At 62.5% G+C, this 115,343-nt stretch carries 87 protein-coding genes (1 of these 87 running past the window's edge); 36 read left to right on the top strand and 51 right to left on the bottom strand.

Features of this window, described 5'->3' with window-relative positions; genetic code table 11:
- The 3 genes from H7687_RS14800 to H7687_RS14790 form a co-directional block, all read left to right on the top strand.
- Window positions 1-966 carry the 3' portion of an AAA family ATPase gene (locus H7687_RS14800; protein WP_183348741.1) on the top strand. It extends 342 nt beyond the left edge of the window, so 966 of the gene's 1,308 nt are visible here — the last part of the coding sequence; the start codon falls outside the window, past its left edge; its stop codon occupies window positions 964-966.
- On the top strand, window positions 963-1,595 hold the full coding sequence (locus tag H7687_RS14795; RefSeq protein ID WP_183348739.1) for an HNH endonuclease: 633 nt from the start codon (window positions 963-965) through the stop codon (window positions 1,593-1,595). Before H7687_RS14800 ends, H7687_RS14795 begins: the two co-directional genes overlap by 4 nt.
- Before the next feature lie 597 nt (window positions 1,596-2,192).
- Complete coding sequence (locus H7687_RS14790) at window positions 2,193-2,606, top strand: response regulator (RefSeq protein WP_183348731.1); 414 nt, start codon at window positions 2,193-2,195, stop codon at window positions 2,604-2,606.
- A 659-nt stretch (window positions 2,607-3,265) separates the two neighbouring features.
- Here the strand turns inward: H7687_RS14790 and H7687_RS14785 are convergent.
- The 5 genes from H7687_RS14785 to H7687_RS14765 all read right to left on the bottom strand — a co-directional run bounded on the left by H7687_RS14785 (window position 3,266) and on the right by H7687_RS14765 (window position 11,710).
- The gene (locus tag H7687_RS14785) at window positions 3,266-3,934 is read right to left on the bottom strand and encodes a hypothetical protein (protein ID WP_183348729.1); all 669 of its coding nucleotides are present in this window, start codon (window positions 3,932-3,934) and stop codon (window positions 3,266-3,268) included.
- 229 nt (window positions 3,935-4,163) lie between these two features.
- Complete coding sequence (locus tag H7687_RS14780; RefSeq protein ID WP_183348727.1) at window positions 4,164-4,793, bottom strand: DUF6448 family protein; 630 nt, start codon at window positions 4,791-4,793, stop codon at window positions 4,164-4,166.
- A gap of 278 nt (window positions 4,794-5,071) precedes the next feature.
- Complete coding sequence (locus H7687_RS14775; RefSeq protein ID WP_246404911.1) at window positions 5,072-5,620, bottom strand: PEP-CTERM sorting domain-containing protein; 549 nt, start codon at window positions 5,618-5,620, stop codon at window positions 5,072-5,074.
- A 509-nt stretch (window positions 5,621-6,129) separates the two neighbouring features.
- Window positions 6,130-9,708, bottom strand: coding sequence for an eIF2A-related protein (locus H7687_RS14770; RefSeq protein ID WP_183348725.1), 3,579 nt, complete (start codon window positions 9,706-9,708; stop codon window positions 6,130-6,132).
- Between the two features lie 442 nt (window positions 9,709-10,150).
- The gene (locus H7687_RS14765) at window positions 10,151-11,710 is read right to left on the bottom strand and encodes a sigma 54-interacting transcriptional regulator (protein WP_183348723.1); all 1,560 of its coding nucleotides are present in this window, start codon (window positions 11,708-11,710) and stop codon (window positions 10,151-10,153) included.
- Between the two features lie 230 nt (window positions 11,711-11,940).
- Between H7687_RS14765 and H7687_RS14760 the strand changes: the two genes are divergently transcribed.
- Genes H7687_RS14760 through H7687_RS14750 form a run of 3 tightly spaced genes read left to right on the top strand, consistent with a single transcriptional unit; the run spans window position 11,941 to window position 18,288 of the window.
- Entirely contained in the window at window positions 11,941-12,570 is a 630-nt protein-coding gene (locus H7687_RS14760; protein WP_183348721.1) for an NAD(P)H-dependent oxidoreductase, read from the top strand.
- Between the two features lie 42 nt (window positions 12,571-12,612).
- Window positions 12,613-13,839, top strand: coding sequence for an efflux RND transporter periplasmic adaptor subunit (locus tag H7687_RS14755; RefSeq protein WP_183348719.1), 1,227 nt, complete (start codon window positions 12,613-12,615; stop codon window positions 13,837-13,839).
- A gap of 24 nt (window positions 13,840-13,863) precedes the next feature.
- The gene (locus tag H7687_RS14750; protein WP_183348717.1) at window positions 13,864-18,288 is read left to right on the top strand and encodes an efflux RND transporter permease subunit; all 4,425 of its coding nucleotides are present in this window, start codon (window positions 13,864-13,866) and stop codon (window positions 18,286-18,288) included.
- A 96-nt stretch (window positions 18,289-18,384) separates the two neighbouring features.
- Here the strand turns inward: H7687_RS14750 and H7687_RS14745 are convergent, their stop codons facing one another.
- The 7 genes from H7687_RS14745 to H7687_RS14715 all read right to left on the bottom strand — a co-directional run bounded on the left by H7687_RS14745 (window position 18,385) and on the right by H7687_RS14715 (window position 30,787).
- Entirely contained in the window at window positions 18,385-19,674 is a 1,290-nt protein-coding gene (locus H7687_RS14745) for a dicarboxylate/amino acid:cation symporter (protein ID WP_183348715.1), read from the bottom strand.
- A gap of 373 nt (window positions 19,675-20,047) precedes the next feature.
- Window positions 20,048-21,469 carry a sigma-54-dependent transcriptional regulator gene (locus tag H7687_RS14740; RefSeq protein WP_183348713.1) on the bottom strand — a complete coding sequence of 474 codons (1,422 nt, stop codon included), beginning with the start codon at window positions 21,467-21,469 and terminating at the stop codon, window positions 20,048-20,050.
- A 2-nt stretch (window positions 21,470-21,471) separates the two neighbouring features.
- Entirely contained in the window at window positions 21,472-23,184 is a 1,713-nt protein-coding gene (locus H7687_RS14735) for a transporter substrate-binding domain-containing protein (protein ID WP_246404910.1), read from the bottom strand.
- 322 nt (window positions 23,185-23,506) lie between these two features.
- Window positions 23,507-26,725, bottom strand: coding sequence for an RCC1 domain-containing protein (locus tag H7687_RS14730; protein WP_183348709.1), 3,219 nt, complete (start codon window positions 26,723-26,725; stop codon window positions 23,507-23,509).
- 283 nt (window positions 26,726-27,008) lie between these two features.
- On the bottom strand, window positions 27,009-27,434 hold the full coding sequence (locus H7687_RS14725; protein WP_183348707.1) for a fasciclin domain-containing protein: 426 nt from the start codon (window positions 27,432-27,434) through the stop codon (window positions 27,009-27,011).
- 318 nt (window positions 27,435-27,752) lie between these two features.
- Window positions 27,753-29,942 carry a catalase/peroxidase HPI gene (katG, locus tag H7687_RS14720; RefSeq protein WP_183348705.1) on the bottom strand — a complete coding sequence of 730 codons (2,190 nt, stop codon included), beginning with the start codon at window positions 29,940-29,942 and terminating at the stop codon, window positions 27,753-27,755.
- A gap of 473 nt (window positions 29,943-30,415) precedes the next feature.
- A complete protein-coding gene (locus H7687_RS14715; protein WP_183348703.1) occupies window positions 30,416-30,787 on the bottom strand; it encodes a pyridoxamine 5'-phosphate oxidase family protein in 372 nt (123 codons plus the stop codon).
- A gap of 53 nt (window positions 30,788-30,840) precedes the next feature.
- Here H7687_RS14715 and pdxR point away from each other — a divergent pair, with 53 nt between their 5' ends.
- Window positions 30,841-32,274 (top strand): MocR-like pyridoxine biosynthesis transcription factor PdxR, encoded by a 1,434-nt coding sequence (pdxR, locus tag H7687_RS14710; protein WP_183348701.1) that lies wholly within the window; start codon window positions 30,841-30,843, stop codon window positions 32,272-32,274.
- A gap of 192 nt (window positions 32,275-32,466) precedes the next feature.
- Here the strand turns inward: pdxR and H7687_RS14705 are convergent, their stop codons facing one another.
- The 3 genes from H7687_RS14705 to gltB form a co-directional block, all read right to left on the bottom strand.
- Window positions 32,467-33,189: an oxygen-binding di-iron domain-containing protein gene (locus tag H7687_RS14705; protein ID WP_183348699.1), complete on the bottom strand. Its 723-nt coding sequence runs from the start codon at window positions 33,187-33,189 to the stop codon at window positions 32,467-32,469.
- Between the two features lie 271 nt (window positions 33,190-33,460).
- A complete protein-coding gene (locus tag H7687_RS14700) occupies window positions 33,461-34,942 on the bottom strand; it encodes a glutamate synthase subunit beta (protein ID WP_183348697.1) in 1,482 nt (493 codons plus the stop codon).
- Between the two features lie 39 nt (window positions 34,943-34,981).
- The gene (gene gltB / locus H7687_RS14695) at window positions 34,982-39,562 is read right to left on the bottom strand and encodes a glutamate synthase large subunit (protein ID WP_183348695.1); all 4,581 of its coding nucleotides are present in this window, start codon (window positions 39,560-39,562) and stop codon (window positions 34,982-34,984) included.
- A 561-nt stretch (window positions 39,563-40,123) separates the two neighbouring features.
- Here gltB and H7687_RS14690 point away from each other — a divergent pair.
- Together H7687_RS14690 and H7687_RS14685 are read left to right on the top strand one after the other, a co-directional pair.
- Entirely contained in the window at window positions 40,124-41,302 is a 1,179-nt protein-coding gene (locus tag H7687_RS14690) for a methyl-accepting chemotaxis protein (protein WP_183348693.1), read from the top strand.
- Window positions 41,303-41,459: 157 nt separating this feature from the next.
- Window positions 41,460-41,723, top strand: coding sequence for a hypothetical protein (locus tag H7687_RS14685; RefSeq protein WP_183348691.1), 264 nt, complete (start codon window positions 41,460-41,462; stop codon window positions 41,721-41,723).
- 225 nt (window positions 41,724-41,948) lie between these two features.
- Here the strand turns inward: H7687_RS14685 and H7687_RS14680 are convergent, their stop codons facing one another.
- Complete coding sequence (locus tag H7687_RS14680; protein ID WP_183348689.1) at window positions 41,949-42,164, bottom strand: CsbD family protein; 216 nt, start codon at window positions 42,162-42,164, stop codon at window positions 41,949-41,951.
- 514 nt (window positions 42,165-42,678) lie between these two features.
- Here H7687_RS14680 and H7687_RS14675 point away from each other — a divergent pair.
- The 4 genes from H7687_RS14675 to H7687_RS14660 all read left to right on the top strand — a co-directional run bounded on the left by H7687_RS14675 (window position 42,679) and on the right by H7687_RS14660 (window position 52,391).
- On the top strand, window positions 42,679-46,281 hold the full coding sequence (locus H7687_RS14675) for a S8 family serine peptidase (RefSeq protein ID WP_183348687.1): 3,603 nt from the start codon (window positions 42,679-42,681) through the stop codon (window positions 46,279-46,281).
- A gap of 2 nt (window positions 46,282-46,283) precedes the next feature.
- Window positions 46,284-47,900 (top strand): RCC1 domain-containing protein, encoded by a 1,617-nt coding sequence (locus H7687_RS22120; RefSeq protein ID WP_183348685.1) that lies wholly within the window; start codon window positions 46,284-46,286, stop codon window positions 47,898-47,900.
- A 92-nt stretch (window positions 47,901-47,992) separates the two neighbouring features.
- On the top strand, window positions 47,993-49,648 hold the full coding sequence (gene hcp / locus H7687_RS14665; RefSeq protein ID WP_183348683.1) for a hydroxylamine reductase: 1,656 nt from the start codon (window positions 47,993-47,995) through the stop codon (window positions 49,646-49,648).
- A 166-nt stretch (window positions 49,649-49,814) separates the two neighbouring features.
- Complete coding sequence (locus H7687_RS14660; RefSeq protein WP_183348681.1) at window positions 49,815-52,391, top strand: putative bifunctional diguanylate cyclase/phosphodiesterase; 2,577 nt, start codon at window positions 49,815-49,817, stop codon at window positions 52,389-52,391.
- Window positions 52,392-52,820: 429 nt separating this feature from the next.
- On the opposite strand, the gene H7687_RS14655 is transcribed toward H7687_RS14660, so the two are convergent.
- Window positions 52,821-54,080, bottom strand: coding sequence for a diaminopimelate decarboxylase (locus H7687_RS14655; RefSeq protein ID WP_183348679.1), 1,260 nt, complete (start codon window positions 54,078-54,080; stop codon window positions 52,821-52,823).
- 47 nt (window positions 54,081-54,127) lie between these two features.
- Window positions 54,128-54,598 (bottom strand): Lrp/AsnC family transcriptional regulator, encoded by a 471-nt coding sequence (locus H7687_RS14650; RefSeq protein WP_183348677.1) that lies wholly within the window; start codon window positions 54,596-54,598, stop codon window positions 54,128-54,130.
- A gap of 188 nt (window positions 54,599-54,786) precedes the next feature.
- Here H7687_RS14650 and H7687_RS14645 point away from each other — a divergent pair, with 188 nt between their 5' ends.
- Window positions 54,787-55,248, top strand: a complete 462-nt coding sequence (locus tag H7687_RS14645) for a cupin domain-containing protein (RefSeq protein WP_183348675.1) — start codon at window positions 54,787-54,789, stop codon at window positions 55,246-55,248.
- Window positions 55,249-55,412: 164 nt separating this feature from the next.
- Here H7687_RS14645 and H7687_RS14640 read toward each other — a convergent pair whose 3' ends face one another.
- Window positions 55,413-56,324, bottom strand: a complete 912-nt coding sequence (locus H7687_RS14640; RefSeq protein WP_183348673.1) for a lysophospholipid acyltransferase family protein — start codon at window positions 56,322-56,324, stop codon at window positions 55,413-55,415.
- Window positions 56,325-56,360: 36 nt separating this feature from the next.
- Window positions 56,361-56,531 carry a hypothetical protein gene (locus H7687_RS14635; protein ID WP_183348671.1) on the bottom strand — a complete coding sequence of 57 codons (171 nt, stop codon included), beginning with the start codon at window positions 56,529-56,531 and terminating at the stop codon, window positions 56,361-56,363.
- A 381-nt stretch (window positions 56,532-56,912) separates the two neighbouring features.
- Between H7687_RS14635 and H7687_RS14630 the strand changes: the two genes are divergently transcribed.
- Both H7687_RS14630 and H7687_RS14625 read left to right on the top strand, forming a co-directional pair.
- Window positions 56,913-57,113 carry a cold-shock protein gene (locus tag H7687_RS14630; protein ID WP_183348670.1) on the top strand — a complete coding sequence of 67 codons (201 nt, stop codon included), beginning with the start codon at window positions 56,913-56,915 and terminating at the stop codon, window positions 57,111-57,113.
- Between the two features lie 170 nt (window positions 57,114-57,283).
- A complete protein-coding gene (locus H7687_RS14625) occupies window positions 57,284-57,547 on the top strand; it encodes a DUF3553 domain-containing protein (protein ID WP_183348668.1) in 264 nt (87 codons plus the stop codon).
- Between the two features lie 68 nt (window positions 57,548-57,615).
- Here the strand turns inward: H7687_RS14625 and metE are convergent, their stop codons facing one another.
- The gene (metE, locus tag H7687_RS14620; protein WP_183348666.1) at window positions 57,616-59,919 is read right to left on the bottom strand and encodes a 5-methyltetrahydropteroyltriglutamate--homocysteine S-methyltransferase; all 2,304 of its coding nucleotides are present in this window, start codon (window positions 59,917-59,919) and stop codon (window positions 57,616-57,618) included.
- Window positions 59,920-60,227: 308 nt separating this feature from the next.
- Here metE and H7687_RS14615 point away from each other — a divergent pair, with 308 nt between their 5' ends.
- The gene (locus H7687_RS14615) at window positions 60,228-61,622 is read left to right on the top strand and encodes a tetrathionate reductase family octaheme c-type cytochrome (RefSeq protein ID WP_183348664.1); all 1,395 of its coding nucleotides are present in this window, start codon (window positions 60,228-60,230) and stop codon (window positions 61,620-61,622) included.
- 315 nt (window positions 61,623-61,937) lie between these two features.
- Here H7687_RS14615 and H7687_RS14610 read toward each other — a convergent pair whose 3' ends face one another.
- The gene (locus H7687_RS14610; RefSeq protein ID WP_246404909.1) at window positions 61,938-62,573 is read right to left on the bottom strand and encodes a YkgJ family cysteine cluster protein; all 636 of its coding nucleotides are present in this window, start codon (window positions 62,571-62,573) and stop codon (window positions 61,938-61,940) included.
- 378 nt (window positions 62,574-62,951) lie between these two features.
- Between H7687_RS14610 and H7687_RS14605 the strand changes: the two genes are divergently transcribed.
- A complete protein-coding gene (locus H7687_RS14605) occupies window positions 62,952-64,970 on the top strand; it encodes an SPOR domain-containing protein (RefSeq protein WP_281376720.1) in 2,019 nt (672 codons plus the stop codon).
- Between the two features lie 239 nt (window positions 64,971-65,209).
- Here H7687_RS14605 and H7687_RS14600 read toward each other — a convergent pair whose 3' ends face one another.
- Both H7687_RS14600 and H7687_RS14595 read right to left on the bottom strand, forming a co-directional pair.
- On the bottom strand, window positions 65,210-65,620 hold the full coding sequence (locus H7687_RS14600) for an SseB family protein (protein ID WP_183348659.1): 411 nt from the start codon (window positions 65,618-65,620) through the stop codon (window positions 65,210-65,212).
- 122 nt (window positions 65,621-65,742) lie between these two features.
- Window positions 65,743-66,111, bottom strand: coding sequence for a DnaJ family domain-containing protein (locus H7687_RS14595; protein WP_183348657.1), 369 nt, complete (start codon window positions 66,109-66,111; stop codon window positions 65,743-65,745).
- 214 nt (window positions 66,112-66,325) lie between these two features.
- Here H7687_RS14595 and H7687_RS14590 point away from each other — a divergent pair, with 214 nt between their 5' ends.
- The 3 genes from H7687_RS14590 to H7687_RS14580 all read left to right on the top strand — a co-directional run bounded on the left by H7687_RS14590 (window position 66,326) and on the right by H7687_RS14580 (window position 68,641).
- Window positions 66,326-67,276 carry a diacylglycerol/lipid kinase family protein gene (locus tag H7687_RS14590; protein ID WP_246404908.1) on the top strand — a complete coding sequence of 317 codons (951 nt, stop codon included), beginning with the start codon at window positions 66,326-66,328 and terminating at the stop codon, window positions 67,274-67,276.
- On the top strand, window positions 67,273-68,082 hold the full coding sequence (locus H7687_RS14585; protein ID WP_183348654.1) for a metallophosphoesterase family protein: 810 nt from the start codon (window positions 67,273-67,275) through the stop codon (window positions 68,080-68,082). The genes H7687_RS14590 and H7687_RS14585 overlap by 4 nt, the downstream gene beginning before the upstream one ends.
- A 109-nt stretch (window positions 68,083-68,191) precedes the next feature.
- Entirely contained in the window at window positions 68,192-68,641 is a 450-nt protein-coding gene (locus H7687_RS14580) for a YbaN family protein (RefSeq protein ID WP_183348652.1), read from the top strand.
- Here H7687_RS14580 and H7687_RS14575 read toward each other — a convergent pair.
- From H7687_RS14575 to H7687_RS14565, 3 genes are all read right to left on the bottom strand, one after another.
- Entirely contained in the window at window positions 68,638-70,272 is a 1,635-nt protein-coding gene (locus H7687_RS14575; protein ID WP_183348649.1) for a methyl-accepting chemotaxis protein, read from the bottom strand. The genes H7687_RS14580 and H7687_RS14575 overlap by 4 nt on opposite strands.
- A gap of 151 nt (window positions 70,273-70,423) precedes the next feature.
- Window positions 70,424-70,900, bottom strand: coding sequence for an SH3 domain-containing protein (locus H7687_RS14570; RefSeq protein ID WP_183348647.1), 477 nt, complete (start codon window positions 70,898-70,900; stop codon window positions 70,424-70,426).
- A gap of 147 nt (window positions 70,901-71,047) precedes the next feature.
- Complete coding sequence (locus tag H7687_RS14565) at window positions 71,048-71,365, bottom strand: hypothetical protein (protein ID WP_183348646.1); 318 nt, start codon at window positions 71,363-71,365, stop codon at window positions 71,048-71,050.
- Here H7687_RS14565 and H7687_RS14560 point away from each other — a divergent pair.
- The gene (locus tag H7687_RS14560) at window positions 71,364-71,522 is read left to right on the top strand and encodes a hypothetical protein (protein ID WP_183348644.1); all 159 of its coding nucleotides are present in this window, start codon (window positions 71,364-71,366) and stop codon (window positions 71,520-71,522) included. The two genes, H7687_RS14565 and H7687_RS14560, sit on opposite strands and share 2 nt — an antisense overlap.
- Here the strand turns inward: H7687_RS14560 and H7687_RS14555 are convergent.
- A complete protein-coding gene (locus H7687_RS14555) occupies window positions 71,519-74,806 on the bottom strand; it encodes a cache domain-containing protein (RefSeq protein ID WP_183348642.1) in 3,288 nt (1,095 codons plus the stop codon). The two genes, H7687_RS14560 and H7687_RS14555, sit on opposite strands and share 4 nt — an antisense overlap.
- 292 nt (window positions 74,807-75,098) lie before the next feature.
- Entirely contained in the window at window positions 75,099-75,581 is a 483-nt protein-coding gene (locus tag H7687_RS14550) for a PaaI family thioesterase (RefSeq protein WP_183348640.1), read from the bottom strand.
- Between the two features lie 243 nt (window positions 75,582-75,824).
- Between H7687_RS14550 and H7687_RS14545 the strand changes: the two genes are divergently transcribed.
- The 8 genes from H7687_RS14545 to rtcA all read left to right on the top strand — a co-directional run bounded on the left by H7687_RS14545 (window position 75,825) and on the right by rtcA (window position 85,085).
- Window positions 75,825-77,414 carry a sensor histidine kinase gene (locus H7687_RS14545; RefSeq protein ID WP_183348638.1) on the top strand — a complete coding sequence of 530 codons (1,590 nt, stop codon included), beginning with the start codon at window positions 75,825-75,827 and terminating at the stop codon, window positions 77,412-77,414.
- Between the two features lie 24 nt (window positions 77,415-77,438).
- Window positions 77,439-78,608 (top strand): M24 family metallopeptidase, encoded by a 1,170-nt coding sequence (locus H7687_RS14540; protein ID WP_183348637.1) that lies wholly within the window; start codon window positions 77,439-77,441, stop codon window positions 78,606-78,608.
- A 334-nt stretch (window positions 78,609-78,942) separates the two neighbouring features.
- Window positions 78,943-80,118: a thiolase family protein gene (locus H7687_RS14535; RefSeq protein ID WP_183348635.1), complete on the top strand. Its 1,176-nt coding sequence runs from the start codon at window positions 78,943-78,945 to the stop codon at window positions 80,116-80,118.
- A 155-nt stretch (window positions 80,119-80,273) separates the two neighbouring features.
- Window positions 80,274-80,726: a DUF2889 domain-containing protein gene (locus H7687_RS14530; protein WP_183348632.1), complete on the top strand. Its 453-nt coding sequence runs from the start codon at window positions 80,274-80,276 to the stop codon at window positions 80,724-80,726.
- Between the two features lie 16 nt (window positions 80,727-80,742).
- The gene (locus tag H7687_RS14525; protein ID WP_246404907.1) at window positions 80,743-81,042 is read left to right on the top strand and encodes a hypothetical protein; all 300 of its coding nucleotides are present in this window, start codon (window positions 80,743-80,745) and stop codon (window positions 81,040-81,042) included.
- Window positions 81,043-81,090: 48 nt separating this feature from the next.
- Entirely contained in the window at window positions 81,091-82,668 is a 1,578-nt protein-coding gene (locus H7687_RS14520; protein ID WP_183348630.1) for a putative bifunctional diguanylate cyclase/phosphodiesterase, read from the top strand.
- A 187-nt stretch (window positions 82,669-82,855) separates the two neighbouring features.
- The gene (locus H7687_RS14515; protein ID WP_183348628.1) at window positions 82,856-84,028 is read left to right on the top strand and encodes a 6-phosphofructokinase; all 1,173 of its coding nucleotides are present in this window, start codon (window positions 82,856-82,858) and stop codon (window positions 84,026-84,028) included.
- A 13-nt stretch (window positions 84,029-84,041) separates the two neighbouring features.
- Entirely contained in the window at window positions 84,042-85,085 is a 1,044-nt protein-coding gene (gene rtcA, locus H7687_RS14510) for an RNA 3'-terminal phosphate cyclase (protein ID WP_183348626.1), read from the top strand.
- Between the two features lie 135 nt (window positions 85,086-85,220).
- On the opposite strand, the gene H7687_RS14505 is transcribed toward rtcA, so the two are convergent.
- From H7687_RS14505 to H7687_RS14465, 9 genes are all read right to left on the bottom strand, one after another.
- Window positions 85,221-87,413 (bottom strand): HAMP domain-containing methyl-accepting chemotaxis protein, encoded by a 2,193-nt coding sequence (locus H7687_RS14505; protein ID WP_183348624.1) that lies wholly within the window; start codon window positions 87,411-87,413, stop codon window positions 85,221-85,223.
- 282 nt (window positions 87,414-87,695) lie between these two features.
- Window positions 87,696-88,154, bottom strand: a complete 459-nt coding sequence (locus tag H7687_RS14500; protein ID WP_183348622.1) for an NUDIX hydrolase — start codon at window positions 88,152-88,154, stop codon at window positions 87,696-87,698.
- Between the two features lie 3 nt (window positions 88,155-88,157).
- On the bottom strand, window positions 88,158-88,775 hold the full coding sequence (locus H7687_RS14495; protein ID WP_183348620.1) for a trimeric intracellular cation channel family protein: 618 nt from the start codon (window positions 88,773-88,775) through the stop codon (window positions 88,158-88,160).
- A 42-nt stretch (window positions 88,776-88,817) separates the two neighbouring features.
- The gene (gene hflX / locus H7687_RS14490; RefSeq protein WP_183348873.1) at window positions 88,818-90,494 is read right to left on the bottom strand and encodes a GTPase HflX; all 1,677 of its coding nucleotides are present in this window, start codon (window positions 90,492-90,494) and stop codon (window positions 88,818-88,820) included.
- A gap of 42 nt (window positions 90,495-90,536) precedes the next feature.
- Window positions 90,537-91,307, bottom strand: coding sequence for an enoyl-ACP reductase FabI (locus H7687_RS14485; protein ID WP_183348618.1), 771 nt, complete (start codon window positions 91,305-91,307; stop codon window positions 90,537-90,539).
- 197 nt (window positions 91,308-91,504) lie between these two features.
- Window positions 91,505-91,735: a hypothetical protein gene (locus H7687_RS14480; protein WP_183348616.1), complete on the bottom strand. Its 231-nt coding sequence runs from the start codon at window positions 91,733-91,735 to the stop codon at window positions 91,505-91,507.
- A gap of 11 nt (window positions 91,736-91,746) precedes the next feature.
- Window positions 91,747-92,004 (bottom strand): TIGR03905 family TSCPD domain-containing protein, encoded by a 258-nt coding sequence (locus H7687_RS14475; RefSeq protein ID WP_183348614.1) that lies wholly within the window; start codon window positions 92,002-92,004, stop codon window positions 91,747-91,749.
- A 131-nt stretch (window positions 92,005-92,135) separates the two neighbouring features.
- The gene (locus H7687_RS14470) at window positions 92,136-92,648 is read right to left on the bottom strand and encodes a YkgJ family cysteine cluster protein (protein ID WP_183348611.1); all 513 of its coding nucleotides are present in this window, start codon (window positions 92,646-92,648) and stop codon (window positions 92,136-92,138) included.
- Between the two features lie 2 nt (window positions 92,649-92,650).
- A complete protein-coding gene (locus tag H7687_RS14465; protein ID WP_183348609.1) occupies window positions 92,651-93,061 on the bottom strand; it encodes a response regulator in 411 nt (136 codons plus the stop codon).
- 127 nt (window positions 93,062-93,188) lie between these two features.
- Between H7687_RS14465 and ybaK the strand changes: the two genes are divergently transcribed.
- The 6 genes from ybaK (at window position 93,189) to H7687_RS14435 (ending at window position 99,194) form a co-directional block, all read left to right on the top strand.
- Window positions 93,189-93,671 (top strand): Cys-tRNA(Pro) deacylase, encoded by a 483-nt coding sequence (ybaK, locus tag H7687_RS14460; protein WP_183348607.1) that lies wholly within the window; start codon window positions 93,189-93,191, stop codon window positions 93,669-93,671.
- Window positions 93,672-93,673: 2 nt separating this feature from the next.
- Window positions 93,674-94,513, top strand: a complete 840-nt coding sequence (locus tag H7687_RS14455) for an SIR2 family NAD-dependent protein deacylase (RefSeq protein WP_246404906.1) — start codon at window positions 93,674-93,676, stop codon at window positions 94,511-94,513.
- A gap of 255 nt (window positions 94,514-94,768) precedes the next feature.
- Window positions 94,769-95,734 carry a tRNA dihydrouridine synthase DusB gene (gene dusB, locus H7687_RS14450; RefSeq protein WP_183348598.1) on the top strand — a complete coding sequence of 322 codons (966 nt, stop codon included), beginning with the start codon at window positions 94,769-94,771 and terminating at the stop codon, window positions 95,732-95,734.
- On the top strand, window positions 95,727-96,812 hold the full coding sequence (locus H7687_RS14445) for a two-component system sensor histidine kinase NtrB (RefSeq protein WP_183348596.1): 1,086 nt from the start codon (window positions 95,727-95,729) through the stop codon (window positions 96,810-96,812). Before dusB ends, H7687_RS14445 begins: the two co-directional genes overlap by 8 nt.
- A 201-nt stretch (window positions 96,813-97,013) precedes the next feature.
- Entirely contained in the window at window positions 97,014-98,450 is a 1,437-nt protein-coding gene (locus tag H7687_RS14440; protein WP_183348594.1) for a sigma-54-dependent transcriptional regulator, read from the top strand.
- Between the two features lie 180 nt (window positions 98,451-98,630).
- Entirely contained in the window at window positions 98,631-99,194 is a 564-nt protein-coding gene (locus H7687_RS14435) for a hydrolase (RefSeq protein WP_183348592.1), read from the top strand.
- On the opposite strand, the gene H7687_RS14430 is transcribed toward H7687_RS14435, so the two are convergent.
- From H7687_RS14430 to H7687_RS14370, 13 genes are all read right to left on the bottom strand, one after another.
- A complete protein-coding gene (locus tag H7687_RS14430; protein WP_183348590.1) occupies window positions 99,178-99,888 on the bottom strand; it encodes a response regulator in 711 nt (236 codons plus the stop codon). The two genes, H7687_RS14435 and H7687_RS14430, sit on opposite strands and share 17 nt — an antisense overlap.
- Before the next feature lie 316 nt (window positions 99,889-100,204).
- Entirely contained in the window at window positions 100,205-101,488 is a 1,284-nt protein-coding gene (locus tag H7687_RS14425) for an enoyl ACP reductase FabMG family protein (RefSeq protein WP_183348588.1), read from the bottom strand.
- Window positions 101,489-101,610: 122 nt separating this feature from the next.
- The gene (gene dnaB, locus H7687_RS14420) at window positions 101,611-102,960 is read right to left on the bottom strand and encodes a replicative DNA helicase (protein WP_183348586.1); all 1,350 of its coding nucleotides are present in this window, start codon (window positions 102,958-102,960) and stop codon (window positions 101,611-101,613) included.
- A gap of 161 nt (window positions 102,961-103,121) precedes the next feature.
- Window positions 103,122-103,760, bottom strand: coding sequence for a DNA repair protein RecO (gene recO / locus H7687_RS14415; protein WP_183348584.1), 639 nt, complete (start codon window positions 103,758-103,760; stop codon window positions 103,122-103,124).
- Window positions 103,761-103,958: 198 nt separating this feature from the next.
- Entirely contained in the window at window positions 103,959-104,882 is a 924-nt protein-coding gene (locus H7687_RS14410; protein WP_183348582.1) for a dihydrofolate reductase, read from the bottom strand.
- Between the two features lie 33 nt (window positions 104,883-104,915).
- The gene (locus H7687_RS14405; protein ID WP_183348580.1) at window positions 104,916-107,261 is read right to left on the bottom strand and encodes an endonuclease MutS2; all 2,346 of its coding nucleotides are present in this window, start codon (window positions 107,259-107,261) and stop codon (window positions 104,916-104,918) included.
- Window positions 107,262-107,297: 36 nt separating this feature from the next.
- A complete protein-coding gene (locus H7687_RS14400) occupies window positions 107,298-108,485 on the bottom strand; it encodes a phospholipase D-like domain-containing protein (RefSeq protein ID WP_183348578.1) in 1,188 nt (395 codons plus the stop codon).
- Between the two features lie 86 nt (window positions 108,486-108,571).
- Complete coding sequence (locus H7687_RS14395) at window positions 108,572-108,793, bottom strand: NifU family protein (RefSeq protein ID WP_183348576.1); 222 nt, start codon at window positions 108,791-108,793, stop codon at window positions 108,572-108,574.
- Between the two features lie 181 nt (window positions 108,794-108,974).
- The gene (locus H7687_RS14390) at window positions 108,975-110,375 is read right to left on the bottom strand and encodes an aspartate ammonia-lyase (RefSeq protein WP_183348574.1); all 1,401 of its coding nucleotides are present in this window, start codon (window positions 110,373-110,375) and stop codon (window positions 108,975-108,977) included.
- A gap of 151 nt (window positions 110,376-110,526) precedes the next feature.
- Window positions 110,527-111,135 (bottom strand): HAD family hydrolase, encoded by a 609-nt coding sequence (locus tag H7687_RS14385; RefSeq protein WP_246404905.1) that lies wholly within the window; start codon window positions 111,133-111,135, stop codon window positions 110,527-110,529.
- On the bottom strand, window positions 111,132-112,292 hold the full coding sequence (locus H7687_RS14380; RefSeq protein WP_183348570.1) for a class I SAM-dependent methyltransferase: 1,161 nt from the start codon (window positions 112,290-112,292) through the stop codon (window positions 111,132-111,134). Before H7687_RS14380 ends, H7687_RS14385 begins: the two co-directional genes overlap by 4 nt.
- A gap of 147 nt (window positions 112,293-112,439) precedes the next feature.
- On the bottom strand, window positions 112,440-113,474 hold the full coding sequence (locus H7687_RS14375) for a helix-turn-helix transcriptional regulator (RefSeq protein WP_183348568.1): 1,035 nt from the start codon (window positions 113,472-113,474) through the stop codon (window positions 112,440-112,442).
- On the bottom strand, window positions 113,471-114,901 hold the full coding sequence (locus H7687_RS14370; protein WP_183348566.1) for a DEAD/DEAH box helicase: 1,431 nt from the start codon (window positions 114,899-114,901) through the stop codon (window positions 113,471-113,473). Before H7687_RS14370 ends, H7687_RS14375 begins: the two co-directional genes overlap by 4 nt.
- Window positions 114,902-115,343: the final 442 nt, after the last annotated feature.

The raw sequence follows: 115,343 nt of genomic DNA, 5'->3' as shown, positions 1-115,343 counted from the left end.
ATGTCTAGTGCATCACAAATTTCAAAGATTTTAAATTCGTTGGTTCTCTCCACACAAAAAAGTCGGGAAAACCTCGCCAAGTTGGCTGAAACGTTCCATATGTTAGGCTTCTATCCTTCCCTTACTGCTAGGTTTCGTATTAGTAGAAATCCATACATCTTACGGAAGCCAAATAACGACATTGAATCCTTCATTGATTATTTGGTAAAATTTAAACGTATGAGTACTGATAGGGCTGAATTTTTAGGGGAGTCCTATAGTAGATTGACTGAATATTATAGAGAAAGCATTTTTGATATTTCTCTTGACTTTACAGGGAGAGGTATTAGTTATGGAAGTATGGAATTGTACGAAGATATATGCACATTGATGGACGCTGGCTTTATAGCGTATTCTGATTTACGTCTAACAAGAATTAATGGTGATGTTGAAATTTCAATAAAAAACACAAGTTCTGGTGAAAGATGTATTCTGACAAACCTTCTAGGGATAGCCAGTGAAATTGAAGATAACAGTTTGATATGCATCGACGAGCCTGAAATTAGTCTGCATCCAGAATGGCAAGAAAAGTATATGGAAAGTTTGGCTTCAACATTTAGTCATTATCGAGGATGTCAATTTATTATAGCTACTCATTCTCCTCAAATTATTTCTAGGTTGACCAAGGATCATTGTTTTATACTTGCCATGGACGATCTGAAAACCTACTCATCTGTGCAATATTGTAATAGATCTTCTGATTTTCAGTTAGCCAAAATTTTTAAAGCTCCCGGTCACCAAAATGAATATCTGATGACCGAAGCTTTAGAGTTATTGAGTATTATCACTTCGGAAAGTCAACTCACTGATGATTTTAAGAGTCGTGCTGTAGAATTAAAATCGCTTTCCAAGCCTATTGATTCTGCCGATCCTGTCAGCAAATTGGTTTCAACCCTCACGAAAGCTATGGAGGTGTTGAATATATGATTCCAGCACCTATTGTCTATTCAAAAGAAAGTCTTGATATTTTAGATGCTTGTAAGGGGACTCCGTTAGCCCCTCAAGATTGGAGTGATGCTAAATTCACCGATATTAAAACTGAAATAAAGGAGTACTACAAGGTAATTCAAAATTATACATGTCCATATTGTCAACAAAAAATACAAATTGATCACAATATGGCGTGGGATATTGAACATATCATACCTAGGATCATGAAGCCAAAGTTTATGTTCGAACCACAAAATTTATGTATTGCATGCAAAGATTGTAACGGTCCTAAAAGTGGTAAAAATGTACTTAAAAATTCAAACAGGAAAACCTTTCCAAACAAGCCTAAAGATTACATCATAGTGCATCCGCATTTTCATTCCTACAATGACCATATTGAAATACTAGTTCCTGGTCTTGTTTACAGGCCAATTAGTGATGAAGGAAAAAATACTGCAATTGCATGTGATTTGTATAGATTTTATAAATTTACTAACAGAAAGCCAGTCAATAATTTGTCGTCGACCTTGGCGAAGAAGGTTGCGTTTGCCGACACTGTCGAAGAACAAGAACAAGCTGAAATACAGTTTTTTGAACTATTGAAATTGAAACATGCTCAAAAATGATTTGGCAGGATAAGTGCCATTGGCTCCTAACTTGTACCCTAATTTCTTGCAAGCATGGTCAACATGTGTTATATGCTGTGTGGGTGGAGGCCGTTAACTCATAGGAATAACTGCAAGTCATTGATTCTCTTTAGTGGGTTGTCAGGGGGAGGTTTCTCTCATAACCCGAAGGTCATAGGTTCAAATCCTATCCCCGCAACCAATATACAAGAGGCGCCCGGTTTAGAACCTGGCGCCTTTTTCATTTTCAGGGGACTGGCTCCGACAGGTGCCAGTCCCCTTTTGCATTCCCACCCACTACATGCCCCGTCCACTTACCGATTCCAAATTCCCGGAAGCGGTCCCGAGCAATTAGAGGTAACGTTGTCGCGTGTCAAGCGCTGCCCCCCAGCCCCCACCTGTAATAGCGGCATTCCTGCCGCGATGCATCGACTTAGTAGATCACTTGCTTCTCGTCTTCTGAATTCCTTGGTAATGTGACTGATTTCTCTTCAGCGCGGCGACGAAATTGTCGATACGACCCCATAGGGACCTCGGCTTGCCTCTCTGTCGTGGCCTGCCTCGACTTGGTCCGTACAAGATGCGAAGAGGGGAAAAATGAAGACATGTTTGATAGTCGACGACGAGGAGTTCTCCGCAGAGATGCTGGCTACGATGCTCAGGAAGAGCTTCGACTGCACGATTGTTACCAGTGGGAAAGAGGCATGGAGCATTATCGAGCCTAAGTGGCTGAAAGGGGAGTCCTTCGACTTGATCTGCTGCGATCTTACCATGCCTGAATTAAGCGGGCACGGCTTGATCAGGAAGATCCGCTCCCTTGAAACCTCCAGGGCAGAGTCCTGCGCCTCGCCGAGCAAGATCTTCGTTGTAAGTGCAGGGACCTTCCCTTGGGGGATGGGGGAGACGCTTCTGGACGGGGTGGCGGACGGCTACATCTCCAAGCCCTGCCATCGTGACAAACTGCTCGAGATGATGGTTCAACACGGCGTCCTTGAGCCGGGCGAGATCTGAGGTTTAGAGAAGGGGTCGCTTTGGAAAAGAGCGACCTCTTTTTATATAACTCCCGCGTTCGTCCGATGTGAAACCGATTTGCGGAAAACGAGTGCCGTTTTTCTAAAATCGGAAAAGCCTTTCGGGAAAACGGATCCGGTTCGCTCTGATCTAGAGCCAGTTCGGTTTAATGCGGAATCAGTTTTTGGGAAACGGGTGCCGTTTTTCTAAAAATGGGAGGGGTTTTCGGGAAAACGGATTCGGGTCGCTCTAATCTGGAACCAGTCGGTCTAATGCGGAACCAGTTTTTTCGGAAATGGGTGCCGTTTTTCTACAGACGGAAGGGGAATTTCGGGAAACGGGTCCAATCGACTCTAATCCGGAACCATTTCGGTCTAATGCCGAACCAGTTTTCAGGAAACGGGTTCCGTTTTTCTAAAAATGGAAAGGGTTTGGTGGAAACGGCTCCGGTTTCCTCCAATTTGGAACCAGTTCGTCTCAATCTGGAACCAGGTCGTCCTAATGCGGAACCATATAGGGCCAATGTAGAACTGGTTTTCGGGAAACGGGAGCCGGTTTTTTTTGTAGGGGATAAAATAACAGCGAAGTCACCGGAGCACATAAAAACGCGGCTGCATCTTCATGCAGCCGCGTTTCTGTTCCTCTCGCAAGGGCGATGTTCACAAAACGATGATAGTGGCGACCTGCGACCATGGGCCGGTCTTTCCTTCGACGTGAAGCCTTGCCCTGAAGGACACTCGGCTTGCCGGCTCAAGACCGTTGTACTCTATCCGGGCTTTCTGGTGGATACCCTGACCACCCCAGGACGACTCGTTGGCTGGATCGTACGACATCTGCAGTTCGCAGGGGGCGTTCTTTGGCCGGCTTAGCACGACGGTGATGGCGCCCGATACGGGGCCTGAAGCCGATTGTGTATGCTTCAAGGTGATCCCCGGTATTTCCGCCAGTAGATTCACCGAGGGCTTGCTGGTTTGTTGTTTTTGCTTCAGTTCGAAACCGGTGTCGTGCAGGATGGCCGGATCGTTCCGGTGCAGCGAGAGCATGGTGAGATGCTGGACGTTCATGGCAAGGGCAAGCTTGCCCGCTTCCCATACTTCCTGCTTTTTCGCCTTGGCGTCGCGGCTCCCCGTGGCGGCTGCGTCACGCCACTGTCCAAGCTCCGCGGCGAGTGCCCTCAGTTGATCCCCCATGGAGAAGTACTCCGGCGCCCCCTCCTTGACGGCCGGATGCGCATCGACTTTGGCTGCATGGGTGAGCATGAGGGCGATGAAGTCGTTAATGCTCAAATCCTGGAAGTGTGCGACTAAGAGTTCCGGAATGACTGGCACCGTGGCACCTCCTTTTCAGGCGTGGTAGATGATACGGAAAAACATTAGCTCAGGTTAATGGATTTGTCCAGTGGGGCGGTCCAACTTTTCCTGATCATGTTCCGGTAATGGAGGAGGAATACGCAAGGCACCCCATGATACAGGGTGCCTTGCGTATGTTCTCTAATCGGGGGGGCGGCAGTGAGTGGGAAAGGAAAGGGGCTCCGATGGAGCCGCTTCGAGTCCGTTTTCAGTGCTTCTTGCCGTCGTGCCCGGAGGGGGCGTGGCGGGCATGCTCATCGTGTTCCGCGTGGGCGGTGCCTGTGGCGGCAAGATGCATCTTCTCCACGAAGTGGGTGTAATCGACATAGGCCTCGACGAACTCCCGGCCCTGCGCGACGCTTTCGTCCTTATGCCGGTACGCCGCCTTCACGCGCTCGAAGCGTTTCCGGATACCTGCGGTGATATCCTCGGTAATCAGCCGCACCAGGTTGTCTGCCGATCCACTCACCAGTGCCTTGTCGGCCTCGGCTACGGCGGGTTCTACCGCGCCGGCCGGTTTCAAACCGGTGAAAGGCGCGCCTTCACCGGCACGATGGATCTTCACCAGCGTGGCAAAGAACTGTTTATGTGCGGCTTCGGCCTTGTTCCCCTTCGCCGCAACCGCCTTGTTGAATGCCGCAATAACGGTCTTTTCATCCTTCTCCTTCACCCATTTGAGTACCGGGGTGACACTCTTTGATTCGAGCGCTTTGCGCGCGTCCTGAATCACTGGGCCGTCGAGGGTGTCACAATGCGCGGACGCAAACTGCGGTGTCGCCAGCGAAACGGCGACCACTGCGGCAATTGCTGCTACTGCAACTTTCACATATCTCATCATCGAAATATCTCCTTGTGTCAGTTTGCCAGGCACGGCTGTGTCTGAGCGTTAATGGGAGCGATTGATGGTAAGGTGATTACCGTGGAGGTATAAACTCGCTTGGTGTATCCGTCAAGCCCACATGCGCTGAAATGCCAACAAGTTCTTGCGCTGCCGTTTTGGGATCGTATCTGAGTCGCCCGGCTTTCCGTAAGGAGCACCGCTATTATCAGTTTCATGTAAAAGGGGCTTTACACTCTGTGTAAAGCCCCTTGATCCCGCAGAGATCAAATGGGAGGTCATGCCTCGTTTCTACGACGCTTACCGTAGATCGCGATCCCGGCGAGCCCAAGGCCCAAAAGAAGCATGGTGCCCGGCTCGGGGACCGGGGCGGCCTGGTTGTTATAGTTGAGGCAGAACACGGACTTGTCCAGATAGAGGAAATCAAGGCAGCCCCTTTCGTCGTAGAAGAGTGAGATGTCGAGGGGGTGGCCCTGCCCCCATGGTGCGGTGATGCTCGAGGCGACGTCGAACTTGGTGGATTCCATTGGATTCCAGAACCAGACCCAGCCTGTGTCGTTTTTGAGCGTCCCCACGAAGTTGCTTTCGACCTGCACGTAGTCGTTGCCACCGTTCACGAAGTTCGAATAGATCGTCAGCTTGGCACTGTTGACGGTGTCGTACGGCATCGTGAAGTCCCCCGGCATCTCCTGCTGCCAGGAGATCTTGCCGGTGCCGAACAGGATCCGGTCCAGGTCGGTGGTGCTCGTGTAGACGGTTGCCCCGGCGATCCCGGTCGCGCCGAGCATCAGCGTGGCGGTAAGAATTCCTGCCCAAATCGCTCTCATTCTCGTGCCCTCCCTCTCCCTTGTATTTTGAAACTGTCAACTGCAAGGCAACTAGCGTGCCGATTTAGGTAAATCAGCCGGTTACGGTGGGAGGCGCGTGTCGTGGCGGTCCTAAGAGAAGGGATTGGTAGGATGCACGGGGGAAACGTGTAAAAAACTTCGACATATGTAAAGACGTGCACCAGGGGTGGCTCCTTCCGGGCGTCATTTCCCTCAACTCTTGGGGAAGCTTGGACTCTGGTTAACAGCAAAGTCACTGGAGCACATAAAAACGCGGCTGCATCTTCATGCAGCCGCGTTTCTGTTTCTTCTCGCAAGGGCGATGTTCACAAAACGATGATGGTTGGAGGCTGATATTTTTTGTCCAAGGGGGTGTGCAACTTTTTCGTAGAAGAGGGGGCAGCCTTTGACGGGACAGATGAAAGGCTTGGGCCGGAGCTAACCGTCTGATATAGGGACTTGCAGATTCTGCAAGTCCCTTTTTGTTTTTTTCCTTTACACCGGCACCTTTAAGGTTCCAGGGCAAGCTCAACCTGGCGCCTGTTTTTGGCGAAATCGAACAGGGCCGGCTGTTGTGCCGGCCGCGGGTCGCCGGCGCCTGTCTTATTGATGCGGACTACGCCACGGTTGCCTCCCCGGGCTGAGACCCGCACCTTCCCCGCTTTGACCTCCTCGGCAAGACCGGGAACCCGGTTCACGCCATAACGTAGCCATTCGTCCAGCATGATCTTGCCGTCCTTGGGAGCCTGGTCGGCTTCAAATCCCTCCAGACCGTTTATGACCAGGGCGAAGCTGAGCAGTCCTTGTTTGATCGCGTCGTTCTCCAGGGCGTACTCGTCGGCCTGACTCGCCGCAAGGATACGCATCCCCTTGTCGAAGGAGAGCTGCCCAAGGCCTCTGCTCCCCATGGGGCCGGGCTTGAAGTCCTTTCCCTGCACGCTCGCCGCGGACTGGCAGGCATCCACGATCATGGTCATGTCGCCGGCATCCACATCCCGCAGCCACTGCGAGAGTTCTTCGCTGGAGATGCTGCGCTTGAGCAGGTCGACATCCACCTTCTTCTCCTGGCCTTTGCCGGTGTCCGGGGTGAGGAGGTAAAAGTCACCGCTGCCATCGGCATAGCCATGGCCGGAGAAGCTGAGCACTACAAGATCGTCCGGCGTGGCGGGCCGCAGTTGTTCGGCACCGGGAAGCATTTCGAGCAGCGGCGAGGCGGGCTTTCCTGCCAGCCTGTCGAGGACGGCGTGCAGCAGCGCTTTGTCGGCGTGGTGTTCGTCCTGGTCCGAAATCAGGGTAAGCGGGACGATGTGCTCATAAGCGGCCGTCTTGCGCAAAGTCTCGCTCAGTACCTGGCGCATGAGTCGCGCGTCGTTGGCGGCAAAACGCAGGTTCCAGGCCGGGTTGTCAAAGGTGTTGACGCCCATGCTGATGAGATAGGCATTCCCTCTGCGGGAAACGACAGTGGCGGGGACCCGGTAACGGCTGCGCACCGTGCCGCTCTTAACCCGGTCTTCGTTGAAAGCATAGGCCGATAAGGTGATCTCCTTCCCGCTCATGGCGCTGGGCAGGCGCACGCTGAAGGTCCCGCGGTAAGGCTTGTCGCCGTATCGGGATATCCGGCCGTCAGCAGCGCCTACCAGTTGGCCGTCACGGAACAGGCGCAGGTCGTGGGCCGCCGCGGCAACCGGAACCTTGTTGCCGTCGCGGAGGTAGTCCCTGCTGGCGCCGACTGCTTCAACTTCGACGAGCGCACGTTCGGGGTCGTTGCGGTCCGGGGTGACGCTGACAATCCTGACGGCAGGCTGGACACGGTTCAGGTTGGCAAAGGCACGCACGGGGCTGAACTTCTCGCCATTCAGGATGCGCGTCAAGAGCCTTGGCTCGTAGTAATCCTTCATAAAGGTTTCCAGCGGCAATGCCGTCAAGGGATCGTCCTGCATCACCCAATGCACCCCCTTCAGCTCTTCCAGATTGCCAGTATCGAAACGCCCTTCGGGATCAGTCACTACCCAGGAGCCATCGGCGAAACTGGCCAGGGTAGCGAGCAGACTGCCAGATGCGACGTCCCAGATCTTGAGGGTCCTGTCCTCGCTACCGGACAGCACGAACTTGCCGTTGGGCGAGAAGGCGACAGTGGACACCACGTCCCCGTGGCCGATGAAAGTGCCGATCTTGCGGCGCGTGGCGAGATCCCAGACGGTGATGGTCCTGTCCGTGCTACCTGACACGACGATCCTGCCGTCCGGGGAGAACGCGATACTGTTCACGCCCGCAGTGGAGCCCCAGTGGCTGACAAAAGCAGTCGGCTGGGACACTGAACCGGCAGGCAATTCCTGGCCGGTGGCGACATCCCAGAACCTGAGCTTGTTGCCCGAGTCTCCGGATACCAGGGTTTTCCCATCGGTTGAGAAAGCGACGCAGTTTACGGTGGAGCTGTGCCCGGTGAGGATGCGCAGTTCCTTGCCAGAGGCAACGTCCCACAGTTCTATCGTTTTGTCATTGCTGCCCGATGCCAGCGTGAGTCCGTCCGGTGAAAACGCCACCGAGACGAAGTCGTCGCCATACTGCCCGTGCCCGGTCAAGGTACGCAATTCGTCGCCGGTAGCGGCATCCCACAGCTTGATATGACTGCCATTGGTCGCCGCGTTGGCATAACTTCTTCCTGTGGAGGCCAGGACACGACCATCAGGGGACAACGCTGCGCCTCTTAGAGAAGATGAATTATGACCTGAAATCTCGATGTTGCGTAGTTCCATGCCAGTGGCTATGTCCCAGGACTTGATCCTGTCATCGCTGCCGGCTGACACAACGGCGCTGCTGTCGGGGTAAAAGCTGACGCTCGTCACCGTGTTCACATGTCCGGTGAAGGAGCGCAGCTGTTGCCCCGTGGCCAAGTCCCAGAGCTTGAGCCCTGTCCCCCCTGACCGTTCGCTGCCGACCACGATGGACTTGCCGTCCCTTGAGTAGGCGGCACTTTTGACGCCCCCCCCATATCCGGCGAAGGTACGGATTTCCTGTCCGGAGTCGGCACCCCACAGTTTGATCTGCCCCTGATAACAACCCGACAGCACCGACTTGCCGTCAGGTGAGAATGCGGCGTTCATCACTTCACAATCGCGCAGCACGGCGAGGGTGCGCAGTTCCCGGCCCGTAGCTGCCTCCCATAGCTTGAGAGGCGCAATCTTTTCCTGGCTTTGTGCATTGGCCGACACAAGGGTCATTCCATCTGGCGAGAAGGCAACTTGTTTTACCTCCTCCTCAAGCAGTATGCTGCGTAGCTCCCGTCCGGTTGAGGCATCCCAAAATTTGAGCCGCTTGTCCTGGCTGCCTGAAACGATGACCTTCCCGTCGGGCGAAAAGGCGACACTCGTTACCCAGTCTTCGTGACCGGTGAATATCCGTAGCTGCTGGCCTGTGGCCACGTCCCAGAGTTTGAGGGTGTTATCCCAGCTCCCCGACACGACGGTCTTGCCGTCCGGAGAAAATGCGACGCAACTGACGGGATTGACATGGCCGGCGAACGTTTGCACTTCCCTGCCGCTGGGAACATCCCAGAGCTTGAGGGTGTTGTCCCGGCTTCCGGACAAAACCGTCCTGCCATCAGGAGAGAAGGCGACACTCGTCACAAAAAGTTCGTGCCCTGACAAGGTGCGCAGCTCCCTGCCGGTCGCCACGTCCCAGAGCTTGACGGTTTTGTCGACACTGCCGGACACCAGTGTCTTGCCGTCCGGAGAGAAGGCAACGCTCTTCACCGCCTCCTTATGCCCGACAAGGGTGCGCAATTCCCTGCCACTCGCCACTTCCCAAAGTTTGACGGACATGTCGTCGCTGCCCGATGCCATCGTGCGACCGTCTGGCGAAAAAGCCACCGCGGCGACGTATTTCGAGTGGCCCGACTGCACCACCAGCCTCGGCGTCGGTTTCTCGACAAGGACCGGTTCGGCCGTTTCTGCCGCTCCCCACGCAACCTGCCCGAAGCAGGAAAAATATGACAGCAGCACTAGTACCATCCACCCGGCAGCACGGGTCAGCCGATGGATCGACCTCGGCGCGTTGAGCGTGTGACTCAGAGGCGAACTGATAGTCATGCGTATATCTCCTGGGTGATGCCCGTCTTGGTTTGTACGTGGCGTGCCATTTAGCGGCATGTCCTGCCCGCCAGGGCGACGCCATGCCGCCGCGACATTCTCAGGGGTACTGAAGTAAAAGACAAGTAATTTCGATGGGCAGGGCCATGCAAGGTGGAAGGTGAATTGTCACGCTACCTCCTGATTCTAGGCCACCTTCTGACTGCACAGTGGGCATCACAACCGCGGTCAATTGTAACTGTCTCTGTAACATTATTGATCAGGAACCCCATCACTACATCTTAATGATATGAAAGTGCTACCACAAGAAAAGAAGGTACCGTCACTTGTAAAAGAGGGTTGCAGCAAAGGTTTTCCTGTTTGTTGTGACGAGTAAACGAGGGGCTTGCAGAATCTGCAAGCCCCTCTTGCTATACGGGCGGACGGAAGGGGGAGATCCGTTCTATTTACCGGTACTCCTTCCTCGCTCGCGGCGGCGGTAGCTGATGCCCAGCTTGTCGAGCCGCCAGCGCAGGGTGTTCGGGTTCATCCCGAGCAGCTCGGCGGCGCCGCCGGGACCGTGGATCTTCCCGTTGGCGGCTTTCATGGCTTCGATGATGTGGGCGGACATCGCCTGGTCCAGTGTCGAAGGAGGGGAGGGCGCTGCGTTGCCGGCGGCAACTGTCTTTGCCTCTCCTGTCTGGTTGGGGCCGATCAGGTCAAACGCCAGCGGCCCTCCCTGATGCCGGATCAACTCGCGTTCCACCAGGTTTTCCAGCTCGCGGACGTTGCCGGGCCAATCGTATTCCATGAGCCGCAGCAGCGCCCCGGGCGCCACCGAGGGGGGGATGGACATTCCGAACTCCCTGCTTTTCACAGCCAGGAAATGGCGGGTCAGGGCGGGAATATCCTCTTTGCGCTGTCGCACCGGCGGCACGATGATGGGAAACCCGCTCAGCCGGTACCACAGGTCCTCGCGGAAGGTCCCTTCCGTCATCATGCTCTGCAGGTTACGGTGCGTGGCAGCAATGACCCTGATGTTGACGGGGATGGCCCGCTTGCCGCCGACCCGCTCCACCTCGTGGTTTTGCAGCACCCGCAACAGACGCACCTGGGCCGACGGCGGCAGCTCGCCGATCTCGTCCAGGAAAATGGTTCCACCGTCGGCACGCTCGAATCTCCCCCTACTCTCGGCAAGGGCTCCCGTAAACGCTCCCCGCTCGTGACCGAACAGTTCGCTGTCGATGAGGCTGTCGGGGAGCGCGCCGCAGTTCACTTTTATGAACGGCCCTTGCTTGCGCGGCGATGAAAAGTGGATGGCATTGGCTATCAGTTCCTTGCCGGTCCCGGTTTCGCCGAGGAGCAGCACCGTGTTGTTGAGCGGCGCCACCTGGCGCACCATCTCCATCACGTTGCGCAGCCCGGTGTTCGCTCCGATGATATCTTCCGCGGCGCTGCCGTACAGTTCACGGTTCAGGAAGCGCTTGTCGTCCAGCAGTACCGCCTGGAAGCGCAGCACTTCCTCGTGGGCGAGGGCGTTGGCCAGCGCTATTGCGAACGGCTTGGCGATCCCACCTATCAGCTCGACCTGCTCCGCCGTGTATCTCCCTTCCCCCCCCGCGCGCAGGACCAACCCGCCCAGTAGTTCCCCCCTGATCCTCAAGGGGACCATAAGGTCGGTAATACCTTTGTAATTCATTACCGGGGCCAAGGCTCGGAAGATCTCGTCATGTTCGGGGTCCACGATGAACGGTGCCGAGAAATTGCGAGCCGCGACCTTTTCCAGCAGCCCTTCAGGAAGCGGCAGGATCTCTTCCGGTACGGTTACATGGCAACTGTTCTCGAAGGCGTTGGCTATGCGCCTTACCGCTCCCAGCCGCTCGTCGAGGATGAACAGGGTGAGCAGGTCCACCGGGACCTGGTGTCTCAGGTAGTCGAATGCGCTGCTCATAGACTCATTGATATCGAGGCTGCTGCAGATTCTTAGGGTTATCTCTTTGATGAACTCGTCGCTGCTGCTCATTGTTGTCTTTCCTCTTTCTGCTTCTTCGCCGCATCCCGTCGCTTGCATGGATCTCGAACTACCAAATGCTGTAATCCTGCCTTTTTTCACAACATACCGCAATAGTTATTACGGCATCTTGTGAACACGACTCGAACCTGATTTGTAACATTTTGAAATCACTGGGTACCTGGGACTGGCATGGTCGTCGCTATGAGAGTGAGAAGAACTCCAACGGAAAGGATTACCTCATGGCCACCATTCTCTATGTCACCGCTAACGTAAAAGCCGAGGCCGCATCGCGCAGCCTTCTGCTCGGCTCCGAGTTCCTGGAGGAATACCTGCGCCTGAACCCGCGGGATGAAGTCCAGGTGCTCGATGTGTACCGCGACAGCATCCAGCGCGTCGACCAGGACGTCCTCAACGCCTGGACGCGTGTCGAGCGCGGTGAGGACCACGCGCTGCTCTCGGACGAAGAGCGGCACAAGATCAACCGTATCTGGCGCATGGCGGACCAGTTTCTCAGGTGTGACAAGTATGTCTTCGTCACCCACAGCCTTAACCTGTGGCTGCCGGCCGAGTTCAAGATGTACGTGGATGCGACCTGCGTACTCGACCGTACCTACCGGCTCACACCTAACGGCAGCGAAGGGATGCTGCGCGGCCTCCCCAGGAAATCCCTGCACTTGCACGCCGCTACGGCGTACAGCCTGGCCGGGGAGCGCGACCAGAGCGTTGCCTACCTACGCTCGGTCCTTAACGTGCTCGGTGTGGCGCATCAGGAAACGGTCCTGCTCAAGGGAGACGACCCGGAAACCGGCTCCTGGGAGGAATACGAAACCGTCCGGAGCAAACTGCTGGGACTGGCCCGCACTTTCTGACCGTCAACGATGACGAATATAACAAGGAAAAGGAGCATCACGATGAAAGTTAGATTTGAGACCGCTGTGAAGGTCGTTTGCCTGACGGCAGTGGGAATTTCGCTGGCGGCATGCAGTGGTGAGCAACACAGCAAGGAAGCCAAAGGGGATGCCGTGCCGGTGGTGGTGGGGCGGGTCCAGAAGGTCCAGGAGCGCGAGACCATCTCGGTGAGCGGGACGGTCGCCACCCCTAATGCACCGGCGAGCCTCTCCTTCCTGGTTTCCGGGAAGGTGGTCTTCGTGGGGCCGCGGGAGGGGGAGTTCGTCAAGAAGGGGCAGGTCCTGGCCAGGATCGATCCCACCGATTTCAACCTCTCCCTCAAAGGCGCCGCCGCCCAACTGGCCAGCACGGAGGCTGCACTGGAAAAGGCGACGAATTCGGTGCGGCCGGAGCATCTGGAGCAGGCGCGCATCGCGTATGAGCGGGCCGAGGACGAGTACCGGCGCATGAAGATGCTCTACGACTCCAAGAGCCTCGCGCCTAACGACTTCCAGAAGTACAAGGCGGCCTACGAGCACGCCGGACAGGAGTACGACCAGGCCAAGGCCGGCGGCCAGAAGGAGGACAAGGCCCTGGCGAGGGCAGGGTACAGCCAGGCGGCGGCCCGCCTCGACGTCGCCAAAAAGGCGCTCGGCGATGCGACCCTGTACGCACCGATGGACGGGTACATTGCCAAGCGTGCCGTGGAACCGGGCGACACCGCCGCGGCCGGGCGTCCCGTCTTCGAGATGGTGCGCATGGACCCGGTCGAGGTGAGCGTGGGCGTGCCGGAGACCGACGTGCACCTGGTCAGCATCGGCCAGAAGGCCGACATCACCGTACCGGCCCTGCCGGGCAAGTCCTTCCAGGGGACGGTGCGTGTCATCAACGTCTCCGCGGACTCCAATACCCGCACCTACATGACCAGGATCAGCGTCCCCAACCCGGAGCATGCCCTCAGGGTGGGGATGGTGTCGGAGGCAACGATACGCGGCGACCGGACCGTGTCCATGGTGACGCTCCCCGGAGACGCGGTGGTGCGCGACCCGCAGGGTGCGACGCAGGTGTATGTCTACTACCCGGACCAGAAGCGCGTCTACACCAAGCGCGTGGAGATCGGTGCGGCGGTCAACAAGGACATCGAGATAAAGAGCGGGCTGGACGGCAACGAGCTCATCGTCCTGGCCGGACAGGCGAAGCTGAGAAACGGCGCGGTCGTGTCGGCAACGGAACAGGCAAGCCGGAAGTAGGCCGGCAGGAAAGGAACAGACAGTATGACACCGATAAAGTTTTCCCTTCGCTATCCCCCGGTCACCCTCATCCTGACGGCCATGGTCGTATTCATAGGCATCCATGCCTTCCTGAAGATGCAGCGCACCGAGGACCCGACCATTACCATCAGGACCGGGCTCGTGGCCGCCATGTATCCCGGCGCGACCTCCGAGCAGGTGGAAAAACAGGTGACCAAGACCCTGGAAAAACACATCTTCAAGTTCCCCGAGGTCCGCAAGGAGAAGACCTATTCCACGAGCCGCCCCGGCGTTGCCATCATCAACGTGGAACTCGAGGACAGCGTGAAGAACTCGGACCAGTTCTGGGCCAAGCTGCGCCACGAGATGAACCTGGTGCGCACGACCGAACTCCCCGCCGGGGTGATGGGGCCGGTGGTCGATTCCGACTTCGGCGACACGGTGGCCATGCTGGTGGCGGTCCACGGCAAGAGGTACGGCTACCGCGAGCTCAGGGACTACGCCGACAAGATCCACGACGAGATGCGTACGGTCCGGGAAGTGGGCAAGCTGGTGACCTACGGCAACCAGTCCGAAGAGGTCCGGATCAGCGGGAGCCTGGAGCGGGTGGCCCAGTACTTCGCGGACCCGCGTCAGATCGTGAACGCGCTCAGGGAGCGCAACGTCATCCAGAGCGGGGGACATTTCGAGGCCGAGCGATCCAAGTCCCCCATGAGGACCACCGGGATCTTCAACACCGAGGAAGACATCCGCAACGTGCTGGTCGACGTCTCGAAGGACGGCCATCCTCTCTACATCAAGGACTTCGCGACCGTGGAGCGGCGCTACCAGGACCCGACCTTCATGGTGCGCTACGACGGCGACCCCTGTCTCTTGCTCTCGGTGGAGATGCAGAAAGGGAAGAACATCGTGGAACTGGGTGATCGGCTCGATACCGTGTTCCAGCGCCTCAAGGTGCTCCTCCCGCCCGATGTGAAACTGGACCTGGTCGCCAACCAGCCCGAGGTGGTCAAGGACCGCACCGAGAAGCTGAGCCACGAATTCCTGCTCGCCATCGTTTCCGTGGTCCTGGTGACCATCGTGCTGCTCCCCCTCAGGGTCGCCCTCATCGCCGCCCTCGCCATTCCGGTCACCCTGTGCGGCACCCTCGGTGTCATGAACGCCTTCGGCATCGCACTGCACCAGGTTTCCATCGCAGGCCTCATCATGGTGCTTGGTATCGTGGTGGACGACGCCATCGTCATCGCGGACAACTTCGTCGAGCTTTTGGATCACAAGGTCCCCAAAGCCGAGGCGGCGTGGCGCTGCGCCAGCGACGTCCTGGTGCCGGTACTCACCGCCACCATCACCATCATCGCCTCGTTTCTCCCTTTGCTGATCCTGACCGGGTCGGTGGGCGAGTTCATCATGGCGCTGCCGCTTACCGTGGCCATCGCCCTGGCCGTTTCCTTCATCGTGGCGGTGTTCCTGACCCCGCTTTTGTGCCGGTTCTTCATCAAGAAGGGGCTGCACGACCACGATGCGGCGCACGATCACAAAAAGGAAAAGAAGAGTCTGCTCGATCTGCTCCAGGACAAGTACGGCATTTGGATCGGCACCTTCATGAACCGGAAATGGCTTGCCTTCGCACTGGGCGGCTGCGCCTTCGTCTTCGGCGTAGCCCTCTTCGCGGTGGTGCCGCAGCAGTTCTTTCCGTCGGCGGAGCGCAACCAGTTCGTGGTCGACGTCTGGATGCCCCAGGGGACGCGCATCGAGGCGACCGACGCGGTGATGGGACGGATCGAGAAGGCCTTGGCCAAAAGCAAAGGTGTCGCCCACTACGCTACCTTCGTGGGGCAGAGCGCGCCGAGGTTTTACTACAACGTCAATCCGCAGCAGCCTGACGGGGCCTACGGACAGTTCATCGTCAACACCGCCTCGGTGGAGGACACCAGCCGGCTGGTGCAGGAGCTCCGTCCGGCCCTGGCCAAGGTGGCGCCGGAGGCGATGGTGATCGTCAAGGAGCTGCAGCAGGGATCCCAGATGGAGGCCCCCATCGAGGTGCGCATCGCAGGCGACGACATCGCCGAACTGAAGCGGCTCGGTGAGCAGGTGCAGGCGATCCTGGAGGGGATACCCAACACCCAGTACGTGTTCAGGGACTACTTCAACGACTCCTACCTGGTGGACGTGAAGGTGAACGACGAGCTGGCGAACCGTCTCGGGCTCACCGACGCAGGCGTGTCGCAGACGCTGGCCGGCGCGTTCGACGGCGCCGCCGTCAGCACCTTCTGGGAAGGAGACCGCGCCGTCGACATCAAACTCAGGCTCGACCCGGCCTCCCGTTCCTCCTTCTCGGACATCGGCAACACCTATCTCAATTCCGACCTGACCCGGGCCCGGGTGCCGCTGCGCGCGGTCGCCACGCTGGCGCCCGAGTGGCAAACCGGCAGGATCGTGCGTAGAAACGGCGTGCACACGCTGACCATCCGGGCCTTCCCGAAAACTGGCGTGTACGCCTCCGACATCCTGGAGCAGGCGATGCCGCGCATCAAGGCCCTGGAGCTGCCCACCGGATACCGGATCTACTACGGCGGCGAGAAGGACAACCAGGACGAGACCTTCCCGCAAATGCTGGTGGCGCTCGGCATCAGCCTGGTGGCGATCTTCCTGGTGCTTTTGGTGCAGTTCAGGAACGTCTCCGATCCGCTGGTGGTGATGGCCTCCATTCCGCTCACCCTGTTCGGGGCCATCCTCGGACTGGTGATCACCCACAACCCCTTCGGCTTCACCGCGTTCATGGGGCTCATCAGCCTGTGCGGCATCGTGGTCAGAAACGGGATCATCCTGGTCGACTACTGCAACGAGAGGGTGGCCGAGGGGGTAAGCCTGGAGCAGGCGGCGCGTGAGGCGGGGGCCAGGCGTCTGCGTCCCATCTTCCTCACCACCATGGCGGCGGCCGTCGGCGTCACCCCCATGATCCTGTCCCGGTCGAGCCTGTGGAGCCCGCTGGCGAGCGTCATCGCCTTCGGTCTCATCTTCTCCATGTTCTTCACGCTCCTGGTGGTCCCGGTGATCTACGTGGCGGTGAAGTCACGGGTAGCCCGGCGCGCCTCGGTGCAAGAGGGAGTCGTGGCCGCAGCGCTGGTGGGGCTGGTGCTGCTCGCGGGGGGGAGGGAGGCAAGCGCGGAGCCGGTGCGGCAGTCCCTGACGCTGTCACAGGCGGTCGAGCTCGCCCTCAAGCAGAACTCGGTCCTCAAAATGGGCCGGGACAAAGTCGCCGAGACCGACCACAGGATCACGTCGGTACGGTCCCAGTACTTCCCGCAGCTCACCAACAACACGAAGTTCATGAGCCTGTCCGACAAGCAGCAGATCTCCATCCCGGCGGGGAGTCTCGGCGGCGCGGGAGGCGAGCAGTTCCCCAACAGGGAGGTGAAGCTCAGCCAGAGCAAGTCCACCGTGTTGTACAGCGAGACCACCCTGGCGCAGCCGATCACGCAGCTGTTCAAGATCGGGGCGGCCAGCGACATCGCCAAGGCGGAGCGCGGCATCGCCAAGGCGGAACTGTCCAAGTCCGAAAACGAAACCGTCTTTGCCGTGCACGAGCTGTACTACGCGCTGCTCGTGGCCGACAAGGAGCGCACCGCCGCCCAGGCCTCGCTGGACGCGGCGCAGGAAAACCTGCGCGAGGCAGAGGAGGGGGTGAAGGCGGGCAACGTGCTGGAGGTGGCGCTGACCGCGGCACGGGCGGATCTGCTGCAGAACCGGCAGGCGCTCCTGGTCGCCGACAACCGTGCCGCCGATGTGACCTCGGAGTTGTGCGACCTCTTGGGGCTGCCCAGCGACACCACGGTCGAGGTCACCGAGGCCGGGCTTCCCGAGCTGACAAAACCGGTGAAGGAACAGGCCTACGAGGAGGCGCGCTCCGGCAACGGCGAAATGCTCGCCGCGCGCCAAACCCTGGAGAAATCGCGCCACGCGGTGCGTGCCGCCGGCTACGAGTACATCCCCGACCTGACCATCTACGCCAGGCACGGCTACCAGGACGGCGCCCCGTTCCTGGAAAGAAACGTAGGGATCGTCGGGGCGGAGCTCACCTGGAACATCTTCGACTGGGGCAAACGAAAGGCCGACATAGAGCAGCGTGCGGCCCAGCGGTCCCAGGCTGAAGAGAACCTGGCGCGGATCGACAAACGGATCGGCATCGACATCGACAAGGCGCTGCGCAAGCTGGAGCGCTCCCAACAGATGGTGGAGGTGGCGCGCGAGGCGCTCTCCCTGCGCCGGGAAAACGCGCGCCTGAGCGACAACCGCCTGAAGGCCGGCACCGTGACCGCGGCGAAGCATGCCGAAGCCGTCGCCGCACTGAAACGGGCGGAAATGGACGAGTTGCAGGCCTCGCTGGCCTGCCGGCTGGCACAGGCCGAACTGGACCGGATCAGGGGCGTCCTCGCTTCCAGCCGCTAGGTTCAAGCTCAGCCACTGCTTGAGTAAAGGCAAAAAAAACGGCGCCCATACGGGCGCCGAGTTCTTCTGCTATTCACAACTGTCGTTTCTTGATTACTAATCCTGCACCGGCACCGCGGCGAGGACCAGCTCTTCGTCCTCCTCCACTTCCGGCTCAGCCCCCAGGTCTCCTTCCCACTTGGCTACCACTGCGGTGGCGATGGAGTTGCCAATCACGTTGGTCGCGGTGCGGCCCATGTCGAGGAACTGGTCGATACCCATGATGAGCAAAAGGCCCGCCTCGGGAAGGTTGAACATGGGGAGGGTGGCGGCGACGACGACGAGCGAGGCGCGCGCCACGCCGGCCATCCCTTTGCTGGTCAGCATCATCACCAGGAGCAGGGCGATCTGCTTGGAGATGGAAAGCTCGATGTTGTAGACCTGGGCGATGAAGATGACGGCGAAGGCCTGGTACATCATGGAGCCGTCCAGGTTGAAGGAGTAGCCCAGCGGCAGCACGAAGCCCGACACTTTCTCCTTCACGCCGAAGCGCTCCAGGGATTCGAGGGTCTGCGGGTAGGCGGCCTCGCTGCTCGCGGTGGAGAAGGCGATCAGCATCGGCTCGCGGATCAGCTTGAGCAGGGTCCAGGTGGAGTTACGCAGGAACAGGTAGCCGGCGCCGATCAGTACGGCCCAGAGCACGATCAAGCCGATGTAGAAGCTGCCGATGAACTTGCCGTAGGTGGTCAGCACGCCGAGCCCCTGCACGGTGATGCAGGATGCCATGGCGGCGAAGACGCCCACCGGGGCGAATTGCATGACGTAGTCGGTCACCTTCAGCATGATGTGCACCAGTTCCTTGACGAAGGCGACCACGGTCCTGGTGGCGTCGTCTTTGAACGAGGCGATCGCGAACCCGAAGAAAACGGAGAAGATCAGGATCTGCAGGATCGAGTTCTTCGCCATGGCATCGAGGAAGCTGGTCGGGAAGATGTTGGTGACGAAGTCCTTGAAGTTGAGGGCGGCGACGTTGAGGTTGGTGGTGGCGCCGGCTACCGGGGCCGGGAGCGAGGTGCCGACGCCGGGCTGGAACAGGTTGACGAACACCATGCCCAGCGCGAGCGAGATCACCGAGGCACACAGGAACCAGCCCATGGCACGGATGCCGATCCGGCCGATGGCCTTGGAGTCGCCGTTGCCCGCGATGCCGGAGACGATGGTGCCAAACACCAGCGGCGCGATGATCATCTTGATCAGGCGCAGAAAGACCGACGAGATGATGTCGAAGTAGCCTGCAATGACCTTGGCCGCCTTGGCGTCCGGCGCATTGAGGTTACAGAAGTAGCCGACGACGATTCCGAGAATCATCGCCACCAGGATGTAGAGGGTCAGTTTGTTCTTTTTCATGCCGCACTCTCCTTCAGGTTGAATTGCATCGTTGTCCCCAATTTCACAGCTTCCCATAAAATAGTTTTCTACATCCTGCAGTACCCCGCACATAGCAAGAGGGCTGCCAATTCTGCTCTCTGGTCTTGCCGCGTCGTAATTCCAATAAGTTAAGGAAATGCGCGGGGGGAAGGGGGCGCGCAGGGGGGTATAACCTGCAGGCGGCGTGATAGCTCTTGCTGCGACTTTGCCGTGCAGTTACGACGGGTTACCCTGTTTTCTCGCAGGTTATAGTGGCGGCGCAGGTTATAGGGGTTTTGGGGAAGTGAGGAGGAGCGGAAGCCCTCCCGGCCGCGGAGGCGCGGGAGGGTAAAACTACGTTGGGTGATGGTGATTACGGTGCAGAATCCCCTGTCTTTTTCAGGCGTTTACTGAGTGCCGGTTGCGACACGCCGATCAGTCGGCAGGCGATGGACTGGTTACCCCCGGCCCGGCGCATCGCCTCGGCAACCAGGAGGTCGGCAACCTCGTGCAGGGGAGGGAGGGGCTCGCTGGGGACGAAGACGCTGCGCTCCCCCTGCTCGTTGAGCCGCACCGGGCGGTTCTGGTCCTTGCCCAGCACCCTCTTGAACGTTTCCATGGAGAGCATGTGCGCCTCGTGCCGGCTCATGGCGTCGTACACCAGCGCCCGCAGTTCGCGCACGTTGCCGGGGAAGGAATAGTTGGTCAGCAGCACCGGCAGCTCCTTGGGGACGGTCGGTTTCTTCTTCTTGAGCTCGCGGGCGGCCTCCTCCAGGAAGTGGTCGAAGAGGAGCGGGATGTCGTCGGGGCGCTCGCGCAGGGCCGGGATGTGGATGTGGTGCCCGCACAGGCGGTAGTAGAAATCCTTGCGGAACTCGCCGGCGGCCTGCTTGGCAGCCAGGTCGTGATGGGTGGCGACGACGACGCGCGCGTTCATCCGTTTGGGGACGTCGCTGCCGAGGGAAAAGTACTCCCCCTCCTGCAACAGGCGCAAAAGTTTCACCTGTGACGTGATGGCCAGGTCGCCGATCTCGTCCAGGAACAGCGTCCCGTCCGCCGCCCGTTCGATCATGCCGCTACGCGGCAACTCCGCGCCGGTGAAGGCGCCCCTGGTGTGGCCGAAGAGGGTGTCGCTGAAGATCTGGTCGTCCAGTCCCGCCACGTTCACCGAGACCAGCTGTCCGGGACGCCGGCTCACCTTGTGCACCGCCCGCGCCACCAGTTCCTTGCCGACCCCGCTTTCGCCGGTGATCAGGATGGGCTGGCTGCTGCCGGCCACCGCCTCGATGTAGCGGAAGATGGAGAGCATGGCCCGGTCCGCGGTGAGGATGTCGGCAAATGCTTCTGCGTTTTCCAGCCGGTCGCTGAGGATGCGCGATTTCATCTCGCGGTTTTCCCGCTGCAGGTCGATCATACGGATGGCGCGGTGGATCCCCTGGATCAGGCGCTCCTCCTCGACGGTCTTCACGAAGAAGTCGAAGGCCCCCTTCTGCATGCACTCCACGGCGACGGAAACCTGGTTCAGCCCGCTCAGCACGATGACCGGCACCTCGGGGTGCTCTTCGATGATGGCGGGGAGGAGGTCCTGTCCGGAAAGGTTGGGCATGTTCAGGTCCAAAAGGACCAGGCCGATAGGGCGGGAGCGGAGCAGTTCCGGGACCTTTCTGCTGTCGGAGCAGCGCACCACGTTATTGATGCCTCCGGACATGGCCAGGGTCATGCTGATGCTGCGCAGCCACGCCTCCTCGTCGTCCACCAGGAGGATCTCGAAGTCCGGGGTGAGTGAATCGATCATGGTCATGCTCCTTGCAGGGCGGGCAGCGCCACCCGCACCGTGGTTCCCTCGCCCGGCTGTGACTCGAAAACCATGGTTCCCTGGTGTTCCTTGATGATGGAGGCGGATACCGACAGGCCGAGCCCGGTGCCGCCTACCTCGCGCTTGGTGGTGAAGAACGGGTCCGCGATACGCGGCAGGTCCTCGCCGGCGATGCCGACCCCTTCGTCCCGGACCACCAGGAGCACCTCGTTGCGCTCGGCGTCGAAGCTCGTGGTGAGGAAGATCCCCTTGCCCGGGTCGGGGAGCGCCTGGCAGGCGTTGAGGATCAGGTTCACCACCACCTGTTCGATCCGCTGCGCGTTGCCTCGAAAGGCGGGCAGACCGTCGGCGAGTTCGGTGACCACGTTGCCGGTGGTCTTGCGGATCGGGTTTTCTACTAGCCTGAGCGCGGCCCGGACCACGTCGTTCAGGAGCACCGACTGGTCCATCTGCGAGGTGTCCTTGCGGGCGAAGTCCTTCAGGTCCTCGACGATGCGCTTGATCCTGGTCGCGCCGTCCTGCATCTCGTCGATGAGCAGCGGGATGTCCTCGCGAAACTGGGAGTAGCGCAGCCCGCCGATCATGAAATCGCCTTCCTTTTGGAAGCGCTGTTCCAGGTGCTCTTCGGTCGAGCGGAAGATCTTCTTCAATACCGGCAGGTTGTAGAGCAAAAGCCCGGTCGGGTTGTTGATCTCATGGGCGATGCCGGAGACCAGGACCCCGAGCGACGCCATCTTGTCCGCCTGGATCAGTTGCTGTTGCTGCAACTGCATCTCCTCGGTGCGCAGCGCAACTTCCTTGGCAAGCCTGCGGTTGATGTAGCCGATGGCGCTCAGCATAAGCAACAGGGGCAGGGCGGTGATGGCCGCGTAGGTGAGGATCTTGCGCCAGGAGACGGCCGGGGGCTCCAGCGCGCCCAGCCACTTGTCGTGGATCTTCTGGTAGCGCCCGGTGTTTTTCAGGATGGCGAGCCCTTCGCTGAACTGGGACAGGATCTGGTCGTTGCCTTTTTTGACGGCATAGCAATACGGTTGACCGGCGAACAGTTTCCCTACCGGCACGATGTTGGAGAGGCCGAACTCGCGGCTCAGGTAGAGTCCGGGGAGGTTGCCGACCAGGGCGTAGTCGTGCTTGCCGGCGGCGAGCTGGCGCAGCGCGTCGATGTGGGTGTCGACGGGGAAGATGGCGGCTCCCACGTTCTTTTCCAGGAGGTAGTCGTGCATCATGCCGCCGTTTTGCACGAAGACCTCTTTCCCCTTGAGGTCGCCCAGGGTCTGCACCGTCCTGGCGCCGCGGCGGGCGAAGACCGACTGGTTGATGATCGAGTGCGGCGGCGAGAAGTCGTAGTCCCTGGCCCGCACCTCCGCCTGGACCATCCCCTGGACGATGTCCACCTCGCCCCTCTGCAGCGCCTTGCGGATCTCCTCCCAGCGCCCCAGGCGGATCTCCACCGTCATTCCCATCACCTCTGCGATGGCGCGGGTCAGGTCGACGTTGAACCCGGCCGGGTGACCGTTCTTGTCGAGGAATTCGTAAGGGGGATAGTTGTGGTCGCCGCCGACGACGATGGTCCCCCTCCCTGCGGCCCAGGTGGAGCAGGGCACGAGGGTGCACAACGTCAGCAGCACAAGGACCGGCAGTGACCGGTGCGCGCAGGAGAGGACGACACGTTTTACGTACTGCAGGAAAATCAAAAGGGGCTGGTCCTCCTGGGGCAGGTGGAGCAAAAGATACCGGCTGAGCTGCGACATTGCAGTCGCAGTCGAGCGTACTACCATCCGACAATTGTGCGCAAGTAGAAATACGGCGGGTCATTGCACCACCGCGTACTTTGGCTGCAGGGCGATGTGCCTGTGCGTCGGGATGTGGGGAAGTTTGTCGCCACCGTGGCCTTTGAGCCACCTGACGAGGTGTGCGTAGCGACTCCTTGTCGCTGCGTGAACAAGAGGGTGTAGTGTCGCGGTGCGGAGGGCTCCGCACCGCGGGCTGGGTCTACTTGTGATTATTCGGGACCCTTCACCTAATGGCGGATCGAAGCGCTGCCGATACCAGGTAGAAGGTCACACCGGTCCGATTGCCGCTGACCGCGAATCCCGTGACCTTCCTGGTCGTGTACCCCGACTTCGAGATGGTGACCGTGTAGGTCCCCGCAGGGATGCCGGAGAGGTTATAGGTGCCGGCGCTCGTGGTGGTCGCCGTTTTGCCGGCCATGGCTACCGTTGCTCCCGCCAGGCCGGGGCCGCTCGAACTGCCGGCACGCACCATGCCGCTGACGCTGAATGTGGGGGCCGGGACCAGGTAAAAGACGAGTCCCGACCGGTTGCCGTTGACAACGTATCCGCTGTACGTCTTGGTCACATACCCGGTCTTGTAGATGGTGAGCGTGTAAGTTCCGCCGGGGATGCCGGTGATGCTGAAACTTCCGGTGCTCGTGGTGGTCGCGGATTTCCCCGCTATGCCGAGGGCGGCGCCGGAAAGGGCGGGGCCGGTGCTGCTACCGATGCGCACCGTGCCGCTCAGGGAGTAGGTCGGGGCCGGAACCAGGTAGTAGAGCAGACCGGTGCGGTTGCCGCTCACGACGTACCCCGTGTAGGTCCTGGTCACGTATCCGAACTTGTAGATGGTGAGCGTATAGGTCCCGGCCGGTATGCCGGTTATGCTGAAACTGCCGGTGCTCGTGGTCGTGGAGGTCTTTCCCGCTATGGACACCGTGGCTCCGGGAAGAACAGGCCCCGTGCTGCTACCGCTGCGCACGACACCGCTTATGGAGTAGCTCGACGCGGGGGCGAGATGGAAGGTGATGCCGGTTCTGTCTGCGCTCATGACATAGCCGGTGTAGGTCTTGGTCACGTATCCGGACTTGTAGATGGTGAGCGTATAGGTTCCGGCGGGGATGCCGGTGATGCTGAAGTTGCCGGTGGTGGTCGTGGTCGCGGATTTCCCTGCTATGGAAACGGCTACCCCGGTGAGGGGAAGGCCGGTTCCCTCGGAAACCACCTTGCCGCTTAGTGTGTAAAGCTGTGGCCCGAGGGTGATGAGCGTCTTGATCGGGGCCCAGCCGGGGTTGATCGCCAACTGCCCCATGAAGTTGTCGCCCCAGCCCCAGGCGGTGCCGTCGGACTTGCGTGCCAGGGTATAGCTGTTGCCACTTGCGATGGCAGTCACACCGGTCAAACCCTGGACCTGAACCGGGCGCGTGCTGTTGGTGGTGTTGCCGCTGCCCAGTTGCCCGGAACCGTTGATCCCCCAGGTCCACACGGTCCCGTCGTTTTTCAAGGCGACACTGAACCATCCCCCTGCCTGGACCGCCTTCACCCCGGACAGGCCCTGTACCTGTATGGGAAGATAATTGTCCTCGACGGTACCGTTTCCCAATTGTCCGTACTCGTTCGTTCCCCAGGTCCACACGGTCCCGTCGGTCTTGAGGATGACATTGTGGGTACTACTGCCCGCCGCGATGGCCGCCACACCGGCAACGGGAAGCTTCGTGGCGATGGTGCTCCGGGCGTTTCCCATGCCGAAGATATGCCAGCCGCAGGCCCAGAGGGAGCCATCCTGTTCAATGACAAAGCTCTTGTACTCGCCGGCGCAGATGCTCTTCGCACCGGCGATTCCTGTCATCTGGACGGGTATCCTGCTCTGGTCGAAGATCGTCTCGTTGCCGAGTTCACCCAAGCCGTTTGTCCCCCAGCCCCAGACGGTTCCGTCTCTTCTAAGCACCAACGCCTGACCGGGACCCGCCGCCAGCGAGATGACATCGAAGACACCCGGCACCTGGACAGGTACTTTGCTGTCGGTGGTGCCGCCGTTGCCGAGCGATCCTTCGCCGTTGTAGCCCCAGGCGTACGGGATCCCGTCGTTCTTCAAGCCCAGGCTGAATATTCCTCCCGCCGCGATCCCGGTCACTTCTGAGATGCCGGAGACCGTTACCGGAACGAAGGTGCTGGTCGTGCTGCCGTTGCCGAGGCGGCCATCGTTGTTGAAGCCCCAGGCGGACATGGTGCCGTCGTTTTTCAAGGCGAGGCTGTGCAGCACGCTCGCGGACAGGGCGGTAACCGCGGTACCGAGTCTGCTAAGCTTGATCGGCGTGGCATTGAAGTTGTAGCCACCGTTGCCTATCTGGCCGAACTCGTTCATCCCGCAGCCCCACACCGTGTTGTCCTTGCGCAGCACCAGCATGTTTCTCTCGGCTGCGGCCACGTCTGCTACCTCGGTGAAGGTTGTTACATGTCGCGGGGTGGTGGTATTTTCGGTATCGCCGGTCCCGAGTTGCCCCAGTTCGTTCCAGCCCCAGCCCCACACCGTTCCGTCCTTCTTGACGGCCACGGTGAAGTACATACCCGTGGCGATGACGGCGACATCTTCGCCGAGGGCGGAGATCCTTACCGGTAAGACGCTGTTATCGGTGGTGCCGTTGCCGATCTGCCCGTAGCCGTTTTCGCCCCAGGTCCAAACCGTCCCGTCGCTTGTTATTGCCGCGCTATGGTCGTCTCCTGCGGCGATCCGGGTGACGCCAGTCAGTCCTGACACCTTCACCGGGGTGCCGCTTCCATAGAGGGAGCCGTTGCCGAGGATGCCGCTGCCCCAGGCCCAGACCGTGCCGTCGCTTTTCAGCGCCAGGCCGTGCCGGGTTCCCATGCTGATGGCAACTACCCCCGTGAGCCCGGTCACCTGTACCGGTCTTGACGACCAGAACACGTCCGAGCCGTTGCCCAGTTGCCGCGAATTGTTCCAGCCCCAGCACCAGACGGTGCCGTTGCTTTTGAGCGCGAGCCCGTTGAATGCTCCCGCTGAAACGGCGACGACCCCGGTGAGCCCGGCGACGCGCCCGGGAACCGCGCTGGCGGTATTGGTGCCGTTGCCCAGTTCCCCCCCGGAGTTGGCGCCCCAGGCCCATACCGTTCCGTCGCCCTTGAGCGCCAAGGTATGCTCCTGTCCCAGCGCGACAGCCCTCATCCCGGAGAGCCCGGGCACCTGCAGGGGGGATGGGCTCTCGTCCGGTCCCACCACCCCCAACTGGCCGCTGCCGTTGTACCCCCAGGTCCAAACCGTCCCGTCGTTTTTGACTGCGGCGCTGTGGGCGTACCCCACCCCGAGCCGGGTCGAGGCGGCAAGGGCAGGGGATGCCCAGGCGACCAGGAGCAGAACGTTAAGAAGTCCCGCCGCCGCCTTCAGCAATACCCTGCCTGCCGCCCTGCTGACGATTGCCAACGCTACTCGTTTCGAAGTTTCCATAGTCGTTCCTCCGTCTCGATCGTGGGGTGACAGCTTCGGGTGAGGCGATGTGTCGTGCTCGTGTTGGGGGGGCGAAAATTAAACAGCGCCAACTATAGCCCTGGCGTAAGCGAATTCAAGTGCGTGGTGATCGCCGGGTGAGCTGAACACGGGGAGCCAAAATGCAAAAGGCGCCTGGGGGACCAAGCGCCTCTCGTGCTTCCCCTCTATCCGGGGGAATGGCTGAAGACGTGCAGGAAGCGTTCGTTGATGGCCCTGCTGAAAGCAGGGGGCAATTGTCTGGCTAGCAGCAGCCGCCGCAGTACCAGCCGGAAAATTCGGGCAGGAAGACGTTGTCGATGACCTGGATCAAGCCGTTGTCGCAAGGTATGTCGGTCCGGACATACTGGGCGTTGTCGATCACGAGCCGCCCCCCCTGGGTCCGGACACTGAGCGATTTGCCGCTCTCGGTCAAAAGGTGATCGTTCTCAGCGATCTGCGCGGAGTTGTGCGCCCCCTTGACGACGTGATAGGCGAGGAGTGAGGCCAGTTTATCCTTGTCGGCCGCGATCACTTCCACCTTCACGCGCGTGAATGCCTCGTCATTGGGAGCGAACAGGGTAAAGGCTCCCGCGCCGTGCAGCCTCTCAGTCAGCCCGGCGCTCTCCAGCAGCGAGAGCAGGGTCTGAAAGGAACCGTCCGTCTTCAGTGTGTCGATGATGTCTTTCATGTCCTCCCTCCTTCACAACCGGCCCATGTGATCATGGTCCGGTGGGTAGCACTTTTACATAAGGTCGCTGTGCTGTCGGGACTGCCTTAATTATAGAAGGGGCGCAGGATGGATGGGAAGAACAAACATTGTGTCGAATGATAGGGAAAACGGCCCCCTCGAAATGCCCCAGCCTCAGTCATTGACCTTGCCCTGGAAGGGATGACTCCTTGCAGGCTAAAAAAGGAAACGGTTCAGGGGATTCCTGAACCGTTTCGCTTGGAGCGCAATTTTTCATGACCACCGGCCGGGTGAACACGAGGGGCCGTCGCCGGCGCATCAAGGTTTGGCGAGATCGAAGCGGTCGAGGTTCATGACCTTGTTCCAGGCGGCAACGAAGTCGCTCACGAACTTCTCCTGGGAATCACGGCAGCCGTACACCTCGGCCAGAGCCCGAAGCTGGGAGTTAGAACCGAAGACGAGATCGACGCGGGTGCCGGTCCACTTCAATTCGCCTGTTGTACGGTCCCGCCCCTCGAACACATCGCCGGCCACCGATGCCGCCTTCCACACGGTTTGCATGTCGAGCAGGTTAACGAAGAAATCGTTGGTAAGTGCACCCGGCCGCTTGGTCAATACGCCGTGCCGGGTCTGTTCGAAGTTCGCCTCGAGTACGCGAAGGCCACCGATCAGGACCGTCATCTCGGGAGCGGAAAGCGTCAGTAGCTGCGCTTTGTCGACCAGCAACTCCTCGGCGGTCACCGAATACCGGGCTTTGAGGTAGTTCCTGAACCCGTCGGCTGCGGGTTCGAGGGCGACGAACGAGGTTACGTCGGTCTGCTCCTGAGACGCATCGGTGCGTCCCGGTGTGAACGGGACCCTCAGTTCGTGGCCCGCGTTGCGGGCCGCCTGCTCGACGGCGGCGCATCCCCCCAGAACGATCAGGTCCGCGAGAGAAACCTTCTTGCCGGGTGCACCGTTGAACTGTTCCCGGATCTTTTCGAGGGTCTCAATTACCGCCGACAGCCGGGCGGGTTCGTTGACTTCCCAGTCTTTCTGCGGGTAGAGGCGAATGCGCGCGCCGTTCGCCCCGCCGCGCTTGTCAGTACCGCGGAAAGTGGCTGCCGAAGCCCAGGCGGTCCGGACCAGGTCCGAGATCGTCAGCCCGGAGGCGAGGATCCGCTCCTTGAGCTGCGCGACGTCACGCTCGTCGACCAGTTGATGATCGACCGGGGGGATCGGATCCTGCCAGACCAGCTCCTCGGACGGGACCTCGGGGCCGAGGTAGCGCAAGCGGGGACCCATGTCGCGATGGGTCAGCTTGAACCAAGCCCTGGCGAAGGCGTCCGCGAACTCCTGCGGGTTTTGCTGGTAGCGCCGCGCGATAGGCTCGTAGATCGGGTCGAAGCGAAGGGAGAGGTCGGCCGTGGTCATCATGGGACGGTGTTTTTTGGACGGGTCGTGGGCATCAGCCACCATGTCCTCCGCGGCCACGTCCTTGGCGATCCACTGGTGCGCACCCGCCGGGCTCTTCACCAACTCCCACTCGTACTTGAACAGGACATTCAGGTACCCCATGTCCCACTTGGTCGGCTGCGGCTTCCACGCCCCCTCCAGCCCGCTGCCGATGGTGTCCCCTGCCTTGCCGCTGCGGAAGCTGTTTTTCCAGCCTAGCCCCTGCTCCTCGATTCCCGCAGCCTCGGGGGGCGGACCGACATGGGCCGGATCACCCGCTCCGTGGCACTTGCCGAAGGTATGCCCACCCGCGATGAGCGCGACGGTCTCTTCGTCGTTCATGGCCATGCGCTTGAAGGTCTCCCGGACGTCGCGTCCGGACAGCACCGGGTCGGGGTTGCCGTTGGGGCCTTCCGGGTTCACGTAGATGAGCCCCATCTGCACGGCGGCGAGAGGGTTTTCCAAGTCCCGTTCGCCGCTGTAGCGCTTGTCCCCAAGCCACTCGCTCTCTGTGCCCCAGTAGGTTTCGTCAGGCTCCCAGACGTCCTCACGTCCGCCAGCAAAGCCGAAGGTCTTGAATCCCATCGATTCGAGCGCGCAGTTTCCGGCGAGAATCATGAGGTCGGCCCAGGAGATCTTTCTGCCGTACTGCTGCTTGATGGGCCAAAGGAGCCTGCGCGCCTTGTCGAGGTTGACGTTGTCGGGCCAGCTGTTCAAGGGGGCAAAGCGCTGGGTCCCCGATCCGGCGCCGCCGCGGCCGTCTCCGGTGCGGTAGGTCCCCGCGCTGTGCCAGGCCATCCGTATGAAGAGGGGACCGTAGTGACCGTAGTCGGCCGGCCACCACTGCTGCGAGTCGGTCATCAACGCGTAGAGGTCCTGCTTCAGGGCCGCCAGGTCGAGCTGCTGGAACTCTTCTGCGTAGTTGAAGCTCTCACCCATGGGGTTGGCCTGGGGTGAGTGCTGGTGCAGCAACTTCAGGTTCAACTGGTTCGGCCACCAGTCCCGGTTGGTGCGACCTCTGAGTTCTGGGCTGTTCGTTGCGCCTGTTATCGGGCATTTCTTCTCTGCCTCCATGTCTCCCTCCCTCTTAGCGTGACAAGTACAGTTATTATCGTCGTTTAAATATACAGTCACCGAGCCGTTCTGTCTAAAAACGCACCTGTTTTTTGACTTAGCGCAGACCTCTGATTCGGTCTGCTGCAGTGTCAGGAAGCATGAGGGGATTGTGGTAGGTGCTGCCGGCACGGCTGTAAGCGGTAGGGTAGGAGGAGGGGGGCTATTTCGGCCCGCTAGTGATCGCCTGCAGGTTCCACACGATACTGCAGACCCCGGCGGCGATCATCGCGAGGATCAGGACCAGGGCCACATTCATCGCTGCTGTGGCCCCGGTGAATGACTTTGCCTGCGTCTGCTGTTCTTACGGCCCCTGCCTCTTGTTCAAGTCCTGCAGGGACCGCGTATTCACTTCGTCGTGTCCTTGGTATGCGGTCTTTCGTGCTTTTTGTCCGGATGCGTCCAATCTCGATCGCGCGCAACTGTGCCGCAGCTTACCAGGTTTGGGTTACCGCGTCGGGGGTGACTGCCAGGGTGGCGCGCAGCCAGTTGAACTTCGATTTTAGTTGATCGAAATCAGGTCCGGACGTTATAAAGGCGGCATTACCCTTGATGAGAAAACCGGCGCCGGGTCCGTGCAGCCCCTGCACCTTGCTGCTTCCCACGGTGATCAGCACTGCCGGGTTGAAGGCGACGTTGGCCTCGGTGCGGTTCATGTACCCGGCGGGAATGAGGATGCGCCCCTCCTCCGAGATGCGGATGTAGCTGTTCCAGGTGTTGACCAGGTGCGGTCCGTCTTCCCCCAAGGTGGCGATGGCGACTACGCCATCCTGTTTCAGAATTTCAAGCAGCTTCTCGGTTATCATTTCTTACCTCCTGTTATTGATCGTGCACAGCCATTGTGTGACTGGACGGGTTCATGTTTATCCTGAATGCCAACGACAAGACTCCTCTCTACCGGCAACTCTACAACCAGATCAGGGAACAGGTGCTGTCAGGAAAGCTCCCTGCCCATACCAGGCTCCCATCGGTCAGGGATCTGGCGAACGAGCTCTCCACCAGTCGCAATACAGTCGAGGGCGCCTACCTGGAGCTGTTTGCCGAGGGCTACATCTACAGCAGGCAGCGCAGCGGCTACTTCGTTTCCGCACTGGACCAACTGGCAGCGTCCGTAACGCGGAGCCGTGCGCCGCTTCAGCAAAGCCCCTCGCCCGGGCCCGCGCCGACTTTCAGGTATGACTTCCACCCCGCACGCCTCGATCCCTCCGGCTTTCCCCTGGCCCAGTGGCGTAGCTGCCTCCTGGAGTCCCTGCGTGAGAGTCCCGGGGAGTTGTCCCACTACGGCAGCGTCCAGGGGGACTGGGAGCTGCGCTGCAACATCCAACAGTACCTCGAGCGCTCCCGCGGGGTGGTGTGCGACCCGGAGCGGATCTTTATCTGTGCCGGGCTGCAACACGGCCTGGACTTGGTGGCGCACCTGCTGCGCGATGGTCACTCCACGGTCGCGGTCGAGAATCCGGGATACCACCTGCCGCGAGCGGTGTTCCAAAATAACGGGTTCCGCATCGTACCGGTTCCGGTCGGGGCAGGGGGGATGGATCTGGACGCGCTGCGTGGCGGCGATAGCAGTATCGCCTACGTCACCCCTTCACATCAGATGCCCATGGGGCAGGTGATGCCGATCGCCAACCGTCTGAAGCTGATCGAATGGGCTCAATCGGGCGGCAACCTGATCATCGAGGACGATTATGACAGCGAGTTGCGCTACCACGGTAAACCGATCCCGTCCCTGCAGGGGCTGCGACCGGACGCGGACATCATCTACCTGGGAACCTTCTCCAAAATACTCTCGCCGGCGTTGCGCCTTTCCTACCTGGTGCTGCCGAATTCCCTGCTGGGTGGCTTTAACGCTTTGTATCGCGACTTCTTCCCGACAGTTTCGCTGCTGGAGCAGAAGGCCATGGCCAAATTCATGGCGCACGGCTACTGGGAGCGCCACATCCGGCGCATGCGCACCCTTTACCAGAAAAAGCACGACATCATGCTGAAGGCCATCGATCGGCACTTCGGCAACAGCGCCAACGTGATCGGGGCCGGGGCCGGACTGCACATGGTCCTTCAGTTGGGTGAGTCCGTTTGCGGGGAGGGCGCCATCATCAGCCGTGCCGCGGCCAACGGCATGTACCTGTTCCCGTTCAGTGCGACCTGCGCCGATGGCGTGCCTGACACGACCCGCCTCATGCTCGGCTTCGGCGGCATGGCCGTTGCCGACATAGAGGCGGGGATCAGGCTCCTCGCCGAGACTTGCCTCAAGGTAGATGAAAGTTGCCCCCAGGAACAGGGGCAGAAATGAATATTTTTGTGGGGGCAGCAGGTGGCGACTCCGCGGGGGCATGACCCGGCGGAGCAGGGGAGAGGGGAGAGGGGAGAGGGGAGAGGGGAGAGGGGAGAGGGGAGAGGGGAGAGGGGAACGGACGGACGCCGCTGGTCAGTCGAGCAGCGCCCGGGTGGCTCCGGGCAGTTCCCGGGTGCGGGAATGTTGGCGTTAGCCCAGTTGCCGGGCGAACAGGTCGGCCAGCTGACGCAGCGCCGCTGCCGTGTCGCCGCTGTAGGAGGAGCCGTGCATGGTGGCAAGGAGTCTGGGCTCCAGCGCCGCGAGCTTGCGAATGGTGGCGTCGGTGTACGGCGTATAGGGGTAGGCGTGGGGAAGGGGGCCGGCTTCGTAGGAGAGCAGGGTCTGCCGGGTCGATTCCAGGATGTCGTCCTCGGTAAGGGGGGCTGGGTTGCCGTTTTGGAGGAAGAGGTCGGAGCTGAACAGGACGGCGTCGCGTTCCTCGAAAAGCAGGCTTGCATCCCAGCCGTGCGGCACCTGGGGAGTCTCCAGGAAGCGGAACCGGCGCTGCCCCGTGGTCAGGACTTCGCCGTCGGTGAGGACGCGCGTCTTGCCGCCGGTGAAGTCGTTGATGTTGACCAGCGCACCGATGGTGCCGGCAACCGCCTGTGCGCGGGGGGCGAGTGAGAGCCAATCGTTGAGAGAGCCGCATTCGTCGGCCTCGAAGTGGCTGAAGCCGATCCAGCGGATGGCTGCCGGGTCGATCACCTTGGCCACGGCGTCACGTACCTGCGGGAACATGCCGCGCAAGCCCGTGTGGTATAAAAGCGGCTCGTCGTCCAGCACGAGGAACTGGTTGAACTGAAGGTCGATCTTCGCGATGTGCGTCGACAGCCGATACAGGGCGGGTGCGATCTGGTCGATTCTCGTTTCCATGGACGTTATCTCCGTAGAAGTTTCGAGGCACAAGTGTATCAGCCCGCTACCCGAAGGAAAGCGTCTGCCATGGCTGCGTCAGAGCGTCCCTCAGAGTAGGCGCCACCGGTGCCGGGTGGTAAATCCCCCTGTCCCCCCTTCGCCAAAGGGGGGAACGTGATGCCCTTTTCTTGTCATTGGATGGCACACCACGGCTCCCGCAATTCTGGAACGAAAAAAGGCACCCGGTTTTCCGGGTGCCTTTTCTCGTTGCAGCGGTTGAGCCTATCAGTTACGGCAGCTCGGTCTCGCCCATCAGGAAGCGGTCGCACTCGCGTGCGGCGCCGCGCCCTTCGTTGAAGGCCCACACCACGAGGCTCTGGCCGCGACGGCAGTCGCCGGCGGCGAAAACACCCGGGATGTTGGTGGCGTAACGGTTGAACTCCGCCTTGATGTTGCTGCGCGGGTCACGCTCGAGGCCGAGCGCCTCGGGAAGCTCCTGCTCGGGGCCGAGGAAGCCCATGGCCAAAAGCACCAGGTCGGCGGGACGCACCTGCTCGGTGCCCGGCACCGGGACCGGTATGAACTGCCCCTTCTCGTTCTGCTTCCATTCCACCTGAACGGTGTGCACCGCCGTCACGTTCCCCTGTGCGTCACCTTCGAACCTGGTCGCGGTGGTGACGAAGACGCGCGGGTCGGCGCCGAACTTGGCTGCCGCTTCTTCCTGGCCGTAATCGACCTTGTGCACCTTGGGCCACTCCGGCCACGGGTTGTCGGTGGCGCGGGTATCGGGGAAGCGGGGCATGATCTCGAGCTGGGTCACCGACGCGCAGCCGTGGCGCAGCGAGGTGCCCACGCAGTCGGTACCGGTGTCGCCGCCGCCGATGATGATGACGTTCTTGCCCTCGGCGGAGATGAAGTCGGCCCCTTCGTTCAGGACGGCCTTGGTGTTGGCGGTCAGGAAGTCCATGGCGAAGTGGATCCCCTTGAGGTTCCTCCCGTCGATGGGAAGGTCGCGGGGGAGGGTGGCGCCGGTGGCAAGGATCACGGCGTCGAAGTCGCCTTTGAGCTTCTCGACCGGGTAGTCGGCGCCGCCGATGGCGGTGTTGCAGACGAAGTTGATCCCTTCCTGCTCCATGAGCTTCACGCGGCGCAGCACCACTTCACGCTTATCGAGCTTCATGTTGGGGATGCCGTACATCAAAAGCCCGCCCGGGAGATCGGCCCGCTCGAAAACGGTGACCTGGTGACCGGCTTTGTTCAGTTGTGCGGCGGCGGAGAGGCCGGCCGGGCCGGAACCGACCACGGCGACCTTTTTGCCGGTCCTCACCTGCGGCGGGTTGGGGGCGATCCACCCCTCAGCCCAGCCGCGGTCGATGATGCTCACCTCGATGTTCTTGATGGTGACCGCCGGGTCGATCGAGCCCAGGGTGCAGGACCCCTCGCACGGCGCGGGACAGACCCGTCCGGTGAACTCGGGGAAGTTGTTGGTCCTGAGCAGCCGGGCCAGGGCCTGCTTCCACAGGCCGCGGTACACCAGGTCGTTCCACTCGGGGATCAGGTTGTTGATGGGGCAGCCGCAGGCCATGCCGCTCACCAGCATGCCGGTGTGGCAGAACGGGATGCCGCAGTCCATGCAGCGGGCACCCTGGGTGCGCAGGTGCTCTTCCGGCAGGTGCAGGTGGAACTCGTTCCAGTCCTTGAGCCTCTCAAGCGGCTCGCGGTCGGCCGGGAGCTCGCGTTTGTATTCCATGAATCCGGTAGGTTTTCCCATAGCTCTATCCTATCTGAAGTATCAGGTCGTTTAGCTTATCTAGTGTGCTGCCTGGCTTGCGTTCTCTTCGAAGGCAGCGGCCAGTGCGTCGTCGCCGGTCAGGCCGGAGGCCTTGGCGCGCTCCAGGGCCTGGAGCACCCGCTTGTAGTCCATCGGCATCACCTTGACGAACTTGTGGGCGTGGGTCTTCCAGTCGTGCAGGATGCGGGTGGCGCGGGCGCTGCCGGTACGCTTGGCATGCTGCGCGATCATCTCCTTGAGGGTTTCCTGGTCCTGCTCGTCCAGGAGTTCCAGCGCCACCATCTCGGTGTTGCAGCGATCCTTGAAGTCACCGGCGCTGTCCAGAACGTAGGCAACGCCGCCGCTCATGCCGGCGGCGAAGTTCCTGCCGGTTTCACCGAGTACCACGACGGTGCCGCCGGTCATGTACTCGCAGCCGTGGTCGCCGACCCCTTCAACGACGGCGTTGACGCCGGAGTTGCGCACGCAGAAACGCTCGCCCGCCATGCCGCTGATGTAGGCGGTGCCGCTGGTGGCGCCGTACAGGGCGACGTTGCCGGCGATGATGTTCTCCTCGGCCTTGAACGGCGAGCCATCGGGGGGATAGACGACGATGGTGCCGCCGCTTAAGCCCTTGCCGAGGTAGTCGTTGACGTCACCGGTCAGCTCCAGGGTCATCCCCTTGGGTACGAAGGCGCCGAAGCTCTGCCCCGCGGAGCCGCGGAACTTGAGCCTGATGGTGTCGTCGGGAAGTCCCTCGGAGCCGTAGGCGCGGGTGACCTCGTTGCCGACGATGGTGCCGACCACGCGGTCGATGTTGGTGATGGGGAGCTCCGCGCTCACCTTCTCGCCCTTCTCGATGGCGGGTTTGCAGATCTCCAGGAGCCTGGTCATATCCAGCGACTTCTCCAGGCCGTGGTCCTGGCTCTCGGTGCAGTAGCGGCTCCCCTTGATGCCGGTTTGCGGCTGGTACAGCACGTTGCTGAAGTCGAGCCCCTGTGCCTTCCAGTGGGCCACGGCGCGCTTGGGCTCCAGGCGGTTGGCGCGGCCCACCATCTCGTTGAAGGTGCGGAAGCCGAGCTCCGCCATGATCTCGCGCACTTCCTGCGCGATGAAGCGCATGTAGTTGACCACGTACTCGGGCTTGCCGGAGAAGTTCTTCCTGAGCTCCGGATCCTGGGTCGCGACGCCGGCCGGGCAGGTGTTGCTGTGGCAGACGCGCATCATGACGCAGCCAAGCGTCACCAGCGGCGCGGTGGCGAAGCCGAATTCCTCGGCACCCAAAAGGGCGGCGATGGCGACGTCGCGGCCGGTTTTCAACTGGCCGTCCACCTCGACGATGATCCTGCTCCTGAGGTTGTTGAGCATCAGGGTCTGGTGGGTCTCGGCGAGACCGAGCTCCCAGGGGAGGCCCGCGTGCTTGATCGAGGAGAGCGGGGAGGCGCCGGTGCCGCCGTCGTAGCCGGAGATGAGCACGACGTCGGCATGGGCCTTGGCCACGCCGGCCGCGATGGTGCCGACGCCGACCTCGGAGACCAGCTTGACGCTGATCCGGGCGCGGCGGTTGGCGTTCTTCAGGTCATGGATCAGCTCCGCCAGGTCCTCGATGGAGTAGATGTCGTGGTGCGGCGGCGGCGACACGAGGCCGACGCCCGGGGTGGTGTGGCGGGTCTTGGCGACCCACGGGTACACCTTGTGGCCCGGCAGCTCGCCGCCTTCGCCCGGCTTCGCCCCCTGCGCCATCTTGATCTGCAGCTCGCTGGCGTTGGTCAGGTAGTTGCTGGTGACGCCGAAGCGGCCGGAGGCGACCTGCTTGATGGCGCTGTTCTTGGAGTCGCCCAGCTCGTTGGTCCAGGTGAAGCGCGCCGGATCCTCGCCACCCTCGCCGGTGTTGGAGCGGCCGCCGATCCTGTTCATGGCGATGGCCAGCGCCTCGTGCGCCTCCTGGCTGATGGAGCCGTAGGACATGGCGCCCGTCTTGAAGCGCTTCATGATCTCTTCGACCGGCTCGACCTCCTCGATGGGGACCGGGATGCGGATGTCGGTGTTGAAGTCCAGGAGGCCGCGCAGCGTGTAGAGACGCTCGTTCTGCTCGTCGATCAGCTTGGAGAAGACCTTGAACTCGTTGTAGTCGTTGGTCCTGGTGGCCTTCTGCAGGGACTGGATGGTGAGCGGGTTGAACAGGTGCTCCTCACCCTCCTTGCGCCACTGGTACTGGCCGCCCGGGTCCAGGGTCGGGTCGGCCGGCACGCGGTGCGGGTACGCCTTCTTGTGGCGCTGCAGAAGCTCGGCCGCGATGCCGTTCAGGTCGATACCTCCGATCCGGGACGGGGTCCAGGTGAAGTACTTCTCGATCACCGACTGGTGCAGGCCGACCGCTTCGCAGATTTGGGCGCCGCGGTAGCTCTGGATGGTGGAGATACCCATCTTGGCCATGGTCTTGACGATGCCCTTGATGGAGGCCTTGACGAAGTTCTTGACCCCTTTCTTGTAGTCCAGGCCGGGGAGCATCCCCTCCTGGATCATGTCCTCGATGGACTCGAAGGCGAGGTACGGGTTGATGGCGGTGACGCCGTAGCCCAAAAGCACCGCGAAGTGGTGCACCTCGCGCGGCTCGCCCGACTCGAGGATCAGGGAGGCGTGGGTCCTGGTCGCGGTGCGGATCAGGTGGTGGTGCAGGCCGGCCACGGCCAGCAGCGCCGGCAGGGCCGCGTACTCTTCGTTCACGCCGCGGTCGGAGAGTATGAGGACGGTGGTCCCCATCTCGATGTGCCGGATGGCGCTGCTGAACAGGCTCTCCAGCGCCTTCTCCATCCCCTCGGCGCCGTCGGACGCCTTGAAGAGCAGCGACAGGGTCGCCGTCTTGAAGCCGGGGCGGTCGAGCTCGCGCAGCTTGCCGAGGTCCTCGTTGGTGAGGATCGGGTGCTCCAGGCGGATGACGCGCGCGCTGGTGGAGGAGGGCTTCAGGAGGTTGGACTCCGAGCCGATCCTGACCGCGGTCGCGGTGATGATCTCCTCGCGGATCGGGTCGATGGGCGGGTTGGTCACCTGGGCGAAGAGCTGCTTGAAGTAGCTGTAGAGCAGCTGCGGCTTCTCGGAGAGGACCGCGAGCGGGGTGTCGGTGCCCATGGAACCCAGCGGCTGGATGCCGGAGGTCGCCATCGGCCCGATGATGGTCTCCTGGTCCTCGAAGGTGTAGCCGAACGCCTTCTGGCGCTGCACCAGGGGCGAATCCTCCACCGCCTGGGACTTCGCCTTGGGCAGGTCGGCCAGCGGGAGGTGGTTCACCTTGACCCAGTCCGCGTACGGCTTGGCGGTGGCCAGCTCGTTCTTGATCTCCTCGTCGGAGATGATGCGCCCCTGCTCGGTATCGACCAGGAACATCTTGCCCGGCTGGAGGCGCCCCTTCTTGATCACCTTCTCGGGCGGCACCTGCAACACGCCCGCCTCGGACGCCATGATCACCAGGTCGTCGTCGGTCAGGTAGTAGCGGCAGGGGCGCAGGCCGTTACGGTCCAGCACCGCGCCGATGATGCGGCCGTCGGTGAAGGTGAGGGCGGCGGGGCCGTCCCACGGCTCCATCAGGCAGGAGTGGTACTCGTAGAAGGCACGCTTCTCCTTGCTCATGGTCTCGTGGTTTTCCCACGGCTCCGGCACCATCATCATCACCGCGTGCGGCAGGGAGCGGCCGGTCATGAGCAGCAGCTCCAGGCAGTTGTCGAACATCGCCGAGTCGGAGCCGTTGGTGTTGATCACCGGCAGGAGCTTCTTGATGTCGTCGCCGAACAGTTCGCTGTTGAACATGGACTGGCGCGCATGCATCCAGTTCACGTTGCCGCGCAGGGTGTTGATCTCGCCGTTGTGCGCCAGGTAGTGGTACGGGTGGGCGCGGTCCCAGCTCGGGAAGGTGTTGGTGGAGAAGCGGGAGTGGACCACCGCGATGGCGGAGGTGACGTCCTCGTCGCGCAGCTCGGGGTAGTACTGGTCCAGCTGGGCCGGCATCAGCATCCCTTTATAGACGATGGTGCGGGTCGAGATGCTGGCCACGTACCAGTACGGATCGACTTCCTGGTCGCGGATCTCGTGGATCGCCCTCTGGTTCACCAGGTAGAGCTTGCGGTTGAAGGCGTCCTCGTCGGCGCAGTTAGCGCTGCGCTTGAAGAAGATCTGCTTCACCAGCGGCTCGCCCGCCTTGGCGGTGTCGCCAAGAGACGAGTTGTCGGTCGGCACGTCGCGCCAGCCGATCATCTCGACGCCCTCCTCGGCGATGATGCGCTGGAAGATGTGCTTGGCCGCGCTGCGCTCGGTGGCTTCCGGGGAGGTGAAGAGCATGGCCACGCCGTACTCGCCGGGAGCGGGGAGCTCGATGCCGGCTTCGGGGCAGACCTTGCGGAAGAAGGCGTCCGGAATCTGGATCAGGATGCCCGCGCCGTCGCCGGTGTTGTGCTCGCTGCCGACCGCGCCGCGGTGGTCCAGGTTCTCCAGGACGGTGATCGCCTGCTGGACGATCTCGTGGGACTTCTTCCCCTTGATGTTGGTGACGAAGCCGACGCCGCAGGCGTCGTGCTCGAACTGGGGATCGTACATCCCCTGCTTCTTGGGTAATCCGATTGTTTTCATGATGCAACCTTTGCGGGGGTAGTGTTCGGACAAATCGATCAACGCTTATCAGCAGTTACCGTGCCATGTGAAACGTATACGGGCGGAGGGGGGCATTGCTACGCAAAAACAAGTGTTTTTGGAATTGGAGTTTGCTCACTTTCTGGGTGGCGGCGCTGCTTTTGTCATACACGTGATTACAAGTGTTACTCAGTTGTGTACTCAGATTGGGTGCCGCCGTCGGGGGGAGAGCGGCAGGCACAGGCGCCGTCGCCACACTGTTTGCACCGGCACTGTTGCTTTCGGTCTCGGGCGGAGTTGGTGCATGTGGAGGGAGGGCAGTGACGTTTTCTGTTATATCGGCTCCTTGAGGAAATCTTTAAGAGAAAAATCTTTTGTGGCAGCGAGCCTGCGGCTGAGTCAGACTCTACCCTATGACGAAGTTGAGCCCGCCGTCGAGAAAAAAGAAAGATAAACAGCTAAAGCATCGTGGTTTCTCTCCGAAGAGGTTCTGCAGGAAACTGGTACAGACGGCAGTGAGGCCGGTCTGTTGCTGCAAGAATTGAAAAGCTGGAGACGGTCATGAACTTTCTACTCGATCTCTACCTCCACCTCCGCATCCGCACTCGCATCATCCTGCTTTGCATCTGTTACAGCTTTTGCATCGTGTTCGCCGTGGTGGCGGGAAGGTCGTTCTCACTGGCCCTGTCGGTGGTCTCCACCATCGTGTTCCTGGTCCTGGGCGCTTTCTTCAGTGGGCTGCTGTTCTGGTCGGTCAACGACGCGCTGCAGCGCATCATCGCCATCCTGAAGACCATGATCGACGGGGATCTCTCCCAGCCCATCGCCGCCAAGCGCAACAACGAGATCAGCACCATCATCCGCTCCATCGACGCGCTGCAAAGCACCATGCGCGACATCATCCGGCAGATCAAGCAGAACTCGGAGCAGGTGGCCCAGACCTCGCACCAACTGCAGCAAAACGCGGAACGCATCTCCGCCGGTACCGACGATGCCGCCGCCCAGACCAACGCGGTCGCCGTCGCCAGCGAGCAGATGGCGGCAACCTCCGGCGACATTGCGCGCAACTGCATGAGCGCCGCCGACAACTCCAAGCGCGCCAGCCAGACCGCCGGCCTCGGGGCCGACGTGGTGCGCCAGACCACCCAGGGCATGGAGCGCATCGCGAGCAGGGTGCAGGGTGCCGCCACCACCGTGGAGGAGCTGGGCGCCCGTTCCGACCAGATCGACCAGATCATCGGCACCATCCAGGACATCGCCGATCAGACCAACCTGCTGGCCCTCAACGCCGCCATCGAGGCCGCCCGGGCCGGGGATCAGGGGAGGGGGTTCGCGGTGGTCGCCGACGAGGTGCGCGCCCTGGCGGAGCGCACCACCAGCGCCACCCGGGAGATCGGGGAGATGATCAAGGCGATCCAGGGGGGGACCCGCGGCGCGATCGCCGCCATAGAGGAAGGTGTGGCCGAAGTGGGGAAGGGGGCCGAGTTCTCGGCGCGTTCCGGTCAGGCCCTGGAGGAGATCCTGGCCCAGGTGGGCGAGGTGAACGGCCAGATCGGCCAGATAACCGCCGCCGCGCAGCAGCAGACCGCCACCACCGACGAGATCACCCGCAGCATCCAGAAGATCACCGATGTGGTGCAGCAGACCGCGCGCGGGGTGAACGAGACCGCCGCCGCTGCCACAACACTGGCGCTGCAATCGGAGGAGTTGGAGCGGCTGGTGGGGCAGTTCAGGCTGTAACCTTTTCTGCGGTGGGGGTTGCTTCCCCCCCGTCAACTGTGCTATAGCTGCGGACAATGCTGCACCCAAGGCTGCAGACGGCCGCCCTGTCCCCGCAACCATTGTGAAGGGGTTACCCGCCAGGTAACCCCTTTTTGTATCTGCTCACGGAAGCCTCATGTCGAAGAACGGAAAGTTGAAGAAAGCGAAGAAAGTTGAAAAACGCCGCCTGCAGATGCAGGAGGCCCTTGAGTGCCTCCCTCTCAAGGAGGCCGCCGGGAGCGACCCGCTCCCCAGTACGCTCCTCACGGAGAACGATGACTTTCATCCGGCGCCACCGGTGAGGAAAAAGCCCAAGCAGTGCACCTTTCCGCCCTGCGGTCGCTATCTCGATCCCTCCTGCCTGGTCTGTCCCTACTGCGGAACAGCGCTGCCGGATTAAGCGGAAGGGACAGGCCCCGTCAGGTGCCTGTCCCTCTAGCGGAACGCTCCTTTCAGCTCAGCCACCTTCCCCAAACCATTAAGGGGGACAGGCACCTGCGGAGTCAGTCCCCTCGCCAAATAGACGACAAAGGGGACAGGCACCTGCGGAGCCAGTCCCCTCGCCAAATAAAAAGGGACGGCGCATATGCCGTCCCCATCCGGTCCTGCCTGTCAGCCGCTAGAATCAGTATTTACCGTGACGGCTGGTGTCCTTTTCGAGATCATCCTCGATGTTTTTTTCAGCTTTACCGACGTTTTTCTGCACTTTGCCGGCTATTTTTTCGGCCTTGCCTTCGGCTTCCAATGAAACATTCCCGAATATCTTGCCGGTAGTTTCCTTTACTTTGCCTTTTGTTTCATGGAGTATGCCCTTTGATGTATCTCTGCTGCTGGATCTCATGGCTAATCTCCTTTTCCAAGTCTTTCTTACCAGTGTTGTAGTTGGGGTGCATCCACGACTACAAACTGATTTTATCACGTCTAGCGCTTCGAAATACAGTCTAATATTTACATCGATGTGAGGCACGCCCTGGTTGTTCTTGCGCAGCAGTGACCTGCACCGTCTAGAGGGACAGGCACCTAACGGAGCCAGTCCCTTTTGACTTGCGCAGCAGTGGCCTGCGGTGGCGAAGATCAACGCTCGCTCTGCGGTATTTCGAAGACCGGGCCGGGGGTGAAGACTCCCGAGACCTACAACTGTTCCGGCGATCCCACACCGGCGCAGGAGAGCGGGCCCCTGTTCCGTGTTGTCTCGCTGATCTCAGGAAAAACGAAAGATGCGGGTAGGCGGTAATAAAGAGTGTTGTTACATTAACTTTCTCTTTGACTTGCTGCTCTGCATCTACTACTGTGCCTCCGGTGTTTTGTATTGCGATGTTAATGCTGCGGTTCATTCCGCATCGATGGAGGCGGATATGCGACGGATCTTCGGGCTGAAGGGCCTTCTGCTTGTCATCTTCTTTTTCAACTGCACCTTCACTTACGCAGGCTTTGACACGAAGACGGCGTCCCCACCGGTGCAAGACGAGGACCGGCCTCCCCGTTCGGAACGTTCCCAACCACGGCCCCCGCGCCCCAAATACAGAAACGACGAACTGCTGATCAAGTTCAAGGCCGGCGTCCCGGAACGAAACAGCAAAAACGTGCACGGCAGGCGGGGAGGGAGCCTGGTCCGGGAGTTCTCCCGGCTGCGCCTGCATCACGTGAAGCTGAAAAAAGGGGTGAGCGTCGAGGAGGCACTCAAGGAGTACCGGGCCGAGCCGGAGGTGGAGTACGCGGAGCCCAACTTCATCTACGCGCCCCTGCAGCAGCCCGACGACGTCATGTTCAACGAACTCTGGGCGCTGCGCAATACCGGCCAGACCGGAGGTACGGCGGGTGCCGACATCAAGGCGACCGCCGCCTGGGACCTCGCCACCGGCAGCAGCGAGGTGGTGGTCGCCATCATCGACACCGGCATCGACGCCAGCCATCCCGATCTCGCTGCCAGCGTCTGGACCGGCGGCGGGTTGGACAGCTTCAACCAGGACCCGGATCCCTTCGACGATCACGGCCACGGCACCCACGTCGCGGGCACCATCGGAGCGCGCGGCAATAACGGCCTGGGCGTGGCCGGCGTCAACTGGAACGTCAAGCTCACCGCCTGCAAATTCATCGGCGCCGACGGTTACGGCGACACCGCCGCCGCGGTCCAGTGCCTGGAGCACATCAAGGGACTCAAAGACGCCGGCGCGAATATCGTGGCCACCAACAACAGCTGGGGGGGCGTCGACTTTTCCCAGGCTCTCTACGACGCTGTTGACGCCCAGCGCGACATCCTCTTCATTGCAGCCGCAGGCAATAACGGCTCCGACAACGACAGCATCCTTTTCTACCCGGCGGCGTTGGATCTTCCCAACGTCATTTCCGTGGCCGCTACCGATCATAACGACGACAAGGCCTCCTTCTCCAACTACGGTAGCCGCAGCGTCCACGTGGGCGCACCGGGGCAGGACATCCTCAGCACGCTTCCCGCCGTCAACATCTGGAGTCTCACCGGCGGCTACGGTAAGCTCTCCGGCACCTCGATGGCGGCGCCGCACGTGACCGGTCTCGCCGCCCTGCTGAAGGCTCAGCAGCCGTCCCGGGATTGGCGCACCATTCGCAACCTCATCCTGGCCGGAGCCGATCCGGTGCCGTCGCTGGCAGAGAAGACCCTCACCGGGCGGCGCATCAACGCCCTTGGCGCCCTCAGTTGCACCGACAAGCCGCTGCTGGTCCCCACCCAGTACCCGGCAGAGTTCCCCCTGAGCTCCGGCACCTACACGCTTTCCGCCATGAGCATAAACTGCGGCAATCCCTCCGGTCCCGTCACCGTGACCACCTCCGAGGGCGACACGGTCACCCTCCAGGATGACGGGGTCTTCCCCGACCTTGCCGCGGGCGACGGCATCTTCTCCGCCTCGTGGACCGTCCCGTTCTACATCATCCCGAAGCCGGTGCAGTACCTGAAGTTCTCCTCGCCCGCCGGAGTCGCCTATGTACCCTCGCTGTCCATCACGGGCTACCTCCCGGAGGGGAACCTCAACCACGGCTACCGGCAGTACCTGCAGTCCGCCGGCGGCGTCGCACCCTACACCTGGACCGTCCAGGGGACGCTTCCGGACGGCCTGACGCTCAACGGTGCCACGGGCGAACTCTCGGGATTTCCCCGGCGCAGCGGCACCTTCACGTTTGTCGTCACCGCAACCGACGCCATTGGTCATGGGGGGAGCAAACCGTACTCGGTCCAGGTGTCGGACGGCCTGGTTATCGAGGATCGCTTCATGAGCTACCGTGCCGGCACCAACAGCGTCCCCAGGGGGATTGCCGTGGACGGGGCAGGCAACACCTACCTGACCGGTGCCCTGCAAAACGGCGCACAGGACGGACTGGACCATTACCTGACCGTGAAATACAGCCCCGCCGGCTCGCTGCTTTGGAGCAGGACCTACGACAGCGGCATCAACGAATGGTCTCAGGGGGTGGCCGTTGACGGCAGCGGGAACCTGTACGTGACCGGCGGGGAGCCCGATCCCACATGGCTGCCTTCCTCCATAACGCACCTGGCCTGCACCACGGTCAAGTACGACGCGCAGGGAAACGAACTGTGGAGCCGCAGTTTCGACGACGGCAAGATAGATTCCGCCAGGGAGGTGGCCGTGGATGCCGTGGGCAACGTCTACGTCGCGGGCTACACCACCTATGAGTATCCCTGGCGCCACGACACGCTGCTGATCAAGTACGATGCAGCCGGTAACGTGCTCTGGTCGAGAAGCTACGACGCGGCGGAAGTGGACCGTGTCTTCTCCGTCGCCCTGGACGCCGCCGGAAACGTCTACATGACCGGCGATAAAGGGGTTCGGGGGGCGGACGGCTATTACAGCTACCAATACCAGACCCTGAAGTACAGCCCAGCGGGAGACCTGCTCTGGGTCAGGAACTACGACGACTATACCGCCTATGCCGTTGCGGTGGGCGCCGACGGCTCGGTCTACGTGGCGGGTGATTATTTCGCCGTTGTGAAATACAACGCCGACGGTGCCGTGCTTTGGAACAAGGTGGTGCCGGTGGGCGGGGTCAACGGACAGGAACTGCACATCACGAGTCTTGCCGTGGGCAAGAAGGGGCAGCTGTATGCGGCCGGCCGCTTCTTCGACGGCTCCGCCACCATATACGCCCTGGCCAAACTCGACGCCAACGGCAACATCCTCTGGACCAAGCCGATCCCCGGCGCCACCAAACCGTACGTTACCATCGCCCTCGCGCTGGACAGCAACGACGCCCTCTACGTCACGCGCCCCTATGACGGCGGCATGGTTACCAGCGTCTACCTGGAGCCGCTGGTCGTGGAGCCGCTTGCCGTCGCGGTGAAAGGTAAGCCGTACAGCCAGGCCATGACGTTCAAAGGTGGCGCCGCCCCCTACACCGTTTCCCTCGCGGCCGGGGCACTGCCGCCCGGGCTCGCCATCGACCCCGCGACGCAGGTTGTCTCCGGCACCCCGACTGCCAGTGGAACCTTCACGTTCACCCTCCAGCTCAGTGACGCGGCCGGCGCGCAGAACCTCGCCGATTCCGTGCTGCGGGTCTACGAGCCCCTGGAAATTGCCTTCACCGACAAGGGGACCGGCAGGGTCGACTTCTCCACCGGCGCCAGCTGTTCCGGCCCGTGCAGCCTCTCCTTCGAGCCGGGGACGGTGGTCACCATGAGCGCGACTGCCGGCCTTGATTCACTCTTCACCGGCTGGAGCGGCGCATGCTCCGGGACCGGCAACTGTACCGTGACCATGGACGGCACCAGGGAGGTGGGCGCCGGATTCAAGAGGCTCACCTCCACCCTGACCGTGAGCCGCCCCTGGAGCGGGTCGGGAAGCGTCCAGGCAACGCCCGGGCTCGCCTGCACCGGGAACTGCGCCCAGGTCTACGACTTCGGCACCGAGGTGACCCTCAGCGCGACTCCCGCCGCCGGCTCGGTCTTCGCCGGGTGGGGGGGAGCCTGACCATGACAGCCGACCGGCTCGTGTTCGCCAAGTTCCAGCCGGCCGGCCCCGACCTACCCCTCATTGCTGCCGGCAACTGGCACGGCGCCGTGCTCAGGGGGGACGGGACCATCTCCACCTGGGGAGACAACGTGGACGGTGCCCTGGGCGACGGGAGCTCCGGATACCGGCTTGCGGCGACTGCCAACCCGGTGTTTACCGGGGCGCTTGCCGTGGCGACCTACTCGCACACCCTGGCCCTTAAGGAGGACGGCACCGTCTGGAGCTGGGGCAAGAACAGCGAAGGGCAACTGGGGGACGGCGGCACGGTCAACCGGTCCGCTCCGCAACAGGTGCCCGGTCTTGCCGGCGTGACCGCCATTGCCGCGGGCCCCTCGCACAGCGTGGCGCTGAAGTCCGACGGCACCGTCTGGGGGTGGGGGACCAACTACGGCCGCCTGGGCGACGGTACGCTCGACCAGCGCGCGCTGGCGCCGGTTGCTGCCGCGGGCATCACGGGTGTGACAGCCGTTTCCGCCGGGGGGAGCCACACGCTGGCGCTCAAGGCTGACGGCACGGCCTGGGCATGGGGCAACAACGACAGCGGCCAACTCGGGGACAGCAGCATCATCAGGCGCCTGAGTCCGGTGCAGGTCGGCTCGCTTTCCGGGGTCGTCACCGTTGCCGCCGCACAGGGGCACTCGGTGGCGCTGAAGAGCGACGGGACCGTCTGGACTTGGGGCCTCGGCTCTTCAGGCCAACTCGGCACCGGTTCCACCGCCACCAGCAAGACCCCGGTGAAAATCCCCACCCTGTCGGGAGTGGTTGCCGTGGCCACCGGTGACTACCACACTCTGGCCCTGAAGTCCGACGGCACCGTGTGGGTCTGGGGGTACAGCTTCAGCGGGACTCTCGGTGACGGGACCACCGTGACGCAGCGCAACACGCCGGTCCAGGTCACCGGTCTGTCCGGGGTGGTGCGCATCGCCGCAGGCGGCTCCCATTCCTACGCGGTCAAAAGCGACGGCACCGTCTGGGGGTGGGGCGACAACACCCGCGGCAGCCTGGGGGACGGCGCCGGGGAACGCAGGTATGCCCCGCAACGGATCCCCGTCCCCGCCGCCACCCTGAGCTGCGATTTCACCGCTTCCGCGAGCACCGGGCCGGCACCGCTCAGCGTGGCCTTCTCGGACCTCTCGACCGGAGCGCCCACCTCGTGGCTGTGGAACTTCGGCGACGGGGCCACCGCCACCGCCAGAAATCCCGTACATGTCTACAGCACCCCGGGGAGCTACACCGTTTCCCTGACCGCGACCAACCAGAGCGGTTCGTCGACGAAATCGAAGGGAGGCTACATCAGCGTCCTTACCTGCTCCAACCCGCCGGTGCGGGTCCAGTCCGTCCCGTCGGTGCTTTTCGCCGATCCCCTCGCCGCCTTGCTGCAGGCCATCGATGACGATGTTGTCCAGCTCCAGGGCGTTCCGTTCGCCGGTGACCTCACTTTCGACAGGGAGATCAGGGTGCGCCTGCAGGGTGGATACGACTGCGCCTACAACGCGGCCGCGGGGAGCGCCACCCTGACCGGGAACCTAAAGGTGACCAAGGGGACGGTAAGGCTGGATGGAGTACGGCTCAAGTGATTTGGCCGGTCGACGCTGCCACAGGTTGAAAACTGTTCCGGATCTGACAAACTCTCCTGATTGGAAAATTCCAACCTTTCAAGGAGGCATACATGGCTAGTGCAATGTTTTGTCGGCAATGCGAACAGGCGGCTCGCGGGGTAGGGTGCGAGGTGATGGGGAACTGCGGCAAGAACCCCGAGGTGTCGGCCCTTTTGGACCTGATGATCTTCGGGCTGCAGGGGGTGGCGCTGTACGCGAGCAAGGCGCGGGAGTTGGGGCAAAAGGATGAGGAGGTGGACCGCTTCATGCTGGACGGCCTCTTCACCCGGGTCACCAACGTCAACTTCGACCCCGATGACATAGCGCGCCGGTTGCAGAACTGCTACCGGATGAAGGAGAAGGCGAAGGCCCTCTACGAGGACGCCTACCGCCAGCAAAAAGGGGGCGAGGCGCCGCAACTGACCCAGGAGGCGGCCGCCTGGCAGCCGGCCGGGGACACCCGGGCGCTCATCGACCAGGGGCGGCAGCACGGCGTCCTCACCTGGCACCAGGACCCAAACATCCTCTCCACCATAGAGATCCTCATCTACGGCCTGCTCGGCATGGGCGCCTTCGCCTGGCACGCCGCCGAGATGGGGAAGGAGGACGAGGGGATCTACGAGTTCATCCACCGCTCCCTGGCCAAGACCACCGACCCGCAGGCGACCCTGGAGGAGTTCGTGGGCCTGTCGCTTGAGTGCGGCAAGTGGAACCTGCGCACCATGGAGCTCCTCTACGACGGGCACGCCGAGAGGCTGGGCGCACCTGAGCCGATGAAGGTGAACCTCGGCACCCGTGGCGGCAAGGGGATCGTGGTCTCCGGTCACGACCTTCCCATGCTGGAGGAGATCCTCAAACAAAGCGATGGCAAGGGCATCAACGTCTACACCCACGGCGAGATGCTTCCCGCCAACGGCTACCCGGGCCTCAGGAAATACCCGCATTTCGCCGGCAATTTCGGCACCGCCTGGCAGAACCAGGCCCGCGAACTCCCCGACTTCGCCGGCGCCATCATCTTCAACACCAACTGCATCCAGAAGCCCGAGGCGAGCTACACGGACCGCCTCTTCACCTGGGGTGAGGTGGCCTGGCCCGGCATCCCGCACCTGGAAGGGTACGACTTCACCCCCGTCATCGACAAGGCGCTGGCGCTGCCGGACCTCCCCGAGAACCCGGGGCAGGAGATCCTGGTGGGCTTTGGCCACGAGGCGGTGTTCAAGGTGGCCGGCGCCGTGGTGGATGCGGTGAAAAACGGCGCCGTGAAACACTTCTTCCTGATCGGCGGCTGCGACGGTGCCAAATCCGGGCGCAACTACTTTACCGAGCTGGCCGAGAAGGTCCCCAAGGACTGCGTCATCCTGACCCTAGCCTGCGGCAAGAACCGCTTCAACCGGTTGGAGTTCGGGGACATCGGCGGCATCCCCCGCCTGCTCGACGTGGGGCAGTGCAACGACGCCTACTCGGCCATCCGCATCGCGGTCGCCCTCGCCGACGCCTTCCAGTGCGACGTGAACCAGCTGCCGCTGTCCATGATCCTGTCCTGGTACGAGCAGAAGGCCCACGTGATACTGCTCACGCTGTTGCACCTGGGCATCAAGGGGATCCGCCTGGGACCCTCTCTCCCGGCCTACGTGTCGCCGGCGGTGCTCGACTTCCTGGTGCAGAACTACGACCTGGGCCCCATCACCACCCCGGAGCAGGACCTGCAGCACGCGCTGGGACAATGATCCTTCCTTGCTGAGACAGTGGAGGGCGGCGGTTGCGCCCTCCACCATCTTTTCCCCCTGTCGATTCAATCACCCGCTCCCCCCCCAATATCAGTCCTCAGGATTTCAGTCATGGTGCCGATAGTATGACTGGACAGTTCCAGTTTTTCCTACCTGAGGGAGTACCATGCAACTTTGGCTTAAACTGCTTCTGAGTTATCTCGCCATCATCTGTGCCACCGTCCTGATCTCGATCGGCGGGATCTCGGGGGCGCAGAAGGTACGGGACAGCTTCTACAAGGTGAACAAGGAGGTCATCCCCCACCTGCTGGTGCTCAAGGACCTCCGCTATGCGGGGCTGCGCATCGTCTCCTCTTCCATGGAGTACGCGTTCCTGTCCTCGGTTCAGCCTGCCGAGGGAGAGGGGAAGGAGGACCTGGAGGCCAAGGAGGAAGAGGTGCGGCTTCTCGAGGAGGGGCGGGCGAGTTTTGTGAGCAACCTCGATCTCTGTAGCAGGATCCTGGTGCATGGGACGGAACGGATGCCCAGGGCGCTGGAACTGAGCGGACAGGTCCTGCTCAAGGAGTCCCGGGATTACATCGGCGTGGTCGACGCCAGGGGGCATAGCTCCCAGTTGATCGAGTCCAAGGAGCGTTTCGAGAAGGCGGAGAAGGATTTTCTGCAGGCGGTCAACGCCGCGCACGACCGGGAGATGACGGAACTGAACCAGAACCTGGCGGCGACCCTGCACAGCGTCTCCAGCGCCATCATCTCGGCGGTGGTGCTCTCCGTGGCGGCGCTGACCGCAGCACTGCTTTTGAGCGTGACCATTCCGTACAAAGTCTCCCGCCGCATCCGCATGCTCAAGGACGCCGCCGCTGCTGTCGCCGCTGGCAGGCGTGACGTGGTCGTCCCGGAAACGGAGCACGACGAGATCACGGCCGTTTCGACCTCCTTCAACACCATGGTGCAGCGGTTGCGCGATTACGACGAGCAGCTGAGCTCGACCAACAAGTACCTGGACAGCATCATCGCCACCATGCCCGAGGCGCTCACCGTGGTCTCCCGGGAAGGGGAGATCCTCGACATGAACCGGGCCACGGAGGAGGTGTTCGGCTTCGCCAGGAAGGACCTCCTTGGCCGTGACTTCGCCGGCTTGTTCGTCGACGCGAGCCTGGGCGGCGATTTCATCGCCGCGGTGCTGCGCCAGGAAGGGCTGGTGGAGCGGGAGGCGAGCCTGGTGACCCAGGACGGCCGCGCCATCCACGTGCACCTGTCGGCGACCATGCTGGAGTCGAGCGACAAGAGGGACCGCTTCCTCTGCCTGAGCCACGACATCACGCTGCGCAAACAGGCGGAGCAGGAGGTGCACAACCTCGCCTACTTCGACCAGTTGACCGGCCTGGCCAACCGGACCCTGTTCTACGACCGCTGTTCCCAGGCGCTCGCCCGCGCCAGGCGCTACGGCGAGATGTTCGCCGTCCTGTTCTTCGACCTGGACCATTTCAAGGACGTGAACGACACCCTGGGACACCACGCCGGGGACCAGCTGCTGCAACTGGTGGTGCAGCGCTTCCGGAGCATCATGAGGGCGAGCGACACCTTCGCCCGCCTGGGTGGGGACGAGTTCGCCCTGCTGTGCTGCCAGGTATCGGGGGCGGACGGTGTGGCCAAGCTGGCCGCGAAGCTGCTCGACCTGGGCAAACAGCCTTTCGAGGTGGAGGGGCGGCAGATCTATTCCGGCGCCAGCATCGGCATCGTGCTCTTCCCGGAGGACGGCGACGACATCGCGACCCTGTTGAAGAACGGCGACCTCGCCATGTACGCGGCCAAAAGCGCCGGCGGGGGGCGGTACCAGTTCTTCTCGGCAGGATTGAACGAGCAGGCGCAGGAGCGGGTAGCCCTCGAAGCGGCCTTGCGCGATGCGCTGAAAAAGGATCTGCTGACGCTGCACTACCAGCCGCAACTCGAACTGCGCGAGGGACGGGTGGTCGGCATGGAAGCGCTGGCGCGCTGGCACGACGATACCCTGGGGACGGTCGCACCGGCGCGGTTCATTCCCGTCGCCGAGCAGACCGGGCTGATCCACGAGCTGGGAGCCTGGGTGCTGCGTGAGGCCTGCGCCCAGTGCAAGCGCTGGCACCAGGAAGGGTACCCGGTGACCGTCAGCGTCAACGTCTCGATCAAGCAGGTGATGCAGGAGGGGTTCTCCGAAATGGTGGTGGGGACGCTCCTCGAGGTCGGGCTGGAGCCGCGGTACCTGGACCTGGAGCTGACCGAGAGCATGCTCATGGAGAAAGCGGCCGAGTCGGTGGCGCTTTTGCGCATGTTCAAGTCGCTCGGGGTGCAGATCTCCATCGACGATTTCGGCACCGGCTACTCTTCGCTGAGCTACCTGAAGAACTTCTCGGTGGACCGGATCAAGATCGACCAGTCCTTCGTCAGGGATGTGACCGTCCGGGACGACGCCGTCGGCATCATCAAGGCGATCGTGGCCATCGGGCACAGCATGGGGCTGCAGGTGATCGCAGAGGGGGTGGAGACCCGGGACGAGCAGGAGAAGCTGCTGCTGTGCAAGTGCGACCAGGTTCAGGGGTACCTGCACGCGAGGCCGATGCCCCCCGTCCAGGCCGCCGCCTTCCTGCGGGACGCCTTCGCCCGCGCCGCCGCGGCATCCGGAGAGGATGTCCCCCCCTCCCTTGACGGGCCTGCGCGCCGAAGCGCTACGTCCAGCGAAGGCGGGAGGGGGACGGGGGGTGGGTGAAGCCCCAAGCTGCGGAAACGATGGCCAGTTCCCCCACCCCCTAGCCCCCTCCCGCAAGGGGAGGGAGGGACCTGTCAACGCCGGATAAAAAAAGGCACCCCGCCGTGCGGCAGGGTGCCTTTTTCATTTCATGCTGTACCGGTTGTATCCTCGGTCCTACCTCAACCGAAAGCCTCTATGGCTTGAGCACGGTGACTGGGCTCAAAGGGGCGTTCCGCTAAAGGGACAGGCACCTGACGGAGCCAGTCCCTTCTGCCGCGCTGCGGCTTGAGCACGGTGGCTGGGCCGAAGGGGCGTTCCGCTAAAGGGACAGGCACCTGACGGAGCCAGTCCCTTCTGCCGCGCTGCGGCTTGAGCACGGTGGCCGGGCTTGAAGGGGCGTTCCGCTAAAGGGACAGGCACCTGACGGAGCCAGTCCCTTCTGCCGCGCTACGGCTTGAGCACGGAGGGCTCGAAGTTGTAGGTGGCGAAGTAGTCCTCGACGGTCTCGGCGCGGCGGATCAGCTCCACCCGGCCGTCGGCGCGCAGCATGAGCTCCTTGGGGCGCAGCCTGCCGTTGTACTGGAAGCCCATGGCGTGGCCGTGGGCGCCGGAGTCGTGGATCACCACCAGGTCGCCGTCCTCGATGGGGGGAAGGTCGCGCTGGATGGCGAACTTGTCGTTGTTCTCGCACAGCGAACCGACCACGTCGTACACTTCGCTACGCTCGACCCCTTCCTTGCCGACCACGTCGATGTGGTGGTAGGAGCCGTACAGCGCCGGGCGCATCAGCGAGGACATGCAGGCGTCCAGGCCGATGTACTTGCGGTAGGTGTCCTTGCTGTTGATGGCGGTGGCCACCAGGGCGCCGTGCGGGCCGGTCATGAAACGGCCGCTCTCCATGAACATGGCCGGTGCGTGGCCGTGACGGGCGCGGAAGCCGTCGAAGATCGCGGTGATCTCCTTGGACATGGTGGGGAGGTCGAGCGCCTTCTGCTCCGGGCGGTAGGGGATGCCGAAGCCGCCGCCGATGTTGACGAACTCGAACTGGATCCCCAGTGCCGCCTCGACTTCCTCGGCCACCTCGAGCACCATGCGGGCGGTCTCCACGATGTAGGTGTAGTCCAGTTCGTTGGAGGCGACCATGGTGTGCAGGCCGAAGCGCTTGGCGCCGCGTGCCTGGGCCCTTCGGTAGGCCTCGACCACCTGGTCGTGGGAGACGCCGTACTTGGCCTCTTCCGGGTTGCCGATGATGACGTTGCCGGTGCGGCGCGGGCCGGGGTTGTAGCGGAAGCAGATCAGTTCCGGGAAGACCGGTACCTTGTCGATCAGCGAGATGTCGTCCAGGTTCAGGATGCAGCCGCCGTCCTGGGCGGCGAATTCGAACTCCTCCTGGCTGGTGTTGTTGGAGGTGAACATGATGTCTTCCGGCTTCGCGCCCAGCTGGCGGGCCTGGATCAGCTCGGGAATGGAGCTGCAGTCGAAGCCGAATCCCATTTCCTTCATGAGCTTCAGGATTTCCCGGTTCGGGAGCGCCTTGACGGCGAAGAACTCGCGGAAGCCGGGGATGCCGGAGAAGGCCTTGATGAGGCTGGCGCCGGTCTCGCGGATGCCCGCCTCGTCGTAGATGTGGAACGGGGTCTGGAAATGCTGCTGGATGGCGGGGATCCGGGGGAACAGGCGTTCTTTGAAAGAAGCGGACATCGGCATGACTTTGGTTCTCCTTCTATTGATGGTAGCTTGCGTAACGTGCGTGATTAAGAGTTACGGCCGTGGCCGTTGTGTTCCGTAAGGTCCACCCTTCGGGTTTCCTTGACCGTTTCCAGGACCACCTGGGTCCGGATCGACTTCACCCCCGGCAGCGGCCTGATCTGCTGCAGGATGCGGGACAGGGTGGTGTGGTCGGCGGTCCTCAGCTTGACCAGGAAGCCGTCGGGACCTACCACCTGGTGTACCTCCTGCACCGACGGGATGGCGGCCAGGGCGGTAGCGGTCTGCGCGTCGCTCCAGTCCGCCTCGACCTGCACGAAGGCGGAGAGCCCCTGGTGGAAGCAGGCGGGATTCAGCCTCACCTCGTACCCCTCGATGATGCCGCGCTCCTCGAGCTTGCGGATCCGCTCCAGCACTGCGGAGGGTGCCATCCCTACCTGGCGGGCCACCTCCGCGTTGGGGATTCTCGCCTTCTCCTGAAGAATCTCCAGTATGTGGATGTCTATTTCGTCGAACATTCTCGTTTACACCTTTCGCTGCGAATTTTATTCATATTGTCATACGTTGTAAAGAATTTTTTTCGGAAGGACCCGGTGCGTCGAGCGGTCCGGGAGAATTGTCTGGTGCTGGCGGGGGCGGCAACCGTACAATAGAGGTCAGGTAGGTGGAATAACGAGGGTTCTCAGGCTGTTGAGGAGGCTCAGAGATGAAAAGGACAATACTGTTCCTGATGATGGTCTTCTTCTCCCTGTCCGCAGTTGCAGGGGCGGCGGAGAAGAAGGTAAGCAAGGCCCCGGTGCAGCAGGTGATGGTACTGCCGGACCAGGTACAATGGCATGCCGGTCCCCCGGCGATACCCGGCGCGCAGATGGCCGTTCTGGATGGGGATATGGCGAAGGCCGGTTTCTTCGTGGCGAGGATCAAGCTGCCGGCCGGGGCCAAGATCGCGCCCCATTACCATGGCAACGTGGAGCGGGTGACGGTAATCTCCGGCACCGTCAAGCTGGCCATGGGAGCGACGCAGGACAACCCGACCGTGCTTCCGGCGGGAAGCTACTTCGCCATCCCGCCGAGGATGGTGCACAACGCCTGGGTGGACGAGGAAACCGTCCTGCAGATAGCGACGCGCGGGCCGTGGAGCATGCACCTGGCGAAGGGCGCCAAGTAGTGTTGTGCAGCAGACAACATGATAAGTAGCAAGACAAAGGGACCAGCCGGCGGGCTGATCCCTTTTTGCATCTGGTGCCCCAGCTGCTGAGGGGCGGGGCGGTCCGATGGTTACCCTGCCGGACACGGTTGGAATAGTGTGACGAGCCGCGGCGGCCCCTCCGCTCAGGCGGGGACTCCGGCCCGTTTCCAGCGGCGGTGCACCCAGTACCACTGCGCGGGATGGGCGGCCACGAAGTTCTCCACGTAGCGTGACAGGGCCTGGGTTTCCCTTTGCGTGCCGGCGTCGCTTTCGTCACCGGAGAAAACGTGTTCGGGGTGAAAGGTGATCACGTGGCGCCCCCCCTCGCGGTGGATGAAGACCGGGAGCAGCGGGGCCCGGCTTTTCCGGGCGATCAGCACCGGCGATTTGGATGCCCACGCCGTGCGCCCCATGACCTCGATGAGGACGCCGTCCTCCGGGTTGGCAGCCTGGTCGGCAAGGATCCCCACCAGTTCCCCGGACCTGAGCGCGTTCAGTATGCCGCGAACCGCACCCTTCTTGTAGATGATGCGGCTGCGGTAGCTCATGCGCATCCGCTCCACCATCCGGTTCAGAAACGGGTTGTTCTGGCGGCGGGCCACCACCGCGCCGTTGCCGAAGAGCCGGCTGAAGGCGAGCGCCATCAACTCCCAGTTGCCGCAGTGGCCGCTGAAGCAGATGACGCCTTTCCCCTTGGCCCTGGCCGCCTCGTAATGCTCGTGCCCCCGCACCTCGATGCCGTCGATGAGCACGTCACCACGTCCATGGTACAGCTTGCAGATCTCGGTGAGGGATTGGACCAGGTTCTCGAAACTGGCCCTGGCAAGCAGCCGCGCATCGTGGTTGCAGGAGGTCCAGAGCGGGTGCTGCTCCAGGAAAGGCAGCGCGTTCTTCAGGTTGTCGGCGACCACGGTGCGGCGGCCGGGGATCAGCCGGGAGAGGACGAAGCCAAGCGGGATGACGCAGCGATCCAGTATCGCGCCGGGGGTGACGGCAACAAGGAGGGTGAGGCAGTAAAAAACGGCAGCTTGGAGCATCCAAAAGAGGCGTTGCATGTACTTTGACTCCGGGAAAAAGGTGTGGTGACCGCGCTATGCCTCAGGTCCGGCCGCTGCATCCTCATCGCCTTCGTCGTCCGGGGAGAGGCCGTCTTCGGCGCCCTGGGTCGCCTTGTCCTGCTTGCGCAACAGCTTTTCGTCCTGCTTTTTTTTGCGGTCCAGCTCTTTCTGGCGCTTCTGAAACTTGAAATTCGGCTTAGCCATGTCGGTTTCCTCCCAAATGCGCCGGTCGCTCAGACGGCAGGATACAAGCGCCACCGGAAAAAATTTTTTGCTATTTTTGAGTGAACCATACTGAATGACATGTGTGTCAATAGCAAGGTTAATCGTATTAACAGAATCTGCTGTCGTAAATTATGCCGCAAGTTATGTGTAATTGCTCGTTTATTTACATTTCAGCCACTGCCTGGAAAGCTTCCACAAAACGGAAATAAAGACTTTGCTCATGTCTGCTGCCAGATAAAAATAATGGCCGCACTATTTAAATAGCTTGCTTTGCTAATACCAAGCTGTTAGTTTGATTCATCAGCCGCAATTATACGGTCTGAAAAAACAGAAAAAGAAGTCAGGAGAAGGGATTTAATAATGGCAAACGGTACCGTAAAGTGGTTTAACGACAGCAAGGGGTTTGGCTTTTTAGAGCAGGAAAGCGGAGAGGATGTGTTCTGCCACTTCTCGGCCATCACCGGCGACGGGTTCAAATCGCTGGCAGAAGGCGACGCTGTCAGCTTCGACGTGGTCAAGGGGCCCAAAGGGCTTCAGGCGTCCAACGTCAGAAAGATTTAGGTAAAGGACCGGCGGGACGGCGCGCAAGCACCGCCCATGAACGGCGTCACTTACGTTGCGGCCCCTGGATTTCCAGGGGCCGCAGCTTTTTGGGGCTTCGTGGTCGCTCACAAGCGGTCCGGTGAGCCCGGGGCGGGTGGAAGCTCGTCAGCGAGAAGCGGAGGAATGACATGACCATCAGGCGAGGAGACGTAGTAAGCCATTGCGGCGCTGTGCAATGGGGAGTAGGCAAGGTCGTCGAGATCGGAGAGAACCAGGCGTCGATCCATTTCAATGACGGCGTCTTCAGGAAGATCGCAGCCTCCCATTTCAGCAGTCTACTGCCCGCTGAGGCCGCCTCATTCACCCCTCCGCCTCCTGCCACGCCGGAGGCCAAGCCTGTCAAGGCGCCCAAGGCGCCAAAGGCAGCCAGCGCCCGGCAGAAAAAAAGCTAGGGAACATCAAGCGACAAAAAAGGGACCAGCCACGAGGCGGTCCCTTTTTCATTTCCGGCGCCTGCAGTTTACCGGCCGGAGCAGCTGCTCCTCACCTTCCCGGCCGCCTGCACCATGTTGGCCAGCGATGCCTCGATCTCAGGCCAGCCGCGGGTCTTCAGGCCGCAGTCGGGGTTCACCCAGAGCCGCTCCACCGGCAGGACCTCGGCCGCGAGTTGCAGCAGCGTCGTCATCTCCTCCACGGTGGGAACGCGGGGCGAGTGGATGTCGTAGATGCCGGGGCCGACGTCGTTGGGGTAGCCGTGCTGCCGGAAATGCTCCAACGGTTCCATGCGCGAGCGCGACGATTCCATGGAGAGGACGTCGGCGTCCATGGCGACGATGGCCGGGAGTATGTCGCCGAACTCCGAATAGCACATGTGGGTGTGGATCTGGGTCTCGTCTTTCACGCCGGCAGTGGCGAGGCAGAAGGAGGCCACCGCCCATGACAGGTACTCGTCCCAGTCGCGCCGGCGCAGCGGCAGCCCCTCCCGGATGGCGGGCTCGTCCACCTGGATCATGGCTATTCCCGCCTGCTCGAGGTCGGCCACCTCGTCGCGCAGCGCCAGCGCGATCTGGCGGCAGGTCTCGGAGCGGGGCTGGTCGTTGCGTACGAAGGACCACTGCAGGATGGTGACCGGGCCGGTAAGCATCCCCTTCACCGGGCGCGTGCTGAGTGACTGGGCGTAACGGCTCCACTCCACCGTCATGGGGCGGGGACGGGCCACGTCGCCGTAGAGGACCGGCGGCTTGACGCAGCGGGACCCGTAGCTCTGTACCCAGCCGTTCTGGGTGAAGGCGAAGCCGTCCAACTGCTCGCCGAAATACTCCACCATGTCGGTGCGCTCGAATTCGCCGTGCACCAGCACGTCCAGGCCGAGCTGTTCCTGCCTCTCTATGCAGCGCCTGATCTCGCCGCGCAGGAAATCCTGGTAGCCTTCGGCGTCGAGCGCGCCGCTGCGCCACCTGGAGCGGGCCTCGCGTACCTCCCGGGACTGCGGGAAGGAGCCTATGGTGGTGGTGGGGAGCAGGGGGTGGTTGAAGCGGGCCTTCTGCTTCGCGCTGCGCTCGGCAAAGGGGGCGTTGCGCCTGGTCATGGCTGTGTTCACCTGTCCCGCCCGGTGGCGGACGGTGGGGTTGTCGGCGGCCGCTGCTGCCCGGCGGCGGGCAAGCGCCGCTGCTGCCTGTTCCAATATCGCCCCTTGCGGCTGTTCCTGCTCGGCGGCGTCGGCCAAAAACCGCACCTCGCCGACCTTCTGCGCCGCGAACGCCATCCAGCTCTTCAGCTCCGCATCGAGCCTGGTCTCGGCGTCCAGGTCGACCGGGACGTGCAGCAACGAGCAGGAACTGGCGACCATGACCCGTTCGCTGCCGAGGGCGGTGACGGCACGGCGCACCATGCGATGGGCCTCTTCCATGTCGGCGCGCCAGATATTGCGGCCGTCGATCACCCCGAGCGACAGCTTCATTGTCGAAGGCAGCCGGGTCAGCGCGGCTTCAAGGTCCGCCGGTGCGCGCACCAGGTCGACATGCAGCGCCTGGCATCCCGAGCCGGCAACGAGGTCGATGTTTTCCCCGATGGACCCGAAGTAGCCGGCCACCAGCAGGGCGGGACGTTTGGCCGCGGCAGCCAGGCGCCCCAGGGCGGTTCGGTACGCCTCAGCGCTAGCCGGGTCCAGGTCGAAGCAGAGGCATGGTTCGTCGAGCTGGAGCCAGGTCACGCCGTGGCCGGCAAGTAGCGCCAGCAACTCCTCGTAGACCGGGAGCAGGCGTGGCAGCAGGTCCAGGGTATCCATGCCCGGGGCGTTGTCGGCGAACTTGGACAGCTTCAGAAAGGTTACCGGGCCCGGCAGCACCGGGCGGGGCACTACCCCCAGGGCCTGTGCCTCGGCGAGTTCGGTGGCGATCTTGGCTGGGTCCAGCGCGAAGGACTGGTCAGCATCGAGTTCCGGGACGATGTAGTGGTAGTTGGTGTCGAACCACTTGGTCATCTCCAGGGGAGAGAGGTCAATCCCGGCGCCGCGGTCCTGGACCCCGCGAGCCATGGCGAAGTAGCGGTTCAAGGGATCGGCGATGCTCCGGAACCGCGCCGGTATGGCTCCGACGGTTACGGCCATGTCCAGCATGTGGTCGTAGAGGGAGAAATCGTTGCACGGGATCTGGTCCAGCCCCGCCTCCTTCATCATGGACCAGTGCCGGGCACGGATCTCCTGGGCAGTCGCCAGGAGCGATTCTGCCGGGGACGCACCGCTCCAGTAAGCCTCGAGCGCCTTCTTCAACTCTCTCGCGATACCGATCCTGGGGTGGCCTAACACCGTGGCAACGACTGGCATAGTGCTTCTCCTCCGCATGCTCTGAACAATGGAAAAGGGTGCCGCACGTGCGGACAACAAGTTGACAATTGTAACAGCTTCGTTTGGATGTGCAGCTTGTCATCCGCCTCTGCGACGGCAGGTTGGCTGGGGCGGAGCGGGTGCACCTGCACCTCATAACCTCTCGAAGCAATTTGTCGTTGACTAGACCAACCATCAAATATAATGTGTTCTGCGGTAAAAAAGGGCAGGGGCGCCATGACTGATACTGCCGACCCTGCTCTTGTGCGGAGCGTCTGCCCAAAGATCCAGATCGCGAGGTCTCACACATGAGGAAATACCTGCTGTTGTTTCTCGCCTTGGCCTGTGCTTCCACCTCGGATGCCGCCCTCAAGGGAACCCACCGTGTCTTCTCCGGCCCCTTCCATGACGGGCCTGAGGTGACCAGGACCTGTTCCGGGTGCCATGAAAAACTGACCAAGCAAATCACGGAGACCGTGCACTGGAACTGGAGTAAGAAACAGACCCTGAACGGCAAGTCCGTTGACTATGGCAAGAAGAATGCCCTCGGCAATTCCTTTTGCCTCGCTGTCCCCTCCAATCTCCCTGGCTGCACCAGCTGTCATGCCGGTTACGGCTGGGAAGACAGTTCCTTTGATTTCACCAAGACCGAGAACATCGACTGCCTGATCTGCCACGACACCAGCGGCACCTATAAGAAGTACGCCCTGGGAGCGGGACACCCGGTCTACCCGGGCGAGCACAAGGAATACCCTCCCGGCAAGGTGTGGGAACCGGTGGACCTCGGGTTCGCCACGCAGTCCATCTCGCGGCCGACCCGCGCCGCCTGCGGCAACTGCCACTTCTACAGCGGCGGCGGAGAAAACTACAAGCACGGCGACCTCGACGCCAACCTGGGCAACCCCACCCCCGAGTTCGACGTCCACATGGGAGCCAAAGGGCTCACCTGCGAGTCCTGCCACAAGGCAGCCAATCACGACGTCAAAGGGGAGGCCATCTCGGTGTCCCCCGGTTCCGGACCGCGCGCCATGGCGTGCACCGATTGCCACAAGGGCGACCTGCACAAGATCGCCATCCTCAACAAGCACATGAAAAGGGTCGCCTGCCAGACCTGCCACATACCTACCTACGCCAAGGGAAGCCCCACCGTGCTCTCCTGGGACTGGTCCACTGCCGGCAAGGACCAGAAGACCGGCGGCGATCCCCTGAGGATTTACGACAAGGCACGGGGAGACCTGGTGTTGGGCAAGGACCTGACGCCGACCCTGATGTGGTACAACGGCACCGTGGAGCGGGTTTTCCTGGGGGACAAGATCGATCCCTCCAAGGTGGTCCGGCTTTCCGCGCCGCGCGGAGAGCGCAGCGATCCCGATTCCAGGATCTTCCCTTTCAAGGTGATGCAGGCCAAGCAGCCCTACGATCTCGAGAACCTGACCGTGGTCGTTCCCAACATCATCGGTCCTGCCGAAAGCGACAGCGCCTACTCCGTGAAGTTCGACTGGAACAAGGCCATCACCGCGGGCATGAGGGAGGCGGGACTTCCTTACAGCGGCAAGTTCGGCTGGATCGAGACGACGACGGTATGGTCGCTGAATCACATGGTGGTGCCCAAAGACAAGGCGCTCAGGTGCCAGAACTGTCACGGCGAGAACGGGCGCATCGATTGGAAAGGGCTCGGCTACACCAAGGACCCCCGCGGCTAGTCAGAGCAGTACCCCAGTTCGGGATAGAAAAAGGGACCAGCCCATCGGCTGGTCCCTTCTTTTTCCTGATTAGCGACAATCTTCCGCTAATGCCCTCTCCCACCGGGAGAGGGTGCCCGAAGGGCGGGTGAGGGGACGTGCCACGAAGCGGGATCATTGCCTATTGCAGCACCCTCACCCCAGCCCTCTCCCAGAGGGAGAGGGGGATGGGCATCTTGGCGGAAGATCATCGCCGTGCAGCGATGCACCCGACCTCGCGTCCCCCCCTTTTGCAAAGGGGGGACTGGGGGGATTTACCCCTGTCCCTTCAACAACCTACAGCCACAAAGCCTGCGGCAGTCTCTCCCCCGCCAGAAACCGCTCCATGAACTCCGGGTGCTCCAGGAAAGCGAGCACCCCGGTGCCGAGTTCGATACTGCGGTCGTCCAGTCCGACCTGGCGCAGTCCTGAGGCGACGGCAGTGAAGGCTGCGTCGAAGACGGCCTTGCGGAACAGGTCCGCCGGCACCAGGCGATCCTCGTCCGTCACTGTCGGGCGAAAAGCGTCCTTGCAGCTCTGGCTGTCAAGCGATGTAATGGCCCGGCAGGCCAGGGGGCGCACGGGATGAACGCTGCAGCCGCCGTAAGGGTCGAGCAGCGGACAAGACATCTGCTTCAGGATGCGCTCGTCGTCGTCCATCCAACGCGCCCATGAGCGGTGCGTCGCCAGCCGCTTTTGCAGCCCCGCCAGTTCTTCGGCACAAAGCCTTTCGCGCAGCCACAGCGCTATGGTCATCGCTTCCGGAAGTAAGACCGCTACATTCAGCACGCAGCAATGCGGGCAGCCGGCAGCGCAGGCGTAGGGACGATCGATGCACAGGTTTTGCGCCGCGTCCGCAGATGCCGCCAGCATGTGCACCACCGTTGCCGCGTCGGCGCCTGTTCCCAGAGCCTCGACTATCCGTTCCGTCATCTCGGAACGGAATTGCTCTTCATGCCATGACTCGATGCTTTTCATATCGCAAGATTGTACTCAAGGAAATGCAACTGTCACGCGATCGGTTCATCAAAATAGTGGTGGGGGCAATCTCCATGCTCATAGAGGGAGTTGAATTGGCATCTTAGAAAGAGATATTCCTTAAATTATTCTTTGACATTGACGTTCCTGTACACTAATCTTGGCGAAATTTCAGAAACACTACCCGCTTCTGTCTCAGCTGTACCAAAACTGTAGACTCTATTGAAACATGTGAGGTTTTGAATGAGCACCATGCGCATGCTGTTAGTGGCACTCGTACTGGCCTGTCTGATTGTTCCTTCCGTCTCATTCGCAGACTCCGACGAAGCGTCGATGTTTGCGCAAGCCAAGAACCACTACAAGGACAACAGTTACTATTTTGCCTCCACCTGGCTGGAGAGGCTCCTGAAGAAATTCCCGAACACGCCGCAACGGGAGGAAGTGCTCGCCATGTTGGCAAAGTGCTACGCGGCGACGTCAAGGGATGACAAGGCGGTCAAGACGGTGAAGGCGCTGCTTAAGGATTTCCCGAAAGCCGCTGAGAAGTTGGAACCGGGCCTGCTCAAGTTGGCACAGGACCAGAGCCAGCAACCGCCGCAACTTGTCGAGCCGGAACCTGTTGCCGCACCACCCGCTGTGAAGCCTGATCCTGAGAAGGCTGCTGCGGACAAAGCTGCCGAAGAGAAGGCTACTGCAGAGAAAGCTGCTGCAGAGAAGGCCGCCGCAGAGAAGGCTGCTGCAGAGAAGGCTGCTGCAGAGAAGGCTGCTGCAGAGAAGGCTGCTACAGAGAAGGCTGCTACCGAGAAGGCTGCTACAGAGAAGGCTGCTACAGAGAAGGCTGCTGCCGAGAAAGCGGCTGCGGAGAAAGTCGCCACAGAGAAGGCCGCTGCAGAGAAGGCTGCCGCAGACAAAGCTGCTGCAGAGCAGGCTGCTGCAGAGAAGGCTGCTGCAGAGCAGGCTGCTGCAGAGAAGGCTGCTGCAGAGAAGGCTGCTGCGGAAAAGGCTGCTGCGGACAAGGCGATAGCTGACAAACTAGCCGCGGACAGAGTGGCTGCTCAGAGAGTAGCTGCTGAAGAAGCGGCTGCCGGAAAAGAGTCTGCAGACCGGACTGCTGCTCCGAAGGCATCCGCGGCAAGACCGGCAACTATCGAGGAAGCAGTTGCTGAGCGAACGGCGACCATCAAAGCTGCAGTTGAGAAAGCCGCCTCTGAAAAAGCTGCTGCTGACAAAGCCGCTGCCGAGAAAGCCGCTGCGGATGATGCTGCTGCCAAAAAAGCAGCTGCAGAGCAGGCCGCTGCAGATAAGGCGGCTGCCAAAAAGGCCGCTGCGGAAAAAGCCGCTGCCGACAAGGCCGCTGCCAAGAAAGCCGCTGCGGAAAAAGCCGCTGCCGACAAAGCTGCTGCCAAGAAAGCGGCAGAAGAGAAGGCCGCTGCCAAGAAAGCTGCCGCGGAAAAGGCCGCTGCCGACAAGGCGGCCGCTAAAAAGGCCGCTGAGGAAAAAGCCGCTGCCGACAAAGCTGCTGCCAAGAAAGCGGCAGAAGAGAAGGCCGCTGCCAGGAAAGCTGCTGCGGAAAAGGCCGCTGCCGACAAAGCGGCTGCCAGGAAGGCCGCTGCGGAAAAAGCCGCTGCCGACAAAGCTGCTGCCAAGAAAGCGGCAGAAGAGAAGGCCGCTGCCAAGAAAGCTGCTGCGGAAAAGGCCGCTGCCGACAAGGCGGCCGCTAAAAAGGCCGCTGCGGAAAAGGCTGCTGCCGACAAAGCCGCTGCCAAGGAACCCGCTGCCAAGGCAGCTGTGAAGAGCGACGATGGTACGGCCAACGATGAGGCGCCCGGCGCCGCACCTGCAGTTGCAGCACAACCCCAGCCGCAGGTGCCGGCAAGTGCAGCTTCTGCCGGTGGCTACACCCTCGATTTCGGGACTTTTGTGTTGAAGTCCGAGATGTCCCAGATCAAGAAGAAGATCAAGAACGCAGGCATGAAGCCGGTAGTGACGCCGGGGCCCAAGAGGAAAGAGCAGATGAGCCGGATCCATGTCGGCGAGTTCCCGGACCAGCAGAGCGCAGAGAAAGTGCTGCAGAAACTGCGGAAAGCCAAGGCGGAGAACTTCATCCTCCAGGACAAGAGCGGCAAGTTCAACGTGTATGCCGGCTCCTACTTCGACAAGGTCGGCGCAGTGGACGAACAACTCAGGCTGGCAGGATTCGGTATCACCACGGAACTCAGGCCGATAGTTGTTCAGGTGCCGACCTTCAGTCTCACTGCGGGCTCTTTCAAAAGCGAAGAGGACGCAACCCGGAAAGGGGCCGAACTGGAGAAGCTCGGTGTTAAACCGGCGGTGGTACAACGCTCCAAATAGTACTGTTAGAGAAGCATAGAGAGTAGAACGAGAAAGGGGCAGCCGTTACGGCTGCCCCTTTTCTATTGTTCTATTCTCCGAAGGAGGGGACTGGCTCCGCAAGGTGCCTGTCCCCTTGGTGCTTTGCAAAGGTGGCTGAGCTGAAAGGAGCGTTCCGCTAGAGGGACAGGCACCTAACGGAGCCAGTCCCTTCTGCTTTCTTGATGCAGTAACAGGCGGGACCCCGCCCGGGAAGGTCATCAAGCCTGTCCACGATCCACCGCATCGGCATTGCAACGCTCAACGGCGTCCCTGAGCCAAGCGATCTCCTCATCATGGAATTCCTTGGAGTACTCAGTGCCGACGTTAAGCGCCCAGTTGAGCGGGGGGACCGTGCTCAGTGCGAGCACATGACCGGGAGCTTCGACATAGGGGACAGCGGGATCCCAGGCCTGAAGCCGCTCCAGCGTGCTGAAGAGCATCAGGTAGTCCTTGCCGTCAGCCTCGGCTATCAGCGGGAACACGCCTCCCTCTTCCCCCTGCTGCTCATTGTCTTCGATGATGGGTATAAAGAAGGAGGAGTTGAGAAAGAGGTCGTAGAATGCGGACTGCTTTTTGCCGTCCGTCGCGTTTTGGCGCATGTCTACCAGCGCCTCGTCTAGTTTTTCCATCTGAATTTCCTTTGGGAATTGTTTATGGCTGGGACGTGGTGTGGTCTCCACGGGCACCATACCGAACGGGGTGAATCATTACAAGCATAAAGATACAGCGATGCATTGGCATCACGATGCAGTTACCCGTGCAGCTTGTCGAGCAGCTTTCCCTGGTACTCGGGGAGCAGGTCCAGTGAGAGAGGGCGCTTGCGGGTCATCTCCAACTTCATCAGTTTGAAGTTCAGTTCCCGCACCTTCTTCATCCTCTCCTCGCTGTCCTCCATGTCGAGGATCAGTCGCCGCAACGAGGCGACGTCGTTGGTCAACTCCACCTCCGGAGGAACGCAGCCGGCGTTTTTGAGCACCTTGTAGGCCATGCGCAACTCTTCGGGGACCGCCGAAAGATCCTCCTGCACCAGGGGCTTGCCGCGCCCGGGAAGGTTGTCGAACTCCCCGCGCTCCATCGCTTCCTGGATCCTTCTTTCTGCTATGAGGGCGAATATTTCCATTCGGCGATTGTGGCAGAACCAGCCACAGATAGTCAACTGCCGTCTATGACGATGATGGGGACAGCGTCGACTCCGGGAAGGCGGGCGAATGATTATTCGCCCCTACAGGTGTTCGCTCCCCGCCCGCAAATTGCCCCCCCACCGGCGGCGCGGGGCTCCGCGGTGTGCTACACTCCTCTCCTTGTGTGGCCATAAAACAACAGGGAGGCCGCTTGTGTTCCAGAAAGCTCCGGATAACGCTCCCATCTTCATCGTGATGAATGCCGGTTCCGGCGACCGGGATGCCGACAGCAGGCAACAGGTCATCAGCGACGTGCTGTCACGGGCCGGCCGGACCTTCAGGCTGTGGCGTGTCAGCAAAAGCATGGGGCTTCAGGATGCGGCGCGGGAGGCGGTTCGGCTTGCGCGACAGCAGGATGGTGTCGTGGTGGCGGCGGGGGGGGACGGTACCATCAATGCCGTGGCCCAGGAGGCTCTCGGCGCGGGGTGCCTGTTCGGTGTGCTGCCTCAGGGCACCTTCAACTACTTCGGCCGTAGCCACGGCATACCGGTCGATACGGCACAGGCCGCGCAGGTGCTGGTGCACGGCAGGTTGCAGCCGGTACAGGTGGGGCTGGTCAACGACAAGGTGTTCCTGGTGAACGCGAGCGTCGGCCTCTACCCCCGCCTCCTGGAAAAACGTGAGGCCCATAAGCAGATGTTCGGTCGTACCAAGACCGTGGCGCTGCTTTCCGCCCTGGTCACCTTACTGACTCCGCCGCCGCAGTTAGTGCTTACCCTGCGCGATGTAAATCGCGTTACCGTGCTGCACATATCGACGCTGCTGGTGGAAAACAACCCGCTGCAACTGGAAGAGGTAGGACTGCCCGAATCGGAAGCGGTGCAAAAAGGGGAGCTGGCGGCGGTAGCGGTGCAGGCCAAGGGGGTATGGCAGATGCTTGGGGTGCTGGCGCTGGCGGCGCTGAGAAGACTGCGGGATTCGGAGAAGGTGGTGAGCTTTCCGTTTGCACAGCTGACGGTGCAGCCCTTACGCAGAAGGCGCATCAAGGTTGCCACCGATGGCGAGATCACCTGGCAGGTCCCGCCGCTGGTCTTCAAGGCGGTGCCGCGCGGCCTGCTACTGCTGGTGCCGGACCGGCAGGGAGAGGGAAGGGGGGAAGCGTGACCTGCCTGCTGCACATCTCCGACACACACTTCGGGACCGAGCAACCGGAGGTCGTCGTCGCCCTCCTCGCCTTGGCGCGGGACCACGCCCCGGACCTCCTGGTGCTGTCCGGCGACGTCACCCAGCGGGCGCGGCGCCGGCAGTTTCGCGCCGCCCGCGATTTCCTGGAGATCGTGCCGGCGCTGGCAACGATGGTGCTGCCGGGAAACCATGACATCCCGCTGTTCAACCTGGCGGCCAGGATCTTCGCGCCTTACCGCAACTACCAGGAGGTGCTGGCAGAGCCGCTCGAAGCGGAGTTCGAGTCGGACGAGCTCCTGGTGCTCGGGGTGAACAGCACCCGCCCCCGGCGCCACACGGTGGGGGAGGTGTCCGCTGCACAGGTGGTGCGGGTGGCCGAGCGGCTGCGCCAGGCGGGGGACCGGCAGTTGCGGGTCGTGGTGGCGCACCAGCCGGTGCGGGCCACCAGGGACAGCGATCGCAAGAACCTGCTGCGCGGACATGAAGCGGCGGTGCGCGCCTGGGCCGATGCCGGTGCGGATCTCATTCTCGGCGGGCACATCCACCTGCCGCACCTGCGACCGCTTAAGGAGGTGTTCCCCGACCTGCCGCGCCGGATCTGGTCCGTTCTCGCCGGGACCGCCGTTTCCTCACGCGTCCGCGGCGACGTCCCCAACTCGGTCAACCTGATTCACTATTCGTCTACCGATGACCCGCCATGCTGCACGGTTGAGCGCTGGGACTTCGGCCCGCCGGGACGCTTCCTGCTGGCGCAGCGCCAGCTTCTCCTGCTGCAGCGTCCCTGACCCCGCTACAAAACCCATATTAAAACCGGGCGTTGTCGCTTACAATGAAGAGGCGAGTTTCCCCGTCTCCGGCGGATGGCAAGCCGCGTCACCCTTGTCAGAGGATACGATGAAGCATCGGCACCTGAAGGTCAGGCTGGTAAAAAGCGAATGGCTGCGCTACCTGCTCGTCGGCACCGGGCTGTTGTCCCTTGTCGCCGGAGTGGTGGGGCTGTTCCTTCCCTTGATCCCGACCGTTCCCTTCCTCCTGGTAGCCGTCATCTGTTTTTCCCGCAGCTCAGAGCGCTTTCACACCTGGCTGGTCGAGCACAGGCACCTGGGCCCGATCTTGAAGGAGTACCTCGCCCACGGTTCCCTCCCCCTGCGCGCCAAGTGCCTGGCCATCGGCGCCATCTGGATCTCCTTCCCCGTCACCGCGTTGATCTTCGTTGAAGCAGTGTGGCTGCGCATCCTGCTCCTCTCCATCGCCGCCTGCGTGACGCTGTACCTGCTGGTGCTACCGACGGCGCCGCGTCGGCGCGACGGCCCCGCCTCCGGCGCAGGGGCAGATCCCTCCTAGTCGATCGTGAACTGCCGCACCCTGGCCTGGAGCTGCACCGCGTTCTGGCTCAGCACCGCAGCCGCGTCCGCGGAGTCGTGGGCGGCCCGTGTGGTTTGCTGCACCACGAAACTGATCTGCTGCATGTTACCGGAGATCTCCCGTGTGGTCGCGGTCTGCTGTTCCGCCGCGGTGGCCACCTGGTTGATCTGCATGGTCACCTCGGAGATGCACTCCATGATCTCGCGTAGCGCCTGCTGCGATTTTCCCGCCTCGGCGGTTCCGCGCTCGACCTCGCCCACCCCGGCCTCCATGGCGTCCACGGCACTGCGGGTTTCCTGCTGGATCAGCTTGATCATCCCCTCGATCTCTTTGGTGGCCTTGGTGGTGCGCTCGGCCAGCGCCCGCACCTCGTCGGCCACCACGGCGAAGCCGCGTCCCTGCTCGCCGGCCCGGGCGGCCTCGATCGCCGCGTTCAGCGCCAGCAGGTTGGTCTGGTCGGCTATGTCCTCGATGGTGCCGAGGATGGCGCCGATCTGCTCCGAACGGGTCCCCAGCCCTCCCACGGTCTGCGCCGATTCCCGGACCCGCTCCGCGATCAGGTGCATGGCGCCGATGGCCCCGTCGACCACGGCGGCGCCGGTCGACGCGGTGGCGTTGGCGCGTCGGGCCATGTCGGCCGCACCGGCGCAGTTGAGGGCGATCTCTGAGGAGGTGGCCGCCATCTCCTCGCCTGCCGCGGCCACCGATCCCACCTGTCCCGAGACCTGGTCGGCGCCGTCGGCCATCTGCAGTGCCGTTTCGGTGAAGCGGCCCGAGGCCTGGGACACCTCCTCGGTGGAGTTCCTCACCTGCGCCACCACGTCCTGGAGGTTTGCCGCCATGCGGTTCATGTCCGAGGCCAGCAGCCCCAACTCGTCGCTCCCCCCGTGCTCGATCCGGGTCTTCAAATCACCCTGGGCGATCAGGTTGACGCCGCGCGCCAACTCGCCGATGGTGCGCTGCACCGACTTCACCAGGACCAGCATCACCCCGCCGCCTACCACGAACACCAGCAGCGCGATCAAAAGGCAGTTCACCAGCAGGCCGCGCAGCACCCCGTCGATGTGACTCATCGAGATGTCGGCGCCGATCACGTAGAGCGTGCCGTCGGCAGCTCGCACCGGCAAAAAGATGGAGCGGAAGGTCCCCCACTTGTCGGCGTACTGGTCGTAGTGCAGCCTCTGGTCCCGGAAGGCCGCCTTGAGCCCCTGGCTGGCGTCCTCGTAGGGATCGAGGAGCTTGCTCTGTTTACCGGTCGCCTTTTCCTCCTTGGTGTAGCTGGAGGAAGAGAAGACGATCTTTCCGTCCTTTTGCACCATGGTGTAGATGTAGTTGAACCCGGACGCGTTGGCCCAGGCGGTGAGGCGGTCGCTCAAGCCGTCGAACTCGCCTTGGGTTGGGGTAACGGTCGCTATCCTGGCATGATAGGGGTCGGCGGCAAGGCGCGCTCCCTCGACGCAGGTACGCAGTTCGCGGTCCACGTCGGCCAGGATCTCTTTCTTTTCGCTGTAGTAGGTGTGGACCGTGAAGGCCGTCGTGGTGAAGAGGTTGAGGACCATCATGGCCCCGAAGAACTTGGTGGACAGTTTAACCGAGGCGATGCCTTTCATCGTGCGCTCCTATGTTACCGTGTGGGGTCTGGCACCTTATCGGCCAGGGACGGGCAAGCTTTAGAGGCGCGGCTGCGGGAGAAGGCTGAAGCGGGGGAGGGGCGGTGACAGGGGGAGGGAAACGGGGACCGTTGCCGGTCCCCACCGGAGATTACTTCTTGTGCTTCATCGCCACCTTGATCTTCTTGATGTCCTTGCGCATCATGGCCACGTCGCGCTCGACGTTGAGCACCTTGAGGCGCAGGTCGGTGATCTGCATGGCGAGTTTTTCGTTGCTGGGAATCTCTTTGGCAGCTTCGGCGGCCGGTGCGGCGCTGGAGGGGATGGGCACCGGTTCGGTCGAGGCAACCATGACCGGAGCGGCCGAGGAGAGCGCCCAGCCGCCCACGTAGCCGTTGAGCTTGCCGTCGGAAGAGGAGACCTTGACCCACCCGCCTGCGCAGCTCTGGGCGGTGACGGTGGTGTCCTTCTTGAGGACGGCGATCACCTTCGCCTTTTTGCTGGCGCTCTTGCGCAGACGGATTTCGGGGGCGGTTACCGTGCAGTTGGTGCTTTCGGCAAGGGCCGGAACGGCGAATGCTGCGACAGCCGCTGTGGCGAGAATGATGTTGCGGATCTTTTTGCTCATGGTGTCTCCTTTTTATGAGTAATGCGACCATTGGTCGAGGCTGAGACGTAACAGGGAGGCGACGCGGAAGTAGCCCCAGGAGTTCGGCTTTAGATCCAGCGGGAAAATAATACCGATACAATTAAAAATAATCAATAAAAAATCTGTTTAATTTTTCGCTAGTGCTTTGACTGGCAGGACTGCGCCATTGTGTGCGGTCATGCGTCGGGCGTCGCTGAGTTTGATGAGATCGACTCTCTGCATGATCCTGTTGTACTGAGACAGGTTGACCCGTTCTCCTGTCAGTTCGTTGAGTGCCATGTCGGAGATTTCGGGATAGCGCTGCATCGCCGCATGTAACTGTGAGTACTGGTAGATGGAGATTTCGCAGCGTCCTTGTTGGCTGGCCTTGCGGATTCCGGGATTCAACGCGAACAGGACGGCAATGGCAGCAAACAGCAGCACTACGAAGGGAGTCTTTTCCATGAATGGCGGCTGGCCCGACCGGCGGGCCTCCTTTCAGAGTTTCGAGCAACAGTTCCCGTTATCGGCGCCGGCCGTTTTTTCTGAAGCAAAAAATCCAAAAAAACAAGGCAGCACCGGTGCTGTCGGTGCTGCCTTTCCGCTGCAGGTAGTTGATTAGAATTTTTCGAAGGCGGAATCGTCCTGATCCATCTCCAATGCCAGTCCGCTTGCTACGACTGACCGCTTGGTCTGGACCGGCACCCGTGGCACTGACTGTGTCAGGGCCTTTTTGCGCGTCACCGGCTTGGACTTATGCTGTGGCGGCTCCTGCTTCAGTCCGTGCAGCGTGGGCGGTGCGTTGGCGCCCTCCACCTTGAAGAAGGCGATGGATCCCTGCAACTGCTCCGCCTGGCTGGAGAGTTCTTCCGCGGTCGAGGACATCTCCTCGGCTGCCGAGGCGTTCTGCTGGATGACCTGGTCGAGCTGCTGGATCGCCTTGTTGATCTGCTCCGCGCCGGTGTCCTGCTCGCGGCAGGCGGCAGAGATCTCCATGACCAGCTCCGCCGTTCTCTGGATATCGGGGACCATCTGGTTCAGCATGCTGCCGGCACGTTCCGCGATCTCGACGCTGCTGGAGGAGAGCTGCGAGATCTCTGCCGCCGCACGCTGGCTCCGTTCGGCCAGTTTTCGCACTTCGCTTGCCACCACCGCGAAGCCCTTGCCGTGCTCGCCGGCGCGGGCCGCCTCGATGGCGGCGTTCAGTGCCAGCAGGTTGGTCTGGCGGGCGATCTCCTCGATGATGGAGATCTTGCCCGCGATCTCCTTCATGGCCGAAACGGTGTGCGAGACGGCTTCGCCCCCCTCCTTGGCGTCCTTGGCCGACTTGGAGGCGATCTTCTCGGTCTGCAGGGCGTTGTCCGCGTTCTGCCTGATGTTGGAGCTCATCTCTTCCATGGAGGAGGAGACCTCCTCGGCGGCCGCCGCCTGCTCGCTGGCCCCCTGCGACATCTGCTCGGAGCTGGAGGAGAGTTCCTGGCTCCCCGATGCCACGTTGTCGGCGGCACCCTTGACGTCGGTGACCACCTCGTTCAGCTTGGCCAGCATCGCCTTCAGCGCGATCATGAGCTGGTCTTCGGGGGAGCGCTCCACGAGCTTCAGGGTCAGGTCCCCGGCCGCGATCTGCTGGGCGACCTGTGAGATGTTGCGGTTGGCCTGCGCGGAACTGTTCACCGCCTGGGCCAGGGTGTCGAAGGTGTGCTTCACCGCGGTGGTGTCGCTGTCGGCGGGCTCGGTGCTGAGGGTTATGTTGACGTCGCCCAGCGCCAGCCTGCCCAGTCCCTCGACGAGCTTTTGGGTCTCGCGTTCCTGGTAATCGGCGATCTTCTTGGCCTGGCGTGCGGCCGTCTTCACCGAGGTCAGGTCGGTGACCACCTCGAAGGCGCCGATGACCTTGCCCTCCCTGTCCTTGATGGGAACGCCGGTGTAGCTGATGTCCAGGTCGAGGCCGGCGGAGGGGTGGGCGTCGGTCTCGTGGGTCGCATCGAGGCCGGTGGTGATGGCCTTGGCACAGGCGCAGTTGGCGGTCCTGCAGTCGCTGGTCTTGAAGTGGTCGTAGCACTTGGTACCGATGACCTGGGCCTGGCTCTTGCCGCCGACCTTGGCGCCCAGCTGGTTCATGTACAAAACGGTGAAATCGTTGTCGATGATCATGGCGGGGGCGGGCATGTTGTCCATGAACCCGACCATGGTGGAAAGCGTGTCGTTCACCCCCTGCACGATGTCGCGGTACGCCCCCTGGTGTTTGTGCGAGTCGGCGCGGGTGGTGAGCCTTCCTTCCAGCGCCGCCTGGGACAGTTCGGCGGTGTCCGTGTTCAGGGTCTTGATGACCTCGACGCAGCCGTTGACCGCGGCGGCGAGCGCATCGAAGATCTGCTTCGCCTCGCCGGTGTCGGCGTCGGCCTCGGCGGTCGAGATGGAGAACTCGACGTCTCCCTTGGCCAGCTTGTCCAGGCCGTGCACCAGCTTCCTGGTCTCCAGCTCCTGGTAGTCGCTGATCTTCTTCGCCAGCCTCGCCGCCTGCTTGACCGCGGTCTGGTCGGTCACCACCTCGAAGGCCCCGATGACCCGGCCGCTGTCGTCGTGGATGGGGAGGCCGGTGTAGGCGATGTCGAGATCGAGCCCCGCCGAGGGGTGCGCGTCGGTTTCCGAGCTCGCCATGGCCCCGGTCTGCATCGCCCTGCCGCAGGCGCAGTTGGTGCTGCCGCAGTCGCTGGTCTTGAAGTGGTCGTAGCACTTGGTGCCGACGACCTGGGCCTGGGTCTTGCCCCCTACCTTGGCGCCGAGCTCGTTCATGTACATGACGCTGAAGTCGCGGTCCACGATCATGGCCGGCGCCGGCATGGCGTCCAGCAGCCCGACCAGGCGCGCCATGGTGGCGTTGACCCCCTCGATGATCCTGCGGTACTCACCCTGGTGCCGAGTTGCGTCGGCGCGCTCGGTCAGCCTCCCCTCCATGGCGGCCTTGGCCAGCATGTTGGCGTCGCCGGCCATGGCCTGGACCGCGGCGATGGTGACGTTGAGGTTGGTGGCCAGCACATCCTTCTCGGACTTGGGCTGCAGCTGGACCGACAGGTCTCCGGCAGCCACCTTCTCAGCGGCCCTGGCAGCCTCGGCGATGTTGTCCACCATCCTGGCAAAGGCGTGGGAGAGGTTGCCGGCCTCGTCGCGGGAATCGCTCTCGATGACGACGTCCACGTTGCCCAGCGCCAGTTCGTCGGCGACCTTGATCAGCCTGTTGATGTTCCGGCTGATCCGTGACGCCACCAGGTAACCCAGCAGCAGCACCGCCGCCGCGATCCCCAGGGTGATGGCCCCCATCTTCCAGCGCATCTCCGCGATCACCTGGTGCAGGTCGTCCATGTAGAGGCCGGTCCCTACCACCCATCCCCACGGCTTGTACAGCTTCACGTAGGAGAGCTTCGCCACCGGCACGGTGGAGCCGGGTTTGGGCCAGCGGTACTCGACCACGCCGCCCCCCTTGTTCCTGGCGACGTTGGCCATCTCGACAAAGAGCTGTTTCCCGGTCGGATCCTTGGTGGCGCTCTGGTCCTTGCCGTTCAATTCCGGCTTGATGGGGTGCATGAGCATGACCGCGTTCACGTCGTTGATCCAGAAGTATTCGTCGCCCGCGTAGCGCATGTTCTTGATGCGCTCCATGGCGCGCTTCTTAGCTTCTTCCGGCGTGAACTCCCCTTTCTGGACCCTCTGGTCGTATTCCGCGATCAGTTCTATCGGCAGGTCGACCACCGCTTTCAAGGTATCCTCTCTCTCAGCCAGGATCCTGTCCTGCATTGTGGGCAACAGGTACAGGAAGTTCACTGCCGCTATGATGACGACGGTGGCCAGCGAGATGCTCAATACCTTTGCGGCAATGCTCCAGTCTTTGAATCCTTTTATCTTCATTCATTTCTCCCTTTGCTGCCCGTGGTTCCACAGTGTCGTGCGCTGCTGCTGACACAGTTGACCGGACCCAAGATGTGTACTGTGACAATTTATCGGTAACCAGCGCGGGAAATTGAATGGGAGATTGCAGCGTGGACTTTGCGAAAAAAGAAGGCGCACTGCGGGGAGCTGCGGTGCAGGCATGACATCCGGCGCGGTTGAAACAGGGCAAGGGGAGGTTCAGCGGTAGCTGGAGAGAGAAATGGAGCGGAGAAGTTGCTGCGGCGGCGCTGGCGCCGCCGCAGTGATCAGTCTACTTGCCGGGGATGGTGATGCACAGGCACTGGGCTTCGGCGAAGGTCTTTTCGCCGCGAAAGATGCGGCCGTGCACCATGATCTTCCTGCCTTCCACGGAAACGACCCTGCTTTCCACCGTCACCACCTTCCTGAGCGGCAGCATGTTACGGAAGCTCACGTTGAGGTTCCCCACCACGATGGGATACCCGGCGGCCCAGGCGGCAAGGCCCAGGGCCTCGTCCATGATGGCTGCCACGGCACCGCCGTGGGCGTGTCCCGGAGGGCCCTCGGCCTCGGGGCCGAGCCAGAAACGGGCATGCAGATGCTGCTCGGCGTCCCGGTAGTAGCGGGCCCGGAAACGGTCGCCGCGGGAGTCCCCGGAAACGAAACGCAGGGAGTCTCCCACCAGGGCCGGTGCGTCGAAGGGGACCCAGTCGGCTGCGCCGCTGAGGTCGATCTCGGTCTGTTCACAAGCTTTCAGTACGGTTGAATTGGGCACTGTCTTTCTCCTTGCTGGTTTACGTACACGTAAAGCAGGGGTAACCTTAGCAGACTTTTTTCCGGAAATAAAGAGCCATCGCGTCTTTGTATACAAAAAGGGAGCAGCCGGCAACATTGCTATTGTTATCGCCAGGTTGCCCTGCCAATTCCCGCGATTTTGCAGGTGAATTCAGTTGACAGTTTGCTCGACAAAGCGTAAACAAATCAACACCCCAACGTTACTTCCAGTGCCGGAGTTGTTATGAAAGACGAAGTGACAACCGCAGGCGATCTCCAGGCCGAGGTGGCCAGGCTGCAGGCTGAAAATGCCGCGCTGCGCCGGATAATGAAAGAGCAGCAGGAGGCCCTGGAGGGGCAGGACCAGGCGCCGCGCTGCTCCCGCTGCCTCTACAGCGACACGCCGGTCATGCTGCACTCCATCGACCGCAACGGCCTGCTGCTCGGCGTCAGCAACTACTGGACCGAAGTGCTGGGCTACTCCCGGGAGGAGGTGCTGGGGCGCCGTTCCATCGATTTCCTTACCCCCGCCTCGCAGCGCTACGCCGTGGAAACGGTGCTGCCGCAGTTTTTCCGTGACGGCTATTGCCGCAACGTAGAGTACCAGCTGGTCAAGAAAAACGGCGCGGTGATCGACGTCCTCCTGAGCGCCGCTGCCGAGCGGGATGCGCAGGGCGCCGTCTCCCGGTCCCTGGCCGTCATGATCGACGTCACCGAGTGGAAGGCGGCCGAGAAGGCGCTCAAGGAGAGCGAAGCCCGCTTCCGGATGATCGTGGAGACCTCGCAGGAATCCATCGTCGCCGCCGACCGCATCGGTTGCCTTTCCTACCTCAACCGCCAGTTCGCCGACATGCTGGGGTACGAGGTGGTCGACCTGCTGGGGCGCCCCTTCCTGGAGCTCGTGGACCAGGCGCTGCACGACGAAACCGCCGCCCGCCAGAAAAGCCGCGAAAACGGCGTCTCCGAACACTACGAAACCATCCTGGTGCGCAAGGACGGCACCAGGGTCTGGGCCAGCGTATCGGCCAAGCCCATCCACGACGCCAGCGGCGTATTCCAGGGCTCTTTCGCCATGATTTCCGACGTCACCCGCCGCAAGCAGGCCGCGGAGGAGATCGAGGTGCTCCATACCCACCTCTCCGCGCGCGCCCTCGAACTGGAGACCGCCAACGAGGAACTGGAAGCCTTCAACTACACCGTCTCCCACGACCTGCGGCGCCCCCTCACCGCCATCTACGGCTTTGCCCAGGTGATCATGGAACTGTACGGGCAGCAGCTGGAAGCGCAGTGCCGGGACTACGTGCAGGAGATCATCAACGGCAGCATCAAGATGAACCACCTCATCGACACCCTGCTCAACTTCTCGCGCCGCTACAGCGTGTCCCTCAACCGCGAACTGGTGGACGTGAGCGGACTGGCCGGGGAGATCCTCGCCGAGCTGAGGCTTTCCGACCCGCAGCGCCGCGCGGAGTGCGTGGTCCAGCCGGGGCTCGTTGCCGATGCGGATCCCCAGCTGCTGCGGGTGGTGCTGGACAACCTGCTGGGCAACGCCTGGAAGTACTCGGCCAAGAAGGAAGAGGCCCGGCTCGAATTCGGCACGGTGCAGCACCAGGGGCGGGACGCCTTTTTCATACGCGACAACGGCGCCGGGTTCGACATGAGCCATGCCTCGGAGCTGTTCAAGCCGTTCCAGCGCCTGCACGACCCGGAGGACTTCAAGGGGACCGGCATCGGCCTGGCCAGCGTGCAGCGCATCATCCAGCGCCACGGCGGCCAGATCTGGGCCGAGGCCGAGCCCGGCAGTGGCGCCACATTTTTCTTCACGCTCGGCTAGAGGCCGGCACACCAGGGAGGACGGATGCTGACCAGGGAGGAATCGCAACAGCGCATCGCGAGGCTGCAGGACGCGCTGCGGGACAACGGGATGGACGGGGCCCTCTTCATCCACCCCATCGACGTCTACTATTTTTCCGGCACCCGCCAGAACTCGACCCTCTGGGTCCCGGCCACCGGCGAGCCGCGTCTTTGGGTACGCAAGAGCTTCGCCAGGGGGAAAGAGGAAAGCTGCATCGGGGACACCCGCCCCTTTCCCTCCAGCAAGGAGTTCCCCGGGGAGTTCGGTGCAGATGCCGCTAGCATCGGCTTCACCTTCGACGTCGCCCCGGTACAGCAGTTGAACTACTACCAGAAGCTCCTGCCCGGCCGCAACTTCGTCGACGTCTCCGCCGTCAACCGCGAGGTCCGCTCGGTCAAGTCGCCGTGGGAGCTGGAACAGATCCGCTACTGCGGGACGCAGCTGGCCGGCGTGTTCCGCGAGGTGCCGGGCTTTCTCAAAGCCGGCATGCGCGAGGTGGACCTCGCTGCCGAGTTCGAGTACCGGCTCAGGAAGGCCGGGGGAGAGGGGTACGTGCGCATGCGTGCCTTCAACCAGGAACTGTTCCAGGGGCTGGCGGTTTCCTCCGCCACCGCCGGCGCCACCGGCTTCTTCGACGGGGCGGTCACCGGGGAGGGGATGTCCAGCGCCTCCCCGCATGGGGCCTCCGCCGCACTGATCCCCGTCAATGCCCCCATCCTCATCGACTACACCGGCGTCTTCAACGGCTACATCATCGACATGACCAGGTTCTTCGTGATCGGCACGCTGGCCCCGGAGCTCGAACATGCCTTCCGGACCGCCCTGGCCATCCAGGCGTACCTGGCCGAGCATCTGAAGCCGGGGGCGATCTGCGAGGAGCTGTTCCTTCAGGCCGCCGCGATGGCGCAGGCGGCGGGGCTGGCCGACCACTTCATGGGGGCCCCCGGCGAGAACGCGAAGTTCGTGGGTCACGGCGTGGGGCTTGAACTGGACGAGTTCCCGGTTCTGGCACAAGGGTTCAAGGTGGCGCTTCAAGCCGGGCAGACCTTGGCCATAGAGCCCAAGTTCGTGTTCCCGGGCATGGGCGTCATCGGCATAGAGAACACCTTTGTCGTAAGCGAGGCGGGTGGCGTCAGGCTGAGCGACCTCCCCGATGACATCGTCTACCTCTGAGCACAGGCACAGCCTTTCTTCTCTAGGGCAGCTTTCACCGGCTGCCCTTTTTCTTTTCATTCCCCGCATGGTTTTGCCAGCGGCCGCTGGCGTTATGACCAAAAACCGGTACATTTTATTCTCTTTCCTGATTAGCGACCATCTTCAGCTAGTCCCTCTCCCTCCGGGAGAGGGTGCCCAACGGGCGGGTGAGGGCTATGCCGGCTCAGATAATCTGCCCTGGGCAACGCCCTCACCCTAGCCCTCTCCCGGAGGGAGAGGGGATGTAGAAGCATGCGGCGGAAGATCTCGCCCAATGGGATTCTCTTCTCGACAGAGCGTAAGGGGGAGGGGCATGAAAGACATATTCGTGGTCGAGGCGTTGCGGACTCCTTTTGGTTCCTTCGGGGGTGTCCTGTCCGAACTGGAGGCGCCGGCCCTGGCAGCCCCGGTACTGCAGGCCCTGTTGGAGCGTACCGGCGTCGCGCCGGAGGCGGTGGACGAGGTGATCGCCGGCCAGGTCCTTTCCGGCGGCTGCGGCCAGGCACCGGCGCGCCAGGCGATGCGGAGGGCCGGGATCCCCGACAGCACCCACGCCATGACCATCAACAAGGTCTGCGGCAGCGGGCTGAAGGCGATCATGCTGGCCGCGGGAGCCATCGCCCTCGGCGACGCCGAAATCGTGCTGGCCGGCGGCATGGAGAGCATGTCCCAGGCCCCCTTCTTCCTGAAGAAGGCGCGCTACGGGTTCCGCATGGGGCACGGGCAGCTCCTGGACCTCATGCTCTACGACGGTCTCCAGGACCCCTACTCGGGGCGGCACATGGGGGAAATCGCCGAGGAGGCCGTGAAGCGGCACGCGCTCGGGCGCGAGGCGCAGGACGAGTTCGCGCTGCGCTCCTACCGCCTGGCGCAGGAGGCGGTGAGCAAGGGGATTCTTGCCGACGAGATCGTGCCGGTCGTGAAGAAAGGGCGGCACGGAAAGGAAGTGGTCGAGGAGGACGAGGAACCATTCCGCTCCGATATCGCACGGATGGCGGACCTCAAACCCGCCTTCGGCCGGGACGGGACCATCACCGCCGGCAACGCCTCCACCATCAGCGACGGCGCCGCCTTTGCCCTGCTGGCCGGCGCGGAGGCGGTCGAGCGCCTCGGGCTCGCCCCGAAGGCGCGGCTGGTCGCCTACGCCACCTGCAGCCTGCATCCCGACCACTACACCGACGCCCCGGTCGGCGCCATCAGGACCGTCTGCGCCAGGGCAGGGCTGGAGCTGTCCCAGATCGATCTCTTCGAGATCAACGAGGCGTTCGCCGCGGTGCCCCTGATCGCGATCAGGGAGTTGGGGCTGGACCCCGCCAGGGTCAACGTCAACGGCGGGGCCTGTGCCATCGGCCATCCCATCGGCGCCAGCGGCGCCAGGCTCGTCGCCACCCTGGTGCGGGAACTCCGGGTGCGCCAGAAACGCTACGGCCTGGCCTCGCTCTGTATCGGCGGGGGGGAGGCGGTGGCGGCGATCCTGGAGCGGGTGTAGCAAACGCTTCCCTCGGTGCCCGGTCCGTGACAGGATCGATGCTCCCCCCGACTTTCGCTTGACATATCCCGGCCAAGCGGCGAAACTCTCCCCCCGACGGACCGGCCGCTGTGGCGGCTCCAGGAACGGATATCCAGGTAGAAAAGGTAGTGTCGATGCAACTGAACAGCATGGAAGATTTCCAGCGGGACATCTCGTACCGCGTCTTGAAGCAGGCCGACGGCACGGCGCTGCTCACCGCCACCATGAAGGACCGCTTCCACGACGTGCTCCTCGAGGTGCGGGTCGAGGTCGCCACCATGAAGATCATTTCGGCCGAGGCCGATTTCCGCAAGTCCCCCACCCCGGACTGCCGCAACGTCTCCGCCAGGATGGCGGCGCTGAACGGCTTCGTGATCGGGCGCGGGCTGCAGCGCAAGGTTTCCGAGGCGCTGGGCGGCGCCACCGGGTGCGGCAACATGCGCAACCTGCTGATGGGGCTCCTGCCGCTGGCCCTGAACCTGGGCGCCGCCGCCGGGATCACCGACGAGGCGCAGATGCTGGACGCGATCAACGAGAAACTGGTCGGCACCTGCGCCGGCTACGTCGCTACGCCCGGGAAGAAGTGAGGCGGCGGGAGGGAACATGACCATGCAGTGGCACCATCTTGCACTTGGACCCGGCGAGATTTCCGCCGGCATATCGACCGCCATCCAGGACGCCTTCACCGCGCTCTTCCGCTCGGCCGGCGGCCCCCGCACCATGGCGCTGTTCCGCAAAGCGGCGGGGGAGGGGGGCGTTGACCTCTACTTCACCCCCGAATGCGAGCAGCACGCCTGGCGCCTGCTCCAGGAGTACGGGGCGACCCCCTGCGCGCCACCTCCCCTGGCCGGGCTGGAGCTTTTGGTCGGGCACAACGAGATCACCTACTACCTCACCACCTGAAAGGCGCTATACTGACACGGTATTTTTACCGGCTCACCAGGAGCGACCATGGACGGCGGCACGCTGGGCAAACTGCGCAACTGGTTCGGGCGCCTCTCGCCGGCGACCGTCGCCTGCATCTACATCCTCGCCAGCGTCTGCTGGCTGTTGCTGGCGCACCTTCTCTCCTACCGGTTCCTCGCCGGCCGTCCCCACCTGGAACACCTCGCCTCCGGCGGCCTGGAACTCCTCGGCGTCCTCACCATGGCCGCCATCATCTACCTGCTTAACGCGAAGATCGAGGCGCGGCACCGGGCCACCGAACTGAGCATCCGCGAGCAGGCGGTCCGCGACGGTCTCACCGGCCTCTACAACCGCCAGGCCTTCGACGACTTCCTGGCCCAGTCCATCGGCTTCGCCAAACGGCGGCGCGAGAGCGTCGCGCTTTTGTTCCTGGACCTGGACCGCTTCAAGCTGATCAACGACCGGCGCGGGCACTTCGTCGGTGACGCCCTCCTTGCCGAGACCGGGCGCCGCCTGACCCGCTGCGCCCTGCGCGGAGAGGATATCGTGGCGCGGGTGGGGGGGGACGAGTTCGCCATGCTGCTGCGCCACCCCGAGATGCCGGATGGCCCGGCGGTGATGGCCCGGCGCGTGCTGGACGCCCTGTCCGAACCGGTACAGGTGGAGGGGGAAACCCTGAAGACCAGCGCCAGCATCGGCATCGCCCTTTTCCCTTCCGATGCCGACGACCCCATGCAGCTTTTCAAGATGGCCGACCTGGCCCTCGGGCAGGCCAAGCAGCAGGGGCGCTCCACCTTCTGCCTGTACGGTGGCGAATGGCGCGAGGAGCGCGACCACAGGATCCAGCTCGAGCACGGTCTTTTGCGCGCCATCAACCGGAATGAGCTGTACCTGGTCTACCAGCCCAAGCTCGATACCGCCACCATGAGCGTGGTCGGGGTCGAAGCGCTGGTGCGCTGGCAGCATCCGCACCTGGGGGAACTGGGGCCGGGGAGTTTCGTGCCGCTGGCCGAGAAGGGTGGGCTGATCTGGCCCCTGACCGAGTGGGTGCTGAAGGAGGCCTGCCGCCAGGCGGCGCAGTGGTATCGCAACGAGGCGCTGGACCTGAACGTGGCGGTGAACATGTCCCCCACCGTCTTCGCCCATGAGGAACTGGAGCAGGCCATCGAGGCGGCGCTGCACGACAGCGGCCTGCCCCCCGACCGGCTCACCCTGGAGATCACCGAGCAGTCGCTCATGGTGTACGAGGCCGAGGCGGTGGGCGTCCTGGAGCGGCTGCAGCGCATGGGGATCAACGTACAGATCGATGATTTCGGCACCGGCTACTCCTCGCTTTCCTCGTTGAAGCACTACCACTTCCAGGCCCTCAAAATCGACAAGTCCTTCGTCAGCGACGTGGTCACCTCGTCCGAAGACGCCGCCATCGCCACCACCATCATGTTCATGTCCAAGTGCCTGGACATGGAGGCCATCGCCGAGGGGGTGGAGAACGAGGCGCAGAAGGACTTCCTCGCCTCGATCGACTGCCGTCTCATGCAGGGCTTCTATTTCGCCCGTCCCATGCTCCCCTCCGAGATGTCCCGCTTCATCTCCCGGCTCACACCGGCCAAGCCCGGCGAGTAGTCGTTTGACAAGGCAAATCCCCCCTGTCCCCCCTTCGCAAAGGGGGGATGTTGGTTCACGTGCGGCCCCTGCGTGGATGACTCTAGCTGACTTCACTGGAGTGCGGATGGCCTGCTCGCCTTGAAATGAAAACCCGCTCCTGTATAATGTGAAAGTTTTTTAACGCTGATCATTAAAGGAGATTGCCATGGCAGACAGGCAGAAGACCATAGGCGTCCTGACCGGCGGCGGCGATGTGCCGGGACTCAATCCCGCCCTGAAGACCCTGGTGGCGCGCGCCTCGGAAAGCGGGTACCGGGTGGTCGGCATCCGGCGCGGCTGGGGAGGCCTTTTGGCCTACAACCGGGACGACCCGGACACCTGGGACAGCACCGTGATGCCGCTGGACCGTCACGCGGTGCGCACCGTCGATCGTTCCGGTGGGACCTTCCTGCACACCAGCCGCACCAACCCGGGCAAGGTGGCCAGCAGCGACGTTCCCGTCTTCCTGCGCGGCGCCGACTTCGATCCGGCTGCGCCGCAACATCACGATTTCACCTCGCACATCCTTGCCAACCTGGAACACCTGGGCATCGACGTGCTGATACCGATCGGCGGGGACGACACCCTGAGCTACGCCGAACGTCTGAACCGCGAGGGGGTCCCCATCGTGGCCATTCCGAAGACCATGGACAACGACGTCTTCGGCACCGACTACTGCATCGGGTTCTCTACTGCCGTCACCAGGAGCGTAAACTTCATCCACAACCTGCGCACCAGCGCCGGCTCGCACGAACGGATCGCGGTGGTGGAACTGTTCGGCAGGAACTCGGGGGAAACCTCGCTCATCTCGGCCTACCTGGCCGGGGTGGACCGCGCCCTCATCTCCGAGGTCCCCTTCGACGTCGAGAAGCTGTCGCTGCTGCTCCAGGAGGACAAGAAAGCCAACCGCAGCAACTACGCCATGGTGACCATCTCGGAAGGTGCGTCCATGGTGGGGGGGCAGATCGTGGAGTACGGCCAGGAGGACGCCTACGGGCACAAGAAGCTGGGGGGGATCGGGGTGGTGGTGAGCGAGGCGGTGAAGCAGTTGACCGGGTCCCACATCATCTACCAGCAGCTCTCCTACCTCATGCGCAGCGGCGCCCCCGATTCGCTCGACCTGATGGTGGCCTACAACTACGCCAACATGACCATGGACCTGATCACCGAAGGGATGTCGGGGCGCATGGTCGCCATGCAGGGGGGGACCTACCGGCACATCCCGATCAGCACCATCATGCAGGGGGAGAAGCGGGTGGACGTGGCGGAGCTGTACGATGCCGCCGAGTACCGGCCCAAGGTGCGCCACGTGCTGGGCAAGCCGATGTTCCTGTACTGAAAGCGGGACAGCCATGATCGAGATCGACGGCAGCATGGGGGAAGGGGGAGGGCAGGTGCTGCGCAGCGCCTTGAGCCTGTCCTGCCTGACCGGCCAGGCGTTCCACATCTACAACATCAGGAAGAACCGCTCCAAGTCGGGGCTGATGCGCCAGCACCTGATGGCGGTGCAGGCGGCCGCGCGCATCGCTTCGGCCAACGTGGCCGGCGACCGGCTCGGCTCGCCGGAACTGAGCTTCCTGCCCGACCGCATCACCCCCGGAGAGTACAGCTTCGATATCGGCACCGCCGGTTCCGCCACCCTGGTGCTCCAGACCGTGATCCCCCCCCTGCTGGCCGCCCGCAAGGCGAGCAGGGTCACCGTCATCGGCGGCACCCATGTCCCCTTCAGCCCTTCCTGGAACTATTTCGCAGAGATCTTCTGGCCCAGCATCGCCCGCCTCGGGGTGCGCGGCGAGACCGAGGCCGGCTCCTTCGGCTTCTATCCCAAGGGAGGAGGGCGGGTGACGTGCACGGTGCAGCCGGCCGAGGCGCTGGCGCCGTACCAGGTCCGGGAGAGGGGAAGACTCACCCGGCTGCGCATCGTCTCCGCCGTCGGCAACCTCCCGAGAACCATCGCGGAGCGGCAGCTCCAGGCCGCCCTCTCCGGTCTCAAGGGACGGCTGGAACGCGGTCTCCCCATGGACATCGAGACCCGGGAGTTGACCATCTTCGGGCAGGGGACCTTCATCTTCATCAAGGGGGAGTACGAGCATGCCGTGGCCGGGTTCACCGCGCTGGGCGAGCGGGGCAAGCCCGCGGAAACGGTCGGCAGCGAGGCCGCCCGCGAGTTCCTCGAGCACCACGAAAGCGGGGAACCGGTCGACCCCCACTTGGCCGACCAGCTGGTGCTCTACCTGGCCCGCGCCTCGGCAGGCTCGCTCTTTCGCACCTCGCGCGTAACCAGCCACCTGGCTACCAACCTGCTGGTGGCGGGGTACTTCCTCAAGCTCGCCTGCCGGGTGGAAGGAAGCGAAGGGGAACCCGGCGCGGTGGCCATCACCCCCATCCCTCAATAAAAACGTTGCCGCAGGAGGGGACTGGCTCCGCCAGGTGCCTGTCCCCTTAATGCTTGGAAGCCGGCTAAGCTGAAAGGAGCGTTCCGCGAAAGGGACTGGCACCTGACGGAGCCAGTCCCTTCTGCAACCCTTCTGCTAGTACCTCTCGAATCCCGCCTGCAGTAGGCTCTCCTCGTTGCCCGCCATGTTCAAGTCGACCCCGGTCAGGTCGGGCAGCGTCTTTGCGGACCGGGTCAGCTTCTGCTGCGCCCGCTTCATACCGGCCGAGGCCGGGGTTGCTGCCGCGTTTTTGCGCGGCTGTCGCTGCTCCAGGGTGGCCGCCCCCACCTTGAAGAAGGCGATGGTGCTCTGCAGCTGCTCGGCCTGCGAGGCGAGCTCTTCCGCCGTGGAGGCCATCTCCTCCGATGCCCCGGCGTTTTGCTGGATCACCTGGTCCAACTGCTGGATGGCGCGGTTGATCTGCTCGGCGCCGGTGTCCTGCTCCCTGCAGGCCGCGGAGATCTCCTGCACTAGTTCCGCCGTCTTGTGAATGTCGGGGACCAGCATCTCCAGGAGGTTGCCGGCGTGCTCCGCCACCTCGACCGAGGTGAGGGAAAGGTCGCCGATCTCCCCGGCCGCCCGCTGGCTCCGCTCGGCGAGCTTTCTCACCTCGGAGGCCACCACCGCGAACCCCTTGCCGTGCTCACCCGCCCGCGCCGCCTCGATGGCGGCGTTCAGGGCCAGGAGGTTGGTCTGGCGCGCGATCTCCTCGATGATGGAGATCTTGGCCGCGATCTCTTTCATGGCCGCCACCGTTCTCGCCACGGCATCGCCGCTTTCGCTGGCGTCGGTTGCCGACTTGAGAGCGATCTTCTCGGTTTGCAGCGAGTTGTCCGCGTTCTGCCTGATGTTCGAGGTCATTTGCTCCATGGAGGCGCTGGCCTCTTCCGCCGAAGCCGCCTGCTCGCTTGCCCCCTGGGACATTTCCTCGGAGGTGGAGCTGAGCTCCTGGCTCCCCGCGGTCACGTTGTCGGCGGCGATCTTGACGTCGGATACCACCCGGGTCAGGTTCTGCACCATGCTGGCGAGCGCCTGCATCAGGCCGTCGTTTTCCGAGCGCTGCTTCACCTCGAGGAGCAGGTTCCCGTCCGCGATCTCCTTGGCCAGCCTGGTGGCGTCGTTGTTGGCTTCGATCAGCAAGTTAAGGCTGTTGATGATGTCGTTGAAGTCTCCGTAGTAGGTGTCGGTGATCTTGGCGGGAATGTCCCCCTTCGAGATGCGGGCGAGGTGGCGCGAGGTGACGTCAATCGGCTGCACGAACGCCTCGATCAGGCGGTTCTGTCCGGTGAGGAGTTCGCCCCACGCCCCCTGGAATGATGCGGCGTCGCCGCGTACGCTCAGTTTTCCCTCCCGAATCGACTTGATCAGATCGTTCATCTCCTGGCTCAGTTTTCCGATGGTGGCGATCATGGTGGAGAGGTTGTTACCCATCAGGTCCCGCTCCGATTTCGGGGTGACCTGGACCGAGAGGTCGCCGTGGGCGACGCGCTCGGCGGCGAGCGAGGCCTCCTTGATGTTGTCCGCCATGTTCCTGAAGGAGCGCGCCAGCTCTGCCATCTCGTCCTTGCCGTTGGTGTCGATCTCCACCTCGACGTCCCCGAGTGCAAGCTTGTCCGCGCATGCCGACAGGGCGCTCACGGGACGGCTGATGCTGCGGGTGATGACGTAGCCGATGACCGCGCCGATGGCGATGGCGAGCAGCGCCAACGTGATCGCGATGACGCGGGAGCGCGAAGAGAGGGCTGCAGCATCGACGTAGCGCTCCTCGATCCCCTGTTCCTGGTACTGCACCAACTCGTTGAAGGCCGGGGCGATCAAGGCCAGCAACGGTCCAGCCTCCTTTTCAAATACCGCCGATGCGCGTGCGCCGTTGCCGGCAAGGGCCAGTTCGATGGCCTGGTTGTTGGCCTTGCGAGCGTTGTCCAGGCTCTGCTTGGCTTTCGCGATCAGTTCCTTTCCCTGGCCGGTCGTTTCCAGCTTCTCCAGCTTCTCCATGGCACTCTTGTACTGCTGGCGCGCCTGGTCGATCTTCTTGTTTTCTTCTCGGCGCGCGGCTGGGTCAGTCTCGAGGAGCATGGTCTGGACGCTGGAAACGATCCCGGTGACGTGCTTCGTTGCATCGTTGGCGAGCTTTATCTTGGCGTAGTCCTTCTTCACGATCGTTTCCAGCCCTTGGTCGATCTTGAGCATGCTGAAAACGCTGATGGCGCCGATGACAAGGAGCAGTAACAGGATGATGCCGAACCCAACGCTGAGCCGTGTACCGATCTTCATGTCCTGAATCTTCATCTTCCCCCCCGGTTCATTGTAATCGCGCCGCGGGCTGACACGACAAGCAGCTCTGCCTCGCAGCGACGTTATCTTCCCCATCGTCCTGTACATTCGCGAACTTAAACGTATACGAGAAAAAAAGTAGGGTACAGTAGTGCCCAAAATGCAGGGAAAGGGTGTGGGGTGTCGTCGGGCTGGCAGGTAACGTGGTGAAGTAGCGCCGGAAATCGGGCCGGGATGGCGGGGCGGAGGCTGCGGCGGGAAAAAACGAAGAGAATACGCCTTATTTGCTTACGTGGCTCATTGCAGCAGGGAGGTCGCCTGGTCGATCAGGGGAAGCTGGCTGGGGAGGATCTTTTCACGGGCCTGCGGGACGTTGAACCAGGCGGCCCGGTCCACCTCGGGGAACTCCGCCTGCCGTCCGGAGCGGGGTGGCCACTCCACGGTGAAGCTGTTGCTGGTGAGTGCCGCGGGATCCCAGTCGCCGGCAAAGGCCCAGGCCTTGACCCGCTTGCCGCCCGCCTGCCTGATCTCGGCCAGTTCCTGGAACTCACCTGCAGGCGTCAGGCCCGTCTCCTCGAGAAACTCGCGCCGCGCCACCTGGAGCGGGTCCTCGCCGGCAAGGTATTCCCCCTTGGGTATCGACCATGCCCCCAGGTCCTTGTTGGCCCAGAACGGGCCGCCGGGATGAACCAGCAGGAGCTCGAGCTCCCCGTTTATGAAGCGGTACATGATGAGCCCCGCGCTCTGCTTGGGCACGGCCTAGAGCGCCTGGCCGCGCGGCAGCTGCCACCCCTTGACGATGGCGGTGCAGCGGATGGCGATCACGGTGAGGGCGGAGACGGTGAGGTTGACCTGGGAGGGAACGCTGGTGTGGTGCAGGAAGAAAAAAAGCGCCCCCCCCACCACGCAGGCCGAGGCGTAGATCTCGCGCTGCAGGATGAGCGGGATCTCGTTGGAGAGGAGGTCGCGCACCAGCCCGCCGCAGGTGGCGGTCATCACCCCCATGATGATGGCGCCCATGAGCCCCAGGTTGAACTGGAGCGCCTTGGAGGTGCCGATCACCAGGAAGGTCCCCAGCCCCAGGGCGTCCAGGAGGAGCATGGCGCGGTTCATGCGCTCGAAGCTGCGCGGCGTGAGAAAGACCACCACCGAGGCGGCCACGGCGAGGTAGAGGTAGAGCTCGTTCTTGAAGCAAAAGGGAGGGGTGTCGTTCAAAAGGACGTCGCGGATGACGCCCCCGCCGGTGGCGGTGACGATGCCGAGCACGATGATGCCGAGGAGGTCCATGCCGCGGCGCACGCCGGCCAGCGCTCCCGAGGCGGCGAAGGCGACGGTGCCCAGGAGGTCGAGGGCGTAGATGATGGCTTGCTGGTCCATGAAAAGATCAATTCCTCTGCTGGCGGGATCGGGCGAGTCGCGCTACTCCTCGAACTCGTCGTGGTTATGCTCCCCCGGTGCCAGGTAATCCTCGACGTCGTGCCAGAAGCGCTGCTGCAACTCCTTCATGAGCGGCTCGAGGGTCTTCCTGTCCGAGGCGCTGATGGTGATGGCGCCGTACTTGCGGGTCAGTTGCCGCACCTTCATGAAGGCGAGGGGATCGCTCTTCTTCAGGTCCGGGAGCAGGTCCATCTTGTTGAACACCAGCAGGGTCGGCTTCTGGGACAGCTCCAGCTCGGCCAGGATGGTGTTGACCTGGTTGATATGCTCCTCCAGGCGCGGATTGCCGCAGTCGACCAGGTGCACCAGCAGGTCGGCGTCCTTCAGCTCCTCCAGGGTCGCCTTGAAGGCGCCCATGAGCGACTTGGGGAGGCTCCTGATGAAACCGACGGTGTCGGTGATGATCACCTCGCGGTCCATGGGGAAGCGCAGCCGCCGGGACGAGGTGTCCAGCGTGGCGAAGAGGAGGTCCTCGGTGAACACCTCGCTCTTGGTCATGGTGTTCAACAGGGTGGACTTGCCGGCGTTGGTGTACCCCACGATGGAGATGATGGGGATCCCCGCCTTCACCCTTTTCTGGCGGCGCTGGTAGCGGCCGTTGGAGAGTTCCTTGAGTTCACGCTCCAGGTGCGCGATGCGGTCGCGGATGCGGCGCCGGTCGATCTCGAGCTTGGTCTCGCCGGGGCCGCGCCCGCCGATCCCCCCCATGAGCCGCGACATCTGCACGCCGCGCCCGGAGAGACGGGGCATCAGGTACTTCAACTGGGCCAGTTCCACCTGCACCTTGCCGTCCTGGGTGGTGGCGCGCCGGGCGAAGATGTCCAGGATCAGCTGGCTGCGGTCGATGACCTTCAGCTCGGTCAGTTCCGAAATGGAGCGGACCTGCGCCGGCGAGAGCTCCTGGTCGAAGACCAGCATGGTGGCCCCGTACTGCAGCGCCTTGATCACCACCTCGCGGATCTTCCCTTCGCCCAGGAGGTAGCGCGGGTTGAACTCCTTGGGGCGCTGGATCACGGTGTCGAGTACGCCCACCCCGGCGGTGCGGGCCAGTTCCTTCAGTTCCTCGATGGAATCGACCGCCTCTTCCATGGGACGCTGGGTCACCGAGATCAGGATGCCGCGCTCCTGGCCGCTGGCGACCACCTTGCCTTCCTTGAGGCCGCGCTCCATGGTCTGTTCCAGGGTCTCCACGAACCCTTTGAACTCGAGGTCGTACTTCTGGAAGGGGACCGAGGGTTCCACCTGGTAGGGGAGGTGCCCCCCGTCGGGCGGGACCAGCGCCGCGGTCTGGATCGAGAAGCGGTCCGGGTTCTGGGTGAGCTGCAGGGCGGCGATCAGGTCCAGGCGCAGCAGCGACAGGTCGGTCAGGTCGTCGTCGGAGAGCACCTCCCCCTTCAGGTGGGTGTGCACCAGGCGCACGCCGCGCAAAAGCCTCTTGCCCAGCGGGTAATCCTCCAGCGCCGGGATCATGATGCCGCGCTCGTCTCCCACCACCACGTAGGCGATCTCGCCGATGCGGGAGACCAGGATGCCGATCTGGCGCCGGATCTCCAGCGAGATGTCGGCCAGTTCGCGGGCGAGCTCCAGGGAGATGACCTCCGTGGGTTTCACGCGGCGGCGGTACAGCCGCTCCAGCCTGTTTACCTGGCTCGATTTCAGCCCTGTCAGGTTACCGTGCAATCCTTTGATGGCGCGCCTCCGCTACAGCCCGATGATGTTGTAGCCGCAGTCCACGAAGTGGATCTCGCCGGTGACGCCGCTGGCGAGCGGGCTGGCGAGGTAGAGGGCGGCGTTGCCGACCTCCTCCTGCGAGATGTTGCGCCGAAGCGGCGCCTTTTCGGCCACGTGACCGGCGATCTGCCCGAAGCCGCCGATACCGGCGGAAGCAAGGGTCCGCAACGGTCCCGCCGAGACGGCGTTGACCCGGGTCCCCTCCGGCCCCATCGCCTCGGCCAGGTAGCGCACGCTTGCCTCCAGCGCCGCCTTGGCGACCCCCATGACGTTGTAGCTCGGGAACACCTTCTGGGCGCCGTAGTAGGTCATGGCGATCACGCTGCCGTCGCGCCCCTGCATGAGCGGCGCGGCCTCCCGCGCCATGGCGATCAGCGAGTAGGCGCTGATGTCCAGGGCGGTCGCGAACCCCTCGCGGGTGGTGTTCAGGAAGGAGCCCTTCAGCTCTTCCTTGTTGGCGAAGGCGACCGAGTGGACCAGGATGTCCAGGCCGCCCCACGCCTCGCGCACGTCCGCGAACAGGCGCGCGATCTCCTCGTCACTTCTCACGTCGCAGGGGAGCACCAGGTTGCAGCCGATGCTCTCGGCCAGCGGCATCACCCTCTTGGCGACCGCCTCGCCCGCATAGGCGAGGGCCACCTCGGCCCCCTCGCGATGAAACGCCTCGGCCGTGGCCCAGGCGATGCTTTTATCGTTAGCTACTCCGAAAATAAGTGCTTTTTTGCCTTCCAGTAAACCCATGAACTCTCCTTGGCGTCGGCCGCGGCAGATTAACCTTCTCTACTCTGCCGGCAGACACATAGCGGCACATAATAATGAAAAAAGCGGGGGTTGGCAAGGGATATGACAGCCTTTTAAGGTGGGGGAGAGGCAGGGAAAAACCTCCCCCGGCGGGACGGGGGAGGGGAGGGTGCAGTGACCCGGGCCGCAGCCGACGGCTAGGCCGGCGGGTCGAGCGGACGGGGAGGCTCCTCGGGAGGCGACAACGGGCGCTCCTGGAGCAGGCGCTCGATGTTTTTCAGGCGCTGGTCCATATCCTCCAGCATCGCCGCGGAACGGTCCACGCGTCCCTTGATGTTGAAGATCACGAAGGGAAGGATGAACCAGATCACGACCAGGAAGAAGCCGATGATGCTCATCATCATCATGAACCCGCCGAAGATTTCCATAATGCCCCCGTCTAGGAAGGTCTGGTGGTGCATTGCGACTGCTCCAGGGCTCTGGCCAACTGGTCCGGGCAGGAGGTGTCGCCCTGGCAGGCGATCCCTTTCAGGCGCCTGATGGCCTCGCCTACCTCCATGCCGCGCACCAGTGCGGCGACCGCCTGGGTGTTGCCGGCACAGCCGTCCACGAATTTGGTGGCGACGATGACGCCGTCCTCGATCTCTATCTCGATGCGGGAAGCGCAGCTCCCGGATGTGTTGTAGCTTACCTTCATCTTTGTGCCTCTCCTTTTCCAGCCGTAAAGTATATGCGCGCAAATCCACGGCGCCAGTCTCCGTCTCACGCACGATGGCGGCGACGCGATTTTTTCGCACCGGGCCATATACCCTGAAGTCGGGGGAAAAGTCAATCGGTGAGAGTGAGCGCCTCGGCAATGGTGAGCCGCTCCGGCCCCGGGAAGGATTGCAGGTACAGCGCGTTGATGGTCGCCAGCATCATGTTCAGCCGCTCCAGGTCGATCACCGCGCTGCCGGGGATGCTGGGCATGCCTTGGAAGTTTTCCGGGCAGAAGTCGATGGCCCGTTCCCCCTCGCGCAAAAGCAGTAGCGGCAGACCGTGGGTGCGGCAGATGATGGGGCGGGCCTGGTAGAGCAGGCAGAGCCCGTCGTGGAGCAGCGGACAGGGGGAGTCCTCGCGCGCTTCCCGGGCCTTGGCGCGGACCAGTTCGGCCCGGTCGGCCGGGAGCTCTGCGAGCGCCTTCCTGAGCGCGGCGGCTTCCACGGCGAAGATGGAGAGGTGGCGGCAGCAGGCGTCGCAGCCTGCATGGCAGGTGATGTGGTCGCTGAAGGTTTCCGAGGTGCGCCGGCAGATTTCGTCGACGCGGGCCAAAAGGGCGAGGTAGTTTTCCAATCCGGTCATGCTTACTCGGTGCCGCGCAGGGTCTTGCTGAACTCTTCCATGAGCTGCTTGTTCAGGTAGAAGTAGGGTTTCTCGATGGTGCCGCTGAAGCCGAAGTTCTGATAGTTCATCATCACCGGATCGTCGGTGCGGCCGCTGGAGACGTACCCCTTGGCGGCGGGGTCGATATCGAGCAGGCGCTTCATCGCCTCCTGCCCACCCATGCCACCGGGGATGTTCAGGTCCAGGATTACGGCGGCGAAGGTGTCGCCGGCTTCGTGCCGCTCCTGGTAGATCTCCACGGCCTGGGCGCCGTCGTTGGCGAACTCGACCTCGAAACCGTAACGCTTCAAGGTTTCGCCCGCTACAAACCGGACCATCTCGTCGTCATCCATCACCAGAACTTTGGCCGGTCGTTGGTTCTCATTTCCCATAACAAGTTACCCTAGTTACGCGGTTGTTAAGCTGCCGAAGACGTGCTATTAATCTATAGCTGGTATGTCCGTACCTGGCAAGCGACTTTTTTACTAACAAAATCAAATCTGTTCAAGGAGAACTGCGATGGTCAAGGTGAAATCGCCGGTCACGGCTGCCATCAGGGTACTGCGGCAGGCGGGAGTTGCTTTCGGCGAGCATCCCTATCAATACGAGGAGAAGGGCGGCACCGCCGTTTCCGCGCGGGAGCTGGGCGTCGACGAGCACAGCGTCATCAAGACCCTGGTCATGGAGGACGACACCCGCGCGCCGCTCGTGGTGCTGATGCACGGCGACCTGCAGGTTTCCACCAAGGAACTGGCGCGGGCCATCGGCGTCAAGAGCGTCGCCCCCTGCACCCCCGACACCGCCAACCGCCACTCCGGCTACATGGTGGGCGGGACCTCCCCCTTCGGCACCAGGAAACAGATGCCGGTCTACATCGAGGAGAGCATCCTGGAACTGCCGCTCATCTACATCAACGGCGGCAGCCGCGGCTTCCTGGTGTCGCTCCCCCCCGCCGAGCTGCAACGGGTACTGAAGCCGATCCCGGTCAAGGTGGGGATCTAGGCGTGGCGGCCGACCTCGCCCCGGTGTTCAGGGCTGCGGCCGAGGCGGTTGCCGGCGCGCAGGCGCTGGTGGTGACCGCTGGCGCCGGCATGGGTGTCGATTCCGGGCTTCCCGATTTCCGCGGCGACACCGGCTTCTGGCGCGCCTATCCCCTGTACCAGCGCCTCGGCATCAGCTTCGTCGATGCCGCCAACCCCGAACACTTCGAGCACGATCCCGCCTTCGGCTGGGGCTTCTACGGCCACCGCACCAACCTCTACCGCGCCACCGTCCCCCATCCCGGCTTCGCGCTCCTGCTCGACTGGGCCGCCCGCTTTGGCCTCGACCTGTTCGTGGCCACCTCCAACGTGGACGGGCAGTTCCAGAAGGCTGGCTTCCCCGACCAGGCCATCCTCGAGTTCCACGGCTCCATCCACCACCTGCAGTGCACCGCCCCCTGCTGCGACCGGATCTGGGACAACCGCGAACAGTTCCGCATCGACGAAGAAACCATGCGCGCGGACCACGTTCCCCTGTGCCCCCGCTGCGGGCGGCCGGCGCGTCCCAACATCCTCATGTTCGGCGACTACGCCTGGATCGGCGAGCGCACCGCCAAGCAGCAGGAGCGCTTCCGGCAGTTCCTGTCGCGGCAATCCGGCAGGCGCATCGTGGTCGTCGAGATGGGGGCCGGCACAGCCATTCCCACCGTGCGTGCCGCCAGCGAGCGTATCGGCGCCCTCTCCGGCGCGCGCGTCATCCGCATCAACCCGCGGGAGCCGCAGATCCGCGCGCCGCACCTCTCCCTCCCCTGCGGCGCCGTAGAGGGACTGAGCGGCATCGAGGCGTTCCTGCGGCGGGATTAGCCGGAGGGGGCGAATGATAGTTCGCCCCTCCAGTGGACGAGTGGTACACCCTGGCAAATTGCCGGGTCTGGTGGGGGCGAGTAACTATTCGCCCAGATTAACGGGATCGCCCTTCGAATTCTCCCTCTCGCCTATCCGATTTTCCTGATCCATTCCCCTCTTTTTCCGTATACGCGAACCATAAAAAACCCTTGCGTTTTAAATTCTTAGTTGCTAGTATGCACATTTTTTAGGCAGATAAGGACGTCATCACATATGCAAAAGACGGTGGCCATCGGCTCCCTTACCTTGAAGAATCGGGTATTTCTGGCCCCCATGGCCGGCATCACCAACCTCCCCATGCGCATCATCGCCCGCGAGGGCGGGGCCTCGCTCACTTTCACCGAGATGGTGAGCGTCAACGGCCTGACCAGGGAGGGACGCAAGAGTTTCGATCTCCTGAAGACCACCTCCGAGGACCGTCCCATCGGCATGCAGCTTTTCGGCGACGAGCCGGAGATGCTGGCCGAGGCGGCGCGGCTGGTCGAGGGATACGGCGAACTGATCGACATCAACATGGGCTGCCCGGTGAAGAAGGTGGTCGGCACCGGGGCCGGCAGCGCGCTGATGAAGGACCCGGCCAAGGTGGGGCGCATCATCCGCTGCGTGCGCAAGGCGACCTCGCTCCCGTTCACCGTGAAGATCCGCACCGGCTGGGTCTGCGGCGATGACACCTTTCTCGAGGTGGGGCGCATCGCGCAGGAGGAGGGGTGCGACGCCATCACGCTCCACCCCAGGAGCCGGGCCCAGATGTTCGAGGGGAAGGCGAACTGGTCCAAACTGGCTGAGCTGAAGGGCGCGCTCAAGATCCCGGTGATCGGCAGCGGCGACCTCTTCACGGCGGACGACGTGGTCCGCATGTTCCGCGAAACGGGGTGCGACGCGATGATGGTGGCCCGCGGCGCGATGGGGAATCCCTGGCTGTTCCGGGAGGCGCTCGCCCTGTTGGCGGGCGAGGTCCCGGTAGCGCCGACGGTGGCTGAACGGCTTGCGGTCGCCCGCAGGCACTTCGAACTCTTTGCCGAGTTCGAGGGGGGCAGAGTGGCCCTGATGGAGATGCGCAAGCATCTCGCCTGGTACTCCAAGGGGCTTCCGGGAGCCGCGCAGTTTCGTGCCGCGGTGAACCGGATCGAACATGCTGCCGAGCTGGTCGGGGCGATGGAGGAGTTCTTTAATGGCTGACCGCCTGGAGAATTATTACGCGAACGTGGTCGACAGCGTGGGTGACGGTGTCATCGTGCTGGACAACACCGGGGCGGTGACGCTGGTGAACCCGGCCGCCGAAGAGCTGGCCGGCGTGTCGAGGCGCCAGGCGCTCGGGAACCTGTTCAGCGACATCTTCAAGGATGACCGCGCCCTGAACGAGCTGGTGGCGAAGACCGTCAGCACCGGGATGTCGGTATCCGACCACGAGAACATCGTGCTCAAGCGGGGGAGCCGCATCACCCCCGTGGGGACCAGCACCTCGCCCCTGCTCAGTTCGAACGGGGAGCGGATCGGCACCATCGTGCTCTTGCGCGATCTCACCAACGTGCGTGAGCTGGAAAGCGCCGTGCGCCAGGCGGACCGGCTCTCCTCGTTGGGGGCGCTCGCCGCGGGTCTTGCCCACGAGATCAAGAATCCGTTGGGCGGCATCAAGGGAGCGGCACAGCTGCTGGAGATGGAGTTTCCCGACAACGAGGACCTCCGGGAATACGTGCGGGTCATGCTGAAGGAAGTGCAGCGGGTCAACGTCATCGTCGAAGAGCTCCTGGGACTCGCTTCGCCGGGGCGCCTGAAGCTCGGCAAGGTGAACCTGCACCGGGTCCTTTCCGACATCGTCCTGTTGCAGAAGAACGCCTGCGAGGGGAAAGAGGTCTACCTGCAGCAGTACTTCGACCCCAGCATCCCCCCGATACTCGCCGACGAGGCGCTCTTGACCCAGCTGTTCCTGAACCTGATCAAGAACGCCATGGAGGCAGTCGGCACCGGCGGCGTGGTCAAGGTGACCAGCCGGGTGCTGGCCGATTACGCCATGACCCAAAAGGGTGAGCGGCGCGCCCGCATGGTCGCCATCGACATCTCCGACAACGGCCCCGGCATTCCGGAGGACGTGTTGGAAAACATGTTCACCCCGTTTTTCACCACCAAGTCCCAGGGCACGGGGCTGGGGCTGGCCATCTGCCAGAAGATCGTGTCCGAGCACCGCGGCATGATCCGCGTAGATTCCGATCCCACCCGCGGCACCGTCTTCACCGTCATGCTGCCGCTGGTGCAATAATAACGGCCGTTCTACGTTCTATGTTCTACGTTCTACGTTTGAAGCAACGGTGCTTCGACCTCCGCGAACTGACATAGGAACTGGACCGGCAAGATCAACGTCTGACGTTCGATGCTCTACGTTTGGTTTAAGGCAGTGTCGCCTTGGGGTTTCAACCTAGAACGTAGAACGTAGAACATAGAACGGTTTCTAGGAGCATTTATGTCTATCAACAACATTCTCGTGGCGGATGACGAAGAGAGCATGCGCTGGGTCCTTTCCAAGGCCCTCAAGAAAAAAGGATTCAACGTCGAGCTGGCCAAGGACGGCAACGAGGCGCTCAAGCTCATCAAGGAAAACGTCTACGACCTGGCGCTTTTGGACATCAAGATGCCGGGCGTCACGGGACTGGAGCTGCTGGATCGGGTCAAGGAGGAACGCGCGGACCTGATGGTGGTGATCATGACCGCCGAGGCGAGCATGAAGAACGCCGTCGAGGCGATGAAGCGCGGCGCCTACGACTACCTGACCAAGCCCTTCGATCTGGGCGTCATCGACGCGGTGGTGGAGAAGGTGAGCCGGGCGCGCGAGATGACCTCGCAGGTGTCGCTGCTTAAAGAGGAACTGGCCGACCGCTACCAGCTGGAGAAGACCATCATCGGCAACTCGCCCGCCATGCGCGACGTCTACAAGACCATCGGCAAGGTCGCTCCCTCCGACGTCACCGTCCTGGTGCAGGGTGAGTCGGGGACCGGCAAGGAGTTGATCGCCCGCGCCATTCACTACAACTCGAAGCGTCTGGGCAAACCCTTCATCCCGCTCAACTGCGCCGCCATCCCAAAGGAGCTCCTGGAGAGCGAGCTGTTCGGCTTCGAGAAGGGGGCCTTCACCGGCGCCACCGAGAGGAAGCTGGGCAAGTTCGAGCAGGCCAACGGCGGCACCATCTTCCTGGACGAGATCGGCGACATGCCCATCGACCTGCAGGCGAAGATCCTCAGGGTGCTGCAGGAGCGCGAGATCACCAGGACCGGCGGCAACCAGAGCATTCCCGTCGACGTCAGGGTGGTTGCCGCCACCAACCAGGATCTCGAGGAAAGCGTGCGCAACAAGCAGTTCCGTGAGGACCTCTACTACCGCCTCAACGTGATCCCGATCCAGCTGGTGCCGCTGCGCGACCGCAAGGAGGACATCCCGCTGCTGGTACAGTACTTCCTGGGCAAGATCTGCGCGGAACTCGAGGTGCCGCAAAAACGCACCTCCGCCGACGCCGTCAAGCTCCTCTCCAACTACAACTGGCCCGGCAACATCCGCGAACTGGAGAACACCATCAAGCGTGCCGTGATCCTTTCGCCCGACCCGCTCCTGGTCGCCTCCGATTTCCCCGGTCTCCGGAGCCGCCCGAGCGAAGGGAAGGGGGAGGAACTGTCCCTGGAGGGGATCGTCGATCTGAAGCTGCGCGGCTGCTTCTCCAACATGGAGAAGATGGAGAGCGGCGACGTGCACGCCATGGTGCTGGAGCAGGTCGAGCGCCCGCTGATCCGTTTCGTTCTGGAGAAGACCCGCGGCAACCAGGTGCGCGCCGCCGACATCCTGGGCATCAACCGCAACACCTTGAGGAAGAAGATCACCGAATTAGGCATCGAACTGCGCAAGGAGTAAAAGGCAGACTGAGAGATTAAGACTAAGATAAAGAAGGCCCGCTCTTAGTCTTCCTCTTAGTCTTAATCTCTATCTTAATCTGCTTTAGGCAGACTGAGATTAAGACTAAGATAAAGAAGGCCCGCTCTTAGTCTTCCTCTTAGTCTTAATCTTTATCTTAATCTGCTTTTAGGAGGTGTTATGACCCTGCTGGAAAGGTTTTTCCTGGACAAAGAGAGTGCGCAACTGGTGGTGGTCGACGTGCAGGACAAGCTCTGCCGCGCCATGGACGAGAAGATACTGGGCAAGCTGACCCACAACATCTCCATCCTGCTCGATGCGGCGGCCGAACTGGGGATCCCGGCGCTCGCCACCGAGCAGTACGTCAAGGGGCTGGGTGAGACGGTGCCTGCGCTGAAGGAAAAGCTGTGCACGCCCAGCCTGGAGAAGATGACCTTCAGCTGCTGCGGTGGGGAAGGTTTCCTGGATGCCCTGGAGAAAAACGGCAGGCGCCAGGTCATCCTGACCGGTATGGAGACCCACGTCTGCGTGCTGCAGACCGCCCTGGAACTCCTCTCGCGCGGCTACGTGGTGCACCTGGTGGTCGATGCGGTGATGAGCCGCAAGAAGCACAACTGGGAGATCGCGCTGCAGACCATGACCCAGGCCGGCGCGGTGATGACCTCGACCGAGTCGGTGCTGTTCCAGTTGCTGCGCGTCGCCGGCACCGACGAGTTCAAGAAACTTTCTAAGCTCGTGAGGTAGGTGACAGGGTACTGACGTAGCGGTCGATGAGTTCCCGGTCCTCGTCGGAGATCCCGATGAACTGGATGCCGAAGCCTTCCGGCAGCGAGTTCTTCCTGCGGGCTTTGCTGGTGTTGAGCCAGGCGATGCGCCCCTTGGTCTGGATGATGGCCGTTGACGGCTCGGGGAGCGCGAAGAGCAGTTCCAGCTCCGTGCCTTGTTCCAGTTCCATGTCGGCGGCGAGGTAGAGGCCGTTTTGGCTTAAGTTGACGCTAAAGCCGGAAAGGGTGAGGCCGAAGGCCCGGAATTTGACGTTGAAGCGGCAACTTCCCCTCCGGTCGCGCCGGTCGACGGCAGGCAGGAGTTTGCGGGCCGCGTGGAGGAAAATCGCCCGATCCAGAGGTTTGAAGAGCAAGTCGTCGCAGCCCGCTTCCAGGCAGAGCCGGCGATCGGCCTCCTTCCCTTCAGAGGTGACCATAATCACCGGGCTGGAGAGATGGGGGTCTTTTTTTATGGCGCGGCAGCAGTCGGCGCCGTCCATGACCGGCATGTGCAGGTCCATGATCACCAGGTCCGGGTGCTCTTTCCGGCAGATCGCCAGCGCCTCCTCCCCGTTGCGGGCGGTAAAGATATCCACCGCGGAGAGGGAGAGAAAATCCTTTTCCAGTTCCAGGAACATGCTCACGTCATCGACCAGCAGGACCTTGTGTGCCACGTGTACTCCGTTCGGTGTCATCCAGTGTTAAGGTGAGAAAGAGTCGAAAGTATCTTCGCCCACGAAGCGCTGCCCGAGCCTCACGTCCTCCCCTTGTAAGAGGGGAGACAGAGGGGATTGAGCAGAAGGGACTGGCTCCGTAGGTGCCTGTCCCTCTAGCGGAACGCTCCACTCCGCCCAACCATCTTACCCAAGCCCCAAGGGGACTGGCACCTGGCGGAGCCAGTCCCCCTCCTTCGGTAAAGGGCTCGAAGGTGGAGAACCAATACAAAAAAGGGGGGCGAAACATGTTTCGCCCCCCCCTATTACTTGCCGATTACCCCTTCGCCAGCGTCTTGGCGATCACATCATGGTTCAGCCAGAAGACCGGCGCCTGCGGATTCCAGGAGCTGTTGAACATGAGGCTCCCGACGCCCTGGAACACGGCGCGGGAGAGCACCGCGCAGACGATGTCCTTCTGGTCCGCGTTCATGCTGATCAGTTCCGCCGAGGTGTTCAGCATGTACTCCTGCTGCTCCGGCTTGTTGTGCTGCGGCCAGCTGTCGAAGTCGCGGGTGCTGGTGATGAGCTCGGAGGTGAGGTAGGTGTTGGCGATCTTGAGCAGATCGTCGACCGTGGTTCCTTCACGCAGCAGCGCCTGGCACTCGTTCACCACCGACTCCACGCCCTCGGCGCGCAGGGCGCCCATGAGCGGATAGAGGGAGTTCTCGACGCCGAGGAAGAGCGCGCTCGAGTTGGTGAGGATCTCGGGGCAGTTGTACACGGTGGCCTTGATCCCCTTCTCCCAGGCCTCGATGGCGATGTCTTCAAGGCGGATCTTGGCCCACCCCTGCAGGTACGGGGTGTAGGACTGCCAGGTGATGACGCCGTCGATCAGCACGCCGGTGCCGTGGTAGCCGTATGCCGCGTAATGGGTGTCGTGCTTCTCCCTGAGGTCCGCGGTGGCGTCGATCAGGTAGCGGAAGGTGTCCGCGGTGACTTCGTTGAAGCTCGCGTCGCACAGCTTGCCCATGTCGGAGTTCCAGAAGGCTTCCGAGGAGAGGAAACGGTCGCCCTGGCCCTTGAACAGCTTGTTCAGGATGGGCATGAAGACGCGGGCGCGCGGGATGCCGCCGGCCATGGTGTGGACCACGAGCAGCTTGCTGCCGGCCGGGATCATTTGCTCCAGTTCGGCCACCACGGCCGCGAGGTTCTTGCAGAAGCGCTCGGTGCCGCGCTGTTTCGAGTACTCGACCTCTGCCGGGTCCAGCTTGACCGAAGCCCAGTCATCAGGTTTCACGCCTTTGAAGCGGTCCACCGGAGCGACGCCGTCCTGGCCGGGCTCCATGTCGAAACCGGCCTCCAGCGGGATGTTGATGATCTTGCCGCCCAGTCCCGCCTCGGCGGTGGCGAGCTCTTCCTCGTTGAGCGGGCGCAGCGTGCCGTCCGCATCGCGCCTTCCCACTGTGGCGCCGATGATGGTCATCCCCTTGGCCCTGGCCTCGTCCACGATGCCGTTGGCGTAGCCGCGGCCGAACAGCTCGCCGCAGAGAAACAGCACGTCCCCTTCCTTATATCCGGCGGTAGCCGGCACTTCCGTCATTGCATGGTATCTGCTCATCTAGGTTCCTCTCTATTGTTGTATGCTCCTCCCCCCGGAGGGGAGAGGTGGGGAGGGGGGGAGCTTCAGTGACTGTGCCCCCTCCCTAACCCTCCCCCTCCGGGGGAGGGAACGAAACAAGTTTAGTATTCTTCCCTGTTGCTCAAGTTCTCGAACCGGGTGAACTCGCCTCTGAAGGCGAGGTCCACGGTGCCGATGGGACCGCTTCTGTGCTTGCCGATGATGACCTCCGCCTTTCCCTTGAGGTCCTCGTTCTCCTTGTCGTACACCTCGCCGCGGTAGACGAACATGATGATGTCGGCGTCCTGCTCGATTGCCCCGGATTCGCGCAAGTCGCTCATCATCGGGCGCTTGTCCGTTCGCTGCTCCAGGCTTCGGTTCAACTGCGACAGGGCGATCACCGGGATGCCCAGCTCCTTGGCCAGCGCCTTCAGCGAGCGCGAGATCTCGGAGATCTCCTGCTGGCGCGATTCGCTGTTGGCACCGCCGCGCATGAGCTGGAGGTAGTCGATGACGATGATGCCGATGTCGTGCTCGGCCTTGAGGCGCCTCGCCTTGGAGCGGAGCTCCATCACCGTGATGGATGGGGTGTCGTCGATGAAGATCTTGGAGTTGTGCAAGAGCCCGGCGCCCTTGATCAGCTTGGGCCAGTCGTTTTCCTGCAGGTGCCCCGAGCGCAGGCGGGTCAGGTCGACCCGGGAGGCGGAGCAGAGCAGCCTCTCCACCAGCTGCTCCTTGGGCATCTCCAGCGAGAAAATGGCAGCCGGGAACTTCTTATCCGAGTCCACCGCTGCGTACTGGGCCACGTTGAGCGCGAAGGTGGTCTTACCCATCGCCGGACGTCCCGCGATGATGACCAGGTCGCCGGCGTGAAAGCCTGCGGTCAGTTTGTCGAGGTCGGTGTAGCCGGTGGGGACGCCGGTCACCAGCTCCTTCTTCTCGTAGAGGAGCTCGATGTTCTTGATGGTGTCCTTGAGGATGTCGCTGACCTTGTAGTACGAGGGGCGCAGCTTGTTTTCAGAGATCTCGAAGATCACCTTCTGCGCGGAATCGAGCAGTTCCTCGACCTCCACCTTGTCCTCGAAACCGTTGCTGACGATATCGGTGGCGGCGGAGATGAGCTTCCTGGTGATGTACTTCTCCTTCACGATCTTGCAGTAATAGGAGATGTTGGCCGCCATGGGGACGAAGTCGACCAGGGTGGCCAGGTAGGCGCCGCCGCCAACCTCTTCCAGCTCGCCCTTCTTGCGCAGGATGGTGGTCATGGTGATCAGGTCGCAGGGCTCGCCGCGCTCGTTCAGTTCGATCATGGCGCGCATGATCTTTCTGTGGCTTTCCCGGTACATCTCCTCCGGCGAAAGGACCTCGAGCACCCGGTTGATCGCTTCGTTGTCGACCAGGATCCCTCCCAGGATCGACATCTCCGCTTCGATGCTCTGCGGCGGCAGTTTTCTCATGTCCGCTTGGTTCATGCGTTCCTCAAAAACAAAAAGCTGCGCCTGGGCGCGGCTGCACGTACGGGTTTGACTGAAGCGAGGAATAGTACCTGTTACCGGCGCCGGGGTCAACAAAATTGACGGTTTGCAGAAGAGAATTGCTGGAGTGTCGGGGGCTTCCGGCGTGTTGGCGGCAGCTACACGCCGCACTCCTTCAGGAAGGCCAGCGACTTCAGTTCCCGGTCCAGGTGGAGGTCGATGGCCGGGTTCAGGAGGAGGTCCGCCTCGCGCAGCAGGTCGTCGGGAAAGACAACGGCACCGAAGCGGCCGGTCTGCATGGCGCGGGCCAAGAGGGACGCCGTTTCCTCTGACACGCCGCGCACCTGCAGTTCCGGTTGGTAGCCCAGTATCTTCAGGAGGTTGACCGCGAAGAAACGGCGGTCCGAGGGGGAGGCGGGTGCCTCGTTGAGGCGTTCCAGGTAGCAGTACAGGAGGCGGAACAGGCGCGGGCTCGGTTCGTCTTCGGGGGTGAGTCGTTCCACCAGTTCGCAGGCGTAGGCCGCGCAGCCGATCCTGGCGAGGTCGGCACGGATGCCGGGGAAGATGCAGATTATATCGGCGCTGGACAGAGTAGGAAGGGAGGTACCGAGGTGCAACTGGAGTTTGAGGTGTGCGAAAGGTTCCAGCGCCCCCGCGAAGCGTTTTTTGCTCCGTTTGGCGCCGCGAGCCACCCCCTGCAGTTTTCCCTGTTCCAGGGTGAACAAGGTGACGATGCGGTCCGCCTCCCCGAAGTCGGTGAGGCGCAGCACTATCCCTTCAGCCTCCGCGTTTTTCATGGACAGGAAAGTAGCATTGCGGCAGGGGGCGAGTCAATAACGATGCGGGATATTCGCGGCTTCATCAGGGAAAGGGTGCACCTGTAGGGGCGAATAATTATTCGCCCTGGTGGCGGCTCGCATGCTGTCGGCAAGGGCGCATGGCCCGTCAACGGCGGGCGAATGATTATTCGCCCCTACCGTTGAGGTGAGACCGGTTTACCCCCGCATATTCAACCTGTTCATCAAAAGCCCCAGGTACCGGTTCAGCGGGTGGCTTCTCGGCAGGGACTTGATGGGCGGGGTTCCCCTGGTGCCGCACTTGGCCAACTCGGTGTAGAACTCCTGCCCGCCCCCTGCCTGCACCCCCTTGCGCAGCATCTCCAGGCCCTTCCCCTTTTCGCCGGCGAGGACCAGGATGCGCCCCAGGTTCAACCGGATGCGCAGGTTGTCCGGATCGTCCCGGAAGGCCCTCTCCGCGAGCTTCAGTGCCTCACCCACGTCACCGCCGCTTTTGGCCTGGCTGAAGGCCAGGTCCGACGCGGTTTCCGGCGCATCCTCCAGCGCCTGGGCCTGTCCGAAACAGCAGCGGGCCAGGAAGTAGAGCTGGCGGTTGAGCGCTTCCACCCCCTTCTCCCTGAGCTCGAAGACGTCGCTTCCGGGCTGGATCTGGTCCACCTTTTCCATCACCAGGTACGTGGTTGAGGGGGAGCCTTCCAGGAACTCCTCACGGTGCATCTCGGCGAAGGAACAGGGAGGTTGCGGGAAGTGGACGTCTCCCTCGTATTGGCCGTGCACCACGGTGAGGTAGATCCTCTGGCACAGGGGAAGCGCCTCCCGGAACACGGCCTCGCCGCCGCAGATGAAGAGTTCCTCGTCCCCCTCGGCGGCCGCGATCCCTTCCTGGAGGGTGCGGGCCACGATGACTCCGTCGGTCCTCCCCATGCTCTTGCTGAGCACGATGTTTTTGCGCCCGTCCAGGGGATGGCCGATCGACTCGAAGGTCTTTCTTCCCATCAGTACCGCATGTCCCATGGTGAGGCTTCGGAAACGAGCCAGGTCGGCGGGAATATCCCAGGGGAGCTTCCCGTGCGCGCCTATCACCCTGTTGTCAGACATGGCAGCTATGATGGAGATGATCATAAGGCCTCCGCATGCATCTGTGATCGCATTACACTAGCGCAGCGTCACCACCGTGACACCGTCGCCCCCTTCGAAACGCTCGCCGGTGCGGAACTCCGCCACCAGCGGGTGTCCGGTCAGGTAGCTGCGCACCCCCTTCATCAGGGCGCCGGTCCCTTTGCCGTGCACCACGCGCACCTCGGACATCCGCTCCAGCGAGGCGTGGTTCAGGAAGGGCTCCAACGCGCCGATGGCTTCCTCGACCCGCATCCCGAGCAGGTTGATGCTGCTCGCGGGCTCGGAGGCGGCGGCCTCGGCCTCCTGCTGCCGGGCGCGCTGCTTACGTACCTTCTTCGGCTCTTTCCCCTTGGGCTTTAACAGCGATACCAGTGCGACGTCCAACTCCATGCTCCCGGCACGCACGCGGGCGCGCCCGGCACGACGATCCACGGAGAGGATGGTGGCGTCGCAGTTGAGCGGCTTCACGAAGAGGACGTCCCCGGCCGCGACCTGGTCCGGGTCGACGTTCTCCTCGGGATGCAGCCCGTCCAGCGCCGCTTCGACTTCGCGTGCCGCCTGGTCCAGCTTTTCCTTGGCCTCGCGCGCCTTGTCGCGCTTGGCCTCGTCGATCATGGCCGCCACCTCGCGCCGGGCCTTGGCGATAACCTGCTGCGCCTCCAGGAGCCCCTTCTCGCGGGCATCCTGCACCAGCCGGGCCGCCTCGTCGCGGCGGTCCACCAGGTTGCGCTCCGCGTGCGCCAGCGTCTCCTCGCGCTCGGCCAGTTCGGCCAGGGTGCGGTCCAACTGCTCGCGCTTCTCCTTCAGGTCGCGCAACAGGGCATGGAAGTCCGCCTCCATGGTGCCGATCATGCCCCGGGCGAAGCTGACCACCCGCTCGGGGAGGCCGTAGCGGCTGGCTATCTCGAGGGCGTGGCTCTCGCCCGGCTCGCCAACCACCAGCCGGTACAGCGGCGCCAGCTTCTGCCGGTCGAAGGCCATGGCCGCGTTCACCATCCCTGCTTCGCGCTGCACGAAGCCGATGATCTCGGTGAGATGCGTGGTCGCCACCACCAGTGCCCCTTTGTTCTGCAACTCCTTGAGCACGGCGCAGGCGATGGCGGCGCCCTGTCCCGGTTCGGTGCCGGTGCCGAGCTCGTCCAAAAGCACCAGCGCGCCGCGGTCGGCGTGCTCGATGATGCTGGAGATCTTGGAGATGTGGGCCGAGAAGGTGGAGAGGCTCTCCTCGATCGACTGCTCGTCGCCGATGTCCACCAGGATGCTCTCGACCTTGGGCAGCACCGTGCCGGGGAGGGCGGGGACCGGCATGCCGCACAGGGCCATTACCGAAAGAAGTCCCGCGTTCTTGATGGCGATGGTCTTGCCGCCGGTGTTGGGGCCGGTGACCACCATGACCCGGTTGTCCGCGGCCAGTTCCAGGTCGAGCGGGACCACGTCCTTCCCCATCAGGGTGAGGATCGGGTGGCGTGCCGCCTTGAGCAGGATGGTCGGGGTGTCGGCGATGACCGGCGTCTCGCTCCTGAGACGGTCACTCAAGGTGGCGATGCAGTTGAGGATGTCCAGTTCCACCAGCGCCTCGAACTGCTGCAGGATCGCCTCGGCGTCCTCCCTGATCCAGTCGCAGATCTGCCGGACGATGCGGATCTCCTCGGCCCGCTCGTCGGCCACCAGGTTCTCCAGTTCGTTGGCGAGCCCAATGATCTCCAGCGGCTCCATGAAAGCGGTCTCGCCCGAGTTGGATACGTCGTGCACCACGCCGGGGACCATCCCCTTGGAGTCCATGCGCACAGGAATCACCCAGCGCCCGGAGCGCTGCGTGATGAAATCATCCTGCAGGAAGATCGCCGTGTGCCGCTCGCGCACGATCTCCTCGAGCCGTTTCTTGATGCGGGTGGTCAGTCCCTTCTTCCTGCCCCGGATGTCCGCCAAAAGCCGCGATGCGGTGTCGAGGATTTCACCCTCCTCGTTCACGGTGTGCTCGAGCGGGTTCAAAAGGTCCGGGAACCCGGTGATGCAGCCGGCCTCGGCGAGGAGCAGCGGTACGTCGCTGCGGAAGGATAGTTGCGAGGCCACCGCGGCCATGACACGCAGGGTGGGGATGAAGCGCTGCAGGGCAATGGGGGCGATGACCGCGCCCTTGGGACGGACCGCCCTGACCTGCGGGGTGATGTCCTCGAAGGGAGCGAGCTTCAGCGCGATGCCGAGCCGGGTCAGCTTGCGGATCTCGTCGACGAGCCCCAGGCGCAGTTCCATCTCCTGGCGGGTTGGTAGCGGTGCTATGGCAAGGGCTCCCTCGTGGGATGCCTCGCAGTGGGCGAAGGTTGCGGCGGTTTCCAGAATCTTGTCGAATTCCAGCCGCTTCAGGGTGTCCTTGTTGATCATGTAGATAACTCCGGGGGAAAAAACAGGAAAAGCGGATTACAAAAACCAGGCGACCGGGCTGAACAGCCGCTCCAGCAGGCGCACCGGCCAGCCGCGCCGCTCGTGCTCGTGCAGCACGATGCGCCGGGTGCCGGCGAAATCGGTCTCCAGCATGTCGACGACCTGGGCACCGAAATCGTGGCTGTCCACCACCACGTTCAACTCGTAGTTGCGGTGAAAGCTCCTGAGGTCCATGTTGGCGGAGCCGACCATGGTCCAGTCGCCGTCGATGATCAGCACCTTGGCGTGCAGCACGGCGCGGTCCATCTCGTGGATCTCGATACCGTTTTTCAGCAGCTGACCGTAGTAGGTCCGGCTCACCAGGCGCACCAGCGGGACGTCGCTCTTGTAGGGAAGCAACAGCCTCACCCGCACCCCGCGGCCGGCCGCCCGCAGCATGGACCTGATCACCCGGGGCCCCGGTATGAAGTAGGGGCTGGCGATGGTGACGCTTTCCGATGCGCCGGCGATGGCCACCCTGAAGGCGCTCCTGATGAAGCTCCGCTTCTGGTGTGGTCCGCCGTTCACTACCATGACTTTCGCATCGCCGTCAAGTTCGGGCAGCGGAGCGGGATCGGTTCCCACCGGAGGCACGCCGACCTCCTCGGTCCAGGTCTCGCGGAACAGGCGCAGCAATTCGAGCCCCGCCTCACCTTCGATCCTCAGTCCCACGTCGCGCCACTTGGTCTTCTTCTTGCCGAAGCCGGAATAGACGTCGGCGATGTTCATGCCGCCGGTGAAGACGCGCCAGCCGTCGATGATGACGATCTTGCGGTGATCGCGCTTGTCGAACCAGGCGATGCCGCGGCGGAAAGGTGGCGGGTTGAAGGGGGCGCAGGTGACGCCTCCCCTGGCGAGTCTCCTGAAGAAAGCGGCAGGTGTGTCGAAACAGCCGATGTAGTCGTAGAGGACGTACACCCGCACCCCGCGCGAGGCGGCGGCGATGAGCGCGTCGGCCACCATGCGCCCGGTGTCGTCGTCGGCGATGGTGTAGAACTCCAGGCAGATGCTCTCCGTGGCCTGGGGCAGCGCCTCCAAAAGCGCGCCGAAGAATTCGGAGCCGTAGCGATACAGCGTGGCGCGGTTGCCCAGGAAGGTGACGGCCTCCGTGTTCCTCCGGAAGAAGTCGAAGAACTTCGCCGTTTGGAACAGCAACTGCTTTCTTTTTCGCCGCACGCTGGTCATAGGACGCATCCAAAAGCGAAAAGCGCGGAAATAACGTCAACGAGTTACTTCCGCGCTTCGGGTGTTACGACTAAGGGGGATACCCGTTAGACAGAAACAACTTCCTTGATGCCGGGGACTTTCTCTTTGATGGTCCTTTCGATACCCATCTTGAGGGTCATGGTGGACATCGGGCAGTGCCCGCACGCCCCTACCAGGCGCACCTTGACGATCCCGTCGTCGGTCACTTCTACGAGTTCAACATCGCCGCCGTCAGCCTGAAGTGCCGGCCGGATGTTCTCCAGTATCGCTTTTACTTCTTCGGTCATGTACTCCTCCAGTGTGCTTTGGTTTGGAACAGGTATGAGTCTATAGGATTTTTACAATAATTGCAAAGCCCGCCGACACTCCCTCGGGATGATCTTGCACCAGTCCCCTCTCCCCCCGGGAGAGGGTGCCCGGAGGGCGGGTTAGGGCTGTGCCGGCTTAGTTTGGTTATCCTTGTTACGGCTACTCCTTGCCGTGCACGCCCGGTGTGGTGAGCGGGTAGGGCGCCAGCACCTCCTCGAGCTCCTCCTCGGTCAGTATGCCCCGCTCCAGGATCACCTCGCGGATACTCTTGCCGCTCTTGGCGGATTCCTTGGCCACCTCGGCCGCCGCGGCATAGCCGATGCTGGGCGCGAGCACCGTGGCGAGCCCCACGGACTGGTCCAGGAAATTGCGGCAGCGCTCCTCGTTGGCGGTGATCCCCGTGATGCAGAGGGAGGTCAACTGGCGCAGGCAGTTTTTCAGGATCTCCATGGCGAAGAGCAGGTTGAAGGCGATCACCGGCATCATCACGTTCAGTTCCAGCTGCCCGGCCTGGGCCGCCAGGGCCACGGTGAGGTCGCATCCCATGATCTGGAAGCAGACCATGTTGGTCACCTCCGGGAGCACCGGGTTCACCTTGCCCGGCATGATGGACGAGCCGGGCTGCATGGCGGGGAGGTTGATCTCGCCCAGGCCGGTGCGGGGGCCGGAGGAGAGCAGGCGCAGGTCGTTGGCCAGCTTGATCAGGTTGACGGCGGCCCCCTTGACGCTGGAGGAGAGGGCGACGAAGGGGTCCATGTTCTGCATCCGCTCGACGAGGCTTTCGCCGCGGGTCAACTCCTGCCCGGTCTCGCGCGCGAGCGCCTCGACGATCAGGTCGATGAAGGCCTGCTCCGCGTTGAGGCCGGTGCCGACCGCGGTGCCGCCGATACCCAGTTCGCGCAGTCCGGCAAAGGTGCGCTCGATGCCGGAGCGGTTGTTGGCGATGGCGATGGACCAGGCGGAAAACTCCTGCCCCAGGCGGATCGGCACCGCGTCCTGCAGGTGGGTGCGCCCGGACTTCAGGATGTGGTCGAACTCGATGCCCTTGCGGGCGAGGGCGTCGGCGAGGTCGCGCAACTCGTTGTCCAACTCATGCGCCAGCTCCAGCGCCGCAAGGCGCATCGCCGTCGGGAAGACGTCGTTGGTGGACTGCGCCATGTTGACGTGGTCGTTGGCGTTGACCCGGGTGTACTCGCCGATTGTGCCGCCCAGGATTTCGTTGGCCCGGTTGGCCAACACCTCGTTCACGTTCATGTTGTGCGAGGTGCCTGCGCCGGCCTGGAACGGGTCCACCACGAACTGGTCGGCGAACTGTCCGGCGAGTGCCTCGTCGGCAGCCTTGACGATGGCCTCGCCCACATCCTTGGCGAGCCTGTGCGTGGTCATGTTGGCGATGGCCGCGCATTTCTTGATCCGTACCGTGGACCGCACCAGCGCCTGGTGCGGCTTCAGGCCGGAGATGGGGAAGTTGTTGACCGCGCGCTGTGTTTGGGCGCCGTAGTAGGCGCCTTCGGGGACCTCGACCGTCCCCATGGTGTCCTTTTCCAACCGGTGTGCCATGACTAGCTCCTCGAAAGACAGGTTTTCTGGGCATGCATGCTGTTTGATCGGATACCCTGCAGCGGCTCAATGTCGTCCGCCGTGGCTTTCGGCTGGTCACTGTGACACCGTGCGGAGAATCAGGGTGATCCTCTGTCTGAGCATGAAGCTATCAGTGTACCAGATCTGCCAGTGTCAGCAGGTCTTCAGTCGTCTTCATCTCAAAGACAGAACATCCCATCGATTCGGGAACTGCCAGATCGACGCGATAGCGGTCGCCGACAAAGAGCGTCTCCTGCGCACGACATCCGATCTTTGCCAGTATGTCCTCGATGATCCGGCGATCCGGTTTGGGGATCCAGTAGTCCTCGATGGTGAACACCCGGTCCAGGAGGTCATCGACGCCGATCTGCCTCATGATCCGGCCCGAGAGGTCGCGGTTGTTGTTGGTGTAGAGGTGCAATTGGAAGCGTGTCGACAGAAGCTGCAGCAGTTCCCGGACACGGTGGTCGGGCTTTAGCAGCCGTTCGGGATGGCAGTCGGCGGCGAACCTTTTGTGCAGCTCCTGCAGGGTGCCCCCCAGCGCCACCACGGCGCGACTGAGCGTGCCGCCAACGTCGTCGGCCGCGCGGGTGGCCTCCAGCAGGGCCTCCGCCTCCGGTGGGGTGATCCCTTTGAGGTCGGCCACGTAGTGAATGGCGCTCCGGTTGACCTCCTCTCCCAGGCGGTCCTCCTGGTACAGCGTCCCGTCCAGGTCGAAGACGATGGCCTTGATGGTCAAAGCCCCATCCCCCATTTCCTCATGCACAGGAGCTGCGGGTTTGCCACCCCCTTGGCCTGGATCAGCACCTTGAACGTGTCACCCATGCCCCCCTCAGGCATCATCAGCTTCTTGATGGCGAGCCGGTGCTTCAGGCTTTCATGCTCGTCCTTCGCCTGGGCCACGAGCTGCATCAGTTCCTCCATGAGCCCCACGCCGAGCAGGAAGCGGTACTGCTCGCCGTACCAGACCGCGACCAGGTCTGCCTCTTTGCCCGCCTCGATCAGGGAACTGAAGTTGATGTGGGTGGTGATGTCCTGCTCTCCCACCATCTGGTAGGGATCTTCGTTGGTGCTGTGCTTGTGGTAGCAGAGCAGGGTGCCGTTGCGCCTTTGCGGGGTGTAAAGCTCCTCGGCGAGATAGCCGTAATCGATGGTGAGCACGAAGCCGCGCTCGAGCGTTGCGGCGGCACGGGTGATCCACGCCGGTGCGGCAAGGTTGATCTCCGCCCGTTGTCCGGGCATGAGCCGCACCTCGAACTTTTGCAAGTAGGCCGCCAACTCCGGAGTGGACGGGGGGAGCAGCTTTTCACGGAAGCCGTTGGCATCCGCGGAAACGAAGACCTCCTTGAGGCCGTCCTCCGCCATCTCGACCAAGTGCACCGGCATGGCATCGAACAGCTCGTTTGAGATGATGCAGCCGGTGAACCTGAGCGCGCCGTCGGAGAGTTCCTGGGGGGAGCTCCACGCTAACCGATCGGCGTGTTGAGCGAGCCGTGCGGCCTGGGCCTCCTGCAGGGACGGCTCCTTCTCGATCAGGCGGTAGGTGAGGGCGGCGTAGAGGTTGGGATTCTCCTCCGCGATGGCGTCCAGGATGTCCTGCGCCAGTTGACCGCCCCCCGCGCCGGCTTCGGCGACGGTGAAGGATTCGGGACGATCGAGCAGTTCCCAGAAACGGCCGATCTCGCGGGAGATCAGGCGACCGAAGGCGCTGTGCACGTTCATGCTGGTGTAGAAATCCCCCTCGGCGCCTACCTTGCGCCCCGGGGAGGTGTAGTAGCCCAGGTCTGGTTCGTAGAGTGCGCTCTCCATGAAGGAGGCGAAGGTGATGTCACCGCGGGAGCGGATGCGTTTGAGGATGATTTCTGCCAGTTGCGTCGTTGCCACTTCGTCAGCCATTAAAAGCCCTCCTGAATCTGAAGGTCTTTTTATATACGGAACGAAAATGGTTGTCAACGCAGGGTGAATAAAGGGGGAAGGGGAGAGCTGCCTACTGTAGAAGCTGTCAGTACGACTGCGCCGTAGTCGTTAAGCCACAACAGTAACTCAAGCGTGCCCGCCCCCGGAGGGGGAGGGACAGGGAGGGGGACAGTAGACCCGCGCCGTCGCTTGCACCATTGCCGCCAGTTCCTCGCGCAGTTCCGCGGGGTGCAGCAGTTCGGCGTGGGCGCCGTAGGAGAGGAGCCAGGCGAGGATCTCCATCCTGCCGCCGGCGTGGAAGTTCAAAAGCAGCGTTCCGTCCTCCTGCTCCTCGATCTTTTGCGAGGAGTGCCAGACGCGGTCCCTGATGGCGTGCGCGATGGATGCGGAGAAGCGGATCACTACGTCCATGGGGGCCTCGGCCACGATGCCGAAGGCTTCACCCAGCGCGGAGCCGGGGTGGAATCCCTCCGGTATCTCGAAACGCTCCTTCAGAGGTTCGACGGCACAGATGCGCTCGATGGCGAAGGTGCGCAGCGCCTCACGTTCCTGCGCGTAGCCCAAAAGATAGATGCCGCCTTTCTGGAAGAGCAGGGTGTAGGGATCGACCCGGTAGTCCACCGGCTCGGGACGGTTGGGGGTGCGGTAGGAAATGACGACGGTTTGCTGGTAGAGCAGGGCGTTGCGGATCAGTTGCAGGTAGTCGGCGCAGCGGGAGTAGTCGCGCTTGCCCTGCAGAAGCGGCAGGGAGACCTCGGCGATGCGCTCCATGTGGGCGGCAAGGCGCGGCGGCAGCACCGAGTTCACCTTGCGGAAGACGCTCTGCATGTCTTCCAGGAACGGGGTCCCCTTGAGGAGGTCCAGTTGGGAGCGCAAAAGGGAAAGGGTCATCAGCTCCTGCAACGTGAAGCTGATGGGAGGGACGTCCTTGAACCGGGTCAGGAAGCGGTACACCTTCTCGCCATCCTGCCAGTCGGAGATGAGGGGATAGCCGGCCTCCTGGATGGCGACCATGTCGCGGTGGATGGTGCGCTTGTTGACGCCGGTCTCCTCGGCGAGCTCGGCCACTGAGATGCCGTGACGCGCCTCGATGAGGCGGATCACGTCGTGGACCCGGCCCGCCTGGGAGTATTTGCGCGGGGGACGTCCCTTTCCGGTCACGGCTGCTCGGGCTGCTGCTCTGCCGGCTTGGCCTTGGGCTTGCGGCGACGGCGTTTGCGCTTGGCCGGTGCATCGCCGTTAGCGGCCGCCTCCCCTGTAGGTGCGGTTTCCGCGGTCGGCTGGGCTTCCTTCTGCTCCGCCTTCTCCATCCCGGAACCGGATTTACCGCCTCTGCCGCGGGATTCACCGCGCCCTGATTTCTCGCCGCGTCCGCCGGATTTGCCGCCCCTGCCGCCGGGCTTCTCCTCGGTGCGGCGCGGAGGGCGGGCGGTTCTCTTGTAGTCGTGGACGAACATGTCGTCCTCGGCCCACTCGGTCGGGATCTTCTGCTTGATGAACTCCTGGATGGCCTCGATGAAGAAGGCGCCGTCCTCATCGGCCAGCGAGATCGCCATCCCCTCGGCGCCGGCGCGGGCAGTGCGGCCGATTCGGTGCACGTAATCCTCGCAGTCCTGGGGCAGGTCGTAGTTGATGACGTGGGAGACCCCTTCGATGTGGATGCCCCGGGAGGCGACGTCGGTGGCGATCATGATCGGCAGCAGGCCGGCCTTGAAATCGGCAAGGATCTTCATCCGCTTTCTCTGCTCGACGTCGCCGGAGATCACCTTGGCCGGGAACTCGTTGGCGTTGAGGCGGTCCTGCAGGTATTCGGCTTCGCGCTTGGTGTTCACGAAGATCATGGTCCGCTCCATGCCCATCTTGCGGAGCAGGCCGAGCAGCAGCGGGAATTTCTCTTTGCGCGCCACGTGGTAGAGCACCTGCTCCACGCGCTCGGCGGTCATCTGCTCCGGTGTCACCGAGACCTTTTCCGGCATGTTCATGAACTCGTAGGCGAGTTCCATGACCCGGGTGTTCAGGGTGGCGGAGAACAGGAGGTTCTGGCGCTTGTCGTAGGGGGGGAGCCTTCTCAGGATGAAGCGCAGGTCCGCGATGAAGCCCATGTCGAACATGCGGTCGGCCTCGTCGATGACCAGGGCCTCGATGTCCTTCAAGGAGTAGACCTTCTGCTTCAGGTAGTCGATGAGGCGTCCCGGCGTGCCGATGACGATGTCGGCGCCGGCCTTCAGTGCGTCGCGCTGCTTCATGTAGTCCACGCCGCCGTAGATGGCCTGGACGGTGAAGCCGGTGTGCTTGCCGAGGGCCTGGGCGTCCTTCTCGATCTGGACCACCAGTTCACGGGTCGGTGCGAGGATGAGGGCGCGGGGGTGGTTGACGGCGCCTGTTTTCTGCTGGCTCAGCAGTTTGGTGAAAACGGTGATGAGGAAGGTGGCGGTCTTGCCGGTGCCGGTCTGGGCCTGGCCCGCGACGTCCTTGCCGGTGAGGGCCAAAGGCAGCGCCTTTTCCTGTATCGGTGTGCAGTCGGTGAAGCCGGTTTCCTCGATGCCCTTCTGGACCAGTTCCGGCAGCTGCAGCTCGGTAAATTTCATGTCTGTGTTTTCCTTTTTTGCCTTATTTCAACCGGATACAATTAGCATGTTGTGAGAGAAATGGCAACGACAGAAAGGAGAGCAGGGGCGCGAGGGTAAAATCAGAAGCTTTAACGCAGAGGCGCAAGGGCGCAGAGGCGCTGAGGAAAGCGGTTGAGTCATGGCAGCATTGTCACCATGCATTAAATCTCTCGTCTCGATCTTATTGTTTGCTTTTCTTTGCGACTTTGCGCCTTTGCGTTAAAAAAAACTGTCTTCAGGTTTTTCTTTTGTGCCATTTATGCTCTTCTTCCTTGGCGCCTTCGCGTCCTGGCGCCTTGTATGTTTACGATCAAGCAGCTAGATTTTCTGTTCCGGGACATGGCAGTTTGTTCGCGTCTTGGGTTCGAGCCCGTCGCAAAGCGTAAAACGCCATGTCCTCTTCTTCACAGCCCGAACGGTT

It is taken from the genome of Geomonas paludis, from assembly GCF_014193585.1.
GTDB lineage: Bacteria > Desulfobacterota > Desulfuromonadia > Geobacterales > Geobacteraceae > Geomonas > Geomonas paludis.
The sequence above is the reverse complement of the archived record's forward strand: the minus strand, read 5'-3'. Positions and strand labels throughout refer to the sequence as shown.

Bases quoted from the DNA above. Each gene is read 5' to 3' on its own strand.
- H7687_RS14795 (WP_183348739.1), top strand. From the start codon at position 963: ATGATTCCAGCACCTATTGTCTATTCAAAAGAAAGTCTTGATATTTTA.
- H7687_RS14790 (WP_183348731.1), top strand. From the start codon at position 2,193: ATGAAGACATGTTTGATAGTCGACGACGAGGAGTTCTCCGCAGAGATG.
- H7687_RS14780 (WP_183348727.1), bottom strand. From the start codon at position 4,793: ATGATGAGATATGTGAAAGTTGCAGTAGCAGCAATTGCCGCAGTGGTC.
- H7687_RS14775 (WP_246404911.1), bottom strand. From the start codon at position 5,620: ATGAGAGCGATTTGGGCAGGAATTCTTACCGCCACGCTGATGCTCGGC.
- H7687_RS14770 (WP_183348725.1), bottom strand. From the start codon at position 9,708: ATGACTATCAGTTCGCCTCTGAGTCACACGCTCAACGCGCCGAGGTCG.
- H7687_RS14765 (WP_183348723.1), bottom strand. From the start codon at position 11,710: ATGAGCAGCAGCGACGAGTTCATCAAAGAGATAACCCTAAGAATCTGC.
- H7687_RS14760 (WP_183348721.1), top strand. From the start codon at position 11,941: ATGGCCACCATTCTCTATGTCACCGCTAACGTAAAAGCCGAGGCCGCA.
- H7687_RS14755 (WP_183348719.1), top strand. From the start codon at position 12,613: ATGAAAGTTAGATTTGAGACCGCTGTGAAGGTCGTTTGCCTGACGGCA.
- H7687_RS14750 (WP_183348717.1), top strand. From the start codon at position 13,864: ATGACACCGATAAAGTTTTCCCTTCGCTATCCCCCGGTCACCCTCATC.
- H7687_RS14745 (WP_183348715.1), bottom strand. From the start codon at position 19,674: ATGAAAAAGAACAAACTGACCCTCTACATCCTGGTGGCGATGATTCTC.
- H7687_RS14740 (WP_183348713.1), bottom strand. From the start codon at position 21,469: ATGATCGATTCACTCACCCCGGACTTCGAGATCCTCCTGGTGGACGAC.
- H7687_RS14730 (WP_183348709.1), bottom strand. From the start codon at position 26,725: ATGGAAACTTCGAAACGAGTAGCGTTGGCAATCGTCAGCAGGGCGGCA.
- H7687_RS14725 (WP_183348707.1), bottom strand. From the start codon at position 27,434: ATGAAAGACATCATCGACACACTGAAGACGGACGGTTCCTTTCAGACC.
- katG (WP_183348705.1), bottom strand. From the start codon at position 29,942: ATGGAGGCAGAGAAGAAATGCCCGATAACAGGCGCAACGAACAGCCCA.
- H7687_RS14715 (WP_183348703.1), bottom strand. From the start codon at position 30,787: ATGATAACCGAGAAGCTGCTTGAAATTCTGAAACAGGATGGCGTAGTC.
- pdxR (WP_183348701.1), top strand. From the start codon at position 30,841: ATGTTTATCCTGAATGCCAACGACAAGACTCCTCTCTACCGGCAACTC.
- H7687_RS14705 (WP_183348699.1), bottom strand. From the start codon at position 33,189: ATGGAAACGAGAATCGACCAGATCGCACCCGCCCTGTATCGGCTGTCG.
- H7687_RS14700 (WP_183348697.1), bottom strand. From the start codon at position 34,942: ATGGGAAAACCTACCGGATTCATGGAATACAAACGCGAGCTCCCGGCC.
- gltB (WP_183348695.1), bottom strand. From the start codon at position 39,562: ATGAAAACAATCGGATTACCCAAGAAGCAGGGGATGTACGATCCCCAG.
- H7687_RS14690 (WP_183348693.1), top strand. From the start codon at position 40,124: ATGAACTTTCTACTCGATCTCTACCTCCACCTCCGCATCCGCACTCGC.
- H7687_RS14685 (WP_183348691.1), top strand. From the start codon at position 41,460: ATGTCGAAGAACGGAAAGTTGAAGAAAGCGAAGAAAGTTGAAAAACGC.
- H7687_RS14680 (WP_183348689.1), bottom strand. From the start codon at position 42,164: ATGAGATCCAGCAGCAGAGATACATCAAAGGGCATACTCCATGAAACA.
- H7687_RS14675 (WP_183348687.1), top strand. From the start codon at position 42,679: ATGCGACGGATCTTCGGGCTGAAGGGCCTTCTGCTTGTCATCTTCTTT.
- H7687_RS22120 (WP_183348685.1), top strand. From the start codon at position 46,284: ATGACAGCCGACCGGCTCGTGTTCGCCAAGTTCCAGCCGGCCGGCCCC.
- hcp (WP_183348683.1), top strand. From the start codon at position 47,993: ATGGCTAGTGCAATGTTTTGTCGGCAATGCGAACAGGCGGCTCGCGGG.
- H7687_RS14660 (WP_183348681.1), top strand. From the start codon at position 49,815: ATGCAACTTTGGCTTAAACTGCTTCTGAGTTATCTCGCCATCATCTGT.
- H7687_RS14655 (WP_183348679.1), bottom strand. From the start codon at position 54,080: ATGCCGATGTCCGCTTCTTTCAAAGAACGCCTGTTCCCCCGGATCCCC.
- H7687_RS14650 (WP_183348677.1), bottom strand. From the start codon at position 54,598: ATGTTCGACGAAATAGACATCCACATACTGGAGATTCTTCAGGAGAAG.
- H7687_RS14645 (WP_183348675.1), top strand. From the start codon at position 54,787: ATGAAAAGGACAATACTGTTCCTGATGATGGTCTTCTTCTCCCTGTCC.
- H7687_RS14640 (WP_183348673.1), bottom strand. From the start codon at position 56,324: ATGCAACGCCTCTTTTGGATGCTCCAAGCTGCCGTTTTTTACTGCCTC.
- H7687_RS14635 (WP_183348671.1), bottom strand. From the start codon at position 56,531: ATGGCTAAGCCGAATTTCAAGTTTCAGAAGCGCCAGAAAGAGCTGGAC.
- H7687_RS14630 (WP_183348670.1), top strand. From the start codon at position 56,913: ATGGCAAACGGTACCGTAAAGTGGTTTAACGACAGCAAGGGGTTTGGC.
- H7687_RS14625 (WP_183348668.1), top strand. From the start codon at position 57,284: ATGACCATCAGGCGAGGAGACGTAGTAAGCCATTGCGGCGCTGTGCAA.
- metE (WP_183348666.1), bottom strand. From the start codon at position 59,919: ATGCCAGTCGTTGCCACGGTGTTAGGCCACCCCAGGATCGGTATCGCG.
- H7687_RS14615 (WP_183348664.1), top strand. From the start codon at position 60,228: ATGAGGAAATACCTGCTGTTGTTTCTCGCCTTGGCCTGTGCTTCCACC.
- H7687_RS14610 (WP_246404909.1), bottom strand. From the start codon at position 62,573: ATGACGGAACGGATAGTCGAGGCTCTGGGAACAGGCGCCGACGCGGCA.
- H7687_RS14605 (WP_281376720.1), top strand. From the start codon at position 62,952: ATGTTTGCGCAAGCCAAGAACCACTACAAGGACAACAGTTACTATTTT.
- H7687_RS14600 (WP_183348659.1), bottom strand. From the start codon at position 65,620: ATGGAAAAACTAGACGAGGCGCTGGTAGACATGCGCCAAAACGCGACG.
- H7687_RS14595 (WP_183348657.1), bottom strand. From the start codon at position 66,111: ATGGAAATATTCGCCCTCATAGCAGAAAGAAGGATCCAGGAAGCGATG.
- H7687_RS14580 (WP_183348652.1), top strand. From the start codon at position 68,192: ATGAAGCATCGGCACCTGAAGGTCAGGCTGGTAAAAAGCGAATGGCTG.
- H7687_RS14575 (WP_183348649.1), bottom strand. From the start codon at position 70,272: ATGAAAGGCATCGCCTCGGTTAAACTGTCCACCAAGTTCTTCGGGGCC.
- H7687_RS14570 (WP_183348647.1), bottom strand. From the start codon at position 70,900: ATGAGCAAAAAGATCCGCAACATCATTCTCGCCACAGCGGCTGTCGCA.
- H7687_RS14560 (WP_183348644.1), top strand. From the start codon at position 71,364: ATGAATGGCGGCTGGCCCGACCGGCGGGCCTCCTTTCAGAGTTTCGAG.
- H7687_RS14565 (WP_183348646.1), bottom strand. From the start codon at position 71,365: ATGGAAAAGACTCCCTTCGTAGTGCTGCTGTTTGCTGCCATTGCCGTC.
- H7687_RS14555 (WP_183348642.1), bottom strand. From the start codon at position 74,806: ATGAAGATAAAAGGATTCAAAGACTGGAGCATTGCCGCAAAGGTATTG.
- H7687_RS14545 (WP_183348638.1), top strand. From the start codon at position 75,825: ATGAAAGACGAAGTGACAACCGCAGGCGATCTCCAGGCCGAGGTGGCC.
- H7687_RS14540 (WP_183348637.1), top strand. From the start codon at position 77,439: ATGCTGACCAGGGAGGAATCGCAACAGCGCATCGCGAGGCTGCAGGAC.
- H7687_RS14535 (WP_183348635.1), top strand. From the start codon at position 78,943: ATGAAAGACATATTCGTGGTCGAGGCGTTGCGGACTCCTTTTGGTTCC.
- H7687_RS14530 (WP_183348632.1), top strand. From the start codon at position 80,274: ATGCAACTGAACAGCATGGAAGATTTCCAGCGGGACATCTCGTACCGC.
- H7687_RS14525 (WP_246404907.1), top strand. From the start codon at position 80,743: ATGACCATGCAGTGGCACCATCTTGCACTTGGACCCGGCGAGATTTCC.
- H7687_RS14520 (WP_183348630.1), top strand. From the start codon at position 81,091: ATGGACGGCGGCACGCTGGGCAAACTGCGCAACTGGTTCGGGCGCCTC.
- H7687_RS14515 (WP_183348628.1), top strand. From the start codon at position 82,856: ATGGCAGACAGGCAGAAGACCATAGGCGTCCTGACCGGCGGCGGCGAT.
- rtcA (WP_183348626.1), top strand. From the start codon at position 84,042: ATGATCGAGATCGACGGCAGCATGGGGGAAGGGGGAGGGCAGGTGCTG.
- H7687_RS14505 (WP_183348624.1), bottom strand. From the start codon at position 87,413: ATGAAGATTCAGGACATGAAGATCGGTACACGGCTCAGCGTTGGGTTC.
- H7687_RS14495 (WP_183348620.1), bottom strand. From the start codon at position 88,775: ATGGACCAGCAAGCCATCATCTACGCCCTCGACCTCCTGGGCACCGTC.
- H7687_RS14485 (WP_183348618.1), bottom strand. From the start codon at position 91,307: ATGGGTTTACTGGAAGGCAAAAAAGCACTTATTTTCGGAGTAGCTAAC.
- H7687_RS14480 (WP_183348616.1), bottom strand. From the start codon at position 91,735: ATGGAAATCTTCGGCGGGTTCATGATGATGATGAGCATCATCGGCTTC.
- H7687_RS14475 (WP_183348614.1), bottom strand. From the start codon at position 92,004: ATGAAGGTAAGCTACAACACATCCGGGAGCTGCGCTTCCCGCATCGAG.
- H7687_RS14470 (WP_183348611.1), bottom strand. From the start codon at position 92,648: ATGACCGGATTGGAAAACTACCTCGCCCTTTTGGCCCGCGTCGACGAA.
- H7687_RS14465 (WP_183348609.1), bottom strand. From the start codon at position 93,061: ATGGGAAATGAGAACCAACGACCGGCCAAAGTTCTGGTGATGGATGAC.
- ybaK (WP_183348607.1), top strand. From the start codon at position 93,189: ATGGTCAAGGTGAAATCGCCGGTCACGGCTGCCATCAGGGTACTGCGG.
- dusB (WP_183348598.1), top strand. From the start codon at position 94,769: ATGCAAAAGACGGTGGCCATCGGCTCCCTTACCTTGAAGAATCGGGTA.
- H7687_RS14445 (WP_183348596.1), top strand. From the start codon at position 95,727: ATGGCTGACCGCCTGGAGAATTATTACGCGAACGTGGTCGACAGCGTG.
- H7687_RS14440 (WP_183348594.1), top strand. From the start codon at position 97,014: ATGTCTATCAACAACATTCTCGTGGCGGATGACGAAGAGAGCATGCGC.
- H7687_RS14435 (WP_183348592.1), top strand. From the start codon at position 98,631: ATGACCCTGCTGGAAAGGTTTTTCCTGGACAAAGAGAGTGCGCAACTG.
- H7687_RS14425 (WP_183348588.1), bottom strand. From the start codon at position 101,488: ATGAGCAGATACCATGCAATGACGGAAGTGCCGGCTACCGCCGGATAT.
- dnaB (WP_183348586.1), bottom strand. From the start codon at position 102,960: ATGAACCAAGCGGACATGAGAAAACTGCCGCCGCAGAGCATCGAAGCG.
- recO (WP_183348584.1), bottom strand. From the start codon at position 103,760: ATGAAAAACGCGGAGGCTGAAGGGATAGTGCTGCGCCTCACCGACTTC.
- H7687_RS14410 (WP_183348582.1), bottom strand. From the start codon at position 104,882: ATGATCATCTCCATCATAGCTGCCATGTCTGACAACAGGGTGATAGGC.
- H7687_RS14405 (WP_183348580.1), bottom strand. From the start codon at position 107,261: ATGATCAACAAGGACACCCTGAAGCGGCTGGAATTCGACAAGATTCTG.
- H7687_RS14400 (WP_183348578.1), bottom strand. From the start codon at position 108,485: ATGACCAGCGTGCGGCGAAAAAGAAAGCAGTTGCTGTTCCAAACGGCG.
- H7687_RS14395 (WP_183348576.1), bottom strand. From the start codon at position 108,793: ATGACCGAAGAAGTAAAAGCGATACTGGAGAACATCCGGCCGGCACTT.
- H7687_RS14390 (WP_183348574.1), bottom strand. From the start codon at position 110,375: ATGGCACACCGGTTGGAAAAGGACACCATGGGGACGGTCGAGGTCCCC.
- H7687_RS14380 (WP_183348570.1), bottom strand. From the start codon at position 112,292: ATGGCTGACGAAGTGGCAACGACGCAACTGGCAGAAATCATCCTCAAA.
- H7687_RS14370 (WP_183348566.1), bottom strand. From the start codon at position 114,901: ATGAAATTTACCGAGCTGCAGCTGCCGGAACTGGTCCAGAAGGGCATC.